At 38.3% G+C, this 115,343-nt stretch carries 105 protein-coding genes, 1 tRNA gene and 1 other RNA gene (2 of these 107 only partly in view); 56 read left to right on the forward strand and 51 right to left on the reverse strand.

Annotation, left to right across the window (positions count from 1 at the left end):
- Together xseA and xseB are read left to right on the forward strand one after the other, a co-directional pair.
- A protein-coding gene (gene xseA, locus AC6CH7_RS10090; RefSeq protein WP_498262575.1) for an exodeoxyribonuclease VII large subunit crosses the window boundary here: on the forward strand, positions 1–390 show its final stretch. 1,002 nt of this gene lie to the left of the window's left edge; the window shows 390 of its 1,392 coding nt (coding positions 1,003–1,392); the start codon falls outside the window, past its left edge; the stop codon is at positions 388–390.
- A complete protein-coding gene (xseB, locus tag AC6CH7_RS10095; RefSeq protein WP_498262576.1) occupies positions 368–568 on the forward strand; it encodes an exodeoxyribonuclease VII small subunit in 201 nt (66 codons plus the stop codon). Before xseA ends, xseB begins: the two co-directional genes overlap by 23 nt.
- A gap of 1 nt (position 569) precedes the next feature.
- On the opposite strand, the gene AC6CH7_RS10100 is transcribed toward xseB, so the two are convergent.
- The 3 genes from AC6CH7_RS10100 to spt are packed head-to-tail and all read right to left on the reverse strand — an operon-like array spanning position 570 to position 3,876.
- Positions 570–1,559: an NAD-dependent epimerase/dehydratase family protein gene (locus AC6CH7_RS10100; RefSeq protein WP_498262577.1), complete on the reverse strand. Its 990-nt coding sequence runs from the start codon at positions 1,557–1,559 to the stop codon at positions 570–572.
- Positions 1,556–2,674 carry a hypothetical protein gene (locus AC6CH7_RS10105; RefSeq protein WP_498262578.1) on the reverse strand — a complete coding sequence of 373 codons (1,119 nt, stop codon included), beginning with the start codon at positions 2,672–2,674 and terminating at the stop codon, positions 1,556–1,558. Before AC6CH7_RS10105 ends, AC6CH7_RS10100 begins: the two co-directional genes overlap by 4 nt.
- Positions 2,671–3,876, reverse strand: coding sequence for a serine palmitoyltransferase (gene spt, locus AC6CH7_RS10110; protein ID WP_498262579.1), 1,206 nt, complete (start codon positions 3,874–3,876; stop codon positions 2,671–2,673). Before spt ends, AC6CH7_RS10105 begins: the two co-directional genes overlap by 4 nt.
- A 759-nt stretch (positions 3,877–4,635) precedes the next feature.
- Here spt and AC6CH7_RS10115 point away from each other — a divergent pair.
- The 4 genes from AC6CH7_RS10115 to AC6CH7_RS10130 all read left to right on the forward strand — a co-directional run bounded on the left by AC6CH7_RS10115 (position 4,636) and on the right by AC6CH7_RS10130 (position 7,989).
- Positions 4,636–5,487, forward strand: coding sequence for a dienelactone hydrolase family protein (locus AC6CH7_RS10115; RefSeq protein ID WP_498262580.1), 852 nt, complete (start codon positions 4,636–4,638; stop codon positions 5,485–5,487).
- Between the two features lie 174 nt (positions 5,488–5,661).
- Positions 5,662–5,967, forward strand: a complete 306-nt coding sequence (locus AC6CH7_RS10120; RefSeq protein WP_048905338.1) for an RNA recognition motif domain-containing protein — start codon at positions 5,662–5,664, stop codon at positions 5,965–5,967.
- Positions 5,968–6,095: 128 nt separating this feature from the next.
- Positions 6,096–7,322 carry a sterol desaturase family protein gene (locus AC6CH7_RS10125; protein WP_498262581.1) on the forward strand — a complete coding sequence of 409 codons (1,227 nt, stop codon included), beginning with the start codon at positions 6,096–6,098 and terminating at the stop codon, positions 7,320–7,322.
- Entirely contained in the window at positions 7,297–7,989 is a 693-nt protein-coding gene (locus AC6CH7_RS10130) for a lysoplasmalogenase (RefSeq protein ID WP_498262582.1), read from the forward strand. Before AC6CH7_RS10125 ends, AC6CH7_RS10130 begins: the two co-directional genes overlap by 26 nt.
- On the opposite strand, the gene pbpC is transcribed toward AC6CH7_RS10130, so the two are convergent.
- The 4 genes from pbpC to topA all read right to left on the reverse strand — a co-directional run bounded on the left by pbpC (position 7,986) and on the right by topA (position 19,309).
- Positions 7,986–10,448, reverse strand: a complete 2,463-nt coding sequence (gene pbpC, locus AC6CH7_RS10135; RefSeq protein WP_498262583.1) for a penicillin-binding protein 1C — start codon at positions 10,446–10,448, stop codon at positions 7,986–7,988. The genes AC6CH7_RS10130 and pbpC overlap by 4 nt on opposite strands.
- Entirely contained in the window at positions 10,449–16,028 is a 5,580-nt protein-coding gene (locus tag AC6CH7_RS10140; RefSeq protein WP_498262584.1) for an alpha-2-macroglobulin family protein, read from the reverse strand.
- A 100-nt stretch (positions 16,029–16,128) separates the two neighbouring features.
- A complete protein-coding gene (locus AC6CH7_RS10145; protein WP_294876315.1) occupies positions 16,129–16,533 on the reverse strand; it encodes a hypothetical protein in 405 nt (134 codons plus the stop codon).
- 184 nt (positions 16,534–16,717) lie between these two features.
- Positions 16,718–19,309, reverse strand: a complete 2,592-nt coding sequence (gene topA / locus AC6CH7_RS10150) for a type I DNA topoisomerase (protein WP_498262585.1) — start codon at positions 19,307–19,309, stop codon at positions 16,718–16,720.
- 244 nt (positions 19,310–19,553) lie between these two features.
- Here topA and AC6CH7_RS10155 point away from each other — a divergent pair, with 244 nt between their 5' ends.
- The 4 genes from AC6CH7_RS10155 (at position 19,554) to AC6CH7_RS10170 (ending at position 23,206) form a co-directional block, all read left to right on the forward strand.
- Positions 19,554–20,066, forward strand: coding sequence for a glutathione peroxidase (locus AC6CH7_RS10155; RefSeq protein ID WP_498262586.1), 513 nt, complete (start codon positions 19,554–19,556; stop codon positions 20,064–20,066).
- A gap of 260 nt (positions 20,067–20,326) precedes the next feature.
- On the forward strand, positions 20,327–21,091 hold the full coding sequence (locus AC6CH7_RS10160; RefSeq protein WP_498262587.1) for a 5'-nucleotidase C-terminal domain-containing protein: 765 nt from the start codon (positions 20,327–20,329) through the stop codon (positions 21,089–21,091).
- The gene (locus tag AC6CH7_RS10165; RefSeq protein WP_498262588.1) at positions 21,069–22,016 is read left to right on the forward strand and encodes a bifunctional metallophosphatase/5'-nucleotidase; all 948 of its coding nucleotides are present in this window, start codon (positions 21,069–21,071) and stop codon (positions 22,014–22,016) included. Before AC6CH7_RS10160 ends, AC6CH7_RS10165 begins: the two co-directional genes overlap by 23 nt.
- Positions 22,017–22,183: 167 nt before the next feature.
- Positions 22,184–23,206: an MAC/perforin domain-containing protein gene (locus AC6CH7_RS10170; RefSeq protein ID WP_498262589.1), complete on the forward strand. Its 1,023-nt coding sequence runs from the start codon at positions 22,184–22,186 to the stop codon at positions 23,204–23,206.
- A 106-nt stretch (positions 23,207–23,312) separates the two neighbouring features.
- Here the strand turns inward: AC6CH7_RS10170 and mnmA are convergent, their stop codons facing one another.
- On the reverse strand, positions 23,313–24,404 hold the full coding sequence (mnmA, locus tag AC6CH7_RS10175; protein WP_498262590.1) for a tRNA 2-thiouridine(34) synthase MnmA: 1,092 nt from the start codon (positions 24,402–24,404) through the stop codon (positions 23,313–23,315).
- 364 nt (positions 24,405–24,768) lie between these two features.
- On the opposite strand from mnmA, the gene AC6CH7_RS10180 reads away from it, so the two are divergent.
- Positions 24,769–27,054, forward strand: coding sequence for a GH92 family glycosyl hydrolase (locus tag AC6CH7_RS10180; protein WP_498262591.1), 2,286 nt, complete (start codon positions 24,769–24,771; stop codon positions 27,052–27,054).
- 77 nt (positions 27,055–27,131) lie between these two features.
- On the opposite strand, the gene AC6CH7_RS10185 is transcribed toward AC6CH7_RS10180, so the two are convergent.
- The 5 genes from AC6CH7_RS10185 to ribD form a co-directional block, all read right to left on the reverse strand.
- A complete protein-coding gene (locus AC6CH7_RS10185) occupies positions 27,132–27,452 on the reverse strand; it encodes a hypothetical protein (RefSeq protein WP_294877500.1) in 321 nt (106 codons plus the stop codon).
- A gap of 78 nt (positions 27,453–27,530) precedes the next feature.
- Positions 27,531–28,409, reverse strand: a complete 879-nt coding sequence (locus AC6CH7_RS10190) for a nucleoside phosphorylase (RefSeq protein WP_498262592.1) — start codon at positions 28,407–28,409, stop codon at positions 27,531–27,533.
- Positions 28,379–28,996, reverse strand: coding sequence for an IMPACT family protein (locus AC6CH7_RS10195; RefSeq protein ID WP_498262593.1), 618 nt, complete (start codon positions 28,994–28,996; stop codon positions 28,379–28,381). Before AC6CH7_RS10195 ends, AC6CH7_RS10190 begins: the two co-directional genes overlap by 31 nt.
- Entirely contained in the window at positions 28,986–29,852 is an 867-nt protein-coding gene (locus tag AC6CH7_RS10200; RefSeq protein WP_498262594.1) for an EamA family transporter, read from the reverse strand. Before AC6CH7_RS10200 ends, AC6CH7_RS10195 begins: the two co-directional genes overlap by 11 nt.
- Positions 29,849–30,904 carry a bifunctional diaminohydroxyphosphoribosylaminopyrimidine deaminase/5-amino-6-(5-phosphoribosylamino)uracil reductase RibD gene (ribD, locus tag AC6CH7_RS10205; protein WP_498262595.1) on the reverse strand — a complete coding sequence of 352 codons (1,056 nt, stop codon included), beginning with the start codon at positions 30,902–30,904 and terminating at the stop codon, positions 29,849–29,851. The genes AC6CH7_RS10200 and ribD overlap by 4 nt, the downstream gene beginning before the upstream one ends.
- A 48-nt stretch (positions 30,905–30,952) precedes the next feature.
- On the opposite strand from ribD, the gene prmC reads away from it, so the two are divergent.
- The gene (gene prmC, locus AC6CH7_RS10210; RefSeq protein ID WP_498262596.1) at positions 30,953–31,834 is read left to right on the forward strand and encodes a peptide chain release factor N(5)-glutamine methyltransferase; all 882 of its coding nucleotides are present in this window, start codon (positions 30,953–30,955) and stop codon (positions 31,832–31,834) included.
- Here the strand turns inward: prmC and xerD are convergent.
- Positions 31,796–32,695, reverse strand: a complete 900-nt coding sequence (xerD, locus tag AC6CH7_RS10215; protein ID WP_498262597.1) for a site-specific tyrosine recombinase XerD — start codon at positions 32,693–32,695, stop codon at positions 31,796–31,798. The genes prmC and xerD overlap by 39 nt on opposite strands.
- A 44-nt stretch (positions 32,696–32,739) precedes the next feature.
- Here xerD and aroQ point away from each other — a divergent pair, with 44 nt between their 5' ends.
- Positions 32,740–33,159 carry a type II 3-dehydroquinate dehydratase gene (gene aroQ / locus AC6CH7_RS10220; RefSeq protein WP_172662978.1) on the forward strand — a complete coding sequence of 140 codons (420 nt, stop codon included), beginning with the start codon at positions 32,740–32,742 and terminating at the stop codon, positions 33,157–33,159.
- Positions 33,160–33,188: 29 nt separating this feature from the next.
- Positions 33,189–34,133 carry a M20/M25/M40 family metallo-hydrolase gene (locus tag AC6CH7_RS10225; RefSeq protein WP_498262598.1) on the forward strand — a complete coding sequence of 315 codons (945 nt, stop codon included), beginning with the start codon at positions 33,189–33,191 and terminating at the stop codon, positions 34,131–34,133.
- A 43-nt stretch (positions 34,134–34,176) separates the two neighbouring features.
- Here AC6CH7_RS10225 and AC6CH7_RS10230 read toward each other — a convergent pair whose 3' ends face one another.
- Complete coding sequence (locus tag AC6CH7_RS10230) at positions 34,177–35,193, reverse strand: glycosyltransferase family 2 protein (RefSeq protein ID WP_498262599.1); 1,017 nt, start codon at positions 35,191–35,193, stop codon at positions 34,177–34,179.
- Positions 35,194–36,078, reverse strand: coding sequence for a lysophospholipid acyltransferase family protein (locus tag AC6CH7_RS10235; protein WP_498262600.1), 885 nt, complete (start codon positions 36,076–36,078; stop codon positions 35,194–35,196).
- 38 nt (positions 36,079–36,116) lie between these two features.
- Here AC6CH7_RS10235 and AC6CH7_RS10240 point away from each other — a divergent pair, with 38 nt between their 5' ends.
- The 4 genes from AC6CH7_RS10240 to bioB are packed head-to-tail and all read left to right on the forward strand — an operon-like array spanning position 36,117 to position 40,261.
- Positions 36,117–36,731, forward strand: a complete 615-nt coding sequence (locus AC6CH7_RS10240) for a WbqC family protein (RefSeq protein ID WP_498262601.1) — start codon at positions 36,117–36,119, stop codon at positions 36,729–36,731.
- 1 nt (position 36,732) lies between these two features.
- Positions 36,733–37,854 carry a magnesium/cobalt transporter CorA gene (gene corA, locus AC6CH7_RS10245; protein ID WP_498262602.1) on the forward strand — a complete coding sequence of 374 codons (1,122 nt, stop codon included), beginning with the start codon at positions 36,733–36,735 and terminating at the stop codon, positions 37,852–37,854.
- Between the two features lie 27 nt (positions 37,855–37,881).
- A complete protein-coding gene (gene mgtE / locus AC6CH7_RS10250) occupies positions 37,882–39,231 on the forward strand; it encodes a magnesium transporter (protein ID WP_498262603.1) in 1,350 nt (449 codons plus the stop codon).
- Positions 39,232–39,250: 19 nt separating this feature from the next.
- Positions 39,251–40,261, forward strand: coding sequence for a biotin synthase BioB (bioB, locus tag AC6CH7_RS10255; RefSeq protein WP_498262604.1), 1,011 nt, complete (start codon positions 39,251–39,253; stop codon positions 40,259–40,261).
- Positions 40,262–40,333: 72 nt separating this feature from the next.
- On the opposite strand, the gene AC6CH7_RS10260 is transcribed toward bioB, so the two are convergent.
- The 5 genes from AC6CH7_RS10260 to AC6CH7_RS10280 all read right to left on the reverse strand — a co-directional run bounded on the left by AC6CH7_RS10260 (position 40,334) and on the right by AC6CH7_RS10280 (position 45,665).
- Positions 40,334–40,744 (reverse strand): organic hydroperoxide resistance protein, encoded by a 411-nt coding sequence (locus AC6CH7_RS10260; protein ID WP_498262605.1) that lies wholly within the window; start codon positions 40,742–40,744, stop codon positions 40,334–40,336.
- A 49-nt stretch (positions 40,745–40,793) separates the two neighbouring features.
- Positions 40,794–42,953 carry an FUSC family protein gene (locus AC6CH7_RS10265; protein WP_498262606.1) on the reverse strand — a complete coding sequence of 720 codons (2,160 nt, stop codon included), beginning with the start codon at positions 42,951–42,953 and terminating at the stop codon, positions 40,794–40,796.
- A gap of 279 nt (positions 42,954–43,232) precedes the next feature.
- The gene (locus AC6CH7_RS10270; protein WP_498262607.1) at positions 43,233–43,739 is read right to left on the reverse strand and encodes a nuclear transport factor 2 family protein; all 507 of its coding nucleotides are present in this window, start codon (positions 43,737–43,739) and stop codon (positions 43,233–43,235) included.
- Positions 43,740–44,015: 276 nt separating this feature from the next.
- Positions 44,016–44,552 carry a GNAT family N-acetyltransferase gene (locus AC6CH7_RS10275; protein ID WP_498262608.1) on the reverse strand — a complete coding sequence of 179 codons (537 nt, stop codon included), beginning with the start codon at positions 44,550–44,552 and terminating at the stop codon, positions 44,016–44,018.
- Positions 44,553–44,645: 93 nt separating this feature from the next.
- The gene (locus tag AC6CH7_RS10280; protein ID WP_498262609.1) at positions 44,646–45,665 is read right to left on the reverse strand and encodes a S41 family peptidase; all 1,020 of its coding nucleotides are present in this window, start codon (positions 45,663–45,665) and stop codon (positions 44,646–44,648) included.
- Between the two features lie 272 nt (positions 45,666–45,937).
- Between AC6CH7_RS10280 and AC6CH7_RS10285 the strand changes: the two genes are divergently transcribed.
- Positions 45,938–46,321 (forward strand): nuclear transport factor 2 family protein, encoded by a 384-nt coding sequence (locus AC6CH7_RS10285; RefSeq protein WP_498263094.1) that lies wholly within the window; start codon positions 45,938–45,940, stop codon positions 46,319–46,321.
- A 453-nt stretch (positions 46,322–46,774) separates the two neighbouring features.
- On the opposite strand, the gene AC6CH7_RS10290 is transcribed toward AC6CH7_RS10285, so the two are convergent.
- From AC6CH7_RS10290 to AC6CH7_RS10325, 8 genes are all read right to left on the reverse strand, one after another.
- Complete coding sequence (locus AC6CH7_RS10290; RefSeq protein WP_498262610.1) at positions 46,775–47,923, reverse strand: tetratricopeptide repeat protein; 1,149 nt, start codon at positions 47,921–47,923, stop codon at positions 46,775–46,777.
- 68 nt (positions 47,924–47,991) lie between these two features.
- Positions 47,992–49,065: a tetratricopeptide repeat protein gene (locus tag AC6CH7_RS10295; protein WP_498262611.1), complete on the reverse strand. Its 1,074-nt coding sequence runs from the start codon at positions 49,063–49,065 to the stop codon at positions 47,992–47,994.
- A 32-nt stretch (positions 49,066–49,097) separates the two neighbouring features.
- Complete coding sequence (gene gyrA / locus AC6CH7_RS10300) at positions 49,098–51,692, reverse strand: DNA gyrase subunit A (RefSeq protein ID WP_498262612.1); 2,595 nt, start codon at positions 51,690–51,692, stop codon at positions 49,098–49,100.
- A gap of 121 nt (positions 51,693–51,813) precedes the next feature.
- Complete coding sequence (gene hemF / locus AC6CH7_RS10305; protein WP_498262613.1) at positions 51,814–52,710, reverse strand: oxygen-dependent coproporphyrinogen oxidase; 897 nt, start codon at positions 52,708–52,710, stop codon at positions 51,814–51,816.
- Positions 52,711–52,792: 82 nt separating this feature from the next.
- Positions 52,793–54,016, reverse strand: coding sequence for an MFS transporter (locus AC6CH7_RS10310; RefSeq protein ID WP_498262614.1), 1,224 nt, complete (start codon positions 54,014–54,016; stop codon positions 52,793–52,795).
- A gap of 139 nt (positions 54,017–54,155) precedes the next feature.
- Positions 54,156–54,350 (reverse strand): coproporphyrinogen III oxidase, encoded by a 195-nt coding sequence (locus tag AC6CH7_RS10315; RefSeq protein WP_498262615.1) that lies wholly within the window; start codon positions 54,348–54,350, stop codon positions 54,156–54,158.
- A 138-nt stretch (positions 54,351–54,488) separates the two neighbouring features.
- Positions 54,489–55,082 carry a fasciclin domain-containing protein gene (locus tag AC6CH7_RS10320; RefSeq protein ID WP_498262616.1) on the reverse strand — a complete coding sequence of 198 codons (594 nt, stop codon included), beginning with the start codon at positions 55,080–55,082 and terminating at the stop codon, positions 54,489–54,491.
- Between the two features lie 72 nt (positions 55,083–55,154).
- Positions 55,155–55,460 (reverse strand): phosphoribosylpyrophosphate synthetase, encoded by a 306-nt coding sequence (locus AC6CH7_RS10325; RefSeq protein WP_294873825.1) that lies wholly within the window; start codon positions 55,458–55,460, stop codon positions 55,155–55,157.
- 79 nt (positions 55,461–55,539) lie between these two features.
- On the opposite strand from AC6CH7_RS10325, the gene AC6CH7_RS10330 reads away from it, so the two are divergent.
- The 4 genes from AC6CH7_RS10330 (at position 55,540) to AC6CH7_RS10345 (ending at position 59,171) form a co-directional block, all read left to right on the forward strand.
- Positions 55,540–56,025 (forward strand): DUF4442 domain-containing protein, encoded by a 486-nt coding sequence (locus AC6CH7_RS10330; RefSeq protein ID WP_498262617.1) that lies wholly within the window; start codon positions 55,540–55,542, stop codon positions 56,023–56,025.
- Positions 56,026–56,055: 30 nt separating this feature from the next.
- Positions 56,056–56,679, forward strand: a complete 624-nt coding sequence (locus AC6CH7_RS10335; protein WP_498262618.1) for an AlbA family DNA-binding domain-containing protein — start codon at positions 56,056–56,058, stop codon at positions 56,677–56,679.
- A 101-nt stretch (positions 56,680–56,780) separates the two neighbouring features.
- Positions 56,781–58,148: an MATE family efflux transporter gene (locus AC6CH7_RS10340; RefSeq protein ID WP_498262619.1), complete on the forward strand. Its 1,368-nt coding sequence runs from the start codon at positions 56,781–56,783 to the stop codon at positions 58,146–58,148.
- 84 nt (positions 58,149–58,232) lie between these two features.
- Positions 58,233–59,171, forward strand: coding sequence for a sulfite exporter TauE/SafE family protein (locus tag AC6CH7_RS10345; RefSeq protein WP_498262620.1), 939 nt, complete (start codon positions 58,233–58,235; stop codon positions 59,169–59,171).
- Between the two features lie 327 nt (positions 59,172–59,498).
- Here the strand turns inward: AC6CH7_RS10345 and AC6CH7_RS10350 are convergent, their stop codons facing one another.
- Positions 59,499–60,536: an aldose epimerase family protein gene (locus tag AC6CH7_RS10350; RefSeq protein ID WP_498262621.1), complete on the reverse strand. Its 1,038-nt coding sequence runs from the start codon at positions 60,534–60,536 to the stop codon at positions 59,499–59,501.
- 154 nt (positions 60,537–60,690) lie between these two features.
- Between AC6CH7_RS10350 and AC6CH7_RS10355 the strand changes: the two genes are divergently transcribed.
- Genes AC6CH7_RS10355 through AC6CH7_RS10375 form a run of 5 tightly spaced genes read left to right on the forward strand, consistent with a single transcriptional unit; the run spans position 60,691 to position 64,470 of the window.
- On the forward strand, positions 60,691–61,842 hold the full coding sequence (locus AC6CH7_RS10355) for a galactokinase (protein WP_498262622.1): 1,152 nt from the start codon (positions 60,691–60,693) through the stop codon (positions 61,840–61,842).
- A complete protein-coding gene (locus AC6CH7_RS10360) occupies positions 61,842–62,372 on the forward strand; it encodes an RNA methyltransferase (protein WP_498262623.1) in 531 nt (176 codons plus the stop codon). The genes AC6CH7_RS10355 and AC6CH7_RS10360 overlap by 1 nt, the downstream gene beginning before the upstream one ends.
- Positions 62,373–62,392: 20 nt before the next feature.
- Positions 62,393–63,049, forward strand: coding sequence for a YdeI/OmpD-associated family protein (locus AC6CH7_RS10365; protein ID WP_498262624.1), 657 nt, complete (start codon positions 62,393–62,395; stop codon positions 63,047–63,049).
- Between the two features lie 40 nt (positions 63,050–63,089).
- A complete protein-coding gene (locus tag AC6CH7_RS10370; protein WP_498262625.1) occupies positions 63,090–63,884 on the forward strand; it encodes a metallophosphoesterase family protein in 795 nt (264 codons plus the stop codon).
- Positions 63,865–64,470 (forward strand): hypothetical protein, encoded by a 606-nt coding sequence (locus AC6CH7_RS10375; protein ID WP_498262626.1) that lies wholly within the window; start codon positions 63,865–63,867, stop codon positions 64,468–64,470. The genes AC6CH7_RS10370 and AC6CH7_RS10375 overlap by 20 nt, the downstream gene beginning before the upstream one ends.
- A gap of 79 nt (positions 64,471–64,549) precedes the next feature.
- Here the strand turns inward: AC6CH7_RS10375 and AC6CH7_RS10380 are convergent, their stop codons facing one another.
- Positions 64,550–66,016: a glutamate synthase subunit beta gene (locus tag AC6CH7_RS10380; RefSeq protein WP_068890767.1), complete on the reverse strand. Its 1,467-nt coding sequence runs from the start codon at positions 66,014–66,016 to the stop codon at positions 64,550–64,552.
- Between the two features lie 3 nt (positions 66,017–66,019).
- Positions 66,020–70,531, reverse strand: coding sequence for a glutamate synthase large subunit (gltB, locus tag AC6CH7_RS10385; RefSeq protein ID WP_498262627.1), 4,512 nt, complete (start codon positions 70,529–70,531; stop codon positions 66,020–66,022).
- Positions 70,532–70,985: 454 nt separating this feature from the next.
- Here gltB and ffs point away from each other — a divergent pair.
- Positions 70,986–71,085: signal recognition particle sRNA small type (ffs, locus tag AC6CH7_RS10390), an RNA gene on the forward strand.
- Positions 71,086–71,224: 139 nt separating this feature from the next.
- On the forward strand, positions 71,225–71,887 hold the full coding sequence (gene fsa / locus AC6CH7_RS10395; protein ID WP_498262628.1) for a fructose-6-phosphate aldolase: 663 nt from the start codon (positions 71,225–71,227) through the stop codon (positions 71,885–71,887).
- An 82-nt stretch (positions 71,888–71,969) separates the two neighbouring features.
- Here the strand turns inward: fsa and AC6CH7_RS10400 are convergent, their stop codons facing one another.
- Positions 71,970–72,515, reverse strand: a complete 546-nt coding sequence (locus tag AC6CH7_RS10400) for a D-glycero-alpha-D-manno-heptose-1,7-bisphosphate 7-phosphatase (RefSeq protein WP_498262629.1) — start codon at positions 72,513–72,515, stop codon at positions 71,970–71,972.
- 163 nt (positions 72,516–72,678) lie between these two features.
- Here AC6CH7_RS10400 and AC6CH7_RS10405 point away from each other — a divergent pair, with 163 nt between their 5' ends.
- From AC6CH7_RS10405 to AC6CH7_RS10415, 3 genes are all read left to right on the forward strand, one after another.
- Positions 72,679–73,506, forward strand: coding sequence for an alpha/beta fold hydrolase (locus tag AC6CH7_RS10405; protein WP_498262630.1), 828 nt, complete (start codon positions 72,679–72,681; stop codon positions 73,504–73,506).
- A gap of 224 nt (positions 73,507–73,730) precedes the next feature.
- A tRNA-Lys gene (locus AC6CH7_RS10410) sits at positions 73,731–73,803 on the forward strand.
- Positions 73,804–74,062: 259 nt separating this feature from the next.
- The gene (locus tag AC6CH7_RS10415; RefSeq protein ID WP_498262631.1) at positions 74,063–74,353 is read left to right on the forward strand and encodes an Arm DNA-binding domain-containing protein; all 291 of its coding nucleotides are present in this window, start codon (positions 74,063–74,065) and stop codon (positions 74,351–74,353) included.
- Between the two features lie 602 nt (positions 74,354–74,955).
- Here AC6CH7_RS10415 and AC6CH7_RS10420 read toward each other — a convergent pair.
- Positions 74,956–75,879, reverse strand: coding sequence for a LysR family transcriptional regulator (locus tag AC6CH7_RS10420; protein WP_498262632.1), 924 nt, complete (start codon positions 75,877–75,879; stop codon positions 74,956–74,958).
- A gap of 49 nt (positions 75,880–75,928) precedes the next feature.
- On the opposite strand from AC6CH7_RS10420, the gene AC6CH7_RS10425 reads away from it, so the two are divergent.
- The 7 genes from AC6CH7_RS10425 to AC6CH7_RS10455 all read left to right on the forward strand — a co-directional run bounded on the left by AC6CH7_RS10425 (position 75,929) and on the right by AC6CH7_RS10455 (position 80,481).
- Positions 75,929–76,897 carry an alpha/beta fold hydrolase gene (locus AC6CH7_RS10425; protein WP_498262633.1) on the forward strand — a complete coding sequence of 323 codons (969 nt, stop codon included), beginning with the start codon at positions 75,929–75,931 and terminating at the stop codon, positions 76,895–76,897.
- A 184-nt stretch (positions 76,898–77,081) separates the two neighbouring features.
- Positions 77,082–77,492, forward strand: a complete 411-nt coding sequence (locus AC6CH7_RS10430; RefSeq protein ID WP_498262634.1) for a DUF1348 family protein — start codon at positions 77,082–77,084, stop codon at positions 77,490–77,492.
- Positions 77,493–77,854: 362 nt separating this feature from the next.
- Positions 77,855–78,145 carry a hypothetical protein gene (locus AC6CH7_RS10435; RefSeq protein ID WP_498262635.1) on the forward strand — a complete coding sequence of 97 codons (291 nt, stop codon included), beginning with the start codon at positions 77,855–77,857 and terminating at the stop codon, positions 78,143–78,145.
- Positions 78,146–78,266: 121 nt separating this feature from the next.
- A complete protein-coding gene (locus tag AC6CH7_RS10440) occupies positions 78,267–78,509 on the forward strand; it encodes a hypothetical protein (protein WP_498262636.1) in 243 nt (80 codons plus the stop codon).
- A 38-nt stretch (positions 78,510–78,547) separates the two neighbouring features.
- The gene (locus AC6CH7_RS10445) at positions 78,548–79,072 is read left to right on the forward strand and encodes a GNAT family N-acetyltransferase (protein ID WP_498262637.1); all 525 of its coding nucleotides are present in this window, start codon (positions 78,548–78,550) and stop codon (positions 79,070–79,072) included.
- A gap of 14 nt (positions 79,073–79,086) precedes the next feature.
- Positions 79,087–79,869, forward strand: a complete 783-nt coding sequence (locus AC6CH7_RS10450; protein WP_498262638.1) for an AraC family transcriptional regulator — start codon at positions 79,087–79,089, stop codon at positions 79,867–79,869.
- Positions 79,870–79,935: 66 nt separating this feature from the next.
- Positions 79,936–80,481, forward strand: a complete 546-nt coding sequence (locus AC6CH7_RS10455) for a dihydrofolate reductase family protein (RefSeq protein WP_498262639.1) — start codon at positions 79,936–79,938, stop codon at positions 80,479–80,481.
- A 23-nt stretch (positions 80,482–80,504) separates the two neighbouring features.
- On the opposite strand, the gene AC6CH7_RS10460 is transcribed toward AC6CH7_RS10455, so the two are convergent.
- The 3 genes from AC6CH7_RS10460 to AC6CH7_RS10470 all read right to left on the reverse strand — a co-directional run bounded on the left by AC6CH7_RS10460 (position 80,505) and on the right by AC6CH7_RS10470 (position 83,172).
- A complete protein-coding gene (locus AC6CH7_RS10460) occupies positions 80,505–81,290 on the reverse strand; it encodes a GDSL-type esterase/lipase family protein (protein ID WP_498262640.1) in 786 nt (261 codons plus the stop codon).
- 65 nt (positions 81,291–81,355) lie between these two features.
- On the reverse strand, positions 81,356–81,589 hold the full coding sequence (locus tag AC6CH7_RS10465; RefSeq protein ID WP_498262641.1) for a hypothetical protein: 234 nt from the start codon (positions 81,587–81,589) through the stop codon (positions 81,356–81,358).
- 50 nt (positions 81,590–81,639) lie between these two features.
- Positions 81,640–83,172 carry a SulP family inorganic anion transporter gene (locus AC6CH7_RS10470; protein ID WP_498262642.1) on the reverse strand — a complete coding sequence of 511 codons (1,533 nt, stop codon included), beginning with the start codon at positions 83,170–83,172 and terminating at the stop codon, positions 81,640–81,642.
- A 164-nt stretch (positions 83,173–83,336) separates the two neighbouring features.
- Here AC6CH7_RS10470 and AC6CH7_RS10475 point away from each other — a divergent pair, with 164 nt between their 5' ends.
- The 10 genes from AC6CH7_RS10475 to AC6CH7_RS10520 all read left to right on the forward strand — a co-directional run bounded on the left by AC6CH7_RS10475 (position 83,337) and on the right by AC6CH7_RS10520 (position 92,948).
- Complete coding sequence (locus AC6CH7_RS10475) at positions 83,337–83,954, forward strand: TetR/AcrR family transcriptional regulator (protein ID WP_498262643.1); 618 nt, start codon at positions 83,337–83,339, stop codon at positions 83,952–83,954.
- Positions 83,955–84,009: 55 nt separating this feature from the next.
- Positions 84,010–85,272 (forward strand): TolC family protein, encoded by a 1,263-nt coding sequence (locus AC6CH7_RS10480; RefSeq protein ID WP_498262644.1) that lies wholly within the window; start codon positions 84,010–84,012, stop codon positions 85,270–85,272.
- Positions 85,273–85,290: 18 nt separating this feature from the next.
- On the forward strand, positions 85,291–86,193 hold the full coding sequence (locus AC6CH7_RS10485) for an HlyD family secretion protein (protein ID WP_498262645.1): 903 nt from the start codon (positions 85,291–85,293) through the stop codon (positions 86,191–86,193).
- Entirely contained in the window at positions 86,190–87,110 is a 921-nt protein-coding gene (locus tag AC6CH7_RS10490) for an ABC transporter ATP-binding protein (protein WP_498262646.1), read from the forward strand. Before AC6CH7_RS10485 ends, AC6CH7_RS10490 begins: the two co-directional genes overlap by 4 nt.
- Before the next feature lie 2 nt (positions 87,111–87,112).
- On the forward strand, positions 87,113–87,850 hold the full coding sequence (locus AC6CH7_RS10495; protein WP_498262647.1) for an ABC transporter ATP-binding protein: 738 nt from the start codon (positions 87,113–87,115) through the stop codon (positions 87,848–87,850).
- 12 nt (positions 87,851–87,862) lie between these two features.
- Positions 87,863–88,969 (forward strand): ABC transporter permease, encoded by a 1,107-nt coding sequence (locus tag AC6CH7_RS10500; protein ID WP_498262648.1) that lies wholly within the window; start codon positions 87,863–87,865, stop codon positions 88,967–88,969.
- A complete protein-coding gene (locus tag AC6CH7_RS10505) occupies positions 88,966–90,084 on the forward strand; it encodes an ABC transporter permease (protein ID WP_498262649.1) in 1,119 nt (372 codons plus the stop codon). Before AC6CH7_RS10500 ends, AC6CH7_RS10505 begins: the two co-directional genes overlap by 4 nt.
- 99 nt (positions 90,085–90,183) lie before the next feature.
- Entirely contained in the window at positions 90,184–90,585 is a 402-nt protein-coding gene (locus tag AC6CH7_RS10510; protein WP_498262650.1) for a hypothetical protein, read from the forward strand.
- Positions 90,586–90,797: 212 nt separating this feature from the next.
- A complete protein-coding gene (locus AC6CH7_RS10515; protein WP_498262651.1) occupies positions 90,798–91,571 on the forward strand; it encodes a hypothetical protein in 774 nt (257 codons plus the stop codon).
- A gap of 72 nt (positions 91,572–91,643) precedes the next feature.
- The gene (locus AC6CH7_RS10520; protein ID WP_498262652.1) at positions 91,644–92,948 is read left to right on the forward strand and encodes a BamA/TamA family outer membrane protein; all 1,305 of its coding nucleotides are present in this window, start codon (positions 91,644–91,646) and stop codon (positions 92,946–92,948) included.
- 33 nt (positions 92,949–92,981) lie between these two features.
- Here the strand turns inward: AC6CH7_RS10520 and AC6CH7_RS10525 are convergent, their stop codons facing one another.
- Entirely contained in the window at positions 92,982–93,956 is a 975-nt protein-coding gene (locus AC6CH7_RS10525; RefSeq protein ID WP_498262653.1) for a 3-keto-disaccharide hydrolase, read from the reverse strand.
- 168 nt (positions 93,957–94,124) lie between these two features.
- Here AC6CH7_RS10525 and AC6CH7_RS10530 point away from each other — a divergent pair, with 168 nt between their 5' ends.
- Positions 94,125–94,838 (forward strand): 2OG-Fe(II) oxygenase, encoded by a 714-nt coding sequence (locus tag AC6CH7_RS10530; protein WP_498262654.1) that lies wholly within the window; start codon positions 94,125–94,127, stop codon positions 94,836–94,838.
- 68 nt (positions 94,839–94,906) lie between these two features.
- Positions 94,907–95,485 carry an O-methyltransferase gene (locus tag AC6CH7_RS10535; protein ID WP_498262655.1) on the forward strand — a complete coding sequence of 193 codons (579 nt, stop codon included), beginning with the start codon at positions 94,907–94,909 and terminating at the stop codon, positions 95,483–95,485.
- 6 nt (positions 95,486–95,491) lie between these two features.
- On the opposite strand, the gene AC6CH7_RS10540 is transcribed toward AC6CH7_RS10535, so the two are convergent.
- The 3 genes from AC6CH7_RS10540 to AC6CH7_RS10550 form a co-directional block, all read right to left on the reverse strand.
- Positions 95,492–96,043, reverse strand: coding sequence for a DUF1572 family protein (locus AC6CH7_RS10540; protein WP_498262656.1), 552 nt, complete (start codon positions 96,041–96,043; stop codon positions 95,492–95,494).
- An 18-nt stretch (positions 96,044–96,061) separates the two neighbouring features.
- On the reverse strand, positions 96,062–96,901 hold the full coding sequence (locus tag AC6CH7_RS10545; RefSeq protein WP_498262657.1) for an isocitrate lyase/PEP mutase family protein: 840 nt from the start codon (positions 96,899–96,901) through the stop codon (positions 96,062–96,064).
- A 132-nt stretch (positions 96,902–97,033) separates the two neighbouring features.
- Positions 97,034–97,588 carry a GNAT family N-acetyltransferase gene (locus AC6CH7_RS10550; protein WP_498262658.1) on the reverse strand — a complete coding sequence of 185 codons (555 nt, stop codon included), beginning with the start codon at positions 97,586–97,588 and terminating at the stop codon, positions 97,034–97,036.
- A gap of 98 nt (positions 97,589–97,686) precedes the next feature.
- Here AC6CH7_RS10550 and AC6CH7_RS10555 point away from each other — a divergent pair, with 98 nt between their 5' ends.
- The gene (locus AC6CH7_RS10555; RefSeq protein ID WP_498262659.1) at positions 97,687–98,946 is read left to right on the forward strand and encodes a glycoside hydrolase family 27 protein; all 1,260 of its coding nucleotides are present in this window, start codon (positions 97,687–97,689) and stop codon (positions 98,944–98,946) included.
- 213 nt (positions 98,947–99,159) lie between these two features.
- On the opposite strand, the gene AC6CH7_RS10560 is transcribed toward AC6CH7_RS10555, so the two are convergent.
- The 3 genes from AC6CH7_RS10560 to AC6CH7_RS10570 form a co-directional block, all read right to left on the reverse strand.
- Complete coding sequence (locus AC6CH7_RS10560) at positions 99,160–100,053, reverse strand: DUF6515 family protein (RefSeq protein WP_498262660.1); 894 nt, start codon at positions 100,051–100,053, stop codon at positions 99,160–99,162.
- Between the two features lie 124 nt (positions 100,054–100,177).
- Positions 100,178–101,563 (reverse strand): Gfo/Idh/MocA family protein, encoded by a 1,386-nt coding sequence (locus tag AC6CH7_RS10565; RefSeq protein WP_498262661.1) that lies wholly within the window; start codon positions 101,561–101,563, stop codon positions 100,178–100,180.
- Positions 101,564–101,685: 122 nt separating this feature from the next.
- Complete coding sequence (locus AC6CH7_RS10570) at positions 101,686–102,162, reverse strand: DinB family protein (protein ID WP_498262662.1); 477 nt, start codon at positions 102,160–102,162, stop codon at positions 101,686–101,688.
- Between the two features lie 68 nt (positions 102,163–102,230).
- Between AC6CH7_RS10570 and AC6CH7_RS10575 the strand changes: the two genes are divergently transcribed.
- Complete coding sequence (locus AC6CH7_RS10575) at positions 102,231–103,835, forward strand: Na+/H+ antiporter (RefSeq protein ID WP_498262663.1); 1,605 nt, start codon at positions 102,231–102,233, stop codon at positions 103,833–103,835.
- Positions 103,836–103,845: 10 nt separating this feature from the next.
- Here AC6CH7_RS10575 and AC6CH7_RS10580 read toward each other — a convergent pair whose 3' ends face one another.
- Positions 103,846–104,532, reverse strand: coding sequence for an FAD-binding oxidoreductase (locus tag AC6CH7_RS10580; protein ID WP_498262664.1), 687 nt, complete (start codon positions 104,530–104,532; stop codon positions 103,846–103,848).
- Between the two features lie 219 nt (positions 104,533–104,751).
- Here AC6CH7_RS10580 and efp point away from each other — a divergent pair, with 219 nt between their 5' ends.
- Both efp and AC6CH7_RS10590 read left to right on the forward strand, forming a co-directional pair.
- Positions 104,752–105,312, forward strand: coding sequence for an elongation factor P (gene efp, locus AC6CH7_RS10585; protein ID WP_498262665.1), 561 nt, complete (start codon positions 104,752–104,754; stop codon positions 105,310–105,312).
- 685 nt (positions 105,313–105,997) lie between these two features.
- Positions 105,998–106,507 (forward strand): response regulator transcription factor, encoded by a 510-nt coding sequence (locus AC6CH7_RS10590; RefSeq protein WP_498262666.1) that lies wholly within the window; start codon positions 105,998–106,000, stop codon positions 106,505–106,507.
- Here AC6CH7_RS10590 and AC6CH7_RS10595 read toward each other — a convergent pair.
- The 6 genes from AC6CH7_RS10595 to AC6CH7_RS10620 form a co-directional block, all read right to left on the reverse strand.
- Complete coding sequence (locus AC6CH7_RS10595; protein WP_498262667.1) at positions 106,504–107,412, reverse strand: outer membrane protein assembly factor BamB family protein; 909 nt, start codon at positions 107,410–107,412, stop codon at positions 106,504–106,506. The genes AC6CH7_RS10590 and AC6CH7_RS10595 overlap by 4 nt on opposite strands.
- A gap of 225 nt (positions 107,413–107,637) precedes the next feature.
- Positions 107,638–112,560, reverse strand: a complete 4,923-nt coding sequence (locus AC6CH7_RS10600; protein ID WP_498262668.1) for an eCIS core domain-containing protein — start codon at positions 112,558–112,560, stop codon at positions 107,638–107,640.
- Between the two features lie 12 nt (positions 112,561–112,572).
- Positions 112,573–114,081, reverse strand: coding sequence for an eCIS core domain-containing protein (locus tag AC6CH7_RS10605; protein ID WP_498262669.1), 1,509 nt, complete (start codon positions 114,079–114,081; stop codon positions 112,573–112,575).
- Between the two features lie 109 nt (positions 114,082–114,190).
- Complete coding sequence (locus AC6CH7_RS10610) at positions 114,191–114,343, reverse strand: hypothetical protein (protein ID WP_498262670.1); 153 nt, start codon at positions 114,341–114,343, stop codon at positions 114,191–114,193.
- The gene (locus AC6CH7_RS10615) at positions 114,340–114,606 is read right to left on the reverse strand and encodes a hypothetical protein (RefSeq protein ID WP_498262671.1); all 267 of its coding nucleotides are present in this window, start codon (positions 114,604–114,606) and stop codon (positions 114,340–114,342) included. Before AC6CH7_RS10615 ends, AC6CH7_RS10610 begins: the two co-directional genes overlap by 4 nt.
- A gap of 23 nt (positions 114,607–114,629) precedes the next feature.
- On the reverse strand, positions 114,630–115,343 hold the 3' portion of the coding sequence (locus tag AC6CH7_RS10620) for an ATP-binding protein (RefSeq protein ID WP_498262672.1). It continues 657 nt past the right edge of the window; the window shows 714 of its 1,371 coding nt (coding positions 658–1,371); its start codon lies beyond the right edge, outside the window; the stop codon is at positions 114,630–114,632.

The raw sequence follows: 115,343 nt of genomic DNA on the forward strand, positions 1-115,343 counted from the left end.
ATAACTATAAATACGACAAGAAACCTGTTACATGAGCATCATAGAAGTATTTTGAATTTGTCCAGCCTGATACTCACCAATCCTAAAATAATCATCTCAAACAGACGTAAGGACCTCAGTAACCTGAGCAGCAACCTGCAATCATATAGTAGAATGTATTTTGCTAATAAAATAGGTTATATCGGCCACTTTCAATCGCTGGTAAAATTGATGAGTCCGCAAAGTATCCTCAATAAAGGCTTTGCAATCATAAAAATAGACGGCAAGATTGTAAGCAATGCAGATGGGGTAGAAGCCGGCCAGGAATTGACAGTCAGACTAGCTACAACAGAAATAAAGACAAAAGTAAAATCTAAATCCAGATACAATGGGAACGAATTTAACATATGAGGCTGCCTATAAGGAGCTAACTGAGATTGCACAGGAAATAGAAAATGAATCTGTTTCAGTAGATGTACTTGCTGATAAGGTTAAGCGTGCATCGGAACTGATTGAGTTTTGCCAAACCAAACTAAGGGCAACAGAAGCAGAAGTAAACAAGATCATTAAGCAAATGGAGAACCAATAACCTATAACCAGTTATTGTCTTTATACCATTTTACGGTATCAATTAATCCTTTTTCAAGATTAAACTTAGGTGCATAACCAAGATCATGTTTTGCATGATCAATATTACAAGCCCAGTTAATAGCAGTAAGCTCTGCCATCTTTTCTTTATTTAAAGTAGGTGTATTCTTACTGTTTAAATAAATGAAATCCATGAATGAAGCCATAGCACCAACAACGGGTACAGGTAAATGGAACTTAAAAGTTCTTTGCTTCAGTGTCTTTTTAACCAGTTCAGCAAGCGCATAACGATCGTAAACATTGCCGTCCGAAACATTGTATTGCTTTCCATTAACCATAACAAAAAGAGAATTTACAATCACATCAGCGAGATCTTTTACATAAATGAAGCTTAACTGCTGTTTAAAACTGCCTATATGAGGCTCCAGGCCTCTGCTTATACTTTTAAATAGAATGAAAATATCCTTTTCACGAGGGCCGTATACTGCTGTAGGGCGAATGGTGATCAACGGCAAACCCGGAATTTCAGATAAGTATTTTTCGGCAAGCAATTTACTTGCTCCATAATTAGTTACCGGATGGGCAGGGGTGTCCTCTTTTATTTCCTTACTAAGGTCAACTAACGGGCCCAAAGCTGCCAGACTACTCACAAAAACAAACTTTTCTAGTCTGATGCTGGCAGTAATTGCCGCAACAGCAAGATGTTCGGTAAATTCGGCATTTGTCTTATTGTATTCCGCTTTGGTTTTAGCTTTAGTAATACCGGCAGCATGAATAATATAATTGAATTGATGTTCTTCTAGCTGGGATCTTAAATCATCTACCGAGCTATAATCCAGGTCAACATATTTAATGTCAAATTCGCTAAGGTGACTCTTATTGCTACTTTTACGAACAGCAGCATAAACCTCTAAGCCAGCCTGGATCGCTTTCTCAATAAGATGATAACCCACAAAACCTGTAGCACCGGTAATTAATACCCTTTTAGTCATATGGCTTTCTCGTAGATCCTGTATTTCTTATAAGGATCGCCCTTGATGGCAATAATTGCATTATTAACAAGATCGTTATGCTCTAATGTCCATCCCGCCTCAGCGTATTCGAACTTTTTAGCCTTGTAAGATTTAATGATGCTTCCATAAATGCAAGCTTCGATACCCATTTTACGATAACCATCAACAACGCCAAGAAGTAAAATTCTGATTCCTTTAACGTTTTTCTTACCAAATAATAATTTAAATATACCTGTAGGAAGGAGCCTTCCTTTTTTAATTTTAATCTGGATCTGGTTCATGTCTGGAATGGCAGCGCCAAAACCAACAAGTTTACCATTCTGTTCGGCAACAAAACAAAAATCAGGATCAAGTACCAGTTTAAGATCTTTAGCCTGATAATCAAATTCCTCATCATTTAGAGGTACAAAGCCGGCATTTTTATCCCATGCTTTATTGTAAACTTCACGCAGGTTGGCAGCTTCCTGTTTAAAGTTCTTCATATTGATCTTACGGATGGTGATGTTGTTCCTATTCAGGCGTTCTTCCAACCTGTCCATAAGTTTTACAGAGCGATTGTCATAATTATCGCCATTAAATTTCCAGGCAATAAGATCTACCTTCTTTTTCAGGTCCCAACCTTCCATTAAAGCAGGGTAGTAGGTTGCGTTGTAAGGCATCATAACAACCGGAGGAGAGTCGAATCCTTCGATCAATAAACCACAAGATTCATTGGTAGAGAAGTTTACGGGGCCGATAATTGCTCCCGTTACACCTTTATCTTTTAACCATTTAGTTGCAGTATCAAATAACAAATTAGCAGCTTCTTGATCGTTTATGCAGTCAAAAAAACCGAAGAAACCATCATTGGCACTGTTAAAAACATTATAGTTATTGTTCAGTATAGCGGCAATTCTGCCTATGATTTTGTCTCCTTCGAAAAGCAAAAAACACTGCAATGAAGAGTGTTTATGAAAAGGATGTGTTGTAAGTAAATCTCTTTGAGCTATAAAGAGCTCTGGAACATAATTCGAATCCCCTTCGTAAAGGTCGTGAGGGAAATCAATAAACTGACCTAATTGTTTTTTATTGCTAACTGCAACTATATTTCTCATATAGTTACCTGTGATAAATTAACTTTAACTTGTTTGGCAGCCGCTGCAATTTTTTCAACAGCTTCCTCTATCTGAGCAAAAGTATGTGTGGCCATTAACGAGAATCTTAAAAGAGAAGAATCTGATGGTACAGCAGGCGAAACCACAGGGTTTACAAATATTCCGTTCTTGCTTAAAATATTAGTGATCAAGAAAGTTTTGTCGTTATCTCTGATGTAAACCGGAATAATCGGGCTATCAGTATGACCTATATCGAAGCCAGCTTCTAAAAGTAATTTCTTAGCATAATTGGTATTGGCCCAAAGCTGATCTATACGCTCAGGCTCAGATTCAATTATATCAAGGGCAGCAATAACACTTGCAACAGCCGAAGGTGGCATACTAGCACTGAACATCAATGAGCGTGCTCTGTGTTTTACAAATTCAATAGTCTCTTCAGATCCTGCAATAAAGCCACCTAGCGAAGCTAATGACTTACTGAAAGTACCCATAATTAGGTCAACCTTATCAGTTAATCCAAAGTGAGAAGCAGTTCCGGAGCCATTAAAGCCAATTACACCTAAGCTGTGTGCATCGTCCATCATAATGTTTGCGCCAAACTCATCAGCAATTTTTACGATCTCCGGTAAATTAACCAGGTCACCTTCCATGCTAAAAATACCGTCGGCAACAATTAGTTTTGCAGCATCTTCAGGCAATCTGCTCAATTTCTTGCGCAAATCATCCATGTCATTATGTGCATATTTTATAGAACGTGAAAACGATAACCGGCTCCCATCAATAATAGAGGCATGGTCGTATTCATCAAGAATTAGGTAGTCATTTCTATCAAGCAAACATGATATTACACCTAAATTAACCTGAAATCCTGTGCTAAAAAGAACGGCAGCTTCTTTACCTACATATGTAGCCAGTCTTTTTTCCAGTTCAATATGTATGTCAAGTGTACCATTTAGAAATCTTGATCCGGCACAGCCTGTACCATATTTATCAACCGCAGCTTTTGCTGCTTCTTTAATTTTTGGGTGATTTGTAAGCCCTAGATAGGAATTAGAACCAAACATCAGAACTCTCTTCCCATCTATCATCACTTCCGTATCCTGTGCTGATTCTATTGCTCGGAAGTAAGGATATAAGCCTTTTTCCTTAATTGCTGAAGCATCTTTAAAAGCTGCTATCCTATCTTGTAATTTTTTGCGCATGCTAGTACTATATGTTTAGATTACAGGGTTGGTTATTGTTGATGTCGGTTTATGTTCCAAGAAATGCTTCCTAATCTATATAATCCCCATTTGTAATTAGTTTGAAAAATCAACATCTATGCCAATTAAAAAACTTCTCAAATCTAAGATCATAAATACAGAAAACAAAACTTGAACTCAACCAAGTTTGAATATATTAATTTTTAAAACAAAAATTACAATTTTCTTATAATTTTAATTCGAATAGCTCCGAATTATTAAGAAAAAAATTGCTTTTTGCAGGCCAAAGATAATGATTTTTATAATCCTACACTCTGACTTCAATAGTATTTTAGTCAAATGAAACTCTTTTTTCTCTGAGAGCAGTTTTACAGCGTGTTATTTTAACGACTTTCAGACGAGTATTGAACGAGTTTGCAACGACTCTGAACGACCTTTTGTCAATTGAGTATCTTTTTAAAGTGATATAGGAAACGGGTGAAGACGAGGGTGTATTAAAAGGAAACAGGGATGAATCTGGCGATTATCCCTGTTATTAATAGATGGTTGGTCCACCACAGACCAACCTAAACCAAACAAACTGATCATATAACGAGCGATATTGTTAATTTGTTTTCAACGAAAAAAATAAAAACAATTTCATGACAAATCCCCCGTATTGAATAACGTTTTATCATGTAACGTAATTGATAAAAACGTAAAACGATGCTATAGAAACGTTATATTAGTACTTATTGTTCATATTTTAATTATTTACCTATGGATCAGAAAATCATCAATCTCTACGATGAATACACCCACAGCAAACTGAGTAGGAAAGAATTCATGAAAAAGCTGGCTATCATTACCGGAAGCACAGCTATAGCCTTAACAGTATTGCCCTTGCTTGAAAACAATTATGCATCAGCCTCCAGTTTTAGTGATGACAGCATTACTACCGAAAACATTACCTATCCTGGTGCAGATGGTGATGTAAAGGCAGTGCTGGCAAAACCAAAGAATAAAACGAATCTGGGTTGTGTAGTTGTTATTCACGAAAACAGAGGGCTAAATCCCCATATTATAGATGTAACCAAAAGAGTTGCTGCCGAAGGTTTTATTGCTTTAGGCGTGGATGCCTTATCGCCATTTGGCGGAACACCATCAGATGAAGATAAAGGTCGGGACTTGATCGGAAAGCTGGATCCTTCAAAAAACTTACAGAACTACCTGAAAGGGCTCGAATATTTAAGGAGCAGGAAAGATGGAAATGGAAAAACCGGATGTGTTGGTTTTTGCTGGGGCGGAGGCATGGCAAATAAACTTGCAGTAAATGACCCTAAGTTGCTTGCAGCCGTTGCGTACTATGGGGCACAGGCCGCCGCAGAAGATGTTCCCAAGATAAAAGCGAGCTTAATACTTCAGTATGGGGGACTGGATGAGCGTATAAACGCGGGAATTCCGGCTTATGAAGCAGCGTTAAAAGAAAATCATATAGATTATAAAATATATATTTATGAAGGCGTAAATCATGCCTTTAATAACGATACTTCGCCAACCAGATACAATGAAGCGGCTGCTAAACTGGCCTGGCAAAGAACAATATCTTTGTTTAAAGCTAAATTAAGCTAGATTCGATTTGTTGGTTATAATTATTTAAGAAAAAAGTAATGTTTTTTTACAATTAATAAAACAAAATTTTCTTTTGGGTGTTATGAAAAATAATATATAATTATACTTATAACTGACACTAGCATTGGAATTTAAGCGAAAAATGCTTAACTTTGTGCAAATTTTTAGAAATTAATGAAGATATTTATTACAGGCCTTCCTTTAGAAGTAGGGGAAGATGAATTAACAGCCGTATTTGGTGATTTCGGTCAAGTAAAATCACTAAGGATTATCAAAGATCGCGAAACTGGTCAGAGTCGTGGGTTTGGTTTTGTGGAAATGCCAGTAGAAGAAGAGGCAAAAGAAGCAATCAAACGGATGAATGGCGGCGATTACAATGGTAACCGTATCAAAGTTGCTGAAGCACAAGAAAAACCAAATACTGGTGGTGCTGGTGGTGGTGGCTTTAAACGCAATAACCGTACAGAAAAAAGCTATTAATTAGCTTTTTTTATTAAAATTAGTTACTGATTCTATTTTAATATACTAGAGCAGCAGTGGTGACATGCGTCATTTATTGCTGCTTTTTTATTTTAAGAAATTACCTGCTAATTCATTAGATTAGTAGAATGAATGTGGACTATATTGCTTTATCGGTTCCTATATTCTTTATTCTGATAGGAGTAGAGCTTGCTTATTCTTTTTATAAGAAGTTAAATTATTACCGTTTAAACGATTCCATTTCCAATTTAAGCCAAGGTATTGGTCAGCAGGTAACAGGCGTTTTTATGAAAACAGCGCTGTTCTTTGGCTACATGTATATTTTTGAGCATTGGCGGTTATTTGATCTTCTGCAAACGATCTGGACCTGGGTCATACTTTTCATCGGGGTCGATTTTTTCTACTATTGGTTCCATCGAATGAGCCATCAGGTAAATGCACTTTGGGCTGCTCACATTGTACACCATCAATCTGAAGAATATAACCTTACTGTCGCTTTAAGGCAATCCTGGTTTCAGGGATGGTTTTCGTGGGTGTTTTATTTACCTCTTGCCTTTATCGGATTTGATCCGATCATGTTCCTTACACTAAGCGCTTTTAATACTTTATACCAGTTTTGGATTCATACCAGAGCCATAAAAAGTATGGGACCATTAGAATGGATTTTAAATACACCATCGCACCACCGCGTGCATCATGGCTCTAACCCAAAATATATAGATAAGAACCATGCGGGTACTTTAATTATCTGGGATAAAATTTTTGGCACCTTTCAAAAAGAAGAAGAAGAGGTATACTATGGAATTACCAGTCCATTGGCCAGTTGGAATCCCATTTGGGCAAACGTACATTACTGGAGTGAACTTTGGAGCACCGCAAAACAGAGCCCTAAATGGAGCGATAAGGTAAATGTATTTGTTAAACCGCCCGGATGGTTCCCTGCACATTTGGGAGGTTTTAAACCAGCAAAGGATATTGATCCTGCCAGTTATGCAAAATACAATCCTGAGTTTCACCAGAAATTCACCGGATATGTGCTTTTGCAATTTTTAATAGGTTTAACTACAGGATCAGCCATTCTGTTTTTAAATGCAACCTTGCCTGCAGCACCCTTAATATGCGGTTCAATCTTTTCTATATTTACATTATTAACCTGCGGGGCATTGCTCGAAGAAAAGAAATGGCTCATTTATTTTGAATATGGCCGACTCATATCAGGTATTTTAATAGTTTTGCTGCTTAAATTCCCTATTGGGTACCAGGTAATATTTGCGGGCTTACAGATCGTTTCATTAGTCTGGTTCTTTAATCTAAACAAACCGAATGGCCATGCTCAAGAAATACCTGAAGTTTAACCTCATATTTGCCCTGATTTTTGTTTTGCAACTTGTAGCAGAATATTACGAGCTTTCGGCTTTAAAATACATTACAAAACCGCTCATCGTAATCTCCTTACTTATCATGTTTGCAGTAAGCACTAAACTAAAAGGTCGTTTTCATAAACGTTTGTTTACAGGCTTGGTTTTTGGCTTTATCGGCGATGTATTGCTTATGCTGGTATGGAAAAACGAAACTTTTTTTACCTACGGACTAATTGCTTTTTTACTATGCCATATCTTTTATATCCGAGCATTTTACCTCGACTTCTCGTCTGCACCCCAATTAGATAAAAAAGGAGCGAGAATAGCCATTGCGCTGTGTGCTGTGTTCAGCATCAGTTTTTATGTCTACATCAGACACGGGCTTGGTGCAATGAAACTTCCTGTAATGGTTTATACTTTTGTCATCAGCTTAATGATGATGATGGCAGCGTTCAGAAACATGAGGGTAAATAAAATCAGTTTTAACCTGATTCTTTTTGGTGCAATATTTTTCCTGATCTCTGATTCAACACTTGCTTATAATAAGTTCGTTAAGGGCTTTGACCTTGCGGGATTGTTGATTATGGCAACTTACATGATCGCCCAATATTTGATTACCCTAGGAGGTATAGAGCGTCAGCTTATAAAAAGAGAAGATTAATTTTTTTCCTTTTCTTTTTCCAACACAGTGAAATGCTGTATCAGCCTTTCGCCATTCTCATCAACAAGTGTTAAAATGTGTTTGCCAGGTGTCGGACTAACTGCTAACTGATGATAATTCTTGGTTGTGGCAACATACTCATTATCAATATGCCAGTAAATCTTAGCGTTAGCATTTCTGTGGGTGGCGTTTAGCACAATTTTACCTCTGGTGCCATCAAGTTCCACAGGAATATAAACCGTAGCGTGGTTTCTTGGATAGATCATTTCCATTACAAAATTATTCCCGGCATCGCCACAACCAGGTTTAAATGGAGGCAGTTCCCTATAATCACTATTTTTGATCTTATAATAATACTCCATAGATGGCGGTAAAATAAACCATGATTTATGCACCATGGCAGATGGAGCCTCACATTCATCCGTAACCCTGTGAGTCCCTGTACGATCCAAATGGACCATTTTATGGTAGGGGCAAAGACCTGTTTTTTCTCCTGCCGGAGAAACCAATTGTATCACTTTATCGGTGCAATATTCGCCAGCTTTGTAGCCGCTTTCTTTGCAAACCACAATTTTCTTAAGCTTACTTGTAGGGGTTTTGAACCACTTAACAACAGGCAATTGCTTAAAAATATCAAACATAACAGGAGCAGCAGCATCAATACCGGTTAAGCCCGGTCTGCCTTCGCCATCGGCATTGCCAACCCAAACACACACTACATAGTCCGGGTTAAGTCCAACTGCCCAGGCATCCCTAAATCCAAAACTTGTACCTGTTTTCCATGCCAATCGCTGAGAAGAGGAAAACTGTTCCCATAAACCTTCCTCGCCAGGCCTCATCAGCTCCTCCATAGCGTTAAATGCATTCCAGATAGAACCATGATCAATAGCTGAGTTTACTTCGGTCTCAAACTCATCAAAACGTTTATCCCGCTGTTCGTTCACATACAAAGGCGCATCGTAATCATGCGGATTGTACCTGCCCTTGTAATCATTAAAATGGTTAAGCGTTCTGGCCATCCCCATATAAGTTCTGGCCAGATCCCACATCGTAACCTCGCTGCCACCAAGAATAAGTGAAAGCCCATAATGATCGGCTGGTTGGTTTAGCGTAGTAAAACCCAATTGTTTAAGCTTATCATAAAATCTCTGGTATTTGTAGTTCTGCAGCATTTTAACCGCAGGAATGTTTAGAGAGCGGCTCAGCGCTCTATCGGCTTGTATGGCACCATCGTAGCCCATGTCATAATTTTGGGGCGAGTAGCCGCCTATTTGAGTGGGTATATCGGCTATTAATGTTTTAGGAAGTATAAAGCCATCATTTAACATACTTGCGTATAGGATGGGTTTTAATGTACTCCCCGGACTCCTTGGTGCCTTAATCATATCCACATGACTTTCCAGTTCGGTATTTTCCGGTTGGTAGATGTTACCAATATAACTAAGTACAGTACCTTTTTTTACATCTAAAACCAAAGCTGCAATGTTGTTAATATCATTTGCCCGGTATCGGTTGTTGTAGCGCTTCAATAAACTGCTTAACCGTAGTTGCAAATCATAATCGAGCGTAGAAGTGATCCTTGTTGATCCTGTTTTTAAGGCTACCCGCTCTGCCTTAAATCTGTTTAGTAAATGCGGTGCGTTTTGAGGCAGTTGTTGGGGCTTACCCGGAATAGGTTCTAACTTAGATAGATTGGCGGTTGATTGGTCTATAACCTTTAGCACCGCTAGCTTATCCAGTAAATCGTTTCGTTTTTTGATCAGGCGTGGAGAGTTTTTGCCAGGGTGTACCAGCGATGGGCTGTTTGGTAGTACAGCTAAGGTCGCCATCTCGCCCCAGGATAAGCTTTCGGCACTGCGGCCGAAGTATCTCCAGGCCGCAGCATCTAAACCCACCACATTACTTCCAAAGGGGGCGTTGCCGGCATAGAGCTTTAAAATTTCTTTTTTTGAATAGCTTGCCTCTAGTCTGATAGCCAGGATAACCTCTATTAGCTTTTGCCAAACTGTTCTGCTTTCGCGTCTGGATAGCCTGATGACCTGCATGCTTATTGTGCTTCCGCCACTTACTACGCTTTTGGCTTTAAAGTTTTGGCGCATAGCTCTGGCCATAGCAATAGGATCTACACCGGGGTGGTGGTAAAAGCGTTTATCTTCAAAAGCGACCAGACATTGTGCAAATTTTTTAGGAATGGTGTCGACTACAGGGAAGCGCCATTGTCCATCTTTTGCAATAGAAGCGCTTAGTAAATCACCGTTTGAAGCTTCTACAACGTAGGATGTAGGACTCACAAAAAGCTTTGAAGGCAAAGAAAACAGAAATATGAGTAATAAAATGAGGAAAACAAGATCCGTCATCCAGAGCGCAGCGAAGGATCTCTTGTTGTTGCTATTCAAGAGATCTCTCCTTTGGTTAACCAAAGGAGGTGACGGAAGCCCGTTTACTTTATATCTACTCACTTATTTAATAACCTGCACCCATTTTCCTGCTTCTGTTGCACTTATGTTGTTGTTGTACATCGCCTCGCATTGTACAGCCGATAAATAATACCTTCCAATATAAGATGCATTTAAAAGCACTTTATAAATAACCGTTTCATTCTCACGGAGATTAAAATATGTAAACACACGATCATCTCTAATATCCCTGTAAGTATACGGCGATGAAGCAATGATGCTTTCATTGTCATTTACGCGGGTATTAATGATTTCCCATCCCGATGGGAAGATCTGTGTAAGTGCCATTTGCTCATAATATCCACTCTTACCCGGATTTTTAACAACAACTTCGGCATAAAAGTCTGTGCCTTGTCTCAAAGTAGTAGGATCCAGCACTTTGCCATTAAGTAGTTTATAGCTGATACTCATGTCCAATAGATCAGGGTTGTTCGGTTGGAAATTATTTTGTCCGGCCGAAGGTTGTCCTTGTAAAATTAAACGGGCAAACAACACCCTGTCGCTGGTATTGGTAACAGCCACATTGCCTTTAAACGCTAGTGGCGTACTAACAATGTACTGGTTTGAATTTGCATTGCCTTTTTTACCATCAATAGTATAGCTGTATTTAAGGTTATTTAATGATGAATTTACACCACAAAACTTAGCGATACCTAATAAACTGTAGGCAGTAGTTTGTGTGCTGTACCAATCATCTTTACCTAATCTGGCAGCTACCGACTGCAATAACTGCGCTGCTGTACCTTTACGGCCCAATAGGGTTAGTGTTTCCAGTATCATGGCCTCATCTCTTAAATCAGAACCATAAGTACCGCCTAGCTGATTGTAAGGTTTTATTTCAGTAGGTAAATCTTTTATCAGTTTATTGGCTGCATCTGCTTGTCCGGCAAGTTTATATGTGGCAGCTAAACGCCATTTTGCAGATACAGAAAGGTACTCAAATGCCCTTAATCTATTCATTGCTGCTATTTCTGGCCTCTTGGCTAACGCAAGCACATATAATCTGTACGATTGAGAAAGGTCACCACCATAGAAATTACTGCTATTTGGTGCCCAGTTATTAGCTTTAGTTTTTAAATAGCGAACAAGTTCATCAATCATTCCTACCGGGAGGGTATATCCAGCATTTTGCGATTCCACAAGGAAATGACCCGCATAATTGGTTCCCCATTCGTCTGAAGAGCCTTCGCCCGGCCAGTAACTCAAGCCACCATCAGTAGTCTGGAAGCCTTTTAGCCTGTTAATACCCGCTTTTATGTTTCGTTCTGTATTAGCCTTTTGCTGCTCATTTAAAGCAGTTAATTGATTAAGGAACAACTGAGGGAATACACCGGAAGTAGTTTGCTCTACACATCCATGCGGATATTGCATCAGGTAACTTAAGCGCTTTTTAAGATTGATAGGAGGTATAGATGAAAGTTCAATAGCCCCCGAATTTGTACCAGCCATACCAATAGGCGCATAGTTTAACGACCAGTTGGCACCCGGTTCAACAACCGCTGATACTACATTGGTAACAAACGGATTAGGATTACGGATGTCTATCTCTACATCATAAACAGCTTTCTCGGCACCGCTTTGTGCAATGATCTTAACCTTGGCAATACCCGTAACTTCAGGAGCCTTGATTTCGAAATATGCCATCTGTTCGCCTGGTTGTTTAAATCCAAGTTGTTGTGTTTTATTGCCAACTACCTGTAAATTCTGTGCCTGTAGTTGTACGGTTACGTTTTTAAGGTTATTTTCTGTGGCAAATACGGTTGCAGGTAAAGTAAAGCTTTCGCCTGGACCAATAACACGTGGTAAAGTAGCCAGTAGCATTAAAGGTTTTTTAACGTGCACAGATTTCTCTGCAAATCCATAAGCTCCATCTTGTCCGGCAACCACCATTGCCCTTACCGCGCCAATATATTGCGGAAGCGTAAACTTATGGGTTTTGCTTTCGCCTTTACCCAATGCAAAAGGACCAAGGTATTTAACCACAGGTACAAACCTGTTGGCTTTTGCCGGATTCAGATTCCTGTTTACACTACCATCACCACCAATACTTAAAATACGTTCTAGATTACCACCCCATGCACCAAGTACATAATCGAACAGATCCCACGTTTTAACACCCAAACCTTCGCGTGCATAAAATGCGCTGTGCGGATCAGGAGTTTTAAATCTGGTTAGGTCAAGCAAACCTTCATCTACAATGGCTATTGTGTAAGTCATGGCCTTACCATTTTGCTCGGCAACGGTAATGCTGTTTTCTGTTTCGGGCTTAATCTTATCGGCCATTTTAATTACCGGTTTCAAGATCGTTTCAGGATCTTCAATAAGCAGCGGAATAGCTCCGTACATCCTTATTGGTAAGTCATTTACCGTTTGCGCATGTGGCTGAAGCAATGTAACTACGGCAAATACGTTCGGTGCCATGTTCTTTTCGGCCTTAAAGGTAAATTGTGTTTGGCCTGCTTGAGTTTCTGTCCAGAAGGTTTTTAATACCCTGCTACCGTTTTCTATCGAGATTAAAGCTCTACCGCCTTTACCCGACGGAATGGTTAACACCACATCTTCGCCAACATTGAACTTGGTTTTATTAGCCGTAAATGAGAGCATGGAAGCCTCAGTAGGGTTGTTGGCCTGTTCACGCTGTGCCCAGCCTGGCCAGTCGACATATACAGATTTACCGGTTACGTGCCCACCATTCACATCACGCACCAGAATCAGGTAGCGACCCCATTCCGGCTCATCTATTCTCAAACTCCAGCTTCCTTTGCCGTTTGATAAAGTGATGCTTTCTTTTTTAACGAGTTTATTATAAGAGTTTTGAGTAAAGTTAGCATAGGAGTTCTGATCGTCCTGATCCCACCACCAGCGCCATTGTACTTTGTACAGCTCAACCTCAACAGTTTTGCCACCCTTTACCAGTTTGCCGTTCCTGTCTACATTCACAATATTCACTTTATGATCTTTGCCAGTTACAAGCATTCCACTTAGTTTCTCACCATCAGGGGTTTTAATACCATAATAGTTGTTGTAAACATGATAAGGGATGCTAAAGTTATCAATACTGAAATTACCACCTGCTTCAAATACTTTAGTGGTAAAGTTTGCCTTAAGCATGCCCGGAGCAGTATTGTTCTCATTTAAACTGGTGTTTACAACGGCAGCTCCATTCTCATTTAGTGTGCCTTCAAATATGGTTTTTACCTGCGACTGGAACACTACAGTAGGGTTATCAAAAGTATACTCATCAAAACCTTTAAAGGTAGTTTTCATGGTATTCAGATTCACATCAACCTTGGCCTTAAGGTTTTTACCTACAGAACCAAATAGCCAGTTTGCCGAAAGCGTAGCTGATGATGCACCGCCAACACCTAAATAAGTAGCATTACCGATGTTGAAATTTATCTTTAGCCTGTTGGGCATAACGGTTTCAACCTTAATGGTTTTGCTGAAAACTGCACCACCTGCTTTTACCTTAGCCAACCAGTTTCCGGTAGGGGCAGTATTTTCTGTAGCCGTTTTAAAAGCATAGAATCCATTTAATGGTTTACCATTGATGATCCTTTTAATTAATTGTCCGTGAGGGTTATATAGTTCAAAAGTAACCGGATATCCACCTGGAAGTTTCTTTAATTTATCTTCAAGAATAAAGGATACGAATATAGAATCGCCAGGTCTCCAAACACCGCGTTCTCCATAAATGTAACCTTTCAATCCGTTCTGTACCACATCACCACCAACATCAAAGCGACTTAAGGGAAGTGAACTACCATCATCCATTTTCAGGTAGCCACGTTCATCGCCATTTTTAGCGATCAGCAAGAAGGGTTTTCTTTTCAAATCAAAAGTAGCCATACCATCGCCATCGGTTTTAACCGTGTGGATGATCTGACGCTGGTAATCTAACAGCTCCAAAGTAACACCGCTCATTGGTTTAGCCGTAAGCAGATCTGTGGTAACAACAAGCATACTGTTGTCGTTACCACGTTTGGCAATAATACCAATGTTCGAAGCCATTACGTTTCTGCTGGCCCATTTATCATTGGTATAATAGGATGCGGTACAAGGGTTATCACGATCTTCCCATCTGTAATTATTGGGATAGTAACTGTTGTAACGCTCCCAGAACTCATCGTCCTCATCAATCTTTTCGCCATAACCACGATAGCCGTCTTCATCGGAAGTTTCTTCATCGTTGGTTACTTCAGCACATTTAAATACATTGTATTCATTTCTGAAACCGATGGTTATGCGGTACATGGCACCAGGTTCAGTTTTAATCAGCTTATCCAGATCCAGAGTAAAACGGTTCTTTTTATGCAGATTAAGCGCTTTATCTTCATCTAAACGAATTGTTTTTTGTACAACAGGTTTACCAACGCGACGAATTTCACCTCCATCTTTATAGCTGTTGGTTTGGAAGAACTGAGGGATATTATTTTCATAGATTTTGATAACCGTAACATCAACCGCCTTTAAATTGGTTGCTTCGAAAGGCAATACCAGTTTACCTGAATTTGGAAGTATGGTACCACTGCCAGCAATAACAACCGAAGGCAGTTTGTTTTCAAAAACGATATTGGCAGTTTTTCCTGCTCCAAGTTTCTTTCCGTTGATATTTTCGATGCCAGAATTTACCGTAAAAGAATAATTGCCCTCTAAAGCCAGGGCCGAGTAAACTTTTACCTGACTGCCATCGATGGTAAACCTTAAATCAGATAAACCGCTTAAAGAGATTAAACCGGCCAGATCCTGAGCTACGCCAACAGGCTCAGAAAGCTGTACTAAGGCATAATCTTCGAGGTCTTGTACTGCCTTCATGTCCAGTACTTTAAATACGCCTTTGGCAGGAACAGCAACGGTTTGTTCGCCTTTGCTGTCGGCATTAATAGTCTCTCCAGACCATTTTAAAGTTAGTTTTGTGTCCTGACTAGCTTTTTTAATACTATCTATGGTAAAGGCAGAAGTGTTTTTCCCTGGATTATGCTGCCATTTAACTTTTAAAGTTTGTGGGAAATCAAATGTTAGTGCTTTTTCAATTGCCTTTGGGTCTTCCTGATCAGAGGTCGTAATCTCTCCCTTAAGCTTCATATAATCAAGAGAAGTATTGTTTTGCGACACCAAACCATCCTGAGTTAAATTCATGCCGGGTTTGATCACTCTAAATCCGAACTCAAATTCTTCAAGGTCCTTTTCTGTTTCAGTAACCTTGCTTAAATCAAAATTGGCCTCATAGGTTTCGCCTGATTTTAAAGGCTCATCAGGTCTGAATTCGACTGTTTGCGCATCGATCCAGTAAGCTTTTCCTTTTACAGAAGGAGAGAAGCTGAACAAATCACGGGTGTCGGCCACGCCAACATCACTCATTGTTTTTACTTCACTTGCTAAATGTACCCTGATAAAACTCTTTTTAGAGATGGTTCCAGAGGTGTAAGCCTCAATGTATTTTGAGTATTGTTGATTATAGTCTTTAGGTTTTTCTTTTTTAAAGAGAAAAAAAGATGCAATTCCAGCTAGCAGAAAAGCAGTAATGCCAATAATTAGGGTTTTTTTATTCCTTTGGAAAAAGGAAGAGCGAGATGATTCCATAACACAGATATTTCATAATAAGATGTGTACGAAAATCAACAAAAATCATCGGAAACGAAAATAATTGTTATTAACAGAAGAAAACATCAGACTAATACGGTTATTTAATCATCACACCCGGCATATTAACCAGGGGAACACGGATTAGGTTTTCATCTACAATACTTTCAGGAAGGAAAATAAATTTTTTATCGTAGATGACCCCGTTGATGTAATAGCTTAACCAGTATTCGTTTGTTAAGCCAAATACTTCGGTATCAATAGCTTCCACGCCTGCAAAAGATTTAGCTTTAATATCGCCCAGGAAGTGTCTTAGTACGGATGTTTTTACCAGTTTTCCATCTTTTTCTCCGTAGCCTTTAGAGCTGATTAGTACATTGTCAAGAGGGATATCTTTAAGATTGATCAGGTAAACAGTCCAGTTTTTTACTTCCGGACTTTCGTTTATTAGCACTACGGCCATTGCAACATCTTCAACTATATTTTCAGGAAGGTCTTTTTTCATATATAAACTCTATTTATGCGATCCGTCATCCTGTTATGCACTTTGTCGTCTTGCTATACACTCCGTCATCCTGAATTTATTTCAGGATCTTGCACTAGCAGGGCGTTCTTTCTCTTCCGGGGTTCTGAAATAAATTCAGGATAACGACCGGGTTAATCAAGTCGCTTCAACTACTTCTTAACTATTACTTTTTCGCCACTGCTTTCTTTTTTGCAGTTGCTTTAGTTGCTGTTTTCTTTGCTGTTGTGCCTGTTTTCTTTGCTGCAGCTTTCTTGGTTTTAGGTTCGAAAGCATTAGGCACTTGCTCAACTATCAATTTTTTAACCTCATCTAAAGAAACTACTTCTAATTCCTCCTGAGTATATTTATCATTAGTAGCAGGGTTTTTACGTAGTTTAAGCATTTCTTTACCGAAACGGATAAAAGGGCCCCACCTGCCATTTTCTATTGCAATTTTTTCTTCGGCCCATTGCTGAATAAATCTATTAGCTTCTTTTTCTAATTTTTTACCAATCAGTTCTTCAATGTCCGATTGTTTTAGATTATCAAAATTATAAGCCTTAGGCACATTGATAAACAAATCGTTCCATTTAATAAACGGACCAAATCTGCCTTTTCCTTTGGTAACAGGTAAACTCTGGTAATGAGCAACAGGAGCATCGGCAGTAATTTTTTCGCCAATAATCTCTATCGCGCGATCCCTGTCGATGGATAAAGGATCTTCGTTTTTAGGAATAGAGATGTAAACATCGCCCCATTTAACATATGGACCGAAACGACCTACACCAACAGAAACCTCTTTACCTTCATAATCTTCGAGCTGGAAAGGTAATTTAAACTGCTCCAAAGCACTTTCTAAAGTAACTGTTGCAACAGTTTGCGATTTAGATAAACTCGCATAACGAGGTTTTTCCTCATCGTCATTCTGACCAATTTGAACCAACGGGCCAAATTTACCAACCTTAGCATATACATTTTTACCACTTACCGGATCAATGCCCAATAAACGTTCACCATTCGCTCTGTCGGCTGTTTCTAAAGTAGTTTCAACCTCAATATGGAAAGGAGTATAAAAGGAGTGAAGCATTTTTGTCCATTCCTGTAAACCTTGTGCAATCTCATCAAATTCCTTTTCTACATTGGCAGTAAAGTTAAAATCTACGATTCCTTTAAAATGTTCAACCAGGAAGTCATTCACAACTTCGCCTATATCCGTAGGGAATAACTTGCCTTTTTCGGCGCCTGTTATTTCCGTTTTAATTTGCTTTTTAACAGAACCATTGCTTAAAACAATAGAACTGAATGAACGCTGACGACCATCACGATCTTCCTTAACCACATAACCGCGGTTTTGGATGGTCGAAATTGTTGGTGCATAAGTAGATGGTCTGCCGATACCAAGCTCTTCCAGTTTTTTAACCAAACTAGCCTCAGTATATCTTGCCGGTGGTCTGGAAAAACGCTCAGTTGCATTCATCTCTTTTAAAGTCAGTTCCTGACCCCTTACCAATGGTGGCAACATGCTGTTACCTTCTGAATCCTCAACATCCTCATCATCACTAGATTCAAGGTAAACCTTTAAGAAACCATCAAATTTCAAAACCTCACCCTCAGCAATCAAATTCTCTTTACGAGTACTGATGTCGATTTGAGCTGTTGTTTTTTCAAACAAAGCCTCACTCATTTGCGAAGCGATGGCGCGTTTCCAGATCAACTCATATAAACGTTGTTCAGAGCTGTCGCCCGGTACAGTATGATGATTAAAATAAGTAGGGCGGATGGCCTCGTGAGCCTCTTGTGCGCCTGCAGATTTAGTTTTATATACTCTTAAGTGGTGATATTTATCACCATAAGCAGATTTTATTTCGCTTGCAGCAGCCTGTAATGCGGTTTCAGATAAATTCACTGAATCGGTACGCATATAGGTGATTCGCCCACTCTCATACAGCCTTTGGGCAATTTGCATTGTTCTTGAAACTGAGTAACCCAGTTTGCGGGAAGCCTCTTGCTGTAGGGTTGAAGTGGTAAACGGCGCTGCAGGATTACGTTTTGCAGGCTTTGTTTCCAAGCTATCAACAGAGAAACCGGCGCTGATACAGTCTGTTAAAAACTGTTCAGCATCAGCCTCTTTCTCAAAACGCTGAGGGAGCTCTGCTTTTACAATTTCCTTGCCTTTTCCGGTAGAAAACTGTGCTGTTATTTTGAATGCTGCTGAAGCATTGAATTTATTTACTTCTCGTTCTCTGTCTACAATTAAACGAACCGCTACCGATTGGACACGACCGGCAGAAAGTGATGGTTTGATTTTTTTCCATAAAACAGGAGAAAGTTCAAAACCCACCAATCTGTCGAGCACACGACGAGCTTGTTGCGCATGAACGAGGTTATAATCAATTGTACGTGGTGTTTCAATAGCCTTTAATATAGCAGGCTTAGTAATTTCGTGAAAAACAATACGTTTTGTTTTGGCTTCTTTAAGTCCTAAAGTTTCGAATAGGTGCCAAGAAATTGCTTCTCCCTCGCGGTCCTCATCGGATGCTAACCATACCATTTCGGCTTCCTTGGCTAGTTTTCTTAATTCGGCAACAACTTGCTTTTTATCAGAAGGAACTTCATAGGTCTGAGCAAAATTATTGGAGATATCAATCCCCATATCCCCCTTAATTAAGTCACGAATGTGACCGTAACTAGATTTAACAAGGAAATCTTTGCCCAAATACCCTTCAATGGTTTTCGCTTTCGCAGGTGACTCAACTATTAGTAAATTCTTCGCCATTCAGAACGTTTTTCTGCAAATAAAGCTATAAATAAGCCTAATTTCAAAATCCGATCTAATTTTTCTAACAAATTTATTTAAAAATGACCTGTTTTAGCTGATAATGAGCAATGGTCGGAACGCTGCTTTTAGGGCATTAAAATTAATTTGACCGAGATAAAAACTGTTTGAACATTTTACTTAAATAATATAATTATCTATTTTTTTTGTGCTTAACTTCGTACATATAAAAAAACTTAAAACCATGAATACAATACTCATCCTGTTAAGCCTTTTATTTACGCCTCCAACTAAAAGCGTTTATGATTTTTCTTTTAAAACCATTGATGGTAAGGAAATTAAGCTTTCAAAATTTAAGGGTAAAAAGATCCTTATTGTAAATACAGCTTCTAAATGTGGGTTTACACCTCAGTATGAAGATCTTGAAAAACTACAAAAACAATATGGTAAAAATGTAGTTTTAATAGGTTTCCCGGCTGGCAATTTTGGTGGTCAGGAATTGGCTACAAATAGTGAAATCAAAGAATTTTGTACCGGAAAATATAATGTTACATTCTTGTTGTCAGAAAAAAGCAGTGTTAAAGGAGATGATATCAGTCCTTTATTTAAATATTTAACCAGTCAGGAAAACCCTGATTTTACAGGTGATATTCAATGGAATTTTGAAAAATTCCTGATCAACGAAAAAGGTCAGCTGGTACACCGCTTCCGTTCGAAAGTTAAACCTTTAGACGAATCGATTACAAAGAATTTGTAGGGTTTTGCATAGCAGGGATCCGTTGTAGGGCAGGACCCGTCATCTATCTCTACCTGTCATTTCGAACGAAGAGAGAGATGACAGGAGGTGCATGAAAAGAAGCACATAAAAGAACCTGTATCAAATTTTGATACAGGTTCTTTTGCTTTAAAACCAATTGCTCATTATTTAATACCTATTCTCTATATTATTTAACACTATTATCACCATATTTTTACACCATATTCTAATGTTTGCCGTACTTTTGTACCAAAATAAATATGGATCATATCAAATCATTCCGGAATTATTTAGCACTATCAGTTGCCCTTTTAGTAGCTTCCTGCTCATCAGGATACAAACTGGTAAAGGCCAATCGTGCGGAATATAGTGTTAATAAGGAACTTGCAGTAGACAGCTCTATTATAAAAACCTATTTACCCTATAAAGTTCAGCTAGATGCTGAAATGAATCAAGTAATTGGTCATTCGGCAGCGCAGATGTCTAAAAAAAGCAGCGATACCTTACCTGAAAGTTTGCTTAGCAATTTCTTTGCTGATGCTGTTTTGGAGCAGGCACTTAAATATGATCAGAATATTGATTTCGCACTGCCATCTACAAAAGGAGGCTTACGGGTAGATTTTCCTAAAGGCAACGTTACCGTTTCAAACGTATTTGAGCTGATGCCTTTTGAAAACCAGCTTATTGTTTTTACGTTAAAAGGCACTGATACTCAACAGGTACTGGATTATATTGCTGCTACTAACGGACAGCCCGTTGCACGTTTACAAATGAAAATAGTTGATAAGAAGCCTGTAGATGTACTTGTAAACGGTGAACCATTTGATGTAAACAAAACCTACCGCGTACTTACATCTGATTATATTGGTGGGGGTGGCGACAATGTTCCTGCTTTTAAAAATGCAATAGATAAAAAGGTTATAGGCCTTAAAATACGCGATGCATTAATGAATTACGTTAAAGAAACTGAGGCCGCTGGCAAAACAATTAATCCAAAATTAGATGGAAGAATTACTAAAAACTAACCGCCGAGATTTTCTTAGAACCGGTGGTATTGCAGCAGCAGCCCTGGCGTTAAATTTAAATGCGCTTGAAGCAGAGGCGGCCGGAGGGGTAACAAAGCTCACCATTTTGCATACTAACGATGTTCATAGCAGGGTAGAACCTTTTCCTATTGATGGATCTAAATATGAAGGATTGGGTGGTACAGCAAGGCGATCGGCCCTGATCAAAAAGATAAGAGCAGAAGAAAAAAACGTATTGTTATTTGATGCTGGTGATATTTTTCAAGGTACACCATACTTCAATAAGTTTGGTGGTGAGCTTGAAATTAAGCTCATGACCGCAATGGGTTATGATGCGGCAACAATGGGGAACCATGATTTTGATAATGGTATGGAGGGGTTCTATAAGCAATTGCCTCATGCCAACTTTCCTATTTTATGTAACAATTACGACTTCTCTAATACGGTACTAAATAAATCGACCCTGCCTTATAAGATATTTAAGAAGGACGGATTAAAGATTGGTGTTTTTGGGGTTGGGATAGAGTTGCGTGGTCTGGTTGAAGGTAAAAACTATGGGGATACAGTTTACTTAGACCCAATTGCAAAGGCAAATGAAATAGCTGATGTATTAAAGAATGACTTTAAGTGCGATCTGGTAATTTGCTTGTCTCACTTGGGTTACAAGTATAATACTGATAAAGTTTCTGATCAGATTTTAGCGAAAAACAATAGGAGTATCGACCTCATAATTGGTGGGCATACGCATACTTTTATGGATCAGCCAGAAGATGTACAGAATTTAAGTGGAGCAATAACTACTATAAATCAGGTGGGTTTTGCAGGCATTAACCTGGGCAGAGTAGATTATTATTTTGAAAGATATAAAGGTAAAAAGGTGAAAACGGCTTCGCCTTATTTGATCTCGAATAAATTGGAAGCATAGCATCTATCTGTATATCTATAATCGGTATTTTTCCTAAAGAGAAATCATATTCCTCTGATAGTTTAATGTGTATCTATTTTTTTACTGATATTTACGCTATTTTTAATTTTTTCTGCAAAAATGGCGTTAAAATTGAGGGCGAGAACACACACACAAACTTGAACCAAATGAAAAAAGCAATTCTTATCATGGCAGCCTTTGTCATGTTTGCCTCTTGCAAGAAAAAATCTGAAGAAATCATAATTGAGGAGAAATTATCACCAGATATTGAACTGGTAGTTAAGGGAGCAACAGAGGAAACCCTGCCTTTATATCTGTCTTCTGAAACCTATAATTTCTTAGGATTTGGATACGACGCGACAGATAAGTACAACGACGAAGTTTCTGTACGTGCAAGTGTCATTGATATTCCAAATTATGCTGCCAGCAGCTCTTCTAGAATTAACATAATCAGAGGTACAGAGGGTTCATGGAGAACCATTCAGGCTGAAAATGCGGTAGATTTATCAGAAAAATTTTCCAATTCATTTAGCCAAACTATGGGTCTGAACATTTTTAGAAACACCATAGAGAAGGCATTCCCTGGAACAGTTGTTACAGATAAAAAGTATATTTATGGTTATTATTACCTTTTCTGGATTTCGAAAAGATATAAGTTTTACTATGAGCAATCTGTAAATAACTTTTTAACGGCCGATTTTAAAAGAGATATTACTTTGTTAAGTGCTCAGGAGCTTGTTAATAAATATGGAACACATGTTTTGACGGGGCTAAAAATGGGGTCAAAATTTGACGCCGTTTATCAGGCAGAAGCTAAAAAGCTAAATAGAGATGATATCATTATGGAGGGCTTACGCTACGCAATAAAACGAACATTTGGCTTAACTACTGGCTATTTGGATGATGTTGACTTACGGAACTTAAATGCAAATTCTTCGGCCCAGATCTATTTTAGCTCTATTGGTGGGGATATGAGCAAATTGAAAATCGAAACCATAAATGGTAGACAGGTAGTGAATATTACAGGTTGGCTGTCGACTGCTACTGAAGATAAGGCACGGTTTATTGGCGCTTATGATGACGGCTTGACCTCTCTGGATAGCTTTATTGATGATAACGTAAAAAAAGCTGAGGTAAAATCTTATCTCGAAGAATATTTTGCCTCTAAAGCGGTTAAATTGACAAATTAAATTAAAGGTGCTGAATCGTGACAGCTCACATCGTCATCTCGACAGCTTGCATCGAGATGACGATCTTACCTTTTTTATACCCTTATGATTGGATATGGTTAAATCCTTAGCAAAGGAAACCGCCGCCTAACAGATCGTTTCCTTCATAGAAAACTGCTGATTGGCCGGGTGCTATTGCTGATACATTATGGTCAAATACCACGCGCATTTTGTCTTTTTCCTGAACGATAGTGCTAAGCATACCTGCATCTTTGTATCTGATTTTAGTAACAACGTTATCCATTGGCTCTAAAATACTTCCGTATTTTACCAGGTTAACGTTGCGTACCAGCGCTTCGTTTCTTTCCAGATCTTCGGCTCTCCCAAGTACCACGGTATTGCTTTCAGGCATGATTTGGGTTACAAACATTGGTTCGCCGAAGGCAATTCCAAGTCCTTTACGTTGGCCGATGGTGTAAAATGGATAGCCTTTATGCTGTCCAACTACCATTCCGTCTTTAGTGATAAAATTACCGCCGGCAACTCTGTCTTCTAAATCTTCAACTTTATGTTTTAAGAAAGCACGGTAATCATTATCAGGTACAAAACAGATCTCGTAGCTTTCACTTTTTTTAGCAAGTTCTTCCTGTCCCATGTCCAATGCCATTTGTCTGATTTCAGATTTAGCAAAAGAGCCCAAAGGAAACTGGGTACGTGCAAGGTTTTCCTGAGAAACACCCCAAAGTACATATGATTGGTCTTTGTTTTCGTCTTTTCCTTTAGAGATTACGTAACGACCACTATCTTGTTGTCTGATGTTTGCGTAATGTCCAGTTGCAATAAATTCGCAATCCAGTTTGTTGGCACGTTTTAATAGTGCTTCCCATTTGATGTGGGTGTTGCACAACACACATGGGTTTGGGGTACGACCTGCAAGGTATTCATCAACAAAATTGTCGATTACAAAATCACCAAACTCGTCGCGTATATCAAGGATGTAATGTGGGAAGCCATAGTTTACAGCAAGTGTGCGGGCATCGTTTATGCTATCCAGACTGCAACAACCTGTTTCCTTACTGCTGCTGCCTGATGTGGCATAGTCCCATGTTTTCATGGTAAGCCCAATAACTTCATAACCTTGTTCGTGTAACATTACTGCTGCTACTGAACTGTCGACACCGCCACTCATGGCGACCAATATTCTTCCTCTTTTACTCATGTTATTTAATACTGCCTCGGGTTCAAAGCCCGGTGATTAGAAATAAGGTGCAAAAGTAAGTGATTTTAATGGGAATTTTTTAATCAGGACGTCAGTCTGTTGTCAAAGTAAAATTAAGTGATCTGTTTTCGGGCTGGAACAAATTGCGCTGAAGGGGGCAAATGGTTCCTAGGCCCTCTTCCCGACACTGAATTTTAGCCGAATTGAGAGGAAATGAATAGAGGTATAGTTAGGAGGAATAGGGTTGATTAAAGGATAGTGAGAAATATTTTGATCAAACGTTATAGCAAGACTTAAAAAGCTGTTTTTTGCATGATTTTTTTATACCTTAGACAATCATAAAAAAATAGAACTAAAGTTAAATATGAAAAAAATCCTCCTGTACTGCTTTTTATCGGCCCCGGGGCTTGTCAATGCACAGCAAAGCCTGGTAAAATATGTGAAGCCTATTATTGGAACACAAAAAATGGGACATACTTATCCAGGGGCTACGGTTCCTTTCGGATCTGTTCAGCTAAGCCCGGATACAGATACTTTGTCGTACGAATTGAATGGCAAGTATAATGGCGAAGTTTATAAGTATTGCGCAGGGTACAAGTATGAGGATAAGACGATTGTAGGGTTTAGCCACACACATTTTAGTGGAACCGGGCACTCTGATCTGGGAGATTTTCTGATCATGCCAACTCAAGGAAAGCTACAGTTAAATCCGGGTACCGCAGATGATCCCAAATCGGGTTTTAGATCAGCATTTTCTCATGATAATGAGGTCGCTGAGGCTGGATATTATAAGGTTAAACTAGACGATGACAATATTCTAGCTGAGCTTACCGCAACAAATAGGGTAGGTATGCATCAGTATACATTTCCAAAGTCTGACGAATCGCATATTATACTGGATTTGATGTCGGGCATTTATAACTATGACGACAAAACGGTATGGACTTTTGTGCGTGTGGTGAATGATACTTTAATTACAGGTTACAGACAAACTAACGGTTGGGCGCGTACACGTACGGTGTATTTTGCCATGTCATTTTCTAAACCGTTTGTTTCTTATGGACAAAAGAATTTCGATAAACCTCAGACCTATAAAGGTTTCTGGAGAAAGTTTGACCAAACTAAAAATTTCCCTGATATAGCAGGAAGACGCATCAGAATGTACTTTGATTTTAAAACTGAAGAGCAGGAAAAGATCAAGGTAAAGTTCGCGTTATCTCCGGTTAGTCAGGCTAATGCATTAGAAAACATGCAGGCAGAGACTCAGGGATGGGATTTTGATAAGGTAAAACTGCAGGCACAGGCTGAATGGAATAAGGAGCTTAACAAGATCAAAATTGATGCTTCAGAAGATGATAAGACTAATTTTTATACTGCAATGTATCATGCTTTTATCAATCCAACAAACTATAGCGATGTAAATGGAGAATATAAAGGGTTGGATCAGAACGTGCATAAAGCCGATGGCTTTAACAACTACACCACATTCTCTTTGTGGGATACTTATCGTGCTTTGCATCCATTTCTGAACATTATGCAGCCTGCCAGGAACAACGATATCGTAAAATCGATGATGGCACATTATGATCAGAGTGCACTTAAAATGCTTCCGATATGGTCTCATTATGCAAATGACAATTGGTGTATGAGTGGTTACCACAGTGTTTCTGTTTTAACGGATGCAATTATTAAAGGCGTATATAATGGTGATGCTAACAAGGCACTAGATGCTTGTATCACGACTGCTAATCACCGTGACTACGAGGGCATAGGTGATTACATTGATTTGGGTTACATTCCTGCAGAGCGCAGCGGAACGTCGGTTTCAAATACATTAGAGTATGCATATGATGATTGGTGTATTGCTCAGCTGGCTAAAAAGCTAAACAGAACGGATGTTTATGATGAATTTACCAAGCGTTCTGGAAACTGGAAAAATGTATTTGATAAGTCTATCGGTTTTATGAGACCCAAAATGGCTGATGGTTCGTTTAAAAAGGAATTTGATGCATTAAGCACGCATGGCCAAGGATTTATAGAGGGAAATACCTGGAACTACAGTTTCTTTGTGCCTCAGGATCCTAAAGCTTTAATTGAGCAAATGGGTGGCAATAAAAAGGTTGGACTAAGGTTAGATTCTTTGTTTTCTATGCATCTTCCTGATGAGTTTTTTGCCGAAACTGAGGATATCACAAGAGAAGGTATTATTGGTGGATATGTGCATGGTAATGAGCCTGCTCACCATGTGGCTTATTTATACAATTGGATTGGACAGCCCTGGAAAACACAGGAAAAGATACGTATGATTTTGAAAATGCAGTACAAGCCTACGCCTGATGGACTTGGTGGTAATGATGATTGCGGACAAATGAGTGCATGGTATATGTTTTCTTCTTTAGGTTTTTATCCTGTGTCTCCAGGATCGGAAGATTACTCTTTAGGAAGTCCGGCGGTTAAAAATGCAGTGTTAACGCTTGAAAATGGAAAAGCGTTTACTGTTGAAGCTATAAACCAAAGTGATAAGAATGTGTATGTTCAGAAGGTTTTGTTAAATGGAAAACAACTTGCTGGAACTACGATAAAGCATTCTGATATTACCGGTGGCGGTAAGCTGACGTTTTATATGACATCTAAACCGGTTAAGAAATAGGGGGTTTAAATAATGCTAAACAGAAGAGGCCGATATAACAACTATCGACCTCTTCTGTTTAATCGCTGAATTCGTTTCTAAACAAACGCAGGTACATCAGATCTTGGATCATTGCCCTGAATTTGATTTCTTCTTATATCCGATATTTCGGTTGGTTTTTTAATTATTTTTTTGTTTAAACCACTTGCTGCATTATACAGCAGGATACTTCCCAGCGCTACTTCTTCTATACCAGTAAATGGATGTTGACGAATATTTCTGATTCCTTTTTGTAAGATATATACACCCGCAATTACAGAGATCAGTCTTTTTCCGGTATTTAAATCTTTCGCTTCGTAACCAGCCAGCGAAGAATTTACCACAGATAGCACGAATCTCTCTTTTATTTTCCCAAACATATTATTCTTAATTTAATTCTATTGACCAAACATTTCTATTGAATGTACATTAATCATACCGAATGAACATTGGACGCATTATTTTTGTTTGATTATTTTCTCTAAAACCATTTTTATCGCCTTGTCTACAACTGCTGCCGGATTTTTACTGAACTGGAAATTAACTCGGCTTGCAAGTATTGCATTTACTGACAGGGCCTTATGGCCTAAAGCTTTTGCCAACGCATAAATTCCTGCGGTTTCCATTTCTAAGTTAGTAATTCTATAGTTACTATACTGAAAATTATTTAATAAATTGATAAAATCAGGCATGGCATTCTTAGCTCTTACCTGCCTGCCTTGTGGCGCATAGAAACCGGGAGCAGTTACGGTGATTCCTTGTTCCATATCACTTCCTATGGTGTTCAGCAGTGTATTGTCGGCTGCTGTAAGGTAGGGAATAATGCCTTTAATATGCGAAAAACGTGATTTAAAGGCATCTAAAATACTATGTTCATCGCCAGATAGTTCATGCATGTAGTACTGCATTAAGGCATCCAGTCCCAGTCCGAAAGAAGAGGCAAGTATAGTCCCCATTGGAATGTCGGGCTGTATCGCACCTGAGGTACCAATGCGAATAATATCTAATGAGGTTAATTCTTTTTTAACTTCCCGCTTTTCAAAATCAATATTTACAAGGGCATCAAGTTCATTAAAAACAATATCGATATTATCTGTTCCAATGCCTGTAGAAATTACGGTGATACGCTTTTTATCTAAATAACCTGTATGGGTTATAAATTCGCGTTTTCCTTTTTTAAGCTCTACGCTATCGAAATGTTTAGAAACTTCTGAAACTCTGTCCGGATCGCCAACTGTAATTACCGTTGGAGCCAAGTCTTCGGGCAGTAGGTTCAGGTGGTAAATGGAACCATCCTGATTAATAATCAGGTCTGCTTCAGATATTTTATTTCCCATATATTCTCAATCTGATCTAATTTACCTAATACTGTATTTAAATGTGCCTTTCTTACCTCAAATTTTATCACGCAAGAGTTATCAAAGTTTTGATCAAGGATATTCAGCTGCTCGTCTTTCATTAAGCGCATTACATCATTCATAGCCAGATAATCGAAGGTGATTTCATAAATATCGTTTACTGTTTTTTCTATAACATCAGCTTCTTTAATTGCTTCTGCAGCAGCTGTTTTATAAGCGTTAATTAAACCTGGAACACCAAGTAGCGTGCCACCGAAATACCTAACTACTACAATAAGGATATTTGTTATATCAGCCGAGAGCATCGTGTTTAAAATAGGTCTGCCGGCTGTGCCTGATGGTTCGCCATCGTCTTGAATTCGGAATATGCTTCTATCAGGACTTAAGCGTAGTGCCCAGCAAAAATGACGGGCTTTTGGATGTTCTGACCGAAGATTCTGAAGGAGGTTTTTTATTTCTTCATCTGAACGGATTGGGTAGGCATAAGCAATAAATTTGCTTCCTTTATCCTTAAAAATCCCTTCGGAAGCGGCGGATATGGTTTTATAGGTGTCATCAAATAGCATAGATCTTAGATAGTGTTATTAAAATAATAGCGGCAAGCGCTAAAAACAGACCCCAGTAGTTCAACTTGTTTAGTTTTTCTTTGAAAACAAATATTCCGATAAGGCTGCCCAGAATAATTACACCCATATTCATACTGGCAAACACGGTTGATGGGTTTTGTGCCATTGCACCATGTGCTTTAAGGTAGAACAGGATATTGAAGAAGTTAAAGAAGCCTAACACGCATCCGCAAAGGAAGTTAACCAGTTCCAGTTTTTGGTTTTTGAATGCCCTGAAGTATAGAATAGCTACAATTGAAATGGTAAAAGCTAAAATGAAGATGATGGTTAATGAAGTAGTATATGGTATTGATTTGATTTGCGCTACCTGCTTAAAAAGGATGTCTATTATTCCAAAACCTACGAACACTATTAGCGGGTAAAACCAGCTGCCTACGGTGCTTCTTTGCTTTGTTTTTTTATATAAGGTGAAAAATATGGCTATAAAGCCTATGGCGAGTCCGCATATTTTAGTGATAGTAAAGTGTTCTTTGAATAGGAAATAGGAGGCCAGGATTGGAATAAATAAGGACAATCTCTGTGCAATGTCTGTTCTGGCAATGCCAATGTTTCTGATTGAACCTGCAAGGAACCAAAATATAAGTGGCAGCAAAATCCCAAGACCAAAATAAATATCGTAATGTGATGTGGAAGCAAGGTCTTTGAAACCGGGTTTAAAAAAGAAAATACTTAAGCCAATAGCAAAGAGGTAATTCCACGTAACTGCCTGAAGGATATTGATTTTATATCTTTTGGCAAACTTTAGTAGTACACCAACAGTAACGCTGCAAAAAATGCTTATTAGCAGGTAAATCATTTGTTTTGATTATTTTGATAGATAGTTAATTTGTCTTTTTTTATGTAATGTTCTTCTGTTATTATTCCATTGATTACAGGAGAGGAAATGCCCTCTTGCCAGGAGGTAGCAGAGGTGAAAACCCTTGCCTCGTCCCATAAATTACTCTGAATAAATTGGTTAAGGATATTTGCCCCGCCTTCAATTATGACAGATTGGATATCCATAAGGTACAGCTGGAAAGCTATTTTTTGTGGCAGGTAGTACTGCATATCTTCCATCTGGATGAAGTGAACATTGTTTTGTACTTCTGTTTTTACTTCATTTATAACGATGGTTTTTGCGCTGTTATTATATAGATGGTTGCTTGCTGGAACCTGCAGATTGCGGTCAATAAGTATCCTTGCCGGGTTTTTGCCGGGCCATTCTCTGGCACTTAATTGTGGATTATCGGCAATTGCGGTTTGCTTTCCAATAAGTATGGCGTCTTCTTCGGTTCGCCATTTATGTACCAACTTTTTTGAAAGCGGACCGCTTATCCATTGCTGTACAGTGTTTTTTGGGGCAAAGTATCCATTTGCTGTTGTAGCCCATTTAAGGATGATGAATGGGCGCTGTTGTTTTATTCTGGTAAAAAAGCGACGGTTAAGGTAGCTGCATTCGTTTTCCAGAATGCCTGTTTCTACTTTAACACCTGCATTTTGTAGCTTTTCTATTCCTTTTCCGTTTACATCTGCAAATGGGTCTGTATTACCGATAACAACCTTTTTTAACCGGTGTTTAACAAGGAGATCTGCACAGGGAGGGGTTTTGCCAAAGTGAGCACAGGGCTCTAAACTTACGTAAGCAGTTGCGTTTGCCAGCAATTCGGCTGCTTTATCTCCATGGGTTTTGAGAACATCGTTTATGGCGTTTACTTCTGCATGGGCTTCGCCGAATTTTTTATGGTATCCTTCGCCAATTATCTGGCCATTACTTACTATTACGCAGCCTACAAGTGGGTTTGGGCTAGCACTTCCGATTCCCATTTTTGCCAATTCAAGGCAGCGCTGCATATATAGTTGGTCTGTCATTACAGCAAAAGTAAGGTATATTGTTCGATTTACTTACTTTTGCATAACATGAATTTAAAGCAATTATTGCGTCATTTTACCAGTGAGTTAATAGCCATTTACGATGAACAGGAAATAATTTCTATTTTCAATATTACTGTAGAGCATGTTTCGGGTTTCAATAGGAGCCAGTTGATGTTAAATGGAGATGCTGAAATAGAAGATGTTAAGTATAATGAGTATTTACAGGCATTGAACAGGTTAAAAACCGGTGAACCTTTGCAGTATGTTATTGGAGATACTGTTTTTTATGGTTTAACTTTTAAAGTTAGTGGCGCTGTGTTGATTCCGCGACCGGAAACAGAAGAGCTGGTTGACTGGATTATTGAAAGATGGGGTTCAGATCAGTTTAAAACGCGTAAGAATGGTAGTATTTTAGATATTGGTACAGGGAGTGGTTGTATCGCCATTTCACTGAAAAAGAATCTGAAGAACTTTAAAGTAAGTGCTATTGATGTTTCTGAGAGTGCTTTGGCAATTGCCAGCGAGAATGCGCTGTTAAACAATGCGGAGGTTAACTTTATTCATGCAGATATTTTGAGCTATAAAAGTGCTGAAAAGTATGATGTGATAGTGAGTAATCCACCCTACATTACAATGGAAGAGCAAAAGGCTATGCATAAAAACGTATTGGAAAACGAGCCTCATTTAGCCCTGTTTGTATCTGATGAAAAGCCATTGATATTTTATGAGGCAATTGCAGAATTTGCACTTAGTAGTTTGAATGATGATGGTCTTTTGTGTTTCGAGATTAATGAATATTTAGGTGAAGAAACAGTACGGATGTTGGCTGGTAAATCATTTGTAAACATAGAGTTAAGAAAAGATATTCAAGGGAAGGATCGAATGATTTTAGCTTCTGGGATGAAACTCCGTAATGATTCCTTTTAGATAATCTCTGTCCAGATGTGTGTAGATTTCGGTGGTGGTGATGCTCGAATGTCCAAGCATTTCCTGCACTGCTCTTAAATCGGCACCGCCTTCTATTAAGTGAGTGGCAAATGAATGCCTGAAGGTGTGGGGACTGATGCTCTTTTTTACTCCCGCTTTTATAGCTAAAGTTTTGATCATTGTAAAAACGGAGATTCTTGATAGCCCGGTTCCGCCACGATTTAGAAAGATATAGTCTTCAAATCCTTTTTTTATGTTAATATGGACCCTGGATTCTTCTATATAGATTTTAATGAATTTTAGGGCAGTGGCTCCAATGGGTACTATACGTTCTTTATTTCCTTTTCCAATTACTTTTATGTACTCGTTTTCGTAATATATATTGGATATTCTGAGGCTGATAAGTTCTGTAACCCTTAATCCGCATCCATAAAGTACTTCAAGTATTGCTTTGCTTCGCATCCCATCTGGTTTGGACGCATCAACGGCGTCAATTAACTGGTTGATTTCGATAATGTTGAGTGTGTCGGGCAGCTTACGTGATAACCTGGGTGATTCTAATAGGGCCGTAGGATCTATAGTAATGATCTGCTCCAATAACAGGAAACTAAAGAACGACTTTAGGCCTGATATTACTCTGGCTTGTGTGCTTGGGAGCATTCCCAGTTCATTTATCCATGTGATAAATAACTTTAAGTCGTTACTGGTAACATCCTTTAAATTAGTGATTTTATTTATAGATTCGAAGTACTGGAACAACTTATCGATGTCGGTAAGATAGGCATCAATAGAGTTGCCGGACAGCGAGCGTTCCAGTTTTAGATAGTCTCTAAACGATTTTAAATAGGGGTTATTAATCACACAAAAATTTTCTGATGTAAGTTTTTAGCTTTAAGTTTGAACTGATGAAGATACAAATTATTAACGGCCCAAATTTAAACCTTTTAGGGGTTAGAGAGCCCGGTATTTATGGAAATTTAAGCTTTGATCAATATATTCCGCAATTGCGTGAAATGTACAGCATCATTGAGATTGATTATTATCAGAGTAATGTTGAGGGTGAGCTTGTAAATAAACTGCATGAGGTTGGGTTTGATTATGATGGTATTGTACTTAATGGTGGCGCTTATACGCATACTTCGGTAGCTATTGCTGATGCAATTGCAGCTATTAAAACTCCTGTAATTGAGGTTCATATCTCAAATATTTATGCAAGAGAGGAGTATAGACATGTTTCGCTTACAGGAAAGAACTGTAGAGGTGTATTAACGGGATTTGGGATGGATGGCTATAGACTGGCAATTGAAAGTCTGCTAAAGGGCTAGTAAGCATGCAGATTAAAACTTGTTTTTTGATGGCCGTTTGTTCGGTCGTAGGTTTTGGCGCTGTTGCACAAACTGATGTTACTGAAAAGGAAATCCTGGGGCATATTTCATTCCTTGCCTCGCCAAAAATGGCAGGCCGTTTCCCCGGAACTAAAGAAAATAAGAAGGTTGTTAGTTATTTGATTAAAGACTTTAAAAGGGCTGGAATTAAGCCTGTTAATGGTAGTTATGTTCAGGAATTTATAGCTAACATAAGGGTTAAAAAAGGGGTAACGGATACCCCAAGAGTTAAAACCCAGAACGTTGTTGGTTTTATTGAAGGTAGTGATCCGGTTTTAAAGCATGAGTATATTGTGCTTGGTGCTCATTACGATCATTTGGGAATGGGTGGGCCTTCGTCTAAAAAGCCTGATACTGTTGGCATACACCTTGGTGCCGATGATAACGCCAGCGGAACGGCTGCGTTACTGGAAATTGCAGAGAAATTGTCAGCCAACAGAAAAGATTTAAAACGCAGTGTGCTTATCATTGCTTTTGGTGCCGAGGAGCAAGGTCTATTGGGATCGAGGTATTTTGTTGAGCATCCATTGATTCCTTTATCTTCTATTAAGCTGATGCTGAATATGGATATGGTGGGCAGAATGAATGCTGAAAAGCAATTATATATGGGCGGGGCTGCTTCTTTTGATGGCGGTATGGATTTAATGAAAAGCCTGGGCCAGCTGGTGGGGATTAACCCGATTGTAATTGCTTATGATGTTGGTGGCTCGGATCATGTATCATTTTATAAAAAGGACATTTCAGTATTGGGTTTTCATACTGGCGGGCATCCTCAATACCATACTCCAGAGGATGATATTGAGCATATCAATATAGCTGGTGAAAAACTGGTTTGCGATTATATTTATAGCGCAATTGTGAGTGTAGCAAGCAGAGAAGGAGGAATATCGTTTGTTCCTGAGAAAAAGGAGTAATATTGTTGCCGCTTGCCGCGCTATTTTTAAAACCGTCTTATATTTAGCTTTTTAACTGACTGAAAAACCTGATTTTCTTTATAAAGTAGGCGTACACAATACTTGATGGATACTGGCCAATGTGTTTTTGAAAGCTGATTTGTTTAGTTGTTCTTTTCTTCGAGTTGGCTGATAGGCTTTTAAGGAAGTGAAAATGCGCTTTGTTAATGGCAAAAGCAAAATCTGTTTTTCCCTGCAGCAGGAAATGAATCCAGGCTACAAAATCAATACACATTCTAATAAATATCCTCGAATAAGCATCGCCTATGGGCAGGTTCTTTTGAAGGATAATCAGATTGTTTCTGAAGTTTAAATACGTTTTATAGGGATTATTAGCACTTAAAGTTCCACCGCCAACATGATATACTTCTGCATCAGCACAGTAAACAACCTTGTAGCCGAGGTTTTTTAAGCGCCAGCAAAGGTCAATTTCTTCCATGTGGGCAAAGAAATCGGGATCCAGACCGCCAACTTCTTTCCATTGCTTGCTTTTTATAAACAGGGCAGCTCCGCTGGCCCAGAATATCTCACTGGAGTCGTTGTACTGACCATGGTCTGATTCAACTGTCTCGAACAGTCTGCCTCTGCAGAATGGAAATCCATGAAGATCAAGGTAACCACCGGCTGCACCGGCATATTCAAACTCTTTTCTGTTTTTTTGCCATTTTATTTTAGGCTGGGCAACGGCAATACTGCTGTCGGTTTGCATCATATCTATAACTGGTTGTATCCAGTTTTGCGGAACTTCTACATCTGAATTTAAAAGCACGTAATATTCAGCATCTACCTGCTCCAGTATTTTACGGTATCCTTCGGCAAATCCGTAATTGGCATCGTTTTGTATGATCCTGATATCAGGGTAGCTGGTACGAACAAATTCAACTGAATTATCAGTAGAAGCATTGTCGCCCACTATTACTTGTAAATTACTGTATTTAGATTGAATTACACCGGGTAAAAATTGCTGAAGCAAAGCCTGCCCATTCCAATTCAAGATCACTACTGCTACACTTGGTTCCATTTATCCTGCGTTTTCTTGTTTATTGTGTTTCCATCGCCTGTGGCTCCATAACCAGTATGCAGGGTTTTCATTGATCATATTTTCAAGGATATTGAAACTCATGTTGGTAATTTGATGTTCGGTAGTTTTACTTGGATCGTTACAAATTGTCTCGCAATCTACCTCATAATAACCATTTTTTATATGTTTCATCTTGAAATAGATTACTGGTCTGTTGGTTTGTAAAGCTATTTTTTCTAACCCAAGTAATACTGGTGTGCGCTGATTGAGGAATGGGAGCCAGTATTGTATTTCATGTCCAACAGGCGTTTGATCGTTTGCAAAACAAAACATAGTGAGCTCAGTCCTGGTAGATGCCAATACTCTAAGTGTCTGTTTCATAGCAATAAATCGGTTGCCAAATCTGGTTCTCATTTTATAGAACCAGCTGTCAAAAAGTTCATTGTTAATTGGCTTAAAGATTACATAGCTCTGTGGGCAAAGCGTCAAACTAAGTGCCAGCATGCCCCATTCCCAATTACAATAATGCCCTGTACATGCTAATATGCTTTGACCATTTTTAACGTGTTGTTCTACTATTTCAAGGTTGTTAAACTTAACGCGTTTTTTGAGTTCTGACTCAGAAATGGAAGCCATTTTTATTGTTTCGAGCACTAATCGTGTAAAGTGCCTGTAATATGCTTTCTCAATTTTAATAATCTCCTCAATGCTCTTTTCAGGAAAGGAATTGACCAGGTTTTGGCGAACAACTTTTTTACGGTAGCCTAGAATATAATATAGCGGATAGTATAGAAGTGCCGCAAAGAAATACAACAAAGAGGTTGGGAGCAGAGACAAAAAGTTCAAAAAAAATATTCCTGTAGAAGAAAAGCTTTTTTTTATCATTAATTTGGCGAATTGAGAATGCAAACATAAATTATCAGATGCAAAGTTCAGCTATATTCCCACTTTTTTATCTTCCACCTATCAGTTATTTTTCTGGTTTAAAAGACTTTGACGGTAACTTTTTGATTGAAAAGGAAGAGCATTTCCCTAAACAGACCTATAGAAACAGAGCTAAAATATACTCGCCAAATGGAAGTTTGGATCTTATTGTGCCGGTTATTAGGGGCAATAAAGTACATACAAAGGTTAAAGACGTTAAAATAAGCAACGATTTTAACTGGCAAAGGCTCCATTGGAAGAGCCTTGAAAGCTGCTACCGCAATTCGGCCTACTTCGAGTTTTATGAGGATGAGTTTGCCCGTTTTTATCATAATAAATTTGAATTTCTGTTTGATTATAACCTTGAGCTGTTGGAATGGTTATTGAAACAGTTAAAAAAGGATGTAAAACTTAATTTTACTTCTGAATATATTGATGATATTGCTCCTGAATTAGACTACAGGACTAATAAAATACATTTTAAAAATGTAGATGATAATACGATATATAAGTCCTATTTTCAGGTTTTTGATGATAGGGAAGGGTTTAAGCCAAATTTAAGTATTGTAGACTTGTTGTTTAACCAGGGACCACAATCCAAATCATATATGTAGTATGACTAAACAAGCAAAACGTAAACATCATAAGCACAAAAAGTATTCGTTGCCGGCAGCAGGATCTAGCCCCGGTGTAATATTCATTGATGAAAATGCATTAAAACCTGTAATTAAGCTTTATAAATACAATGCTGAGCATTATGAGGTTAAAGAGCTTAGTTCTTTAAATAATGTAGCTCAAATTGTTTCTGATAAGAATTTTACGTTTTGGATTGAAATTAAGGGATTTGATTCATTAGCAATGTTCGAAACCTTATCTGCTGATTTTAACGTAAATAAGCTTGTATTAGAGGATATTACCCGTACTTATCAGCGACCAAAGTTTGAAGAATATGGTAGTTACGATTATGCGGTAAGCAGGATGCTTCATTTCGATGAAAATAAAGACCTGGATAATGTTCAGGTGTCATTTTTACTTACAGATAATGCATTGTTTACGCTTCAGGAAAATTATGAGGATTGCCTTGAACCCATAAGATCCAGGTTAAAAGGCGGAAAAGGCAACATCAGGATAGCTGGAAGCAGCTACTTAATGTATGCCCTAATGGATATTATCGTGGATACTTACTTTGTGATTTTAGGTTCATGGGGAGAGGATTTAGATGCTATTGAAGACCGTTTATTTGATAAACCCGATAAAACGGTGATGTTCGATACGCAGATGATTAAAAGAAATCTGATTGGAATTCGCAGGGTAGTTTGGCCGGAAAGGGATAAATTAAATGATATTCTGAGAAGCGATAGTCCTTTAGTTAGCGAGCAAACAAAGCTCTATATTAAAGATGCGTATGATCATTGCATCCAGATTATTGATGTCGTGGAGTCTTTAAAGGAGATATCTATCAGTAATTTGGATATGTACTTATCAATGATCAGCAACAGAATGAATGAGATTATGAAGGTGCTTACCATTATCTCATCCATTTTTATTCCTTTGACATTTATTGCAGGTATATACGGAATGAATTTTGCTATCCAGGACCCACTTACAGGGAAAATTTTGCCTAAAAATATGCCTGAGCTATATGCTGCCCATGGGTATTTATACACAATGATAGGTATGGGGCTTATTGCGGTAGCACAAATCATATATTTCTGGCGTAAAGGATGGTTTAAATAGGACTGATTATTCTTACCTTAGCGGCTTATGCAATCTTTCGATCTAGACAAAACAGACGTATCTAAGATTAAGGCTGCTTTAGGCGGTAGTGATGAGGAACTAAAGGTTATTCTCGAAGAATATCACGCGTCTGAAATTGCGATCTTATTTGAAAGTTTAGCTAAAGAAGATAAGCAACGTATTATCAATCTGTTGTCCGTAGAGATTGCTTCTGAAGTCATCTCAGAGATGCATGAGGAGTCGCATCCCGAAGAACTGTTACTTCAGCTTCATCCCGATAAGCGGACAGAGATTGTTGAGGAGTTGGATTATGATGATGCTACAGACATCATATCTCAACTTGAGGAACACGAGCAGAAAGAAATTCTTGGAGATCTGAGTGAAGATGATGCCTCGAGCATTCGTAACTTGTTAAGTTACCACCAAGAAACTGCGGGTGGTTTGATGAACACGGAGTTTATCCGTATAAATCTAAACCTAACCAAAAAAGATGCTATTGACGAAATTATCCGCCAAAGCGAAGAGATTGAAGAGTTTTATACTGTTTATGTAATAGACGATGAAAATACTTTTCAGGGCATTGTTTCCTTAAAGGACATCATTAAAGCCAAGGGAAATGTAAAAATCACTGAGCTTGTTAAAGCTGAGGTTGCCTGGGTGCATCCGGATACAGATCAGGAAGAGGTTGCCAGGCTTATTTCTCAATACAACATTACCAGTATTCCGGTTTTAGATAACGATATGAAATTGCTTGGACGTGTAACGTTTGACGATGTTATTGATGTTCTGGAGGACGAGAATACTGAGGATATCTTAAAAATATCAGGGGTATCGGAGGACGAGGAACTAAGCGGTAACTGGATTGAGGCTGTCAAATCGCGTTTGCCATGGCTAATATTAAACCTCGGAACGGCATTCCTTGCATCGGGGGTTATCCGTCATTTTGAGCCTACTATTAAGCTGATTGATGTATTGCCTGCTTACATGACAATTATTGCCGGAATGGGCGGTAATGCCGCTACTCAGGCACTTGCGGTAACGGTAAGAAGGATTTCATTATATGACCTTACCGATAATCAGGCATACAGAACAGTATTGAAAGAGGTTACTGTAGGTCTTATTAATGGTGCCGTAACAGGCTTAATTGTATTTTTATTTGCCGTATTCTTTGATTCTAATCCAATGCTTGGGTTGGTGATTTTTCTGGCTATGACAGGTAATTTGTTAATCGCCGGGATTACCGGAGCGGGTATTCCATTAATTTTAAAGCGGGTTGGAATTGATCCGGCCATTGCTTCTTCAATAATTATTACAACATTTACAGATGTTTTCGGATTTTTGCTGCTGCTGGGTTTAGCAAGCAAGCTTTTACTTTAATTCTATTATTCATTATTATATGCAACCAACAAAACACAACTGGACAAAAGAAGAAATATCAGTCATATATCATAAGCCATTTTTGGATCTCGTTTACGAAGCAGCAACGATACACCGCGAGAATAAGGACTACGCAGAAGTACAGGTAAGTTCATTGATCTCGATAAAAACAGGTGGTTGTGCCGAAGATTGCTCTTATTGCCCGCAGGCAGCTCGTTACCATACTGATCTGGAAGTTCAGCCGCTAATGCAGGTGAGTCAGGTAGTAAGCGCAGCTGTAAAGGCCAAAGAAGGCGGCGCATCTCGTTTATGCATGGGTGCGGCATGGCGTGAAGTGCGTGATAACCGTGACTTTGACCGTGTAATTGAAATGGTGAAGGCCGTAAACGATATGGATATGGAGGTTTGCTGTACATTAGGTATGCTTACTGAAAATCAAGCTCAACGACTTGCTGATGCAGGTTTATATGCTTATAACCATAATATTGACACTTCAGAGGATGATTACAAACGTATTATCTCGACCCGTACTTACGATGATCGTTTGAATACGATAAAAAATGTGCGTAAAGCAAAATTAACGGTATGCAGCGGTGGTATTATCGGATTGGGGGAAACTGTTGAAGACAGGGTGTCTATGCTGCAGACCTTAGCAAATATGGCTGTCCACCCGGAATCGGTTCCGGTAAATGCATTGGTTCCTGTGAAAGGAACGCCATTAGAATCACAACCACGTGTTCCAATTTGGGATATGGTTAGAATGATTGCTACCGCACGTATTGTAATGCCAAATTCGGTAGTGCGTCTATCCGCAGGTAGAAATGAAATGAGCACGCTGGAGCAGGCATTTTGCTTTATGGCAGGAGCAAGCTCTATTTTTGCTGGCGATAAATTACTGACTACACCAAACCCGGCGTTTGTTGACGACATGGCGATGTTTGAGCTGTTGGGCTTAAAGACCAGAGATGCTTTTAAAAATGGAAGACCTGCGAATACACTTGCAGACAAACAGACTGAAGCAGCAGTTTAGTAAGTAGAGGAATTTTACATAAAAAGAGACCCGGGGTATTACGTCTGGGTCTCTTTTTATGTTGTAAGGGCCCTACAAAGCTGTAACCCTTGTTTCAATATTGCCTTTGGTAGCTTTAGAATAAGGGCACGCCCTGTGTGCTTTTTCTGCAAGGTGCTGAGCTTCTTCAGTAGTTATCCCTGGAATATGTACATCCAGATCTGCTGATAAAACAAAAGCGTTTCCATCTTTATTAAAAGACACCTGCACATCTACAGTTGCTTCGGAGGTATCAACACCATCATGTTGCGCAATTGAGCCAAGTGCGCCTAAATAACAAGCTCCCCAGGCAGCAGCAAAAAGTTGCTCTGGATTTGTAGCACCACCTTGTCCGCCCAGCTCTCTTGGTTTTCTTAAATCGAATTCTATTATTCCGTCACTAGATTTGATATGTCCATCGCGACCACCTGTAGCAGTCACCGATGCAGTATACAGTTTTTCCATGTTTTTCATTTTACAACGAAATTATAACAACACCAGCAGAGTTAAAGTTTTATAATTTAATTTTTTCTGATAGTTTATAAATATCGTACGCTACCTTTTGGATCATGTCAAACTGCTCTGCAATGATAACCTCATCACTTTGCTCATCATCGTTAACATTCATATTTCTTCTGATTAATGGAACGTTATTAACCACCCCTGTATTTTTGAATAGATTCTCAGAAGCTAGGTTTAGCAGATAAACTGTGTTTTGTGTAATAGGATTTAGCTCTTCAAAATTTGAAAAAACAAAAGAATGGTCCTTATTATACAAAGATAATGTGGCTACATAAGATGATAGGAGGTGATTTAGAGCTGTAAACTGGTGTAACTCCTTCATCATGATCTGCTTACTTTTTGGCTCAGAAAACATCCGCTGAAATAGTGAGGCCAGATTTGCCGTGGTTACATAAACTTCCTTTCTGGCCACCTTATAGTTGGTTAGGTCTGTAACCTGCTCTGAATAAAACACCTTAACCTGTTCAAAGTATTTTATGTTAGCCGTTAGCGTGTCTATCATGGCCTCCTTGAGCTTTTCATACTCCCAGTTAGGAAACAATGAATAGCTGGCCAGCATAGCTATACCAGATCCTATTAATGTATCATAGATTCTTTCGCGGGCCAAGGAAAGACCCCCAAGACCAAGGAAATCAAACAATACTAATATATAGGGCGTCATGAACAGCACGCTTACCACATAATTTTTGCGCTGAAAGCTGTAACAGCCAATCATACATATCAGTAATATCACAAACAGGGTATTTTTATCGTCAATGTATACCAATATCCCCATACCAACGAAAGCACCAATTACTGTACCTATCAGACGCTCTATATTTCTTTTTTTTGCTAAACTAAAGCCCGGTTTAGAGATTACAAGTATGGTTAAAAGTATCCAATAGCTATGAGAGAAACTTAGTGATTTTGCAACAATAAAGCCAATGAGCATTACAATGGCAACGCGTAATGAATGCCTGAAAGTTGAAGAGTTAAAAGTTATGTTTTCAAGTAACAGCTTAAAATCGATGTTTTGCCTTGTAACGAATCTTTCTACCTCAATTTTACGTGGTTTCAGGTTCTTTTTCTCGCTTTTATTGAAATATCCATTGATGGTTTTAATTCTGGATAAGATATTTTCTATGTTTACTTCGATATTCTTTAAGGCAATGATACCTAGTGTATTGTACTTGTTCTCTGTGTTATTAACTTCAAGTGCAGTAATTTCATTTTTTAGCTTAGCAACGTCCTCAATTAGTGAGGTAGGTAGGCTAGGGGTACTTCCTGTTTTTAAGGAGAAGGCAATATCATCCAGCTCATCTGCTATTTTTATAATTACGGATTCGTAATGTATCAAAATTCCTGAAGCATCGAATTGTTCGTGAAGTTGTTTGTAATTGTAATAGGTAGACATTACTTGCTCGAACAGATCGACCATATCAACAAAAACCAATAGGAGGAACCTGCCTTCAGGAGTTGTTTCTCTAACTATTTCTCTAGTTTTAAATAAAACTTCTCTAACAGCGTCTTGTTTTTCATGAACAGTGACTTGCAATTGAAGTAAATCAGCATAATTATCGTCGTAATCAGTATTTTGACGATAAAATTTCGCTTTAGCCCTTAAAAATTCACTAACAGAGTGGATTGAGTCGCTAAGGGTTTGTTGAACAATTCTATATGGTCTTAATCTGTAAAAAAAATAGCTGAGAAGTGTATACCAAATGCTACCGGCAAAGATAAGTAGAGCAGAAAACAAAACTTCAGTCCACGGTCTGATATCGTCAATACTCAGTACCATGACCAATAATGCAGCAGTTCCAATTGAAGCAGCTCTTAAGCCGTAAAGAAAGAACATGGAGAACACGAAGCTGAAGGCAGCGATAACAATTCCTGTGAAATAAATATTACTGTTGGTAAGCCCGACAATTATGAATATTAATGTAATTAAAACTGTGGTGATTAACATGGCATTTCTGCGATGTATAATTGGGCCAGGAGAATCGACAACACTGGCACATAAAGCTCCCAGAGATAAAGTCATACCATATTGAAGCATTCCAAACTGAGCTAAAATTAAGGAAGGACAAAGTACGCCGAAGGTAATTCTCAGGCCGTCAGCAAAGTAAGTGCTAAGCAGGAAATCATGAATACTTCTAATGGGACGATCAAACATATTGCAAATTTAGCAGATCAAACACCAATAATTTGACAATTTTTAAAACTACGTATCAGTAAAATCACTTATTGCAAAATAATAAAATGTGGTGTCCAAAACAAATTGTGATTCCCAAAAAAACGATAAAATAGCAGAAAAAGTCGTTAATACCTTAGAAAACAGATAGAATCCAATTTTTCTGTCCAAAACAAAAAGTGATTATTCTGATATTCAAAATGTTAATTAAACAAATGATGACTCTTTTTAGTGCATGCTAATCTATTAAGAGCGGTTCTATTATTTTAAATACTCCATATGCGAGTAACTAATGATTCTGGTTGCTTCCCATTTTTTATCTTTTAAGCGCCAAAGTGTAATAAATTTTGCTTCACTGCTTAGCACTTCCTTTTGGTCTTTTTCTGCTGCATAAAAACGATGGATACCTGTTTCTACTGCGCCATAGTTCTTAATTGGACTTACGTCAACGCTTCCGGGAACCAATTCACGCCTTACTTTTCTTTCACTTTTAAATGTTTGTTGAAAGGATTCCATATTTTGTTTATAATTAGTTAATCCACCCTGGTCATGGTAGAATTCTATATCTTTTGAAAATATGCTGCTTAAAGCGTCCAGATTACGGCTATTGAATGCGCCAAACATCACGCTGTCTAAATGAAGAACCGCGTCATATAGTTTTTTAGCATCAGCCTTTGCTTGGTCTTCCTGGGCCTTTGTGTTTCGTGAAACAAAACAAACTGATACCAATAATGTTATCTTCAATGAATTGGAGAATGTTGTTTTCATATTTTATAGCGTATAGCGTTAATTTTTTCACCTTAAATGTTCATTTAGCGTCCATTTAAACGATTATTTATTTACAACAACATCATTTATAATAATTTCTTCACCCACTTTTTAGTCTATAAAAGAGTAATTTTCTGAGATACCAGATTTTCACTCTATCAAAAAAAAGAGGGAATAGTGATAATATACAAAGATATAACCCAACTGACCTGCGGAATCGTGAAAAAGTATTTCGGCACACCGGGATGCTAATGCTGTGTGGGTTCTCTTCGAAAATTAAACCTTTAATTGGGCAAAAATGTCTAAACTGATAAACCGACCATTCTTAATCTCACAATCTTTCATAGTTCCTTCATATTTGAAATTCGAATTAGCCAGGGCTTTTTTACTATTTATATTCTCGCTTTCCACAAACCCTTCAATTCTATGAAGACCTAAATTTTCGTAGCCGTATTTGCAAACCAACGGTATTGTTTCCGAAATGATTCCTTGTCCCCAGAAATATTTTAGCAGCCAAAATCCAATTTCACCCTTTCTATGTTGTTTGCTTATATTATTTAACCCTCCAGCACCAAAAAATATCTGGTTATCCAACGAGCAAATTGCCCACCATTTTCCAGTTTTGCTGGTCTCAAGATTTTCAAAAAACAGCATTTGTTCCCTAACTGACTCTAACGTTTGGTAGCTTATCCCATAGTATTTTATTACGTCGGGATCTGAAAGTCCTTTAAAAACATTCTCAAGGTCATTTGCATCGAAAGACCTTAACAAAAGTCTTTTCGTTTTTATTTCCGAATACTCTAATTCAACCATTTCCCTTAACTAAGAACCTAAAATAAACTATTTAAAATAAAGTCGGTATTATTATTAATAAACGATAAATTTGCGTTACACAAAAACGAAGGCTTAATTTTTAATGGATCTTAACCAATTAATTGCAACTATAATTTTCTTGTCATTCTGCAAGTCATTGAATTTATCCGGACTAGAAATCGAAATGTCGGGTTCCAGTGCTTTAGTGTAAGTCTTTCCTTTTCGGTCTTTTGCATATCCAACTGATAAATTCATAAACGCTTCATTGTTTATTTTAAACCCATCGTTGACCGTTACATAACCAGCGGTGGTATCCCCCAGGATAATAGTGTTCCGTCTACCCTTAAAGGCCATAATTAAAAATTCTCCTGAACTCCCCGTTGCATTGCTAGTCAATATAACTATCGGCAAACTTGCAGCATCAGTCGAACATTTAGGGATTATGCTAGCCAATTTCGCTGTATCGACATAGAAGTTATGATCTTTTAATAACCATTTAGACTCAATTTTCGTTTGAAATGAGCCTATGTGTTCTCGTTGTAATAGTTGCTCCAGTCCTAAAATCATAGGATACATTGCTCCTCCTCCGTTGGTTCTAAGGTCAACAATAATCCCTTTTATGTTATTCGTCAATAGGAAACAAAGGCTATCATTAAGGCTTTGCCCAAGTGAATCAAACTTGCTTTTGGATCCACCTGGCATTGAAGGCACTCTTAAATAGCCAATATTATCTCTTAGTATTTTAGTCTTTATGCCAGATCTTTTTTTCCATTCATTTCTAATACTATCAGAAATAATCGATTCATTTCTATTATACTTAAAAATACTGTCACGATAAAAGAAGGCACCGTGGAAATCATTAACAGACCTATACAAGTATCTCATGACATTACCGAGTTCATATGGACTTGATAGATTAGTTGCTTTTAGTAAAACATTCTCCTTAAGTACTGCCCAATTAACCCTATTTGAATTTACAGAATTGTTTTTCATGATTGAAATAGTACTATCAATCAAAAATTGGATTTCTTTATTTTTAAGTTCTTGAGATGAGGCTGAAAGATGGCTTAGACCCAATATAATACCGATATACAAAAAGATTTTTTGTGTCATGCTTATATTATTGAGGTTATAGGTTTGCAAGATAGATAATAGACCACCAATCATGGAATTAGTTACAATAAAACGAACGATTGCATTACGTATATTTGGGAATAGCATGCAATTAAAATGACAGCCATTGTTCACATTTCAAAACAGCCTCATGACAAATAAAACCATCGGGCTTTTTTTTCTCATTAATTTTTTTGTTATTTCAATTTTTGCTCAACAGACTGATATATCAAATACTGCTAAAAAAAACAAAACAACAACTCATTTATATAGTGAAATTCTTTCGGCAGACAGTAGCATTATTTAATGCATTCAATAACTGTGATACGTTGTCCTATAGAAAATACTTTACTGACGATCTTGAGTTTTATCATGACAAAGGAGGGTTGACTGTTTCACTTAAAAGTGAGTTACAATCATTCACGGAAAATTGTGCAACAGACTTACACCTAAGACGGGAACTTGTGAAAAGTAGTTTGGAAGTTTATCCAATTAAAGATTATGGTGCAATTGAAATAGCGATGCATCGTTTTTATCATAAAAATAAAGAAGGGATAGAAAGGCTTGGTGGGACATATAAATTCATACATGTTTGGCAGAAGAAAAATGGTATGTGGAAAATATCAAGAGTGATTAGTTACGGACATGGCAATTAAAACACTGATAAATTTACTCCGATTTACGGCACACACAAAATTGGCTGTAACTCATGTTTTATTAACTTGTTTTTTTCGGCCTAAAATGGTACATAATCTAGCCCATAACTCATTTGAAAGATTCCGATATCCTTCGTGATTTGGAAGATAAATCAATGCCCGATGATGAGTAAGGTCGGATGGTATATCATTCATTGATTGCGCAATAGGTATAACAGTTTTTCCCAAAGTATGTGCTATGCCTGTTTCGTACATCACATTTGGATTTCTGGTAGAAAAATCTACTACGGTCACAAATTGTTTTATTAACACGTCATAATTTGTTTTAGACAGAACAAAAAAACTGATAGAACGCGCTTACAAATAGTATTATATATAAGTCACATAATTAATATTATGTTAAGTAATAAATTACACATCTCTCCTTTTGGAGATGTTATTCTAATCATTACTTTAAAACTCTTCTAATTTGGATTTAAGTTCTTGAACTTTATCCAGCTTGTTCTTACGTGTATAAATTTCTATTAACAGCTGGACCGTGGGTTTATCGTTCTGATTGATCTCATGAGCTTGCAATAATGCAACTTCAGCTCTGTTAATGAATGATGTGAATTTCTGATTTTTATCTGCACTAGCTGATTTTAATGCTTCGTTAGCAGATTGTATGTAAGCAACGCCTAATTGGTACAGGGCGTCAAAATAATTCTCGTCGATAACTAACGCTTTATTATAAGCCAATTCTGCTGTGCCTAAGCCAGAATTATTTTGGTATAGGTATCCATATAGGAAATAAAGTAATTTGTTAGCTGTGTCGGTCTTAAGTGTATTCTCAATCACTTTTATTGCTTCAGCATATTTTTCGTTATCAAGTAATAAGTTGATGTAATTGTTGGTTAAGTTAACATCTCCGGTGTTTACTCTGATTCCATCTTCAAGTGTTTTAATTGCCTGATCGGTTTCAAATTTTGAAGTATATATATTGGCAAGGTTCTGAAATATCGCGGGATTTCTCGCTCCGTTTTCTTTTGCCCTTTTAAAATATTCAAGTGCGTTGTCGAAACCTCTAATATTTTGAGCAGCCAAAGCTGTATTAACGGCTAAAGTAGTATCCTTTGGGAAAAAATCACTTACTTCTTTTAATAAGCTAAAGGCCGTTGTGAAGTCATTCTTTGCGAAAGCTGCATTTGCTTTTTCCTGCTTTTTGATATTAATATTGTATATAGATGCCTCTATTAAGTGGGTATTTGTTTGAAATTTATCTAATCTTTTAGCTGAATCTATTGCTTCTATGGCTAAACCATAATATTTATCTGAATTGCCCTCGTTTGGATCTGTAATAGCTACATATGAGCTTAGGTAAGCTTTAATTGCCCAAGTCTCAGGCCATTTCTTTGTTTTCTTATCATTCTGCGCAGCTTCACTTGCTTTTATCCCTTCCCCTATTATTCCCAATTGTGCATTAGCATCTTGCTTATTGTTTATAGCCATTTGCAATTTACCTACGCTATTTCTTGCTATTAGAAGTTGACTTTTTTGAGAAAAAGCCACATTACAAGTGGTTACAACTAAAAATATAGTACCAATAAAAGATATCTTACTCATAATACAAACTTAAAAAAAAAGAGGGATAAATCTATCCCTCTTTTCATTTTCAAAAATTTTGAATGTGCTTATTTTAATTCAGCCAATCTTTTCTTAATGGCTTCGTAGTTAACATTATCATTTTTAAAAGCATATATAATAGCTAAGTTTTCCAAAGTATTTACATGTTTTGGATCTATATCAAGTGCTGCTTTGTAGTAAGGAATCGCCTGATCTATGAATTTAGTCATTTTAGTACCCAGCTCACTAAATTCCTTAGTTTTCTTAGGATCTAAAGCATTTCTTTGAGTTTGTATAGCGAGTGCTTGTTTATAGTAAGTGTCACCTAACAACGATTGGTAGTTTGCGTTTTTAGGCTCTTTTGCCACCAATTTACCAAGCATTTCCTGTGATTTAGCAATATCTCCTCTTTTTAAATAAATATCAGTTTCTACACCGATAAAATAAGGATCATCAGGATATTTAGCAGATGCTTCTTTTAATATAGTTAAACCTGCAACGCTATCCTTTATATCATCAAAAGTAGTTTTGATGATATCATTATAAAGCATTTTAGAATCTTTATAGTTCAACTCAATAGCTTTTTTAAAGTTTCTAACTACTTCAGGGTAGTTTTTTGCTTCTTTAGCCACAACACCAGCATTGATAAACATAGCTGTATCGTTAGGGTTTTTAGCAGTTACTTCATTAAATGCTGCTAAAGCTCCAGCGAAATCTTTCTTTTGGTAAGCGTAGATTCCCCTGTTTCTCATTGCATCCTGAATGGTTAATCTGGCATTTTCAATATTTTCTTTTTCATTGCCTTTAGTATCTAATGCTTTTGCTTTTTCTACCGCTTCTTCAGCAATTTTTTGATTTGCAGATGAATTAGCAGCGTCTAATGAATCTACCAACGCAATTCTTGAAGAAAATAATGCTCTGTATGACCAAGATTCAACCAGGTCTTTTGATTTCTCATGAGCAATTGCTTTATCTGTATGTGCCAACCCTTCATTAAGAGTTTTTAAATTTTCAGCCAAAGTTTTGTCTTTGTTTAAAGACAAAAGTGCCCATTGTTTTTTAGCAGCTTCAATTTCACTCTTTTGTGCATTAGCAAGTGTGGCAACACCTACAAATAATAAACTAAAAAGTATCTTTTTCATTTTATTTAATATATGTTCAACAATTATGGTTTTTAATCTTCGGTTTCTTCCTCCGCATCGTCGCCAGCTTCCTCTTCACCAGCTTCTTCTGTAGTATCCTCGTCAGGAGCAGCTTCAAGAGCTTCACCGTCTACCACAATATGGCTTTCAGTTGTTTCTTCCACTTCTTCGTCATCGTGATCAATTCTTGCTACTGAAGCAATCTCATCGTTACCTTTTAAGTTAATTAAACGAACACCTTGTGTTGCTCTGCCCATTACTCTTAATTCGCTAACCACAATTCTAATGACAATACCTGATTTATTGATGATCATTAAGTCATCTGCATCAGTTACGTTTTTAATTGCAACAAGCGCTCCGGTTTTTTCAGTAACGTTAATGGTTTTAACACCCTTACCACCTCTGTTTGTAACGCGATAATCTTCGATGTCGGTACGTTTACCATAACCTTTTTCTGATACAACAAGAACAGTAGCTCCTGGATCATTAACAGCAATCATGCCAACTACTTCATCATTTTCATGAGCAAGGGTTACACCACGAACACCAGTTGCAGTTCTTCCCATTGGTCTAACCTTTTCTTCGTTAAAGCGAATTGCCCTTCCAGAGCGCAATGCCATAACAATTTCACTGGTTCCTGTGGTTAAACTTGCTTCAAGTAACTGATCTCCTTCATTGATGTTGATCGCATTGATACCATTAACTCTAGGTCTTGAATATGCTTCCAAAGAAGTTTTCTTGATTGTTCCTTTTTTGGTACACATGATAATATAATTATTTTCAAGGTACTCCTGATCTTTAAGGTTTTTAACCTTAATAAAGGCTTTAATCTTTTCTTCTTTAGGGATATTAATGATGTTCTGGATTGCTCTTCCTTTACTTAATCTAGATCCTTCAGGAATTTCGTATACCCTTAACCAGAAACAACGACCTGTTTCTGTAAAGAACAACATGTAGTTATGGTTTGATGCAATTAGCATGTGTTCAATGAAATCTTCATTTCTTGAGTCGCTACCTTTTGAACCTTTTCCACCTCTACCTTGAGTACGATATTCCGTTGCAGGCGTACGTTTGATATAACCTTCGTGAGAAATGGTAATTACTACGTCTTCATCTTCGATGAAGTCTTCCATGCTCATGTCCTCTGCAGAGTGCACGATTTGAGTTCTACGCTCATCACCGTATTTTTCTCTCATTTCGGTTAATTCCTCGGTGATGATCTGCATACGTTTACCTTCATCATCTAAAATAGACTGTAGGTATTCTATAGTTTTCATTAACTCGTTGTACTCGTCTTTAATTTTATCACGCTCCAGACCGGTTAACCTGCGGAGTGTCATATCAAGAATAGCTCTGGCTTGAATATCACTTAATCCAAATTTCTCCATTAAGCCTACTCTGGCTTCCTCAGGGGTATCTGAACTACGAATCAAGTTAATTACTTCATCTAAATGGTCAAGTGCAATTAACAAGCCTTCTAAGATGTGAGCACGTTTTTTTGCTTCGGCTAATTCAAACTTGGTTCTGCGGATTACAACTTCGTGACGGTGCTCAACGAAATATTGAATCAGGTCCTTTAGATTTAATAATTGCGGCCTGCCTTTAACAAGCGCAATGTTATTTACACTAAATGAAGTTTGTAAAGCAGTTTGCTTGAATAGGTTGTTTAGTACGATTGAAGCATTAGCATCGCGCTTAATTTCGTAAACAATACGGATACCGTCTTTATTGGACTCATCCTTAATGTTCGAAATACCTTCAATTTTTTTCTCTCCAACAAGTTCAGCAGTACGCTCAATCATCATTGCCTTATTAACCTGGTAAGGTATTTCGGTTACAATAATGGTTTCGCGGTCTTTTGTGGTTTCAATTTCTGCTTTAGAGCGCATTACAATACGACCTCTACCTGTTTCAAAAGCTTCCTGAACACCTGCGTAGCCATAAATAATAGCTCCTGTAGGAAAATCAGGTGCTTTTATGTGCTTCATTAATTCAGGAATAGTAATGTCGTTATTTTCGATGTAAGCTATTGTTGCATTAATTGCTTCAGTAATGTTGTGAGGAGGCATATTTGTAGCCATACCCACTGCAATACCTGATGATCCGTTTATCAGTAAGTTTGGAACTTTTGATGGAAGAACTGTTGGTTCTTGTAATGAATCATCAAAGTTTAACTGGAAATCTACAGTATCTTTATTGATATCGGCAAGCATTTCCTCTGCGATCTTCTGGAAGCGGGCCTCTGTATAACGCATTGCTGCTGGAAAGTCACCATCAATTGATCCAAAGTTACCCTGTCCTTCAACCATTAAATAACGTAAGCTCCATTCCTGAGCCATCCTTACCATAGTATTGTAAACAGAGGCATCACCATGCGGGTGATACTTACCGAGTACCTCACCTACAATACGTGCAGATTTTTTATATGGTTTGTTGTTTGTTAATCCCAGATCGAGCATACCATATAACACGCGGCGGTGTACAGGTTTTAATCCATCACGTACATCAGGTAGAGCCCTTGATACGATAACCGACATCGAATAATCGATGTAAGCTGATTTCATTTGCTCGTCAATATCGATCCTTATTATTTTGTCGTTTTCTTGATTTTCTAAATCTTCTGCCATAAATATTAATGTTCCTTAAGAACGATTTAAATGTGGTATTCTTATAACCTTGCGAAGCTAATAAAAAAAGCGCCATTAAGGCGCATTGTGGAAAAATTTTAACGTAGAAATTAGGCTATTCTTAAGCCCATTCTATACCTTTTTTAAGCTTGCTTAAAGTGTAGGATTCTTCGCTGTCTGGAAGTGTTTGATGATTGTAGATCCATTTGGCCATAGGCGGTAAACTCATTAAAATAGATTCAATTCTGCCATTGGTTTCGAGACCAAATTTTGTTCCTGCATCATAGACCAAATTAAATTCAGCATACCGGCTTCTGCGCAGGTATTGCCACTCTTGTTGCTTCTCGTTAAATTCCTTATCTCTGTTTCTGTCAATTAGTTCCGTATATGCAGGAATAAATGTATTACCAACTGCAATGGAAAAATCAAGAATCTGATCAAAGGATAAACCTGTGTTTTCAGGTTTTAATCGGTCGTAAAATATACCCCCAACTCCCCGGGTTTCTTCCCGATGTTTGATGAAGAAATAGTCATCGGCATGTGCCTTAAATTTATGGTAAAAGGAAGTATCAAATTCGTCGCAGGTATGTTTTAGAAGATGGTGAAAATATCGTGCATCGGTATCGATAATATAATGTGGGGTTAAATCTATCCCTCCACCGAACCATCTTGTTTCGTTATCCATTTCAAAATACCTAATATTCATATGAATTATAGGTACAAAAGGATTATTTGGGTGCATTACGATTGATACACCGGTAGCAAAAAAGTCTTCGCTATCAACCTTAAAGGCTTTTCTAACGGATTCTGGTAGTTTACCATGTACTGCAGAAAAGTTAACGCCACCCTTTTCAATAACATTACCGTGTTGCATTATGCGCGTGCGACCACCGCCGCCACCATCTCTATTCCAAATCTCTTCTTCAAATTTAGCTTTGCCGTCTGCCAACTCCAGGCTTTTGCAAATCTGATCCTGAATTTGCTGATAAGCCGCTACTACTCTATCTTTAAACACCATTTCTTTAAAACTATACACGCAAAGTTAACCTTAATAAAAAGGCATCATTCCTTTAATTTTCAGATAGTACATTTTTTTGACACTACTCCTCCTCAAAGTTCAAATCGCGGCCATAAGTCTCATCTAAATTGTACAAACCGATGTATGCAAGTCCTACTGTTAATACTGCCAGACAAAGTGCTGCGTTAATAATTCCCATTCTTACCACTAAAAACTGAAATAAAAGCGTAACCAGAATCAGCGATCCTCTTACCATGTTTGGAACACTGGTAGTCACAGTGGCACGTAGGTTTGTTCCAAATTGCTCTGCTGCAATAGTTACAAATACAACCCAATATCCTGTGAACAAACCAAAAAATACGCATAATATATAAAAGCCAGTGGCGGTCCATCCTGTGTTTAACAGATATACCAGCATGGCGCAAAATGTTAGCGTGATAAAGATAAAAACGATCTTTTTACGTGTTTTGAAAAGCTGGCTTAAAGCGCCACTTAAGAAATCGCCTAATGAAATCCCTATATAAGTAAACATTACACCTTTTCCGTTGTCGAGAACATCGACGGCGTTCAATGCTTTTCCAAATTCAGGGGCTATACCAACCAGAATACCTACTACAAACCATAGTGGTATAGCGATAAGGATACAGCTTAGGTATTTAGATAAACGTTTCCAGGGATAAAATAACATAAAGAAATTTCCTTTGGTAACTTCTTTTTTAGACATCTTTTCAAATAATCCAGATTCAAAAACACCAAATCTTAAGGCCAATAGTACAATACCCAGGCCTCCCCCAACAAAAAATGCGGTTCTCCATTCAAAAAGATCTCCAACTATATATGCTGCAACAGCGCCCATAAGGCCAATTCCGGCTACCAGCATCGTTCCGTATCCCCTCTTTTCCTTACTCATACTTTCGCTTACAAGCGTAATACCGGCACCGAGTTCCCCTGCTAAGCCTATTCCGGCAATAAATCTTAACGCTGCATATACTGGAATGCTTGTAGCAAACCCGTTAGCAATATTGGCCAGCGAATACATGATTATGGAACCAAAAAGTACAGATAACCTGCCTTTCTTGTCTCCCAGAACACCCCAGAATATACCTCCAATAAGTAGCCCTGCCATTTGCCAGTTCATCAGATATAGACCGGTTTCGGTAATTTTACCCGCCGGAACTCCTAATGACGATAAACTCTTATTTTTAATAATAAGAAATAAAAGAAGGTCGTATATATCTACAAAATAGCCCAGCGCCGCCACCAGGATTAAAAAAAATACACTTCTATTCTGTTTGCTGTTAATCATACAAAGTTTGTTTGGTTGCTGAAAATACAAACAAATTTTATTTCTGATAAAACATTTTAATAAAAAAAACACGTATCGAAGCAATTTGCCTCGATACGTGTTTGAATTATTGCTCGTTATTTACCTAAGATTTCTATTACTAAGGTTTTATAGTTGTATCTGGTGGTAATTTAGTAGTGTCAGCTGGAACTGTTTTAGCAGTATCCACAGGTTTCATTGTTGTGTCTGTTGAGGTACTATCTGAAGTACCTGATACATTCTTCGTTGAGTTGCATGCTGAAATGGCTATTATTACCGAGCCCGCAAAAGCAAGACTTAAAATTAACTTTTTCATAGGATTGTTTTTATATATGTACTGGACAATCAACAAGGTCAACCCATAAAAGTTTTAAATAATTTAAAACTTGTTAGTTAAAAACAGAAAAAAGGCACTCCTGTTTTACCAAAAATGCCTTTAAAAATTAACTATTATTTATTTTTTCGGCATCAAAACACCGTCTATTACATAGGTTAGACCGTTACTGGAAATTACATCAGGAATGGTGATTTTAGCATCGTTAACCCACCATTCACCGTTTTTTTCTGTTAGCTTAACTTTCTGACCCTGCACAGTTGTAAGCTCCATTCCATTTTTTAAATCAGAAGATTTGTAGCTACCCGCCACCACATGATAAGTTAGTACACCGGTAAGATCTTTTTTCATTTCCGGTTTCAATAAATTATCAACCGCACCTACAGGTAATTTAGCAAATGCTTCGTTGGTAGGCGCAAATACCGTAAATGGGCCTGTTCCGCTTAGTGTTTCAACCAGTCCGGCTGCTTTTACAGCCGCAACCAATGTAGTGTGATCACTAGATCCTAAAGCATTTTCTACAATATTTTTAGATGGAACCATCATGGTACCGCCAACTTCAACTCCATTTTCTGCAGCCATAGTTGTGTCAACAACAGAAGTATCCATCATTGAGCTATCATTCGTTGTATCGGCAGTTTTAGATGAGTTACAAGCTGAAACAAGAGCCAGTAATGCCATACCTGCGGTTAAACTTAAAAATTGCTTTTTCATAAAATTTAGTTTTGTTGTTTTAGATTTTCGTTTTATTTAACATATAAACGAGAATAACAACAAAGCAGATTTTTATTGATGCATTTTTAATTTATCAAGCAATTCAGGCGAAACATTTTCGGCGTAAGCCCCATAAGCATCAATTAATACCCCTTTTAAATTACCTACTGGAGATGATATGGCATAGATCACTGCGCTGTCGTCCGGGTCGTTCATGCCTTCAAATCTGTAAAACTCATCAATCTCAAACTCTTCGGGCATCAATCTCATGTCAATTGCTTTACACTCTAGAAAGTCTGAGTTAAGCGTAAAATCGTATTCATAACCTCGCTTCTCGAGGTCAGACACAGCTGCTGTAAGGGTATCGTATATATACATACTCTAATTTACTAAAAATTTACTTTATCCTACCACATAAAATTTCATAGTTCAATAAACTTTCTGATATTTAAGCATCATGGTTGTATCAGAGAAAACCCTTAAGTGGGGATTGTGCTTGTACCCTCCTATGCTGTTCCAACGCATATGGGTTAAAAGATTTCATAAAGGGTTCAGAGGAGTTGATGTAAAAATTAACAAGAGCATCTTTAATAAAAATTATAACGGTTCTATATTTGGAGGTACTATATATGCTGCAACTGATCCATTTTATGCATTACTGTTTGATCAGCTGCTTCAAAGAGAAGGATTTAAGGTAAGGGTTTGGCTAAAAAGTGCCTCTATACAGTATTTAAAGCCTGGTCGGGGCAATTTATACTTTACCATAATAGTTACAGATGATATGTTGAATGAGGCTATTGAGGCTTTAAATACCTCGGGAAAATTTGTAAAGGCTTATCCAATGGAAATAACCAATGCCGAAGGTGAAATATGTGCTACTGTATTAAACGAAGTGTATGTTCGTAACCTTCATCAGGGCGAACAACCACGAATAGCTTATTAAATATTACCATTCGCTTAACAACATATAAAAATGAATATCAGGAAACTAATTTTGCAGGGCGAAGGAACTACACTGGATTTCAAAAAGACGATTACAAACAACGAAAAGATTGCTAAGAGTCTGGTTGCATTTGCTAATAATAAAGGAGGCCAATTGCTTATTGGTGTAGCTGATGATGGAAGTATTAAAGGTGTGAAATCTGAAGATGAAGAGCGTTATATGATCACCAAGTCTGCTCATCAGTTTTGTAAACCTGCAATAGAACCTGAATTTGAGGAAATATATATTGATGATAAATTAGTGCTGGTGGTAAAAATTGCCGAAAGTGATATCAAACCGCATTATGCGCTTGATGAAAATAAAAAATGGTGGGTTTATTATCGGGTAAATGATAAAAGCATTTTGGCCAGCAAGATCATCGTTGATGTGATTAAAAAAAGTAGTAAAGCCAATGGCCAGCTAATTACTTATACAGAGCAGGAAAAGAAATTATTTGAGCATCTTAGTCTTGAAGGCAGAATAACGCTTAAGGAGTTTAGTAAGCTTACACGCAGCTCCTACCGGCAGGCGCAGAAGATATTGGTAAGCTTAATTCTAAGCGGCGTTATTAAGCCCAATACCTCAGATAAGGAAGAGTTTTTTACCACAGTATAACCTGCATTCGCTTGGCTACCTGAACATCATTATTTCAAGCAATCGAGATAAAGCTGGCTATGTTTTCATAAATCACAACAAAATAACCGACTTTTGCTAAAATGTTGAATACCTTATACGCTAAGTACAAACCTTATTATTCTGATAATTTACGATTGGCAATGCCAATTGTTGTTTCTCAGCTGGGCCATACCCTTGCCCACCTGGCAGACAGTGTTATTGTCGGTCATTTTGCAGGTACAATTCAACTCGCTGCTGTATCCTTGGTGAACAGTCTGTTTATGCTCATCCTGGTTTTAGGTATGGGGATAGCTTATGGATTGACTCCACTGATAGCCCAGGAGAACGGCCGTAAAAATTACGATGAATGTGGTAAGCTACTTTCTAATAGCTTAATTATAAATTTCTCTATCTCTTTATTGCTATATGCCTTTGTTCATTTAGGCACTTTGTTGGTAATAGATCATATTGGGCAGTCGCCCGAAGTTGTTGCTTATGCAAAACCGTATCTGGGGCTGCTTGGTTTCTCAATTATTCCATTAATGATATTTCAAACTTTCAAACAGTTTGCCGAAGGATTAGGCTTTACAAAACAAGCCATGTTTGTGTCTATCTGGGGTAATGTGATTAATATTGTTTTAGGGGTCATTTTTGTTAAGGGGATGTTTGGCGTAGCTCCTATGGGAGTAAAAGGTGTAGGCCTGAGTACTTTGATAGATCGTACGGTTATGGCTATTGTAATGACTATATATGTTTTACGCTCAGCTGTCTTTAAGGTTTATATTAAGCAATTTAAAGCGACCTTCTTTGACAAAGTAAGAGCATTTAAAATCGTGAAAATTGGCGCCCCGGTTGCACTGCAATATTCCTTTGAAATTAGTGCTTTCAGCGGAGCAGCAATATTAATAGGAACCATAGGGGCAGTAGAACAAGCTGCCCATCAGGTAGCCATAAACCTTGCTTCTATTACGTATATGATGGCTAGTGGAATTGCCTCGGCGGCTACTATTAAAACAGGCAATAATTTTGGGAAAAGCAATTTTAAAGACCTTAGGCAATCGGCTATTGCAAGTTACCACGTAATACTCTTGTTTATGACTGTTACTGCCTTGTTTTTTGTACTGGCGAATAACTGGCTACCCTTTCTGTATACAGAAGATAATGCTGTAATTAGTATTGCTGCCCAGTTACTTATTATTGCAGGATTTTTTCAATTATTTGATGGTACCCAGGTGGTCGGTTTAGGGGTTTTAAGAGGCATTGGAGATGTGAATGTTCCAACCATCATTACCTTCATTGCCTACTGGGTAATTGGTATTCCGCTGGGTTACTTTCTCGGGATAAAGCTTGACATGGGAGTTAATGGTATTTGGTACGGGTTAACCTTTGGCTTGCTTACTGCCTCGGTCCTATTGTTTATCAGGTTTCAAAATAAGACCAGAATTTTGCTTGTCAGGGTGTCTGGCTAAATAAAAAAATAAAAATTTTGTTTATTCATTAAGTTGCGCTAATATTGTCGACTAATTCGATAGATTTAATATGAGCAGACAATAATGAGCATACGCGAAAACCAGATTAGAATTGCTGTTAGCAATAAATTACAAGAAAAGAAATGGAAGCGGATCGCTTATATATGTCTATTTATACTGGCAGCCCTGTTTATCGGCATTGCTATTTACAATAACGTTACCTATCAGGATGCGCTGGCATTTGGCGAAGAATTATACGCACAGCTGGATGATAAGTTTTTATGGATGCTTGTTGTCGGTTTCATGGCGCAAATGGTTGACGGTGCTTTAGGAATGGGCTATGGCGTAATTTCTACTACCCTGCTGTTATCCGGCGGTCTAAATCCGGCAGTTATTTCTGGTAGCATCCATACTGCTGAAATGTTTTCCAGCGGAGCTTCTGGCTTTAGTCATTATCGTTTTGGTAATGTGAATAAAAAACTTTTTAAGACCTTGTTAATTCCAGGTGTACTGGGCGCAATTGCAGGAGCATTATTATTAGGATATGCCGGAGAAGCCTTTTCGGTGTGGATAAGACCTGTAATTTCTATATACACATTGTTACTTGGGATCAGGATATTGACTAATGCATTTAAGGAAAAGCAAAAACCTCAAAAGGTAAAGCGTGCAGGCTGGCTGGCAGGTGCCGGAGGCTTCCTGGATTCCTTTGGTGGTGGTGGCTGGGGGCCATTGGTTACCTCTACCTTAATCTCTAAGGGCCGTACACCTAAATATGTAATCGGGTCTGTAAGTTTAACCGAGTTTTTTGTAACCATGGCCAGTGCAGTCACGTTTTTCTTTATTCTCGGCGTAAGTCATTGGCAATCGATACTTGGATTGATTGTCGGGGGAATAATAGCAGCCCCGTTAGCTGCCCGTTTAGTGGGGAAACTTCCTATTAAAAAGATGTTTATAGGAGTCGGTATTATAGTAATTATATCAAGCTTACGTATCATTTGGATGTTTATAGATAAATTAACCTAAGAATCTTAGTAACTTAATATAATCTCGAAAATTATTCCGTAATTTTATAACAGAAAGGAAATCTTAAAAAAATACTCCAAATGAATGTTAAATTAGATTGATAATGGAACGGAATTCAGTTGGAATAGAAAAATATCATTGCCGTAGATGTGCTAAACCACTAGATTATCGGATTCCGCGACAACAAATCGTAAAAACTATTCTATTTTGGATGCCTCTCAAAAGATATAAGTGTACTTCCTGCGAAAAAAAGCAATATGTAGTGGTTAAAAGATAAAAGGGTATTGAAAATGCTTCAATACCCTTTTATCTTTTCATATGTAACCCTCAGCTATGCTCTACCTTGTAAATGGTAGTTTGTGCATACGTTTCACCCGGTCTTAATATCGTACCTGGAAATTCAGGAATATTAATTGCATTTGGATGATGTTGCGTTTCTACACAAAATCCTCCAAAAGGTCTGTAATTTCTTCCTTGTTTACCGTGCTTAACATTAAGGTATTTACCGGTATATAAATGAGCAATTGGTTCAGTTGTGTACACAGATAGCTTTAAGCCTCCGGTTTGTTCAGTTGTTTCAGAAGCTAATGTGAGCTCGCCATATTCTTTATCGAGCACATAAGTTTGATCGTATCCTTCTGCAGAATCCCAGTCTGCGTCAAATTCCTTACCACCCAAAAAATCATGATGAGTACCTTCTACCGGAATAAGTTTTCCGGTTACTACATAGTTGTCATCTTGTTCAAGATAATTACTGGCAGGCATTCTGTGGTGATGTCTAGCAACTGAACCACCTGCAGGCGCGAGATTGAAATAGCCATGATGCGTTAAGTTAACAGCTGTAGCTTTATCTGTTGTTGCTTTAAAATCAAGAATCAGTTCGTCCTCATCAGTTAATTTAAAAGTTAACTGAATGGTAAGATTTCCAGGGAAATTCTCCTCACCATCGGGACTTATATATTGAAGTGTTACGCTTGGGTCAATGGTAGATAAGACATCCCATACCCTCTTGTCGTAGCCGGTATCGCCCCCATGCAGGCAGTCCCCTCCTTTTGCTTGCGACAGCTGATAAACCTCACCATCAATAGTAAATTTGCCATTTTTAATTCGATTGGCATATCTGCCAATAACAGCCCCTAAAAAAGGGTAATCTGCTAAATATTCCTCGTTTATGTATTGATCAACATCATCAAATCCCAATACTATATCCTGCTTTTCTCCATTTTTATTGGTTACTATAAATTTACTTATTATAGCACCATAATTGTATATTTTGACATATGTTCCCTTAGTATTTGTTAACTCTACACCAAGTACTTCTTTGCCATCTATAATTTTACCTGTCTTTATTAGTTTAGTCTTCATTTATATATAATAAAATGCATTTTATGTTGAATTGAACTTACTCGATTCGGTTCATAGTTGTATATTTAGGGCCAGGTATTTTTAGAACCACTCGTTTGTCAAACAATACTATAAATACTTTATTAAAACTAAAACATTAATTTAAAATATTACAATGAAAGCGGAATTAACCAATAAATTCTTTGAAAAGTATGAACAACAACCAACAGCACATTATTTTACTCCAGGTCGCGTAAACTTAATTGGCGAACATATAGATTACAATGGAGGCTTGGTAATGCCTTGTGCAGTTACGTTAGGAACCTGGTTAATTATTGCCCCAAATAACGACAGCGTAATTAGATTTAAAAGTTTAAATTTTGATGAAACTGCAGAAATTGAATTGAAACCATCTTACACTAAAACTGGTTCTGAGTGGTTCAATTATCCTCTGGGTGTTTTTAATGAAATTTCAAAGAAACATAAAATTCCGCAAGGTTTAGATCTTTTGTTTTTTGGTAATATTCCAATTGGTTCAGGTCTGTCTTCTTCTGCTTCTATTGAAGTAGTAATGGCTTATGCTTTAAATGATTATTTTAAGTTAGGTTATGAAAAAATTGAGTTACCACTGTTAGCTCAGAAAGTCGAGAACGAATTTATAGGTGTGAACTGTGGCATTATGGATCAGTTTGCTGTTGCCTTTGGTGAAACTGATAAAGCGATAGTATTAAACTGTGATACATTAAAATATAAGATAGTAGATTGTAATCTTGGAGATTATTCACTTGCTATCATCAATACAAACAAACCTCGTAAACTGGCTGAATCTAAATATAACGAAAGAGTATCTGAATGCCAGACAGCCTTAGCTCAATTAAATCAAGAAATTAAGCTTAATAATTTATGTGAGTTAACAGCAGAAAAGTTCGCTTTACATAGTCATCTAATTACTGACGAAACTGTTTTGAAGAGAGCAACTCATGTTATTAAAGAAAATGACAGGGTTAATTTTGCAGCTAAAGCATTGAATGAGGGTAACTTAGTGGAGTTTGGACGTTTAATGTATGCTTCTCATCAATCCTTAAAAGATCTATATGAAGTAACTGGGGTAGAACTTGATACTGTAGTAGATTTCTGTTCTGATTATGAGCATGTTATTGGTGCTCGTATGACAGGTGCAGGTTTTGGAGGATGTGCTATTGCTTTGCTTAAAAAAGGACAGGAAGAAGATTTTGCCAAACAGCTTACGGACTACTATGTAGCGCGTGTGGGCTACCCGGCTGCAATTTATATTAGTGAAATTGGTAACGGTGCGTCTGCTATTTAATGAAAAAGCTAAAATTAGATGAGCTAAACCGCGTTGGCGTTGATGAATTTAAAGAACAAGAAAAGCTACCTGTAATTGTGGTACTTGATAATGTGCGAAGCATGCACAATATTGGCTCTGTTTTCAGAACTGCAGATGGTTTTGCTATCGAAAAATTATATCTGTGCGGAATTACGGCTCAGCCTCCGCACAGAGAAATTGAAAAAACAGCTCTTGGTGCAACACAATCTGTAGAATGGGTTCATTTTGAAACAACCCTTGATGCCGTAGCTTCATTAAGAGCAGACGGTTATCGGATCATTGGAATAGAGCAAGCTGCGGGCAGCATCATGCTAAATACATATAAACCGAGACCTTCTGAAAAATATGCTTTGATTTTTGGTAACGAAGTTAATGGTGTTAGTGATGAAGTGATGGGTCAGATTGATGAATGCATCGAAATTCCACAGTTTGGCACAAAGCATTCTTTTAATATCGTAATATCTGCGGGCATTGTGCTTTGGGATTTCTTTGCTAAATTAAGGCTGTAAAATATTTCTACTTCTATATCATGGAGAATGGCTTATTAAAGAAAATGTATTTCAAGCCTGGTTTTAAGGTTTTATTGGCAAATGCTCCCGAAAATAGTGCCGCTATTTTAGGGGACGTCAGTAACATAACATTAGTTAGCAGTTCTGCTGAGGATTTTAATGGCTTGCTGCTTTTTGTAAAGAACAGCACTGATTTAAACAGAGAGCTTAAACTTTGGGCGCCAAAAATAGACGATAAAAAAACAGTTTGGATTGCTTATCCAAAAAAGACCTCCGGTATTGTTACCGATCTTAAAATGGAGAAGTGGAAAGAACTGGAACTTTATAAACTTACTCCTTGTGCTTCAGCAGCAATTGACGATACCTGGACAGGCATTAGAATTAAACCAATCGATCAGGTAAAAGCATCTGGAGTTGGAAATAATGAAATTAAAAACAATGAATTTGCTGAGTTTATAGATATTGAAAATAAAAAAGTTACGGTGCCAGCAGATTTGGCAAAGTTATTTTTGCAGCATCCACAAGCACAGTCTTTTTTTGATACCCTCGCCTATTCACATAAAAAGGAATATGTATTGTGGATACTCACGGCCAAGCAAGAACAAACAAGAATAGGCAGATTGCAGAAAACTGTTGAAATGTTACTGGTTGGTAAAAAGAATCCAACTATGAAATAGTCCTGACATTCAATATTTGGATATCCCTTTAATTTGTGGTATGCGAATATTTTTACTATTTCTACTCTGTGCTGCTTTAGCAAGTTGTAACCATTTCGAGTTTAGTCCAAATCAAACTTTTGATAAAATTTCTTTAAAAGATGTAAATGCTACCAATCTTAAAAGGTTGGGTAATGGCGCTGATGATGATACCGTAACTTTTGTTTTAACTGGAGATAGCCAGAAATCTCGGGATGAAACTGTACAGTTTTGCAAAGCTGTAAATGCTATAAAAGGTATTGATTTTGTGGTTCTTGACGGTGATATTACGGAATTCGGAGTTTTAAAAGAAATGCTTTGGATCTCAAGAACCCTTGAAGATCTTAATCCTCCTTATGTTGCAGTTATTGGAAATCATGATGAAACCGCCAGAGGCAAAGAAACATTTCAACATATGTTTGGCGAACTTGATTATTCTTTTGTGTATGGCGGTGTAAAATTCGTTTGCCATGATAGTAATAGCCGGGAATACAACTTTAATGGCCAGGTACCTAATATTCCCTGGTTAAAAAATGAATTGAAACCATCATCTGCTGTTAAGGGTTTTGTAGCGATCTCCCATGTTCCGGTTAACTCGGAAGATTTTGATAGCAAATTAATAAAGGATTATACAACCACATTTGCTCAAACTCCTGGCTTTCTGGCATCGCTAAACGCACATGCTCATAATTATAGTCTTTATTATCCCGATGATTCGGGTATCCCCTATGTGATCACAAGCGCGGTGGCAAATAAAGAGTTTTTAGTTGTACAAATTGTAAATAATAAGATAAGTTTTGAGAGAGTATATTTTTAAGTTCCGCTTCGTTTTTTTTCTGTTGGTTGCTACTAGTGCTAAAGTATCAGCGCAGAATTTTAAGTTCTTAATTCCTGATGAGGCAATTGTACAGTACGCCGGGAGTATCGGGTATTTTAGTGGAGGTGTAGGTTATGAGCTTTTTGGTAATAAAAAAGGTAATTTAGATTTGCTTTATGGATTTGTGCCAGGTAATAAAGGTGGGGTTTTGAATATAGCAACTGTTAAATTTGGCTATAAACCATGGACTATTAAATTAAAAGATTGGGGAAAGATTTATCCTTTTAATCCTGCAATATTTGCTACTTATACTTTTCATAAGGATCTGTCCTTCAAATTTCCAAGTGGACAATATGCCCATGATTATTATTACTGGTCCGAGGCATTACGCCCACATCTCGCTTTCAGTAGTGAAATGGAGTTAAACGCAAAAAAACTTTTGAAAAACACAGGTATCAGAGCTGTTGGTCTTTATATAGAGGCAAATACCAATGATTTTTATCTGATCAATTACCTTCAAAATACTTCTGCATTAACTGTGACAGATATTTTTCAGCTGGGAATAGGAATGCGTGTTAAGTTTTAAAAGGAAACGCAGTGACCATAAGCAAAAGGCTCCGGTAAATATATCGGAGCCTTTTGCTTGTTATAATATTTATATCTACTTAAGCGTATGGAATACCATCTTTAGAAGGTAAGCTACTGTGCCCCATTAAGTATTGATCTACTTTTCTGGCTGCTTCTCTTCCTTCAGATATTGCCCAAACTACTAATGACTGTCCGCGGCGCATATCACCGGCAGCAAAGATCTTAGCAATATTGGTTTGATATTTACCTTCTTCAGCTTTTACGTTTCCTCTGTTGTCAAGTTCAACGCCAAGGTTTTCAATTAACCCTTCTTTTTGCGGATGTAAAAAGCCCATAGCTAAAAGAACAAGCTGACAAGGAAGATCACGCTCTGTACCTGCTTTTTCTTTGAAGTTTACAGGGCGACCATTAGCATCAATCTCCCATTCTACATCAACTACTTTTACAGCCTTCAGATTTCCGTTTTCGTCTTTGATGAATTCTTTCGTATTTACTCCCCATCCTCTTTCACATCCTTCTTCGTGAGAAGAAGTTACTTTTAAAAGCATTGGGTAAGTTGGCCAAGGCATGTTACTGGTACGTTGTTGCGAAGGCATCGGCATAATCTCAAACTGAGTTACCGATTTTGCACCCTGGCGGTTAGAAGTACCAATGCAATCAGATCCGGTATCACCACCACCAATTACAATAACATCTTTACCAGTTGCTAATATAGCTTCACCATCAACTGCGAAGTTTTTAACGCGTTTGTTTTGTTGCTTTAAGAAATCCATTGCAAAGTGAACACCTTTCGCCTCCCTTCCTTTTGCAGGAAGATCTCTCGGTATAGTTGAACCACCAGCAAGAATGATTGATTGGAAATCTCTAAGTAATGTGTTCAATTCTACATTTACACCAACGTTTGAATTACATTTAAATACAATGCCTTCTTTTTCCATTAAAGCGACGCGTCTTGTAACAACATCCTTTTGTAATTTAAAATCAGGGATACCATAGTTAAGTAAACCGCCTGGTGTGTCGTCACGTTCGTAAACAACAACCTCATGTCCGGCTTTGTTCAATTGGGCCGCAGCAGCCAAACCTGCAGGTCCAGAACCAATAACAGCCACTTTTTTACCAGTGCGGATTAGTGGTTGCTCAGCTTTAATATAACCTTTATCAAAGGCAATTTCAATGATGTGTTTCTCTATCTCCTCAATTGATACAGGTGATTTGTTGATTCCAAGTACACATGCTGATTCGCATGGTGCCGGGCAAATTCTTCCTGTAAATTCGGGGAAGTTATTTGTGCTCAATAAGATAGTGCTGGCCAGATGCCAGTCGCCTTTATACACCGCTTCATTGAATTCAGGAATCACGTTGCCTAGTGGACAACCCGACTGGCAGAAGGGAACACCGCAGTCCATACATCTGGCTGCTTCTTTGTTAACTTCCTCCAGTTCAAAATTCTTTACGAATTCATTATAATGTTTTAAACGCTCTTTTGCATCTTCTTTTAAAGGAGCAGTTCTCTCGTATTCTAAAAATCCAGTTACTTTTCCCATTATTTAAGATATTTTCAGTTTGTTACTTTTGTTCATTAATACTGCTTTGTATTCTTTAGGGAATACTTTGATGAAGTGTGCAGATTGTGTTGCCCAGTCGTCTAATAAGAATTTAGCTACACTACTGTCTGTAAGCTGAAGATGTTTCTTTAATAAATGAGTGATACGTAGTTCATCTTGCTCATCAAGAGGATCCAGATCTACCATCTCTTTATTGCATTTATTTGCAAAATCACCTTTAACATTATAGATCCATGCAATACCACCGCTCATACCAGCCGCAAAGTTGCTGCCTGTATCGCCAATAACCAGCACTTCACCACCTGTCATGTATTCACAACCATGATCTCCAAGTCCTTCAACAACGGCAGTTGCACCAGAGTTACGGACCGCGAATCTTTCACCAGCCTGTCCTCTTACAAACAGCTCACCAGAAGTTGCGCCGTAAAGTGCTACGTTACCGATAATGATGTTTTGCTCAGGAACATATTTAGTGGTACCAAAAGGGAAAATTGATAATCTCGCTCCCGAAAGTCCTTTACCTACATAATCATTTGCCTCACCTTCAAGATGTAGTGAGATACCTTTTGTAGCAAATGCTCCGAAACTCTGACCAGCAGAACCTTTGAATTTGAAATTAATGGTATCAGCAGGTAAGCCTTGTGATTTGTAAATTTTCGAAACCTCGTTTGAAAGCATGGTACCGATTGCACGGTTGGTATTTTTAACTTCGAACTCCTTATATATCGGCTCTTTGTTAAATAATGCCGGTTGTGCAGCTTTAATTAATTCGTGATCCAGAATTTCCGATAACCCATGATCCTGATCCTCTGTTTTGAATAAGCTTAATCCATTATCTGGTGCTTTATATAAAATTGCAGAAAGATCAAGGTCTTTTTGTTTCCAGTCTTCCTGAGCTATTGCACGTACTTTTAACGCGTCAGATTGACCAACCATTTCTTCAACGCTTCTGAAACCAAGTTCAGCCATTGTTTCTCTTAACTCCTGAGCCAAGAAATAGAATAGGTTGACTACGTGATCAGCCTCACCTGTAAATAGTTTTCTTAAGTTAGGATCTTGAGTGGCTACACCAACAGGGCAAGTATTTAAGTGGCATTTACGCATCATAATACATCCTGCGGTTACCAGTGCAGCAGTTGCAACACCCCATTCTTCGGCTCCAAGTAAAGTTGCTATAGCAATATCTCTACCTGTTTTTAGCTGTCCGTCTGTTTGTAACACAACCCTGCTACGCAAGCGGTTTTTAACAAGGGTTTGGTGTGCTTCCGCTAATCCAAGTTCCCAAGGTAACCCAGCATGTTGTATTGAGGTTAATGGAGATGCACCAGTACCGCCATCAAATCCCGAAACCAGGATTACATCAGCATGTGCTTTAGCTACCCCGGCAGCAATAGTACCAACACCAGCTTTAGAAACCAGTTTTACGTTGATTCTCGCTTCCCTGTTCGCATTCTTTAGATCGAATATTAACTGTGCTAAATCCTCAATAGAATAAATATCGTGGTGTGGCGGAGGCGAGATCAATCCTACCCCCGGAGTAGCGTGGCGAACTTTTGCAATCCAATCATCTACTTTGTGTCCAGGTAATTGACCACCTTCACCAGGTTTTGCGCCTTGTGCCATTTTAATTTGCAATTCATCTGCGTTAGTAAGGTAGTAACTAGTTACACCAAAACGTGCAGAAGCGATTTGCTTAATTGCAGAACGCATTGAATCGCCATTTTCAAGCACTTCATACCTCAATTCATCTTCACCACCCTCTCCGGTATTGCTTTTTCCACCAATGCGGTTCATTGCAATGGCTAATGTAGAGTGTGCTTCGTGAGAGATGGAACCGAATGACATTGCTCCTGTAGCAAATCTTTTAAAGATATTTTCAACTGGTTCAACCTCCTCTAAAGAAATAGCCGGACGATTGTAACTGAATTCAAATAAACCTCTTATTGTATACGCCTGGTTTGTTTGCTCGTTTACCAGTTTAGAGTATTGTTTGTAAGTGCTGTAATCATTTTTTCTGGTAGCGTTTTGCAACAAGTGGATGGTTTGAGGGTTGAACAAATGCTGCTCACCTTTACGTTTCCATTTGTAGTTACCACCAGTAGGTAATATCGCATCCGGACGGTTAGCCAATTTAAAGATTCTGTTGTGTTTAATCAACGTTTCCTTAGCTATTTCGTCTAAGCCTAATCCACCGATTCTTGAAACAGCTCCGGTAAAGTAGTTATCTACTACGCTCTTATGTAATCCAAGAATTTCGAATATCTGAGCACCATGGTATGATTGTAATGTAGATATACCCATTTTAGAGAATATCTTTAACAAACCATTGTTAACTGCATAGATATAATTCTGGAATAGTTTTTCTTTTTTCTCCTGAAGTTCAGTTTCAAAACCGGCAATAGTTTCTAAAGCCAGATAAGGATTTACTGCAGTTGCACCAAAACCAATTAAGGTTGCAAAATGATGAACTTCCCAAACATCACCAGCTTCAACCACAATACCCACAGCACCTCTGTATCCTTTACGGATTAAGTGATGGTGAACAGCTGAAACAGCTAATAACGAAGGAATGGCAGCATGCTCAGAATCAAGAGCCCTGTCAGAAAGGATAATTACCTGGAAACCATCTTCAACAGCATCAACAGCATAGCGGCAAAGTCTTTCAATACCTTTAGCTAATGCACCTGGGTTGCCGTCGGCTCTGAAATAAGTTTGTAAGGTTTTAGATTGGAATACTCCGGTATCTATACTTCTTAATTTCTCAAGCTCAAGGTTAGTTAATATAGGATGCTTAATGCCTACACAATGACATTGCATTGCATTTTCTTCCAATATATTACCGTTATTACCCATAAAACCGGCTAAACTCATTACCACTTTTTCCCTGATCGGGTCAATTGGCGGGTTAGTAACCTGGGCAAATAATTGCTTAAAGTATGAAGCTAAGTGTTGAGGCTTTTGAGATAGGATAGCCAAAGGAATATCGGTACCCATTGAACCAATTGGTTCTTTGCCATCCTGAGCCATTGGTTTTAAGATTAGATCGATATCTTCTCTGCTATAGCCAAAAACTTGTTGGTATCTAAAAATAGACTCCTGAGAGAGGTTACTAAACACCAATCTTGGATCAGGAAGTTCTTCCAGTCTGATCTGGTATTTATTGATCCAGTCGCCATAAGGTTTGCTGCCACATACCTGTTGTTTAATCTCAGCATCACTAATGATTCTGCCTTGCTCCATATCTACCACAAACATTTTTCCAGGAGTTAATCTTCCTTTTTCAATGATTTTGCTTTGATCAAGAGCTAGTGCACCAGCTTCGGATGCCATAATTACACGGTCATCTTCAGTAATGGCGTATCTTTGCGGACGAAGTCCGTTTCTATCTAATGTAGCACCTATAAGGTTACCATCAGTAAATGAAACTGCTGCCGGTCCATCCCAAGGCTCCATTAAGGTAGCATGGAATTTATAGAAAGCTTGTTTCAATTCATCCATATCGTCATTACCATCCCATGCCTCAGGAATTAACATCATCAGAACATGTGGTAAAGAACGACCAGAGTGAAGTAGTAATTCTACTATGTTATCTAAACATCCCGAATCTGAGTTAGACTCATCAATTACAGGAAGTAAAATATTTAATTCTTCAGGAGTAAAGTAAGAAGAAGCAAAAGATTTCACACTTGCTCTGAACCAGTTAAGGTTACCTTGCAAAGTGTTTATTTCTCCGTTGTGGGCAATGTACCTGAAAGGTTGTGCCAGCCTCCATGAAGGGAAAGTGTTTGTTGCAAAACGCGAGTGAACTAAACCAAAGGCTGAAACCACGCGCTTATCGCTAAGTTCAGTAAAGTAGCTTCTAACTTGCAATGAAGTTAGTTGACCTTTATATACAATTGTTCTTGACGAAAAAGAAGCGATATAAAAATCGCCATTAATACCTTTAACGGTATTGTTAATTGTTTTAGACAGGTAGTTTTTAAACACGTACAGTTTACGTTCAAAATCTGCACCTGCTGCAATTACATGAGGACGGGCAATAAATACCTGCTCCATTTCCGGTTCTACTGATAAGGCCATATCTCCAATACCTTCTGTATTGGTAATTACCTTTCTAAAGCCCAGAACTTCCAGGTTTAGTTTTTCGGCAGCGCGGTAAATAATTTCCCTACATTCTTCTCTTGCCTTTACATCTTTGGGTAGGAATAGCATTCCGACGCCGTAATCTCCAGATTCATTTAAGCTGAATCCGATTTTGAGACACTCGTCATACAGGAATTCATGGGGTATTTGTATCATAATACCAGCCCCATCACCCGTATTGATTTCAGCACCGACAGCTCCGCGGTGATCAAGATTTTCAAGAATGGTTATAGCGTCAGAAATAATTTGCTGCGATTTCCTGCCTTTTATATGGGCAACAAATCCGATACCGCAGGCATCGTGCTCAAAACGCTGGTCATATAACCCTTGGTTATCTTGTTTTGGTTCCATAAGTCTCGTTTAAATATTAGTTTTGGTATAGTGTATTTAGGACACTAAGATACGAATAAAATTCAAGGAATTATAATATTCACATATTTTTTAGAAAAAAAGCAGTACTTGGCAATGAACTGAGCGCTTAATTATCATATTGGTAAATTACATCGTTTTAATTTACAATGTTGGTAATGGTGTTATTTAGAATTATTTTGCATAACAAAATAATTACAATTGGCTTTATACGCTTTAAACGCTATTTTTCCTGTTTTTTGCTGAGGTTTTTTTGATTGTATTATATTCAACTTGTCTCTTTCTCTCGTAAGGTTATTTAAATATAACGGAAATATTAAATTATTTACAAACTCAATCTCTTTAACGTCAATTGATTATCTTTATTTCCTTAAAAAAGTTGAAATATTTAGTGATTTTCCTTTCGTAGATTCAGGTCTTTTGCTACTTTTGTGGCGGGCAAGTCTTTTACGATCAGCTCCTTTTGAACTCCCCCAGGTCGGGAACGAAGCAAGGGTAGAAAGTTGTAGCGATGCGATAAGAGGTGCTTGCCCTTTTTTTACTTTCAATGTAAAAAAAAGGCTCTCCTCTCCTATTTATTCCATCTTTTCTTAAAAGACTTCAATGTAAATACCTAATTTAGGCGTTTATTAATTGACAACTTATAACATTAACCAATTTGCTAAATTAAATAACATGAAATTTTTTATTGACACAGCTAATCTTGATCAAATAAAAGAAGCACAAGATCTTGGTGTTTTAGATGGTGTAACCACTAACCCTAGTCTTATGGCTAAAGAAGGTATTACGGGCGATGCAAACGTAATTGCGCATTACAAGGCAATCTGCGCTATTGTAGATGATAATGTAAGTGCTGAAGTAATATCTACCACTTATGATGAAATTATCAAAGAAGGTGAAGCCTTAGCTAAATTAGATCCAAAGATTGTTGTTAAAGTCCCAATGATTAAAGATGGCGTTAAAGCAATTAAATACCTTTCGTCTAAAGGCATCAGAACCAACTGTACTTTAATTTTTTCTGCCGGACAGGCATTATTAGCTGCTAAAGCTGGTGCATCTTATGTATCTCCGTTTTTAGGTCGTTTAGATGACATCTCTACTGATGGTTTACAATTAATTGAAGATATTAGATTAATATTTGATAACTACGGTTACCCAACTCAAATTTTAGCTGCTTCTATACGCGGTCCATTGCATATTGTAAACTGTGCTAAATTAGGTGCAGATGTAATTACAGGTCCTTTATCTGCAATTACTTCTTTGTTAAAACACCCATTAACTGATAGCGGTTTAGCTCAGTTCCTTGCAGACCACAAAAAAGCTTCAGAAGCAAAATAATATTTCCTTAAATGCATAAAAAAGGCTGGATCATAATTATGATACCAGCTTTTTTTATGCGATTTATTGGCAATGACAGCTATTACTTATCTTTAGCTCTGTCTAATATTCCTGCGCTAAGTGTTTGAAATTCATTCCCTGCAAGCACTTCCTTAACAAGATTATAATCTATCTGTTCATCAGGCAGTATCTCAATACCCTTTACCCCTGCTCCATTTGCAGCTTCAACATCCCTTGGTTTGTCGCCAATCATTACAGAAAGTGCAGGATCAATGTTGTATGTGGCAATAGCTTCTAAAAGCATTCCCGATTTAGGTTTTCTGCATTCGCAATCGCCAGAAACGGTTGGATGATGAGGACAATAGTATGCATGTGTTATCAAGGCATCTTGAGCTTCAAATTTTTGGGCAAGAACTTTATGCATTTCGGCCAGTGTTTCTTCTGTATATCGCTTTTGAGCAATCCCACCTTGATTTGTAATTACAATAAGCAAGTAACCTTCGTCAAATAGTTTTTTTAATGGAGGAATCTGATATTCCAATACTTCAAAATCTTCTAGTTTGGTAATGTAATCGTGGATTTCGTGATTAAGAACGCCATCGCGATCCAAAAAAATAGCTTTATTCATTATTTATAGTTATTCCTCCAGGTATTTTTATACCTTATGGGTTAGTTTAATACCTCAAATATGAGAATATAAAGTTTATTATGGCCAGATATTGTTTGTTTTTATTAAACAAATGACCTTTGGCTATGTTATTAAAAGAGTTGAACATTAAATAAAAATTATTATGCCATACGTTAAAAAAAATGCTGAGAACAGTTCATCGGTTAATATTTTTTTTGAAGATTTAGGGACGGGTAAACCTGTGGTTTTAATCCATGGATGGCCGGTATCGCACGAAATGTGGGAATATCAGGTTAATACACTAGTAAATGCAGGATATAGATGTATAGCATACGATAGACGTGGTTTTGGTCAATCAGACAGACCATGGCATAGTTATGATTATGATACACTTGCAGCCGATTTACACGAGGTAATTACAGCGCTAGACTTAAACGATGTTACCCTTGTAGGATTTTCGATGGGTGGTGGCGAAGTGGTTAGGTATTTAGGTAAATATGGGTCATCCAGAGTTACTAAGGCAGTGTTAATCAGTTCTGTCGTTCCTCTGCTATTAAAAACAGAAGATCATGAAGATGGGGTTCCCCGTGAAGTATTCGATGGTATGATTGCAGGCTTACTAAATGACCGGCCTGCTTTTTTAGCAGAATTTGGGCGGCAATTTTTCAGTGTAGATGGGCAGAACAAGCCAGTTAGCCAGGAAATTCAAAACTGGATGCATCAACTTGCAGTTGTTGCCAGTCCAAGAGCTACCACTGAATGTGTTCGTTCCTTCTCTGAAACTAATTTTAGAACAGATTTAAGTGTAATCACCATTCCTGTATTGATTATTCATGGCAATGACGATAAAATTGTACCTATTAATATTACCAGTGACATAACATCTTCATTGTTGCCCAACTCAGAATATCATGTTATAGAAGGTGCATCACACGGTGTGTTCCTTACGCATAAAGATGAGATTAATAAAATGCTGCTTAATTTTCTATGAAAATAAGTAGCCCTCTACCCTATTGTTTAATCGCAATTTGCCTTTTTTATGGAGATGGGAATATTAATTGAAGGTGAAGAAAAGATTAAATGTAAATAATAAGGCTAGGAATCAGCTTACTATGTGATTTATCGATATATTATTTGCAGAATATATATCGTAATCCTATATTTGCACCACTTTAAAGGGAAACGCTTTAGAGGAAAGTTCCAGATAAGAACTTTGATTCCGTAGCTCAGCTGGTAGAGCATTACACTTTTAATGTAGTGGTCCTGGGTTCGAATCCCAGCGGGATCACAGACGAATGATAAGAAGCGCACTTAGGTGCGCTTCTTTCGTTTAAACTGCTTATTTCTAGCAACTTTTACAAAAAAAGAAGGCCAAAACAAATCAAAGTAAATCTATCCATATGGTGCCCTATTTGGTACCCTGATGATATGATTTAAATTTGGGGTTCCGAATTTCTAAAAAGACTTCTGTGGCGTGAGTTTTAAGAAAATCAATGTGTTTTTCCGGCATAAGCCGGGGAATATTTGATCACTTAAATGCTTGCAAAATGAAAAGCGATGAAAAGCTGTTGATTATGTTTTGGCTGAAAAAGTCGAAATCAACAAAAAGTGGCCTGGCACCACTTTATGCCCGTATTACAATCGAAGGTGAAGATGACGAAATTTCCATTTCCCGAAAAGCACACCCTGATTTCTGGGACACAACTTTAAAACGGGTTGTAGAACCAAGTACAGAAGCAAGGCCATATAAAAAAACTCAAACAAATTCTTACAGGCTGCGTAACCAAAGATTACATTCTGAAAAATCCAATACTGGAATATTGCTGTTCAGGTGGTGAAAAGGATGTTGACCTGTTCTTCAGGCACATACTCACCGGATGCGCTTTCAGCGATAAACCAACCGTAGCATAATCCTGCACTACATGTTCTCCCTTGGCCATTAGTGGCAACTCCACCTGCGTTTCAAGCAAACTTTCTGAGGGCTGGCCTTTAAACAATTCTACCCCCAGACGTACTAAGATCGAACCACTTTATGGAAGATCTAATGAAAATCGCCCTAATACCACTAGAAAACGTAGAAATATGACATCCAAATTAATGAGACAATTATGAAAAATGCTTGAGTATTTTAAATGACACCTCGAGTAAAAGATTATGAGTCTCCTAGTTTAACCACGCTATTTTGAGGAAAGATGTATTTCATTGTTGCTGCTTTTAACTGTTTCAGAGTTTCTGCGTTTGTACCAAATTAAGTTAAACGACGCAGGTAGACAGGGCCTTCTACTGTCCTGGCAGTCTGTAATGTCGATAAGCTTATTTGAGTAATCCCGAATCCATCATTTCAGCTTAATAATCATAAAGTGTAACAGTACTCGTGTCTTTACGATTTGCCATGCGGATTCCTATTTTCAAAACAATTTGAGGCTTGAATGTGAAATCTTTATTTATCGACATTGTTACTTTTTGTTCCACCACTGATGCTGATAAAGGCTTCTAAAGCAGGGGAAAGTGGCACATCTTTTCTGTAGACCAAAATCGTTGTCATAAGGCCCAACTCCTTTGGCAGATGGAATGTTTTTATATTTCTATTACCATAAAACGTACTTATGATTTCTTCTGGCATAACACTAAATCCAATCCCGGATTCAATGAAATTTACAACGCCTTCAATGGAATTCATTACTGTTTTATGATATTGGGCAATACCTTTGCTTACAAGCCAAGAGTCAAGTTTAGCTCTAAAGACGCAGCCTTGATCGAAAACTATTGTTTTAAGCGGATTATTTTTAAGTAGAATATCCAGGTTTTCACAATCTGCTGGAGCAACAATTACGACCTGTTCGTCCTTTATTTTAATTTGTTCAAGCTCAGGAAGGTCAAGAGGAGCAGGAATAAATGCTGCATCTAGTTTATAATTCAACACATCACTGATTAAGCTGGCTCTCATCGCTGATCTAAAATCTAGGTCAACAAAAGGGAATTTAGAAGCAAGTTCATTAACAAGTTCAGGCCCTTTCAGGGTCATCATGGTTTCCAAAAATCCAATTTTAATCTGGCCCTTTACGATGTCGCTTTTACCAATCGACCTTTTTGCCTCATCCAAAATATGGTTGAGTTGCTTGGTATAGCGAATAAGTTTTTCACCTTCCGGAGTTAATTCGACCTTGCGGTTGTTTCTGGTAAAAAGCAGTGCGCCAAACTCCTCTTCCAAATTTTTTATACGGGTAGTTACATTTGACTGAACTGTAAACATTGCTTCAGCAGCCTTTGTAAAACTGCCATAATGCGCAACGGCTTCAAATAAATTAAGGTCATTCGTGTTCATAAATCTTAAATTGAGATACATGGTATCTTTATAAATCATTTTTAAAGATTAAATATCTGGTTTACTTTTGAATAAAAAAAAGGAAAAAATGAAAAAACTAAAAATAGCCTTCACGATCATCCTGACTGGCTTATTAGGGAGAACAGAAATTATGGCACAATCAACCACAGTTAAAACAAGTCCTGCTTTAGAAGTTGGGATTGTTCATCACCGCAAGGTAAATGTAAACGGACTTGGCGTATTTTATAGAGAGTCAGGCCCAGCAGGAGCACCGACAATATTATTATTGCATGGTTACCCAACATCATCACATATGTTCCGCAATCTGATACCGATGTTAAACAAAAAATATCACATTATAGCCCCTGATCTTCCTGGATTTGGAAATACTGATTTGGCAGATCGTACAACTTATACCTATACTTTTGAAAATCTGGCCAAAACAATGCAGGGTTTTATAGATGAATTAGGTTTAAAAAGGTTCGCAATTTATGTATTCGATTATGGTGCGCCAACCGGATTTCGTCTGGCACTTGCAAATCCAGAGAAAATTACGGGGATTATTTCGCAAAATGGCAATGCCTATGTAGAAGGATTGAGTACGGGGTGGAATCCAATTCAGAAATATTGGGAAAATAACACCCAAGAAAATAGAGATGCGCTAAGGGCTTTTTCTACCAAGGAGGGAACGAAATTCCAGTATTTTACTGGCGTTACCGATTCATCGCTTGTAGCCCCCGAAGCTTACATTTTGGATCAGTATTTTCTAGATAGGCCAGAGTCTGCAGAAATTCAGCTTGACCTGTTGAAAGACTATAAAACAAATGTTGATCTGTATCCAACGTTTCAAAAGTATTTTAGAACCAATAAACCAAAATTGCTTGCTGTGTGGGGAAATAAAGATCCATTTTTTCTTCCAGTCGGAGCTGAGGCCTATAAAAAAGATATTCCTAACGCAACAGTAAAATTTTATGATACTGGCCACTTTGCGTTAGAAACCCATGGACAGGAGATAGGAAATGAAATACTGAAGTTTCTCTCCACCCTTCCAAAATAAGATTTTCGGGTGTAATACTGCCTAAATGTGAAGGCTTTGTGCCTAGAATTGGTAGGTTGAAGAGGATGGTTATGCGTATTTTAATCATGGCGGTAGAGAGTCTTGAGAAATCGGAAATACACTGATTAAAGCAAGCCCGGTATAAGCCGAGCTTTTTTCAAATACAAATAAATCAAATGAAGTGATGGAAATTAAAAACCCTGTACCACCGTTTAGCTACGATTCCGCGGTGAAGAAAGTTATGCTTGCAGAGCGCGCATGGAATAGCCGCAATCCTGAAGTAGTATGCATGGCTTATACCCTTAATACAGAATGGCGCAATCGGTCGGAATTTATATCGGGCCGTGAAGAAGTCAAACTATTTTTAGCAAACAAATGGGAGAATGAACTTGACTACAAGCTTAAAAAAGAACTTTGGGCATTTACTAACAACCGTATAGCAGTTCGCTTTGAATATGAATGGCATGACCATCAAGGGCAATGGTTCCGCAGCTTTGGTAATGAGCTTTGGGAATTTGATAAATGCGGGCTAATGGAGAAACGGTTCGCAAGCATTAATGATCTGGCCATTGATGAAAAAGATCGAATTCTATAAATAGATTAACACTAATGTTTAAAAGGCGCTAGTATATTGTTAGCGCCTTGCCAGTTTCATATCAAACTAATGATCCGAGATAACCATTTTTGATAATGCTTTGTTCTTAGGTAAAAATATTTAAAAAACGGAATTCCATAGCTGCCCGGTTTATTTTTGTATAACCAAAATGGATAAATGCCAAAAGTAATATCATTGTTCTCACATCATACACATATTAGGCACACTTTCTTCACAAAAAGGTACCTGTTTGTAGATTTGATATGAAGGAGGTGTGAATAAGGTGTGAAGAAAACATAATCTTTAGGGATACGAAAGGGCATCATTATTGAAGCGACTTCATTACACACAAATAAACACACATGAAAAAAATAATTTTAATCTGTCTGGCAGCAATAGCTTTAGGCTGCAAGAGCATGTCATATCAAGAATCGTCAATTAAGATCGGTATGTCAGAAAATGAATTCAAGCAAGCTAACCGCTCTGCAGAATTGATGTCGCTCGATAATAATGGGACAAGTATTTATCGCATTATCTCCAGAGGAGTGGTTATAGCCAATGCTGAACCTTATTCATTCTTTTATTTCCATGAGGGTAAGTTGACGCGTTACGTAAAATCAGATCGTATGGATGATCATAAATTTATTTGGTAAAGCAGAATATAAGCAAAGCGCAGGTGGTTTAAATAATAGAAGTAATATTATTAATTTCGCTGGCTAAATAAACAAGGGTGCAGAAGGCTCTGAATACTTTAAACAATTACAACAAACATAAATGGAAGAGAACGATTTTGTATCGATATGGCTGGAAGAAAGCGGAAACCCTGCTATAGAGGAATTAACGCAGCTGAATCTGGACACTGCCAGTAAAGCCGCAAAAACGTTAGCAGATAAAGGTCTTTCAGCAAATGATCTTGCTGTTTCCCTGGACATCAATCCAGACGAAATCAAAAGGTGGCTGATGGGTAGACATTCTTTCAGTATAAAGATTATAAAGGAAATCTCTGCTACGCTATGAACAAATGCTAATTCTATTGAAAATTGGTAAGTTTGAAAATGAATATGCTTATTGAGACTGAACGGCTTTATTTTAGAGAATTATTAGAAACTGATGCTGAAGGTTTATTTAGTTTAGATTCCGATCCTGAAGTACATCAGTATCTAGGGAAAAATCCCATTAAAACTATCGGGCAGGCCAAAGATGTTATAAAATTCATTAGACAACAGTATGTTGACAACGGAGTGGGACGTTTAGCAATAATTGAAAAAGAATCAAATAATTTTGTAGGATGGGGTGGTTTTAAATTAGTCACTGATTTAACTAATGGACATAAAGACTATCATGATTTAGGATATAGATTTATAAAGAATTTTTGGGGGAAGGGTTACGCCACCGAATCTTCAAAAGCAGCAGTGGAATATGGTTTTAGTGATCTTAAACTCCCTGCAATTTATGCTATTGCTGATGTAGATAATTTGCAATCCCAAAAAGTTCTAAAAAAATGTGGTTTTATGGAAAAAGAGATATTTAGTTATGATCTTGTCTCACATTACTGGTATGAACTTTTTGATCATATGTAGTATATTTATACGCTATGCATATTCAATTGTATGATGTTATTCCGAATCTGCGGCCTTACATTAAGCTGATATGTACTATGGACTGTGATGGAGACACAGATACAAACCATATACGGGTGCTGCCCGATACCTGTGTTGAGTTGTTTGTGAACTACACCAGTACGCCGGTAGCAATCATTAGCGATGAACTGCATAAGCGTAGCATTATTAGCTTTCGCATGAGCCGTCCTATGGATGTTCAGATGCGCAAAGGGGCTGGTTGCCTCGCCATTTGTTTCTATCCCGGCATGGCGTATAAGTTCTTTCAAGTACCCATGCATACATTAACCGACACTACAGCACCCTTATCGGATATATGGAATGACCTGACCGATGAAATAGAGGATGAACTAGCTTGTGCCTGTGACAATGAAACACGTGTATGTATAGTGCAAAATTATTTACTTCAACAATTAGCCTCAGCCAAAAACGATTTGCAGGTGGCCTATTGCCTGCAACAGGTGCAACTTTCCGGTGGCTTAATGTCTGTAAGTAAGCTTACAAATGATGCCGGTATTAGCCAGCGCCATCTTTTACGAAAATTTCAGCAGTGTATCGGCCTATCGCCCAAAGAATATTTGCGTGTGTATCGGTTCATACAATCACTTCACTATATAAAAAAATATCCGTTCCTCTCACTTACGGAAATAGCTTATAAAAGCGGTTATTATGACCAGGCTCATTTTAATCGCGACTATAAAACTTATACTGGCTATGCTCCTGGTGAGTTGACTCACACCCAGCATGTTCTTTATTAATGTCCGTTTTGTACAATTTGAGGTAATTTAATGTTTGCAATTTTGCAGTACAAAAACATTGAAGATATGAGAAAACTAATATTAGGATTAGCAATAACATTGGATGGATACATTGAAGGGCCTAACGGTGAATATGATTGGTGCTTTACGGATCAGGACTATGGCTTAAACGAATTCTTTGACCGTATAGATGCCATCTTTATTGGTCGCAAAAGTTATGAGATAGCGCAACAGTATGCTGATAGCAATAACGGAGAAATAGTTCCCGGAATGCCTGTGTTGACAGAATATGTGTTTTCTAAAACATTTAAAACAGTAAAAGAAGGTGCCGTAATTATATCTCGCGATAGTATTGCTGAAGCGCGAAGGATAAAAGAACAACCAGGCAAAGACATATGGCTATATGGTGGTGCTGAGCTTACCGATGCCTTGATGAAAGAAGGCCTTGTAGATGAATTATGGTTGTCGGTACATCCCATACTTCTTGGTGATGGAAAAGCCCTGTTCCGCAAGCAAGATGATCGAACCAAACTCACTCTTCTGAAAAGTAAGACTTACGAAAGTGGTTTGGTATCGCTTACTTATGGCATCAATAATGAGTCATTTGTTTGATAATGAGCAGATTGATCTAATCATTAGATGGCCTTTAGAATCCCCTTAATCCATATCCTCGCCAGCTCTTTTGATCCTTCTGCATTTGGATGCAAATAGAACGTGCCTTTTTTTCCTTGTTCTGGTTTAAACAACGTAGTATGATTCTTTTTGAAAAAATCAAAGCCAGATTTATCACCTGCAAATATGCGTTTGGGAGCTAATTTGGTGTACTTTTTAACCAGGTTATCTATTTTCGGAAAATAGCTTTCTAATCTGTTCAAACCTTCTTCTAAATAAGCGGCATTGTTTTGAGTATTAGTGCTATACCAAAGTGGATACTGAACTATAAACTTAGCCTTTGGGTACTGATTTAATAAACTATCTATCAATCTGGAAATATTTTGATCGTATTGTTCAGCAGAGATGGGTGATCCGTGGGGTCCAAATATGGCGCTGTCATTAGTTCCTAACATAATAGAAAACAAAAGCGTGGCCGAGGCATCCTTATTTAACGCGTTTGCAGCTTCGATAACCTTCGGGAAGTCAGTATTAGTGGCTGGTAAAAAATCAAGGCTGGTATGCCCGCTAAAGCCCATATTTACAATATTAACAGATGTAAATTGCGCTGTTGAGGTCAGTGTTTGCTGCACAATAAGTGGCGTTGCTTCTACCGATGGCTGGTTTAATGCACCTCCCTCAGTTATACTATCTCCTATAAAAACAATATTCAGTTTAGTTTTTTTTACTGAAGAAAAGGAGGTTAGCAATAATACAGAAACCACCATCAAAAATTTGGATATCAGCTTAGCCACAGGGAAACTCTTCATGATTCTTTTTTTTCATGAAGATAAACAATTGATCCAGTTTATAAACCCTACATTACCAAAATGAGTTAAAGCAAATCAACATGTTCTTGTTCGATCAGTTTTCCAATTTCATTCACGTATGACTGATCTATCCATCCCCTTGTTTCCCAGGTAATACCCAGTTCATGGACCAGGGCATGTAGAATAGCAAATTTATTTGAACCTTTAAAAACTTTATAGATGCCATCCTCTTGAGGATAGACGGTAAGCTTAACTCCGTGGAGTTCGATAGCAAAGGGATCCCTGTAAACTAATTTCATTCTTATTATTTAATATCAAAGCAACAGTAACAGCTCAAAATTGTTTGGTTTTAATTTACCACTACATTATAATTTGGATCTTCCAAAATATTAACATCAATTACTGTCTGGGCATTTTTAAGTAAAGTCCTGCAATCCTCACTGAGATGCTGCAGGCGTAATTTTTTTCCTTCCAGGTTATAACGTTCAGTTAGTTTATTTAGTGCCTCTATGCCGCTCATATCTGCTACTCTACTTTCTTTAAAATCTATGATAACCTCCTGCGGGTCTCCGCTGACATCAAACTTCTCATTAAAAGCGGCTACAGATCCGAAAAATAAAGGGCCAAATATTTCATAATGTTTAACCCCCAGTTCATCTATATATTTCTTTGCACGGATTCGTTTTGCGCTTTCCCATGCAAATACTAGCGCTGATAGGATCACCCCTATCAGTACTGCAAGTGCCAGATTATGAAGCCAGATGGTAATTACCGCTACTAGAATACCGATAAAGATATCTTGCTTTGGCATTTTGTTGATGATGCGGAAGCTAACCCATTCAAATGTACCTACGGCAACCATAATCATTACCCCTGTTAACGCAGCCATTGGAACACGGTCAATAATGGGTGCACCGAAAAGTATAATGATAAGTATGGTTAATGAAGCAATGATTCCAGATAATCTTGCTCTGGCACCAGCCGATAAATTAACCAGCGTTTGAGCAATCATTGGGCACCCTCCCATTCCAAAGAAAAAACCATTTGCAATATTGGCGGTACCCTGGGCAATAGATTCTCTATTGCCATTGCCTTTTGTGCTGGTAATCTCATCAACCAAATTGAGCGTCAGCAAACCTTCGGTTAAACCCACACCGGCCATAATTAAGGCATATGGAAAAATAACCTGTAAAGTCTTAAACTCAAAGGGTATCGCTGGTATGTGAAATGGAGGAAATCCACCGCTAACCGAGGCAATATCCCTTACCGTTTTTGTATCGATATTGAATCCGAAAACTAGTAGAAAAACAACTATTATAGCGATTAGTGATGGGGGGACAGCTTTGGTTATTTTTGGCAAAATCACCACTATTGCTATAGTAAGCAGCACTAAACCACCCATAATAAGCAATGGAGTACCACTGAGCCAGGCCGATTCGCCGTTCACAACAGTTTTAAATTGTTCCAGCTGCGCCATAAAAATGATAACAGCCAGACCATTGACAAACCCATACATTACCGGTTGAGGTACCAATCTTATAAATTTTCCCAGTTTAAATAGACCTACCCCTATCTGAATCATACCCGCTAATGCAATAGCGGCAAAAACATATTCAATTCCATTGGATTTCATTAAAGCAATCAGAACTATTGCCGTAGCCCCCGCACCACCAGAAATCAGGCCCGGCCGGCCACCAAGAATAGAGGTAATCAATCCCATAATAAAAGCGGCATATAAACCTGCCAATGGAGGAAATCCGGCAAGGATGGCAAAGGATAAAGATTCAGGCATCATTGTCATGGCAACTGTCAGGCCTGCCAGGATTTCATTTTTGTAATTGACCGTTTGCGAAAAGTCAAAAAAGCGATTACGAGAAAACATATGTAAGGTTGATGCTTCGAAAGTACGAATAAAAAGTAGAAAAAATACTTGATCTATGCATTATTAAGGTATATATCTATAAATTTAATCAAATGATTAAATTATTTGATTAAGTCAAATAATTACGCTTATATTTGTAGTACTTAAGACATTACAAGATAAAGATGAGTAAGAAAACAAAGATAGAAGCCGACAGTAGTACCGAAGAAAAGATTAAAGCAGCAGCAAATATTGTTTTTACAAAAAAAGGCTACTCGGGTACTCGTACAAGGGATATTGCTGAGCAGGCCGGTATAAACCTTGCATTGCTGAATTACTATTTCAGAAGTAAAGAGAAGCTGTTTGATATTGTAATGATGGAGAACATACAGCAGTTTTTAATGGGAATAAGAGGATTATTGAATAATGAGGCATTTAGCCTAACAGAAAAGGTTTCACTGGTTGCCGAAAATTATATCAATTTATTAAGAGCACAACCAGACATGCCATTATTCATTTTAAGTGAAATAAAAGCTAATCCCGAAAAACTGGCCACAAATATGAATGTTAAAGAGATTCTGCTTAAATCTCATTTTTATCAGCAGTTAAACCAATCCCTAAATGGTAAAGCTAATCCCCTGCATTTTATTATAAACATTATCAGTTTAACGGTTTTCCCTTTTGTAGCCAGTCCCCTACTTAAAATTATAGGAGAATTAAAACAAGAAGATTTTGATAAAATGGTTGAGGAAAGAAAAAAAATGATTCCTGTTTGGATTGATGCAATGCTAAAAACCCATTAAAATTTTTTATTCCCAGATTAATCAAATGATTAAAACAAATAAATAAACAATAGAAATGAAATCTATATTTTTCACCACCATCATTTGTTTTGTGTTTTATCAAACGAATGCGCAAAGCCAGGAAAAGCTTTCAATTGAAGAATGCTACACCCTGACCCGCCAGAATTATCCATTGGTAAGGCAGTCGGAATTGATTTCAAAAACTGCAGCCTACTCTATTGAAAACGCAGCAAAGGGATATCTGCCGCAATTTAATATCAGCGGGCAGGTAACTTACCAGTCGGATGTAACAAAGATCCCAATTCAAATTCCTGGAATGAACATTCCTCAACTCAGTAAAGACCAGTATCGTTTAAGCGCAGAAGGAACTCAGGTCCTGTTTGATGGTGGCGTGATCAGCCGACAAAAAGAAGCTATTGACATCAATGCCTCGGTTGAAACTCAGAAACTTGAGGTCGAACTGTACAAATTGAAAGAACGGATAAATCAGTTGTTCTTTGGCATACTGTTAATAGATGCCCAATTAAAACAAAATGAATTACTTCAAAAAGATATTCGCCTTGGCATAGATCGCGCAAAAGCTACCATAGCTAATGGAACAGCCTTTAAAAGCAGTTTGAATATCCTTAAGGCCGAATTACTCAAAGTAAACCAAAAAAGTATCGAGCAGAAGTTTACACGCAAAGGATACATAGAGGTGCTGAGCTTATTTATTCATAAAACCCTTACAGAAGATGTTGAACTGCAAAAACCTGTACAACCTGTAATGCAAGCTGAAATCCGCCGGCCAGAGCTTCGCCTTTATGAACAGCAAGGCAAAAGTCTGGGGGTAAAACAACAAGCTATAGTAGCCCGGAACCTGCCTAAATTTAATTTGTTTTTGCAGGGAGGCGTAGGCAGACCAGCACTAAATATGCTGAACAACGAAGCCGAACCTTTTGCCATAGGCGGACTTAGAATGAGCTGGCCCCTCTCTGGTTTTTATACCAGCAAAAAAGAAAAGGCAATAATAGACATTAACAGAAAAGAGATTGATCTGCAAAAAGAAAGCTTTTTACTGAACACGAATTTTGCGATTAAACAGCAGGAATCAGAAATTGATAAGCAAACAAACCTGTTGAGCTCAGATGATGAGATTATTGCGTTGCGGGCAAGTATAAAGGAAACATCGGCCGCACAATTGGAAAACGGAGTAATCAATACCAGCGATTATTTACGTGAGGTAAACGCCGAAGATCAGGCCAGACAAAGCAAAATCATGCACCAGATACAACTACTTATGGCACAGCACAATAAACAAACCGCCACTGGCAATTAACTTTAAAGCAAACTAATCATGAAGAAAATAGCATCTGCAATAACTACCGCTTTGTTTTTGATGTCTTGTGGGCAAAAGGAACAGACCTACGATGCTTCGGGCACCTTCGAAGCTATAGAAACCATCGTATCTGCCCAGGCAACCGGAACCATTGAGGCCCTGAATCTTGTGGAGGGACAGGTACTTAAGGCAGGGGAAACGATAGGTTATATTGATACTACTCAACTATACTTAAAAAAGAAACAACTGGAAGCCCAGATCACTGCTGTATTAGGTAAAAAGCCAGATGTGCCTGCTCAGATAGCCGCATACCAGGAACAGCTAAAGCAGGCAAACAGAGAGCAGCAAAGAATTACCAACCTGTTAAAGGCCGATGCAGCCACACCAAAACAACTGGACGACGCCAATGCCCAGATTGCCATCATTAAAAAACAGATAGCTGCTCAGAAATCTAGCCTGAATATTACCTCGACCAGTTTAAATCAGGAAACACTTCCGTTGAATGTGCAGATTGATCAATTAAACGATCAACTTTTAAAGAGTAAAGTTGTAAACGAGACAGCAGGCACTGTACTGGTCAAATACGCTGAAGTAAATGAAATGGCTACAATAGGTAAACCTCTATACAAGGTCAGCGATTTGTCGTCCATCATTTTAAGGGCCTACATTACTGGCAATCAGTTGCCAACTGTTAAACTTGGGCAAAAAGTTGAGGTATTGGTTGATGCAGCAGCCGGAAAATATAAAACTTACGAGGGTATTCTAGAATGGATTAGCGATAAAGCTGAATTTACTCCTAAAACCATACAGACCAAAAATGAGCGGGCAAATCTGGTATATGCAGTTAAGATAAAGGTGAAAAATGACGGCTACTTAAAAATAGGCATGTATGGAGAGATCATTTTATCTAAAAAAATATGAGCAGCGACTTTGCCATCGAACTAAACGAGCTCCGTAAAACCTACGGTAAAGAGCAGCTAGTTGCTGTCGATGATGTTTCTTTCCATGTAAATAAGGGAGAACTGTTTGGCCTTATTGGTCCGGATGGTGCAGGTAAAACGAGCATTTTCAGGATGTTGACTACCCTACTACTTCCTGAAAAAGGAACGGCAAAGGTAGACGGCTATGATATAGTTGCCGACTATAAACAGATTAGAAAGACTGTTGGTTATATGCCTGGCAAATTTTCACTTTACCCAGACCTGACTATAGAAGAAAACCTTCGCTTTTTTGCTACTGTATTTGGCACCACCATCGCTCAGAATTATCATTTGATAGAAGATATCTACGTCCAGATCGAACCCTTTAAAAACAGAAGGGCGGGGAAACTCTCCGGAGGAATGAAACAAAAACTAGCATTATGTTGTGCCCTTATCCACAGACCAACTGTGCTGTTTCTGGATGAGCCAACAACTGGAGTGGATCCGGTGTCGAGAAAAGAATTTTGGGAGATGCTGAAAAGACTTAAAGCACAAGATATTACCATTCTGGTATCAACCCCGTATATGGACGAGGCTACATTGTGCGACCGCATCGCCCTGATACAGAATGGGAAAATATTATCCATCAACACCCCTCAGAATATGATACAACAATATCCTGAGCAACTATACGCAATCAAAGCAGATCAGATGTATGAATTGATTAAAGCACTTAGCAAATACCCTGAGGTCATGGATTGCTATGCCTTTGGCGAATATGCTCATGTTTCCTTTAAAGGACCTTTTGAGGATAATAAGCTTAAGGTCTACTTAAAAGCAGAAGGCTTAGCTCAGGTCGAAATTAAACCTGTACCACCAACTATTGAAGATTATTTCATCAAACTATTGAAAAATTAGCTATGGAATATGTTATAAAAACGGATAAACTGACCAAACGTTTTGGGGATTTTACAGCAACAAATGAAATTACTTTTGAAGTAGAAAAGGGTGAAATATTTGGTTTTCTTGGCGCTAACGGCGCAGGTAAAACAACTGCCATGCGCATGTTATGTGGCTTATCTATACCCAGTTCCGGTACAGCCACAGTAGCAGGTTTTGATGTGTACAAGCAAACAGAAGAAATTAAAAGAAACATAGGCTACATGAGTCAGCGGTTCTCTTTGTATGAAGATCTCACAGTGCAGGAAAACATCAGGTTCTTTGGAGGAATATATGGGTTAAGCAATCGGGAAATTAAAACTAAAAGCGAAGATTTATTGGAACAGCTTGGACTCAAAAATGAGGCTAAAAAATTAGTAGACTCCCTGCCACTGGGTTGGAAACAGAAGCTTTCCTTTTCGGTTGCAGTTTTACACCAACCAAAAATTGTATTTCTGGATGAACCTACCGGAGGAGTTGATCCGGTAACAAGAAGACAATTCTGGGACCTGATCTACGAGGCATCTGCAAAAGGAATTACCGTTTTTGTAACCACCCATTATATGGATGAAGCAGAGTATTGTAACCGCATATCCATTATGGTAGATGGAAAAATAGAAGCACTTGATACCCCGGCTAATTTGAAAAATCAATTTAAAGCAAGCTCAATGGACCAGGTTTTTTATCAGCTGGCAAGAGGTGCAAAACGTAGCGATTAGAATAATAAGGCAATGGAACAGTTTATCAACTTTGTAAAAAAGGAATTTGCCCACGTTTGGAGGGACAAAAAGACCTTGCTCATTCTATTTGGAATGCCGGTTATCCAGATTCTTATTTTCGGGTTTGCACTTACCAATGAGGTCAAAAACGCTGAGCTCATTGTTATGGACCAGGCCAAAGACCAGGCCTCACAACAAATCATCAGCAGAATAGCTGCCAGCAGGTATTTCGATATTCAAAGCAGCGTGATGAACAATGAGCAAATGGAAGCGGCATTTAAGAAAGGAAAAATTAAGATGGCCATAGTTTTTCCGGCAGGATTTAATGAAGCCCTACTCCATCAGCGCAAGGCACAGATCCAGATTCTTGCCGATGCTTCTGATCCTAATACCGCCAGTATGCTAACAAATTATGTTTCTTCAATTATTCAGGACTATCAAAATTCAATTGATAAAACAGCAGCCATACCCTACTTGATAGTTCCCGAAGTGAGGATGTTTTACAATCCGCAATTAAAGGGTGCACCTAATTTTGTTCCAGGTGTAATGGCCCTTGTACTGATGTTGGTGTGCGTAATGATGACGGCTATTTCAATTGTAAAAGAAAAAGAAACAGGAACCATGGAAATTTTATTGGTTTCGCCGTTTAGTCCGCTTCTGGTTATCCTTTCTAAAGCAGTACCATACCTTATTCTGTCGCTTATAAATGTAGCTTCCATCCTACTGTTGAGTGTTTATGTGCTCGATTTGCCGGTTAACGGAAGTGTGGTTCTGCTTTTTGCAGAAAGCACACTGTTTATCATCACCTGCCTAAGTCTGGGTATATTCATCTCTGTAAAAACAGATTCGCAGCAAATGGCCATGTTAATATCCCTGATGGGGATGTTTTTACCAACTGTCTTATTTAGTGGGTTCATGTTTCCAATAGAAAACATGCCCTATCCATTACAGATCATTTCGAATCTGGTTCCGGCAAAATGGTTCTATTTAGTTGTAAAGTCCATCATGATCAAAGGATTGGGGTTTTCGGCCATTTGGAAAGAAACATTAATTCTGGGTGGTATTACCGTTGTTTTATTAGTAGTGAGTTTAAAAAGTTTTAAAATCAGACTGGCATGAGAACGATCCGTTTTTTACTCGAAAAAGAATTCAGACAAATATTTCGCAACAAGGCTATCCTGTTATTGATTATCGTAATGCCGGTTATGCAACTGATAATTCTGCCGCTTGCTGCAAATTATGAAGTAAAAAACATCAATCTTTCTGTGGTAGATCATGATCATTCCAGCTATTCCCAAAAGCTGATCTCTAAAGTTACCGCCTCTGGTTATTTTAAACTTACTGGATATAATGCCTCTTTTAAGGAAGGAATGAAACTGATTGAAGGCGATAAGGCCGACCTGATTCTGGAAATTCCACATGGATTTGAGCGCAACCTTGTCCGCGAAAACCATCAACAGCTATTTATTGCCGTAAATGCCATAAACGGTGTAAAGGCAAATCTTGGAGGAGCGTATCTTGGTGCTATCATAAGAGATTTTAATAACGACATAAGGCTGCATTTGCTGCCGGTTTCAAAGTTTAACGGAGCTGCGGTCATCGAGATCAGCTCATCCAACCTGTTTAACCCTTTAATGAAATACAAATTTTTTATGGTCCCCGGTATTTTAGCCATATTGGTTACCATGATTGGGGGCTTTCTGTCGGCGCTGAACATTGTAAAAGAAAAAGAGTTTGGTACTATTGAACAGATCAATGTAAGCCCAATAAGGAAACACCATTTTATATTGGGAAAACTCATCCCCTTTTGGGTACTTGGAAATGTGGTGTTCACACTGGGGCTGCTGGTATCGTGGTTAATTTATGGTATTGTGCCTCTCGGAAATTTACTGGTATTGTATCTCTTTGCATCTGTGTTCTTGCTGGCCATTTTAGGTTTCGGTCTATTGATTTCAACCTTTTGTGATACCCAGCAGCAAGCCATGTTTATTATGTTTTTTTTCATGATGATCTTTATTCTGATGGGAGGCTTATTCACCTCTATAGACAGTATGCCCGATTGGGCAAAAACAGTTTCGCGGCTCAATCCGGTTAGTTACCTGATAGAGGTAATGCGAATGGTAATTCTTAAAGGAAGCGGGTTAAGAGACATATTGCCTCAACTAGGCACGGTTGGTGTTTTTGCCATTGTGCTGAATACCTGGGCGGTATGGAACTATAAGAAAAGGAACTAAATGAATGATTAAAAAAATGTTTAAACAAATACATGCCTGTTTTGTTCAGCTAGCATGATGTCATCATCCTTTAAATATGGTTTTCTTTAAACACTTTTTATGAATACTCACGAATATTGGCTGTTTATACTGGCAATTCCTGTGGCCTGCATCTCCTGGACGGTAACAAAGGAAGAAGTCTTTAGGGAGATTAGGGAGTACTTTGTTGAAAAATCAAAAACAGCTAATCATATTCTGATAAGAAAGCTGTTTTACATGCTCACCTGTGAGTATTGTTTTAGTCATTATGTGACGCTTTTTTTGCTTATTCTTACTAAGTATACGCTGCTGTATTCAGGGTTCACCGGTTACCTTATATCCGGATTTTCTATAGTTTGGGTTGCTAACATCTATATGAGCTTGTATAACCTGATCCGTGTTGACCTCAAAAAAGAAAAAATAATTGCCCAAAAAGAAGCAGACAGCGTTAAAGAATCATATCAGGTACGGGACCAAATCTGATCAGACACAAAATATTATCGCATTTTTTTTTTCACGGTTTTAAATAAAATTGTTTGATATTTGCGCCAAATTTTTTTAAGAAGAGGTATATAACCCATTCCTATCGTCGGGATGACGGGAGCGTTTTCGAGATCAAGAAACACAGCGAAATAGTATTGCGATACACCTTCTTTTGTGAAACAAAAACATTTAACAATGCAAAACACCCAATAATGCCAAACCTGATTGATGAAAACTCCGTATTCTGCCCTTTCGAGGAATCTGCAGAAATCAACCTGCTGGCCGGTGGACTTAGTTTCTCTTTAAAAGGTGAATTACATCCGCTTTGCCTTTTGGCAGCAAGTAAACTGCAGTTTCATTTAGCACATCAGAAGGAATGGATACACAATTTTGGTTTGCTTAGCGGTGCCGAAGGAATGGTAATTGGAAAGATGTTTGGTATATTAATAGTTAGAACTGAGGAAGGCAAACTAGGATATCTGGCTGCCTTTTCAGGTAAACTAGCCGGCAGAAATCATCATGCTAAATTTGTGCCGCCAATATTTGATGGTCTGGAACCTGGTGGCTTTGTAAATGCAGGGATGGAAAAACTTACTCAGATTAACGAGAAAATCAGTTACCTGGAATCATTTAAAGACGAGACTCATATCAAAGAAATCCAGCTTTTAAAAGCGCTAAGAAAAGGCCATTCTAATGCATTACAAAGTAGAATTTTTGAGCAATACCATTTTTTAAACAGAGCTGGTGAATCCAAGAGCTTAATTAAAGCTTTTGCGCATACCCCTTCTGGAAAACCGCCAGCGGGTGCCGGGGAGTGCGCTGCGCCTAAATTATTACAATATGCTTTTGCCAATGGAATGGAACCACTTGCTTTGGCAGAATTTTGGTGGGGGTTGTCTCCTAAATCGGCAAATTGGAAACACGGGCACTTTTATGCCCCATGTATCGAAAAATGTGGACCAATACTGGCCCATATGCTTAATTAATAGATACGTTGCTTATTTTTCGTTCTTAGCAAAACATAATAGAACAGAAATGTTTCTGCATCTTTGTATTGTTTGTTTTTATCACATTTAAATAAAAAGAAAATTAAAAGTTCATTAAAGATAAAGATAGTATTGCTGACCTCATTTATTGGCGTTCAGGCTTATAGTTATGGACAAATTAAACCTTTGTCTGATTCACTTAAAACCGACACGACAATAAAACAATACGATATTGGCGATTTAGGTCGCAGTATTTTTAGTCCGGGTAAACCACCCCAGCCAGCTCAAAATAAATCGGGCATTACTCCTATGCCCAGCATTGCCTACAATCCTAGTATAGGTGCTCAAATTGGACTTAAAGCAGTTGTAGGTAAGGTATTGGGGCAAGAACCTAATACATTAATGTCGGTAGCTGCAACATCAGCTTCTATTACAACCAAGGGGATTATTTATTTTTACCTGAGTCACAATGTTTACACGCCGGCTAACAGGTGGAACTTACAAGGAAGTTTGGTTGCCGCCAAAACCGTTACTCCTGATTTTGGATTAGGGATTGGCAAGGTCTCAACCGGAACTGAGCAGGAACTGATATTGTCTAATCCTGAGCGTAAAGGTTATGCAATTCATGGCGAATATTATAATTTCAGGGAAAAGGTATATAAGCAAATTATAGATCGCCTTTTTATAGGAGCTGGTGCATCATTTGAAATCCGCAGAAAACTAGAAGATCCAAACAATCCAAATGGCTCAACGCCGTATCATATTTATAATCAGATACATGGTTTTGATAAAGATCATTACATGGCTAATGGATTTTTATTAAACTTACAGTACACCACACGGGATAATCAGAACCGTGCCTATAAAGGGATATATGCAGACGTTGGGATTCGTGCAAATCAAAGCTGGATAGGAAGCACAAAAAATGCGGTACAGGTAACAACAGATTTTAGAAAATACTGGAGCCTTTCGGCCAGAAATCCGGAACATGTAATTGCATTCTGGAATTGGGGAGCTTATTTAGTAAGCGGTACACTACCCTATCTGGAACTTCCAGGAACTGGAAAAGATGCAAATTTTAGAAGTGGCAGAGGATATACAATCGGTTATTTTAAAGGCACTCAGTATTGCTATTCAGAGATAGAATACCGCTTTCCTATCACAAGGAACGATTTTATAAGTGGGGTTACTTTCATTAATATTCAAACTGCCAATGACCTATCTGGTACAAAGCTGTTTCAACAATGGCAACCCGCTGGTGGGGCTGGTTTGCGTGTATTGTTTAATAAGGCCACACGAACCAATCTATGTTTAGATTACGCATTTGGTAATTTTGGTGCAAAGGGATTTTTTCTGGGTTTAAACGAGGTATTTTAATAAAGGCGTCTTTTAGACACCTTTATTCTGATCCTATTTAGCTGGAGTAATCACTATCTTTTTAAATTCAATTGGGCCATGATCTCCCTGGATATAGATTGGTCCCGGTTCACCTTCATTGCTATCTAATGCACCACCGGTAATTCCCGGGATTTCCTGATTGGTGATCACAGTTTTTCCATTGACAACTACTGTAACCATTCTGCCGATTAAAGTAATATCAAAAGTTTGCCAAGTATTAGGCCCTAATGCATTGATCTCGCTAGGTGTTAGGAATCCGTAAATGCCACTAAACAGCACGCTTGATGGATGTTGATCTTTTGAGCTATCTTCTATTTGAACCTCATGTCTGCCTCTTAAATACACACCGCTATTGCTTCCTTTTTGGTATCTAAATTCAACATGCAATTTAAAGTCAGTAAATTTTTGATCAGAAATTAGGTTAGCACCTGATTTTGGGCTGGTTAAAACACCATCTTTTACTATCCATTGGTTTTCTCCCATTGCTTTCCAACCGGCTAAATCTTTCCCGTTAAACAGGTTAATGGTTTTACCCCAAACCGGAGCAGCGATTCTCTTTAAATATGGAGCCTTTACTCCTTTCCAATTGTATTTTTTGCCTTCGTTTGTGGTAATTGTTCCTTGAATTGCGTCCCCAGTTACTTCACCTTCAATAACAAAATCCTGACCACCATCTTCCCATTGAGGAGGAATGGTGAAACTGAACTTGCCATTGTCGAAATTTACCTTTGCTACCGGACGAGCGCTTCCGCTAGGACCAACATAATAGCCTACCAATGTTTTTAAGCCTGATAGTTTTACTTCTAACCACGATGGTGCTGCTTTTCCGTTTTCATCAATAGTGATATCCCAACGGCCAATTAAATCTTTAGAACTTACTTCTGTTTGAACGCTAACAGGCATATTTTTTCCTGACGCTAAAAGAGATTCAGCAGAACCCAGCATCAACAAACAACTCATACCAAATACAAAGAGATTTTTACGCATAATTTTCTTTTAATAACATTAATACTATTTATTTTAAAGTTAGCTGAAAAAATTAAGCTTTTAAAACATGGTGATTATTCCTGTATAAACTCATGGCTTAGCCAGAAAGCAAGAATCGGGTTGAATGTGTTTGATTTTACCAATTACTTTGTCTTTAAATACTGAAATATGAAGTCGATAAGTGAACGAATAGCTGGAGTTAACTGGCCTAAAATAAGAGTTGAGCTGCATGATAAAGGCTTTGTTGTGATAAAAAATATACTTGCAAAAGCGGAATGCGCAGAATTGATTGATGATTTCAATGCTGATAATACCTATCGGAAAACGGTAAATATGGAACGTTATCGATTTGGATTAGGAGAGTACAAATATTTCAGTTACCCATTGCCTGCAATTATAACTGAATTACGGGAGAACATATATCCGCAAATTGCCCCTGTTGCCAATAGCTGGATGGAAGAATTAAAATTAAATACCCATTTCCCCTCTGCCCATCAAGAGATTAAACAAATATGCCATGATCATGGACAAACAAAACCAACAGTACTGATATTAAGATATGGCGAACGCGGATTTAATACGCTTCATCAGGATTTATATGGAGAGATTTATTTTCCAATGCAAATGGTTCTTATGCTTGATCAAACAGACGAAGATTATAAGGGCGGCGAATTTGTGATTACCGAACAGATTCCAAGGGCACAATCGAAGGTAAATGTATTAAAGCCCGATCTTGGTGATATGATTATTTTTACAACTAATTTTAGACCTGTTAAGGGAAGCAAGGGCTATTATCGCGTAAACATGAAACATGGGGTAAGTCCACTGCACAGTGGAAACAGGCATAGTCTCGGTATCATTTTTCATGATGCGTTAAGTTAATTGTGTTTAAAAGCTTAACAAAGACTATCTTCACAAAGTTAATTAATAGACCTAAAAACCAAATATTTGTGACCGAAGAAATTAAACAAGCCTACCCCGAGGCTTACTTAGCTATAGATGTAGCAACAAAGAATACCGAATTTTCAATGGCATCTGATGTATTAACTTGTTCCTTGTTAAGGACATTAGCAGGTACAAAACCAGGTGGCAGGTTTTTAGAACTGGGAACCGGAACGGGCCTGTCAACATCCTGGATTTTGGATGGAATGGATAAGGAGGCTACCTTAATCTCCATTGATAATGACCCTAATTATTTATCGATAGCATCGCGTTTTCTTGGCCAGGATAAGAGGCTTGGTTTGGAATGCATTGATGGCGGTGAATGGGCCCGGCAAAATAAAGACCTGAAGTTTGATTATATCTTCGCTGATACATGGCACGGGAAATACTTAATGCTTGATGAGGTGATTAACATGTTAAAGCAGGGTGCATTTTACATTATTGATGATATGTTGCCGCAGCCAAATTGGCCTGAGGGCCATCAAGAAAAAGCAATTAAGCTAATAGAAGATTTAGAAAAAAGGAATGATCTGCTTATAACCAAGCAATGTTGGGCAACAGGAATTGTTATTGTAACTAAAAGATAACTAATTTTAGAGGTCGTCAGTAAAATGGCGTTTCTCTTTTTCATTTGAGAACTTTCGCGCATTGTAATCTGCTGATTTGTTTCTGGCAATAGATAAGGTTTTCCACTCTTCATTTTTTCTCATTTTGGCTATAAAAACGATCTGGCCAATATGATAAGGATAATGAGCAAGCTGTCTGTTAATGGCTTCGGTAACAGTATGTCCATCATTTCTGATATAAATTATCGCATTTAGATCTTCATCGCTAAGCTGATTAATGGCATTTAGCAGGCAACCCCATCCCTCAGTCCAAAGTATCATTAACTCTTCCTTGCTTGTTATTTTATGTTCAAATTCATTATCTCTGTTTCGCCAGGGCTTTTCTCCATCTGAAGTTAAAAAGTCTGTGAATCGGGATAACATGTTTTTTGATAGGTGATTAACTATAGTTGAGATGCTGTTGCTTTCTTCATTGTATTGCCAGAACAGGTCTTGCTCTTGCAATTGCTCCATTGCTTTTTCTCCGAGTTGCTTATAGTAGAGAAATTGCTTCTTTACACTTTCCAGATAATTGTCCATTCTTTTTAAGTACTCTTCTTAGTTGCTAAATAGTTTATTAAGATCAGCATATGGTTTTGCCTCATTAGCAAAGCTGAATGTTCCTTTTTGAAGTATTTCTTCAACTGCTTTAAAAAAACCACCATAGGCAGCTCTAACTAAAGAAGAACCCATACTTACTCGCTTTACACCTATATCTTCCAGCATATTAAGTGAGAAATTGCCTCCTGCTAATCCCATGATTACGTTTACAGGCTTGGGTGCAACTGCTTTTACAACTGTTTCTATTTCCTCTTTAGTTTTTAAACCTGGTGCAAACAATACATCGGCACCTGCATCTGCATAAGCAACAAGCCTTTTAATGGTATCTTTTAGATCAGGACGTCCGTGTATCAGGTTCTCTGCTCTTGCTGTTAAAGTGAATGGATAAGGTTGGCTGCGTGCAGCTTCAACTGCGGCTTTTATACGTTCAACAGAAAGTTCAAACGGATAAATCGGATCATTAAGATTTCCGGTGGCATCTTCAATAGAACCACCAGACAATCCTGCGTTTGCAGCAAGCCTGATTGTTTGTGCACATTTTAAAGGATCATCGCCAAATCCATTCTCCAAGTCGGCGGATACAGGCAAATCTGTGATATTAATAATACTTTGTATGTTCTGTAAAGTTTGCTCGCGAGTAATAGCGGCATGTCCATCTGGCTTTGCAAGCGAATAAGCAAGACCAGCACTTGTGGTTGCAAGGGCTTTAAATCCTAGGGTTTCTAATATTCTGGCTGAACCTGCATCCCAGGGATTGGGAATTACAAATATACCAGGTCGTTGATGTAAGGCTCTAAACTCTTCTGCTCTTGATTGGAATGAATTTTCTGTTCTCATACTGGTACTGTAAAATGCTCGTGCATAAATTTAATTATTTTATTTCACGCAAACCAAACCTGTCTTGATTTGCGTAAGTATGCTATGAATGACGACCTTACCTTTTTGGACAACCCCGTTTAGATTGCACGCTTAGACTACACGCTGCATATGATAATAAGTGCTTCCCATAAATGGTCTTTCGTTCATGATCTTAAAGCCTAAATTTGTATAGAGTCTTTCGGCATTAGGATTATCCTTGCTTACCAATAGCCCTGCTTTAGTGTGTTTTGTGCCAGTCAATTTCTCTACCATAGCATTGATTAACTTTTTGCCAATACCTTGCCCCTGTTTATCCGCTGCAACACTAATACAGTCGATATAGAATTCGCCTGGGTGGGTTTCATCTTCGGGGATGCCTTTAAAATCATATGATGATGCAATATAATTCAGGAAAGGTGACCTGAGCAGATTGAGGTCTGCCCCATCGTAGCCACTAATAACTCCGCAGATATCCGATTCGTCTTCGTATACAAGCATATTTTCATAACTGTACTGATTACCGCGCAAGCCTACAAAATATTCAAATAAGGGTATGGCCTTTAAAGGATCCGATTGTCCAACAAATTTTGATGCCAGATCTTCCATCGCACGAATAATTAATCTGGCTATCTGAGGTGCATCTGTGGCTAGAGCTTGTTTTATCATTTCATAAAATTAAGTATTTTTTTGTGCTGAATTCTAGTAAGAGCATCTATATTTGATAGCATCGTTTCTAAGCGAAACAGAATAAATCAAACACATAAATGAATAATAAAATAATTGCAGGTTCCTTGGCTATTGCATTTTGGCTAAGTACATTTTCGGGCATTGCCCAGGTAAATTCTAATAATAAATCTGAGCTGGCTGCTACCCCTCCTATGGGATGGATGACGTGGAACTACTTCGCAGATAAGATAAATGAAAAAGATATTAAGGAGATGGCCGATGTAATGGTCAGTTCAGGAATGGTGAAAGCAGGCTACAATTACCTGATGATAGATGATGGCTGGCAAGGTGGTAGAGATAACCGTAATCAAATTATTGCTGACCCTTTGAAATTTCCATCTGGTGTAAAATCTCTAGCCGATTATGTGCATGCAAAAGGAATTAAATTGGGTATTTATTCTGATGCGGCGCAGTTAACCTGTGCGGGTTATACGGCGAGTTTGAATTTTGAAGAGCAGGATGCTAAAACATTTGCCTCTTGGGGTATTGATTACCTTAAATATGATTATTGTGATGCGCCAGCAGATTCTGCAACGGCTGTTATGAGGTATAAAAAAATGGCCGATGCATTAAGGAACAGTGGTAGAGAAATTGCACTCGGCATTTGCGAATGGGGTAATAGAAAACCATGGCTTTGGGCAAAAAATGCCGGAGGGCAATTATGGCGTACTACTGCAGATGTGCGTGATAAATGGGCTGCATTAAAACCATGGAAAGATCCTAATGATTTACATAGCATAGGTGCCGGAATAATGGATATTGTTGATGTAAATGCTGATCTGGCTCAATATGCTGGTCCGGGTGGCTGGAATGATTTTGATATGCTTGTAATAGGCTTAAATGGTAAGAAAGGACCGTCGGGAGACTTAGGTGGTAAAGGTTGCTCAGAGACTGAATACCAAAGCCAAATGAGTTTGTGGAGTATAATGACTGCTCCTCTGGTAGCTACTAATGATTTACGCATTATGAGTGAGGCAACTAAAAGAATTTTGTTGAATGAAGATGTTATTGCGATAAATCAGGATCCCCTTGGTAAACAAGCAGAACGTAAGATCAATAAAGACAATTGGAATGTTTTTGTAAAACCGCTTAAAAATGGTGATTACGCTATTGCTATTTTGAATCGTGGAACATCTGCTGAGTCTCTTAGTTTGAATTGGAGGGATTTAGGGCTTGATGGTTCTTATAAAATTAATGATCTATGGCTGCATAAGGCTATTGGTAATGGCAAAAAATGGAGTGGTAAGGTATTGAGTCATGAAACTAAGTTGTTTAGGTTGAGTAGTACTGGTAAGTAAAAAACCCTTTGAAACGACTTCTTTGAAACTGCGCCATCTCGACAATAGTAGAGATCCCTTGATTATATTCGTTCAAGGGACCTCTCCTATCGTAGAGATGACGTGTATACCACCATGCGGCGCGTGATATATGTCATAACCACTTTTTTGTATTTCTAATGCTGGGCTGGTGCTCAGCAAATGACAGCTGCAATAATACCTATAACGACTGCTTTAGTTACCAATTCCTATAACTTTATAAGTGATGTTATCGCCATCAACTATTTTCTCGTAATAAACACCTTCTTCAGAAACGTAATATTGTGATCCTTTGATCATCACGTCTCTTGTGCCTTCAGGCAACTGATTTACAACATCTCCTACCTGAGGTAAGTTGCTGATATCATCGGTAACAGCACCATTGTCGGTATCTAATACACCATCTTTACCTGCCACAACATAAACAGTTTTACCATCAGCATCTACAGTTGTACTGTAATAAACCCCTTTATATTCGTAGTAGGTTTGGCCATTAATAGTAATCTGTTTTGCTTCGGAAGGGATACTTGGTACCTGAGCGCCTACCGGAGGTACAACTACTTTATATCCCTGGTCGTATTGTCTGTAAAAGAATCCTCCTGAATAGTAGAATTGATCAGCACCAAAATAGAATGGATAATATCCATAAGGCAATACACTTAAACTGATGCCTAAAAATGGTCTGTAGTAATTATGATAGTATCCGTAGTAAGGTCTGCGATAAGAATAACCTGGTCTGTAGTGGTAACCTGGGCGATATCCTGCACCTGGTCTGTAGCCATAACCAGGTCTATTACCCGGACGACTTGGTCTGTAATCAGGGCGTGAACCACTGCCTATTGAAGGCCTTGAAGGTCTTGTGCCCCCAGATATATTTCCTTGGGATGGTCTTGATGGCCTGATGCCCCCAGATATAGCTCCTTGAGATGGCCTTGATGATCTGCTTCCCCCACCCGCTGATACATGGCTGCCACCGCCACCACTACTGCCACGAGAAGATCTTTGTGCTAAAACGTTGTTAGTTGTTAATCCACTGATCAGGATTATAGACCCAGCTATAATTAATGATTTAAAATTCAAGGTTTTCATAATATATTATATCTATATACAACCATAAGACATAATATAAACGAAAAGGATTATTTCCTATTAATCAATTGCTTTAAACTGACAAATTAATGATAATCCAATTCGTTTTTCTCCCCCTCTCTAATTAAAATTCGCCTTTAATTTCCCAGCCTTTTCTATATTTCCGACGGAGATATTTATTAGCTTCAGGATAATTTGAGAATTTCATATTCGCTGCATCCCACTGTAACAGTTGATTAGGAACCCGAATAGCCACAGTACCAAGAAGTATGGCTTCTGTCATTGGCCCTGATTGCGCAAAGTGCGATTCGGTTTTCTCTCCTCCTAAGCAAGCATCTACAAAGTGATGGTAGTGATTACGACTCTCTAATTTTTTGAAAGATGTGTCCTTGAATTTGGCTTCGGGCAAAAGCACAGGCATTTCACCGCCATGAGGTGTAAGAAGAGCACCTTCTGTACCAATAAGCATTGCACATTCGCCTGGGTAATTTTGTAAAGAGTAAAGTGCCCGAACTTCTTCGGGTGGGTAAATCTCTCCATCAAACCATTCAAGTGTTAATTTATCAGATGCTGTATAAGAATTGCCAGGAAAAATCCAGGTCATATGATCTCCTTGTGGCCAGGTATCTCCTCTGCGTTCAGCGGAGTCTTTCCAGCTTTGCTGAACTTCAGCAATTACAGAAATGGGCGCTTTAAGGCCTAAGCCTTTCCATACGGCATCAAATATATGGCAGCCGATATCTCCAGACCAGCCGGTACCAAAGTCTTGCCAGGCCCTCCATTTGGCGGGATGATAGATACTAGGTGCATAGGAACGCACCGGTGCTGTGCCAATCCATAAATCCCAGTTTAGATTTGCAGGCGCCTCTTGAGTTTCTGCAGGCCTGGGACCAACCAAACGATAGTCTGCTATGGCTCCCGGACGATTGGAACATAAATAAGCATGTTTAATTTTGCCAATTACCCCATTCTTTATCAATTGCACTGCCGTACGGTCGCAACCGGTTGATGCAACCTGGGTACCCAATTGGGTAATTACCCCTTTTTTAATCGCAATATTTGTTAGAGATCGCACCTCAGCAACATCATGGCACATTGGCTTCTGGCAATATACATGCTTTCCTGCTTTGATGGCCTGATAAGCAACAGAGAAATGTGTATGGTCTGGTACTGTTACATTAACTGAATCAATATTTTTTGCCTCATTTTTAAGCAATTCTCTCCAATCTGTATAAGTCCTGACACCAGGAATGCCTGCAGCTGCAGCTTTTAGAATATCACTGTCTACATCACAAATGGCAACAATCTCCACGTCAGGATGAGATTTGAAATTACCAAGGTCATGAGCCCCCATCCCACCCACTCCAATAGACGCGTGTCTCAGTTTACGGACTGGAATTTTTGCAGAAGCAAAAGAGTTCATTAAAAATGATGGCACTATGGCTGCCGCTGCGGCCGACATCAAGAAATTTCTACGAGAAACTTGTGGTTTTTGTTCGTTCATCTCCATAACAGATATATTTGGTTTAAGCTATCAATTGGTTATTAATGGCTTACGAACAAATATAAAAGAAAAACACATACTTGTGTATACAAGTTAAAAGAATTTTTTTAAGGTACTGTTGTAGGATTCTACTGATTTATTAATCTTTTAATCTGTCTTCTGTGACGGAGTATGTGAACAATTGCATGCTCTAGCATTTGTTCAATATCATATAACTGACCCCATCCAGATAAAATCTTCTGGTCATTTCTAAGCTCTTCAAGTTCTTCATCTTTAATTGTACTGAGCTGCAATACATTAAAATTGAATACCTCATCCAGATCTTTAATATATGCTGTAGTGGAATTACGGAAATGCTTTTGAGGGCGCTTTAGCAGCACTGCTCTACGTATCATAATTTGAACGCAATAAGAATAACTTGAACTAACCACATGAGTAAGGATTGTTTGAATTGATCTGCAATTGAAATCGGCTGTATGAGGGTCTTTAATGTCCACAAGGTCCATGTCAGATATATCTTTAATTACTGACTTCAACTCATTTATGGCTTTTTCATATTCATCAAGCAATGCCCCCATTGCTCCGGCTCTATAATTTAAATGCATATAATTTTGCTGTAAAGGACTAATTTAGTTAAAAGAATAATATTTATCTATTTACCTTTATTTCCTCTATGATACATCAAAATCTCCTCTTAATTCTTGCGCTATTTTTTGCCATGGCGTTACTTTACCTGTTAAGTCAGCGCTGGAAAATTTCTTATCCTATTTTTCTGGTAATAGGAGGTTTAGCAATTAGTTTTATTCCAGGAGTGCCATCAATAAGTGTACATCCAGATATTGTATTTCTTATTTTTCTTCCGCCACTTTTATTTGAAGCCGCGTGGTATACTTCCTGGAATGATTTCTGGAAATGGAAAAGATCAATCTTTTTGTTGGGTTTTGGACTGGTGTTAATTACCTCGTTGGCTATTGCTTACTTTTCTGTAAATATTATTCCTGGATTTACACTTGCATTCGGTTTCCTACTTGGAGGAATTATTTCTCCTCCCGATGCTGTTGCTGCAACATCAGTATTGAAAGGTTTAAATATGCCCAAAAGAGGCTTAACGATTTTAGAGGGCGAAAGTTTGGTTAATGATGCCGCTTCCTTAACTGTATTCCGCTTTGCAATTGCTACTATTCTTACCGGGCAATTTGTTTTGCGGGAGGCAGTGACGGATTTTTTTGTGTTAGCACTTATGGGGGTAGTTGTGGGGCTTTTTATTGCTCATATTCTGTATTTTGTATTGAGGTATTGGGCTAAATCGTCGAGCATTACCACCCCGATTACATTAATTGCACCGTACCTGATGTACATTGTTGCAGAAGAGTTTCATTGGTCTGGTGTTTTAGCAGTAGTAAGCGGCGGTTTGTTTCTTTCATTCCGCTCTAACGATTTCCTTAATTATCATACACGTTTACAGGCCAAAGAAGTATGGGCGACAGTAGGCTTTTTGTTAAATGGTTTTGTTTTCATTTTGATTGGTCTGGAGTTGCCCGTTATCGTTGAAGGATTGGAAGACTATTCGATGGAAGAGGCCATCAAATATGGACTTATCATCAGTGCCATAGTGATTGTTGTTAGAATCATTCTGGTATATGTGGCCGGATTTATTCCGAGGTTTATAAGTGCAAAAATAAGAAAGAAAGAAAAGAGCCCGGGTTTAAAGCTGCCTTTTATTATTGGTTGGGCCGGAATGCGTGGCGTTGTCTCTCTTGCATCCGCACTCGCAATTCCTTTAACTTTAAATACTGGTGAAGCATTTCCTCATCGCAATATGATTCTCTTTATCACATTTATTGTAATACTAGTTACGTTAATTTTTCAGGGATTAACATTGCCTTTGTTCCTGAAGTGGTTAAAGATTGAAGAAATAGATGAGGGGTTACCAGAAGAGGATCAGATTGAATCCATACGCATGCAGCTTGCCAGAGAGTGCGTTGATCATCTTGATGCAAAATACAGCCGTGAGATGGGGCAGTTTGAAACAATCGCCAGAATTAAAGAGCAATTGGAACGAAGTATCAGGGCAACTGAACGTACATTGCTTGAGCAAACTCAAAAGGAAGAAGTTGGCTCTGTAAGAAAGCTCTACAGAAAGATCATGCTTGAGTTGGTTACACTAAGGAGAGCTGGCCTTAAAAGACTCAAAGCTACTAAACAGTATGATCATGAAGTGCTGCGTGACATGGAAGACAACCTGGATCTTGAAGAGGCAAGGTTAAACAAACACTAGTTGAGTTGTATTATTCTTCTATAACTATGTGAGATTTATCAACTCCAAGATTTTTAAGATTATCGATCATTGCTGCGGTAAATGCATCGGGCCCGCATATGTAATACCATTTGCCTGGATCACCGGTGTGTGTTTTTAGAAGATTCTGGTCAATTATTCCACTTTGGGTTTCTGGATCTAGTGGATCTTTTAAAACGTCGATGTAATTGTCACCAAGTAAATATTTTAACTCGGTTTTGTGTATGATATCCTTCTCATTATGGTTGGCAAATAGTAGTTTGTTCCCAGACAAGGCGTTATCAAGTTTAAGCTGTCTGAGTATTGCTAAAAATGGAGTGATACCTGCGCCACCTGCAATAAATACACCCGGACCTTTATAGTTTATGGTTCCAAACACATCGTGGATGATCAATTCATCTGTAGGGTTTAAAGCAGATAGTTTGTTTGTTAAACCATCATGATCTTTATAAATCTTGATGGTAAACTCAAGGTATTCTGCCTGATTAAGAGAGGTAAAAGTAAATGGGCCAATTATTGATTTTAGTGCTGGTTTGTTTATAGCTACATCTGTAGCCTGGCCAGGTATAAAAGTGTAGTGGGCTGGTTTTTCGACGGTAAACCGTTTTACATTATGCGTGATATTTTCGACGCTCAATATTTTAACAATGTGTTCATTTGTGTTAACAGGCTCTTCCATAGCTTTGATTGTTTACTTATTTTAGAGATGCGCCAGCGTTAAAGGGTTACAAAAATTATGTTGCTAATGATCAAGATAAAAAGAATTTATGATCTTCCCTTAAAAGATGACGGTTATAGGATTCAGGTTAATCGGTTATGGCTAGGTTGATTAAAAAAAGACATGTAAATACGCAAAAAGCATATATATTTGGGCTCAAATTTTAGAAATACATTTTTTATGGCAAAGGCATCCGAAATTAAAGTTGGAAATATTTTACGTTTCAATAACGAACTGGTAACAGTTATAGAATTCTTACACCGTACACCTGGTAAAGGTGGCGCTTTTTATTTAGGTAAATTTCGTAATATTAAAACTGGAAGAATTGTTGAAGCCCGTTTAGGAACTGATGAGCAGGTTGAAATTTGTCGTGTTGAAACTAATGATTTCCAGTATTTATATGAAGAAGGAGATTACTTTGTGGTAATGGATAATGTTAGTTTTGAACAGTTTAATGTACCTAAATCACTATTTGGACCATCAGCAAAGTTTATTAAGGAAGGAATGGATGTAATTGTTTCTTTTGAAAGTGAAGAACCTATTATCGCGCAGGCTCCAAACTTTGTAGAACTGGAAATTACTTATGCTGAGCCGGCAGTTAAAGGTGATACCTCTTCTGGGGCCTTGAAGTATGCTACTACTGAAAATGGAGTAGAATTGAAAGTGCCTTTGTTTGTGAACCAAGGAGATAAGATAAAGGTGGATACACGCACCGGAGAATATGTTGAGCGCGTAAAATAAACCCTGAAGTTTTTCTTTATAAGAGGCTAAAAAGGCTTCAGCTGATATTCGATCAGGCTCTTGGTACATGCTGATCGAATATCATTTATTCTTGATTTTTACCCAAAAAACCATTCAAATACTCAGAGCATGTATTTGATAACTAAAGGGCTCCATTCACTTGTTTTTCTGGAAATATTAGCGATCTATATTCTAATTTTAGGACATAATCTAATCACCTATTGCTATGAAAAATATAAAATCCAAGAACAACAGGAACCCATCTGACCCTGATTTTATTTAAGCGCGCCTTAAATTGACATTGTCATCTTTGTTACCCTAAATTTATCTGCCAGTCGGAATACTAAATGTGCATAGCAGATAATATTTAATAGATAATTAATTGATTTCTCTACTAAACGAAGCTGATATGAAAGATCCTAAAACATCGTCATACTTTGATTTTTTAAAACATTCACGAAATAGGCTTGGGGTGCAATTTTCCGAAGCGGAAAAAATCCTATTGCACTTTGATAGTGAATCATTGAATAATAATTTTTTTCCTTCAGTTTATTATGTAAGTGATTATATCGAAAATTCCAACTGTTTCAGACCTTTTAGTACAAGCCATTTTTTAGGATATTCGTGCGAATTTTTATTAAAGACAGATTTTCTATTCCTAAACAGAATCAGAAACAGGGAGGATATGAAAATTTTTGATGAACAAATATTCCCAAATCAAATGGCTTTTCTTGCCAGCCGTAAGCAGGAAAAAGACGTGAAATATACTTTCACTACAAACTTCCGGATAAAAAATGGCGATGACTCATGGTCATCAGTAGTACAGTGTACCCATTATCTTTTTAATGAGTATTATAGAATGCCGATAGCGTCTATTAATTCTCTGACTGATCTCACTTATTTTAAAAATGATTCAAAAATTAATCATTTGATAGAAAGACATGAGGCGGGTGGTGAAAAATCAGTGATTGAGAACAGGTCTTATTTCCTGAAGAAAACCGAAGATATACTTAGTAAAAGAGAAATTGATGTTTTGAAATTAGCCAGCCAGGGAATGGGCAGTAAAGAGATTGCCGATCAGCTTCATATCAGTATCAATACCATTAATAATCATAGAAGAAATATGCTTATAAGGTCAAAATGTAAAAATTTCCTGCAGCTCGTGGATATTGCGGTTAAAAACGGTGTGCTTTAAGTCATAGTGTATCTGCGTGCACACCCTTCCATGTCTATAGTATAGATTGAATTGTCCGTCCAAACAGGAGTTTGTCCTGCTGAAATCGCAGGATGATATTTTTTCTTTTTAACGGCATTATAAACATCCAGTTGGTGAATGATCCTAAAATCCTCCCTGTTAAAGAAGAACAAGCGACTGTTCATAGCGGAAAAGGCGATAACCTCCGTTTCGGTAAGCAACGGTTTTGTAAATATTGACACATTTATAGCCTGGGTTATAGCGCCGGTATCAATGTAATTTAATATACTTCCATCATCAATTTTAATTTCATAATAAGAAGTTGAGGAAATGCTGGAGATAATCCCACTGCTAAATACGGACATATTCGCCGATTGAAAGCCCTTTAACACATTTGACCATATTACTTTGCCACTTTGCAAATCAATACAATACAGACGGTCATTGCTTCCAAAAACAATTTTTTCTTTAAATATCGCCACAACAGAGTTTATTCCTATAAAATATTTATCTGCATCATCCCTAAGCTCGTCTTTTAAATTAAAACTCCAGAGATGATTTCCTGTGTCCTTACCTAGCGCAAGAATAGTATGTTTTCCATCCTGAACAATTATCACTTTATCAGTCCCACAGCTACTTACGCAATATTCATCCAGCTTTACTTTCCACATCATTTCTTTCTTCTCCAGGTCGAATAGTCCGAAACTTTTTAGATCTGGATTACAAGTGACTTCATCATTATATAAGCAGCTTAGTACATCCAAACCAGTGCAACGAATTTCAGCTTGGTTAATAATTTTCTTTTCCTTTATGCCAATGGTAAAAATCTGCCCATGCAGATAAACTAAAACTGCATCCTCCATAATTATGAATTGCATATCACTGCTGTCAATGCTTTTTTTCATTGAGGGTAATGGAATAGTGGATGAGCTATCCGAGTGATGAGATAACAGAATTATTTCTTTTTTACTTGTGGCATAAATTAGATATTCAGTGGTTATCTTGGGTAAGCCAACAACATCGACAGCTATAACTTTTTCATGTAGAGGTTTATTGTTGAATCTATTACCTTCATAGGGAAGTACTCTCTCATTGCAAAAAAGATATTGATTGTAAAGCATGAGTGTAAATTAATGAACTATTACCATATTTTGTAATAAAGCGAGAATCTGACCTCTATCTTCTGCAGAAATTCGTCTGATACGGTTCAATCGACCCATGATTTCTGTAATTATATCGGCCTGACTACCTAATCTTGCGGAAAATATATACCGCATATTTCCCATTTCTCCACCTAAAAATCTATAGTCAAAAACAATTTGATCAATCAGTGATGGCATATTTCTAAAATCACCCCAGTTCTTAAATTCGAACCGAAGGGTACTTGTTACCATGTCATATCTCCTAACACGGCCCGCAACCGTTGCGATCTCTTCAAAGTTTCTTAGTGAGCGAATAAAATCGTCAGTTTGTCCAGATAAATAACGTAATGTGAATTCACCCCCGGAGAATTTATTCCTCTGAGGATGTGCTAGCTCTGATAACAGACGTGATAAATTGGATCCTGGGGGAGCATGTTGACACACTCTTTCAAGATTATGCGCCACAAGATTGAGTGCTCCTTCATCGCCGTTAGCTAGTACATTCCGGAAAATGGCCTGAAGTTGTGCTCTGGAAACACCTCCTTCTGTAATCATACGGGTTAATCCAGCCGAACGCTGGATAAGTACTTCGCCAAATACCTCATAAACATTCCTTGCTCCTATCTGTCCTGAATCGATTAAAGATTGATAAAAAGCTCGGTTAAAAGCGATGTCTCCACCAGCGGCTGCATTTCCGCGTAATAAACTGGCCAGATTAGATACTTCACCTGAGGATCTGGAAGCGTCAACAATTACTCCGGTTCCTTGCGGCAAACTTACCTCTCGCCCTACCATAGCCCTTCCTCTGCGAACGCCGGTTAATGCACGGGCCTCATCTTCAGAAATAAACGTTAATGTTCCATTGGCCATTAAAACCCATGGATTAATTTCGCCCCATAACTGGAACATTCTTCCTTCATGACTTAATTTGAATCTTCTGAACCGCACCCGTTCATAAAGTGCGCGTGAAAGTGATCGGAGGTTACGGTAACCTGCGCCAAATCTTCTGCCCAGGCCCGCCATTACTACCCTGCCACGCCTCACATAGCCCCTGGCGGCTGTACGAAGTATTGTTCTCGCTTGTCTGACTTCACCACGTACTAATGCCCGACCAGCCCTGCCCACTGCCCGAACACCTCTGCTTACCCCTCTTCCAACAGCTCGGCCTGTACCAGAAGCTATTCTCCATGCCGATTGAAGCCCTCTTTGTGTTGAACGAATGGTATCACCTAATCCAAATGTAAGTGCCATTACCAGTTCAATTGTTAATACAGCAATTGCATTTGCAAAATTCCTTGCGGCTGCACCAATTTGCCCAAGAAAAGAATTAACAGAAAACTGGGCCAGTGAGGCGGCCGCTTTTACTGCCGAAACTCCCATCATGATTGCACCAATAACTTCAAAAGCAATAGTTACTGTCCCTCCGCTTATAATTTCGAGTGCAATAAGCGCAATGATGGCAAGGACAGCTGCTGGAAGCACCCAATGCCAGTTGCAACGGAACCATTTCTTAACTGAGTTCCACATTTGACTGCGCATGTATCTTGCTCGCTGCCTTTCTGATAATGGTCCGATTTTTAGTTCTTCTGGTATCTGACCACCAGTATCTGGTTGGGTAGTTTCTTCACAGGAATCTGTTGATGAATGCTCATCTGATGTTCGGATCATTTCATTAAGCTGCTGTTCGGCAAGCTCCTGAGGACTAAGTGGCCGTGTGGGAATAGTCGGCGCCATACCTTCCGATGTTGTGGTGGGTTCAGTTTCTGTAACAGCACCCGGTTCTTCTTCTCCCTCACCAGAAGCGAGATCAGTAAGCATTGAACGAACTGTACGACTTTCATCATGAGCCTGATCATCTAATATGATTTCACCATTTGGAGAGGCCAGAAGTTGCTGTTGAATGGCAGGGTCCAATTCAAGGGTACTTACTTCATCTGTTTCAATATCGGATGCTGAAAATGTAGAACGGGAAAGTAACTCTGCTGCTCCTGGAGAAGTATCATCTTCAGAGAACGCAGGATCTACATCCTCTAAAATTGCACTGGTTCTCTCAAATGGAAGTGCAGTAGCCCCATTAATACCCAAAAGCTCACTTTGAAGTTCCAGGTCCAAATATTCCGTTGATTGTCTGACCGCTTCAATTTGGTTCCCGATCAGCTCCAGATCAAGTTCAGAGACCATTTGTGCGATTCGGTTGCTTGTTCTTATTTTTTCTTCTTCCTCTGAGTTAAGTGCAATTTCAAGATGTTCGATGATATGTTGTTTTGCTGATGGCCATGATTCTCCGAATAGCTTAAAGGTTGGCATGGCTCGCAGCAGACTGATCATTATTCCAATTATAAAATTTATAATAGGTGGTTTAAAACAATCTGGCAGAATCCTCCAGGCCCAGGCAGCTAACACTATTGGTAACAACCAGGGATTAGCAGCTAAAATGATAAGTTTTGCAACAATCACAGCATAAGGGCGAATAAACTCCCAGATATCCCTGGCTACATTGATAATATGATGACCTATCTCTGCAAGACCAGATCTGGCCCAGTTAACTGCACGGGTGATCAGACTTCCAAAACTTCGAAGGGCAGTCTGAATAAATCTGAATACCCTGATCGCACCAATCCCTTCAAGTAACCTTAGAATTGGAGCCTGCAGTGACAGTAACGTAGTTGTAAGCCAACCAAAGGCTTCAATTGCTGTGGTTTTCAAAGACTCAATCCCTTCACTGATTACATCTAGCACATTTTCTTTCAGAAATGTCCGGAAGCGAACAAAAACTTCACTGTTCCAATTTGCTCTAACCCATTGGATACCTCTGTAAATTGCATAGGCTCCGGCACCAATAGCAACAATAGGACCTAAAGGAGATAATAACAATAGAATTCCTCCAATAACCATCAAAGGAGTTTTTATTGGCTCAATAGCTTCCATGAGCCAATTCCATGCCTGCAGGGCTTTCGATTTTATCCAGTCGAGTACCGAGCCACCCGCACGCCAAGCGATTCCGAACTGTCGCATAAGCCAATTCCATGCCCTGGCAATTGTTTCGCGGATAGGTCTTATTAACTCCCACAACCAGCTTGCAGTTTCAGTTATCCAGGTCCAGACAGTACCGGCAACTGATTTAATTGCATCCCAGACTGGAAGCGCGAAATTATTCCAGAAAGAGGAAAGTAAACCTCCTACTCTTTGAAAGAAACTTTTGATTCGCTGTAGGGCGGCCCCTCCTAGCATCCTGATAAAATCAAGAATTTTTTGTGCAAGAACAGCAAAAGCATTACAGCCCCGCTCGACGCTTCCGGAAATAGTGCTGATTAACCCGGCAACAAAATCTTCGAGTATACCCTGAAGCCCTTCGGCTTGCAGTCTGCTAAATAAGCCGCCGGTTGCCGCATCTACAGCACCGGCAAGTGCATCTTTGATATTTTGAATGATATCCCCTCTCAGGAAATCAATTAAACCAGGAGCGATACGATTTATGATACTTTCTGCCCGGTCTTCAACCCACTCTACAGCAGCTGATATCGCATTTCCTGCAGCATCATAAGCTGTTTCAGCAGCATCGCCAACAGCAGAGGCTACCCTTCCACCTGTTGCATCCCAGGCATCCCCCCAAAATCCCCTTTGTATAAGTTGTGGAGATTTAATTTCAGAAATGGGAATTACGTTTCCTGGATTGGAATCTCCTTTTCTTTGAATCGTTCTTACCGCTGGAGCAAATGAAGCCTGATGATCATTCACATCATCAGGCTTCATTTTTATACCACTTCCGCCCTGCTGTAGTGTGTGAGTTAGTTCATGCGCGAGTAATTGTTTCCCATCTGAAGTATCTGGGGAGAAGTTTCCCTGATTAAAATAGATGTCACGCCCAACGGTAAATGCTTTGGCGTTCAAATCCCTCGACATATTTACAGCATCATTTCCGGTATGAATTTTTACATCGGAAAAATCATAACCAAATCTGTTTTCCATAAAGCTTTTGGTATGATCCGGAAGCGGGTTCCCGTTGTTTTTTGAAGCATTTATAAGATTAGTAGTGCTTTCACTGGCAATACCAGGTGTGGATGTTTCGCTCTTTCTTTGAATTTGGTAGGGATTTGATGGATCCCAGATGGGCCGAATGGTGCCAAAAAGATTTTCCAGATCAAAACGCAGCAGCGTCGGACTTAAAATTTTACTTGAATTTCCCATTTCATGATCTGTCCGCTCCCACCAGGTTGAATAGTCCTTTTGTAGGGAGGAATCAATAGCCATTGGTACAAGCATATTAGAAAAGAAAGTGGCATGTGAGGCTGTAGCTCCTATTGACCGAAACATTTGGAAGGAATAGTTCCAATGTGCTTCAATAGCAGTAGCATCTCCATCAGAAACCTGACCCGCGCCGCGATTCCAGAATGGACGGTTCATCGCAAACCAGTCAATTGAGGCTGAAGGTGCAGATAACCCTGATGAGAAATTCATTGGAGCCTGCGATGTAACTCCTGAACCTGCCCCTCCCGATGGAAATAAAGTTATTGCTGGTAGTGACGGAACGCGAAGCTGAAGTTCTGCAGGATTGATCAGGTGAAATGCTTGCTGGGCCGGAGGAGCAGATTCTGGTTGTGATGCTTCCTCAGTTTCATCCCGCTGAACCTGATTTTGGGAATAAGACAGTTCTTTTTTATTGATTTTTTCCTCTTCACAATGAGTACATTTTCGCTGGATAAAGGATGACTCAGGCATGCGCATAATCCTGTCCGCTATGTCATCAGCTTCTCTTTCAAGTGGGTCATCAGGTGACCCTACACTTAGTTTGGGCTGGTAGAATAACCCAGCTTCATTTTCTGCGGGCTGTAACTCAGCTGACATAACATTTTCATGCTGAGTACTGGCTGCAGCGGCTGAAGCTGGCTCTGAAATGACAACGTCTTTCACGAATTTTAAAAGTTATGGATATCGGGTATGAAAATAATCATACACATGTGGTCTTAAGGCCTTTAAAGTATCAGGCTGATTCACATAGATCGAGAATGCCTCTGCAAAATATTCACTTTCAGAAGTTTTAGTAGCTGCATATTCGCTCATCCCTTTGCCCAGGCCACCGTCTTTTTTTAATGCTTCTGTAAAAGCTCCTTTAGCCTTATCGGTGCTTAAGGCTTCACCCCCTTTTTCGCCAGGGTCTTCATTTGGCCTGAAATCCAGTGCATGGCCAAATTCATGAGCCATTATAAATGCTTTTTGTTGTAATGTTGCACTGAAGAAATCACCATAAACTGTAATTCTCCTCTTCCAATCTGTACTGCCTTTCACGCGGAACTGACTGTATTCCGCAGATTCGTTTTTTGGTCCTTTCGGACTTTGCCCCAAATGGATGGGTATACCCGTCGCCTGACTTAAAATACTAGCCGGTAATATATCTAAGGCTTCTAATACCTGATCAAATTTTGCATTGCTCATGGTGTCAGGCGGATCGCCTAATGGGTCATTTCTTACTGGAACTGCGTTTGTTATCTGATAGCTTGTTTCATATCTCTGTCGTCTTTGATCCGAAGTTTCTGTACTCGTATTTGCAGTAAAATTGCTCAGTTTTTCTACAACCAACTGAATGTTTTTCATTCTGTTGGCTCCCTTTCCGCTAGCATCGAATTCAGTTGATGTAAAGCGGACGACTGCATTTGGTCCTTTTACTTTAGTATCTGCCGGATTTGTTTCTCCACTCAGATCCAAATGCTGTACAGAAGTAATATTCGTGATCGCCGCATCTGTTGCGGCTTTGTCTAAGTTAAAATTATAAAGTATCAATGCTCTCATTGCACTTTCAACCCAGGCTTCGGTCGGATCAAAACCTTTTACAACGTAGGTAACATTGTATCCTGAACGCACATCTCTGACAATACCTTTTTGGAAAAACAAAGAAATGTTTGTTTGGAGATTGAAACCGATATCGTAATGGATACCCTGTCGTGTTGCAGTACTATACGATTCTAGATTTTGAACGGTGTCCTGTGCCGGCATGGGTGAACGTTGTATACTATTCCCATTTTGTTGTAGGGTGTGTGTTAGCTCATGGGCAAGTAAATATTTACCCTCTGCAGAGTCTGGGCGATACATGTCGTCATTAAAATAAATATCCTTACCTACGGTGAAGGCCTGTGCGTTTAGCGACCTGGAAAGCTGACTGGCATCGGTTCCTGTATGAATATTAACGTCAGAAAAGCCTGTCCCAAACCGGCTCTCCATAAAACTTTGTGTCTCTTTATCCATTTGTGTTCCAGCCCCTGTTGACGCTGCAATCTGCTCGCTTGCCTCTGCTTTTAGTTTTGGCTGGTTGTGGTAAATCAACTGATCAGTAGAATCACTTTTGTTGTCTTCATTTTGGAATGATGCAGGTTTGGGAGCATCAGTAACTTTTGCCTGCTGATTTACAGTTTCATGTGATCTGCTTGTACCTTTCATAATTTAATTATAACCAGCTTCGACCACCTCTATCCGGCACCGTGCTGGAATCTATAGTTACATAAAATCCGATTGACCATCTGTACGAATGTTAACGTCGCTAAAATCGCTACCATAAGCTGTTGCTCATAAAACTATTTGTTTTGATGTCCATTTTACTTCTGCTTTCTCGGGAAGATTCTTTTGCCTCTGAAACAAGATTGCTTACTGTTGAAGTATGGTCAGCTTTTGCCTGGATACCGGTAGTTACTCCTGTAATCAAAGGTGTTCACTATGCTTTTCCTCTTCTTCACAATGGGCGCATTTTCTTTGAATGAATGAGTTTTCGGGCATGCGCATTACCTGATCTGCAACTGCGTCAGCCTCATTTTCCAAAGGATCGTTAGGTGAACCGACTGTTAGCTTCGCCTGAAAAAAAATATCGGCACCAGTTTTCTCAGCAGCGGTGTCGCTTCCTTGTATTTCCTCTCGATCGGCTGCTACCATTGGCGTTACAACAGACTCTGGAACTGCAACTTCTTTCATAAAGTAATATTTTAGACCTCTTCTTAAACGGTTTTCCCTTCTTTTCTGAATTCTTTTCTTATGCCCTCTAGGATGTCATTCCCCCGGATGATATTTTCTTTACGGTGAAGTGCCATTAGAGATGCGTATTGAACAACATTTATTATCGACCCACCGGCCAGTTCATATTTTTCTGCAATGGTATCGATATCCAAATCCTCTTCAAGTTGTGCTTTATCACTAAACGTTTGTCGCCATAATATAGATCGTTCGTTACTTTTGGGTACAGGGAAATGAATAATAGACTGTAATCGTCTACCGAAAGCTTCATCTACATTGTTGCGCATATTAGAACTTAAAATTACTAAGCCGTTGTAATCTTCGAGGCGTTGCAACAGATAGGCAATTTCTTGATTTGCATATTTATCATGTGCATCGGAAATTGATGTCCTCTTGCCGAACAGCGAATCGGCCTCATCAAAAAATAAGATCCAGTTTTTATGTTCAGCTTTTGCGAATACTTTTTCCAGGTTTTTCTCTGTTTCTCCGATGTATTTTGAAATCACCATCGATAAATCTACCCTGTATACATCTACACCTGCCAGCTTACCAAAGAGCCCGGCTGTCAACGTTTTTCCTGTTCCTGGAGGACCATGAAATAACGCTTTGTAACCAGGTTTTAGCATTTTTTTCATCCCCCACTCATTCATTAACATGGGGCCATGCTCTAGCCAAATTTTAATTTCATTTAACTGCTG

This window comes from Pedobacter sp. GQ55 (assembly GCF_059758925.1).

Coding starts and splice junctions, on each gene's coding strand:
- hemF (WP_498262613.1), bottom strand. CDS start 52,710: ATGGTGTTTAAAGATAGAGTAGTAGCGGCTTATCAGCAAATTCAGGAT.
- AC6CH7_RS10545 (WP_498262657.1), bottom strand. CDS start 96,901: ATGAGAACAGAAAATTCATTCCAATCAAGAGCAGAAGAGTTTAGAGCC.
- AC6CH7_RS10530 (WP_498262654.1), top strand. CDS start 94,125: ATGAAGTCGATAAGTGAACGAATAGCTGGAGTTAACTGGCCTAAAATA.
- AC6CH7_RS10430 (WP_498262634.1), top strand. CDS start 77,082: ATGGAAATTAAAAACCCTGTACCACCGTTTAGCTACGATTCCGCGGTG.
- AC6CH7_RS10320 (WP_498262616.1), bottom strand. CDS start 55,082: ATGAAAAAGCAATTTTTAAGTTTAACCGCAGGTATGGCATTACTGGCT.
- AC6CH7_RS10460 (WP_498262640.1), bottom strand. CDS start 81,290: ATGAAGAGTTTCCCTGTGGCTAAGCTGATATCCAAATTTTTGATGGTG.
- AC6CH7_RS10425 (WP_498262633.1), top strand. CDS start 75,929: ATGAAAAAACTAAAAATAGCCTTCACGATCATCCTGACTGGCTTATTA.
- topA (WP_498262585.1), bottom strand. CDS start 19,309: ATGGCGAAGAATTTACTAATAGTTGAGTCACCTGCGAAAGCGAAAACC.
- AC6CH7_RS10270 (WP_498262607.1), bottom strand. CDS start 43,739: ATGAAAACAACATTCTCCAATTCATTGAAGATAACATTATTGGTATCA.
- AC6CH7_RS10405 (WP_498262630.1), top strand. CDS start 72,679: ATGCCATACGTTAAAAAAAATGCTGAGAACAGTTCATCGGTTAATATT.
- AC6CH7_RS10170 (WP_498262589.1), top strand. CDS start 22,184: ATGAAAAAAGCAATTCTTATCATGGCAGCCTTTGTCATGTTTGCCTCT.
- AC6CH7_RS10440 (WP_498262636.1), top strand. CDS start 78,267: ATGGAAGAGAACGATTTTGTATCGATATGGCTGGAAGAAAGCGGAAAC.
- mgtE (WP_498262603.1), top strand. CDS start 37,882: ATGCAATCTTTCGATCTAGACAAAACAGACGTATCTAAGATTAAGGCT.
- AC6CH7_RS10450 (WP_498262638.1), top strand. CDS start 79,087: ATGCATATTCAATTGTATGATGTTATTCCGAATCTGCGGCCTTACATT.
- bioB (WP_498262604.1), top strand. CDS start 39,251: ATGCAACCAACAAAACACAACTGGACAAAAGAAGAAATATCAGTCATA.
- AC6CH7_RS10570 (WP_498262662.1), bottom strand. CDS start 102,162: ATGCATTTAAATTATAGAGCCGGAGCAATGGGGGCATTGCTTGATGAA.
- AC6CH7_RS10165 (WP_498262588.1), top strand. CDS start 21,069: ATGGAAGAATTACTAAAAACTAACCGCCGAGATTTTCTTAGAACCGGT.
- spt (WP_498262579.1), bottom strand. CDS start 3,876: ATGCGCAAAAAATTACAAGATAGGATAGCAGCTTTTAAAGATGCTTCA.
- AC6CH7_RS10370 (WP_498262625.1), top strand. CDS start 63,090: ATGCGAATATTTTTACTATTTCTACTCTGTGCTGCTTTAGCAAGTTGT.
- AC6CH7_RS10345 (WP_498262620.1), top strand. CDS start 58,233: ATGAGCATACGCGAAAACCAGATTAGAATTGCTGTTAGCAATAAATTA.
- AC6CH7_RS10615 (WP_498262671.1), bottom strand. CDS start 114,606: ATGAAAGAAGTTGCAGTTCCAGAGTCTGTTGTAACGCCAATGGTAGCA.
- corA (WP_498262602.1), top strand. CDS start 36,733: ATGACTAAACAAGCAAAACGTAAACATCATAAGCACAAAAAGTATTCG.
- AC6CH7_RS10605 (WP_498262669.1), bottom strand. CDS start 114,081: ATGAAAGGTACAAGCAGATCACATGAAACTGTAAATCAGCAGGCAAAA.
- AC6CH7_RS10490 (WP_498262646.1), top strand. CDS start 86,190: ATGAGCAGCGACTTTGCCATCGAACTAAACGAGCTCCGTAAAACCTAC.
- AC6CH7_RS10280 (WP_498262609.1), bottom strand. CDS start 45,665: ATGACACAAAAAATCTTTTTGTATATCGGTATTATATTGGGTCTAAGC.
- AC6CH7_RS10120 (WP_048905338.1), top strand. CDS start 5,662: ATGAAGATATTTATTACAGGCCTTCCTTTAGAAGTAGGGGAAGATGAA.
- AC6CH7_RS10185 (WP_294877500.1), bottom strand. CDS start 27,452: ATGTTTGGGAAAATAAAAGAGAGATTCGTGCTATCTGTGGTAAATTCT.
- gltB (WP_498262627.1), bottom strand. CDS start 70,531: ATGGAACCAAAACAAGATAACCAAGGGTTATATGACCAGCGTTTTGAG.
- AC6CH7_RS10200 (WP_498262594.1), bottom strand. CDS start 29,852: ATGATTTACCTGCTAATAAGCATTTTTTGCAGCGTTACTGTTGGTGTA.
- AC6CH7_RS10355 (WP_498262622.1), top strand. CDS start 60,691: ATGAAAGCGGAATTAACCAATAAATTCTTTGAAAAGTATGAACAACAA.
- AC6CH7_RS10510 (WP_498262650.1), top strand. CDS start 90,184: ATGAATACTCACGAATATTGGCTGTTTATACTGGCAATTCCTGTGGCC.
- AC6CH7_RS10180 (WP_498262591.1), top strand. CDS start 24,769: ATGAAAAAAATCCTCCTGTACTGCTTTTTATCGGCCCCGGGGCTTGTC.
- AC6CH7_RS10465 (WP_498262641.1), bottom strand. CDS start 81,589: ATGAAATTAGTTTACAGGGATCCCTTTGCTATCGAACTCCACGGAGTT.
- fsa (WP_498262628.1), top strand. CDS start 71,225: ATGAAATTTTTTATTGACACAGCTAATCTTGATCAAATAAAAGAAGCA.
- AC6CH7_RS10160 (WP_498262587.1), top strand. CDS start 20,327: ATGGATCATATCAAATCATTCCGGAATTATTTAGCACTATCAGTTGCC.
- AC6CH7_RS10480 (WP_498262644.1), top strand. CDS start 84,010: ATGAAATCTATATTTTTCACCACCATCATTTGTTTTGTGTTTTATCAA.
- aroQ (WP_172662978.1), top strand. CDS start 32,740: ATGAAGATACAAATTATTAACGGCCCAAATTTAAACCTTTTAGGGGTT.
- AC6CH7_RS10290 (WP_498262610.1), bottom strand. CDS start 47,923: ATGAGTAAGATATCTTTTATTGGTACTATATTTTTAGTTGTAACCACT.
- AC6CH7_RS10515 (WP_498262651.1), top strand. CDS start 90,798: ATGCCAAACCTGATTGATGAAAACTCCGTATTCTGCCCTTTCGAGGAA.
- AC6CH7_RS10190 (WP_498262592.1), bottom strand. CDS start 28,409: ATGGGAAATAAAATATCTGAAGCAGACCTGATTATTAATCAGGATGGT.
- AC6CH7_RS10155 (WP_498262586.1), top strand. CDS start 19,554: ATGAATACAATACTCATCCTGTTAAGCCTTTTATTTACGCCTCCAACT.
- AC6CH7_RS10560 (WP_498262660.1), bottom strand. CDS start 100,053: ATGAAAACCTTGAATTTTAAATCATTAATTATAGCTGGGTCTATAATC.
- AC6CH7_RS10590 (WP_498262666.1), top strand. CDS start 105,998: ATGAAAATTTTTGATGAACAAATATTCCCAAATCAAATGGCTTTTCTT.
- AC6CH7_RS10195 (WP_498262593.1), bottom strand. CDS start 28,996: ATGCTATTTGATGACACCTATAAAACCATATCCGCCGCTTCCGAAGGG.
- AC6CH7_RS10140 (WP_498262584.1), bottom strand. CDS start 16,028: ATGGAATCATCTCGCTCTTCCTTTTTCCAAAGGAATAAAAAAACCCTA.
- AC6CH7_RS10125 (WP_498262581.1), top strand. CDS start 6,096: ATGAATGTGGACTATATTGCTTTATCGGTTCCTATATTCTTTATTCTG.
- AC6CH7_RS10265 (WP_498262606.1), bottom strand. CDS start 42,953: ATGTTTGATCGTCCCATTAGAAGTATTCATGATTTCCTGCTTAGCACT.
- gyrA (WP_498262612.1), bottom strand. CDS start 51,692: ATGGCAGAAGATTTAGAAAATCAAGAAAACGACAAAATAATAAGGATC.
- AC6CH7_RS10550 (WP_498262658.1), bottom strand. CDS start 97,588: ATGATAAAACAAGCTCTAGCCACAGATGCACCTCAGATAGCCAGATTA.
- AC6CH7_RS10315 (WP_498262615.1), bottom strand. CDS start 54,350: ATGAAAAAGTTAATTTTAAGTCTTGCTTTTGCGGGCTCGGTAATAATA.
- AC6CH7_RS10360 (WP_498262623.1), top strand. CDS start 61,842: ATGAAAAAGCTAAAATTAGATGAGCTAAACCGCGTTGGCGTTGATGAA.
- AC6CH7_RS10240 (WP_498262601.1), top strand. CDS start 36,117: ATGCAAAGTTCAGCTATATTCCCACTTTTTTATCTTCCACCTATCAGT.
- AC6CH7_RS10540 (WP_498262656.1), bottom strand. CDS start 96,043: ATGGACAATTATCTGGAAAGTGTAAAGAAGCAATTTCTCTACTATAAG.
- prmC (WP_498262596.1), top strand. CDS start 30,953: ATGAATTTAAAGCAATTATTGCGTCATTTTACCAGTGAGTTAATAGCC.
- AC6CH7_RS10235 (WP_498262600.1), bottom strand. CDS start 36,078: ATGATAAAAAAAAGCTTTTCTTCTACAGGAATATTTTTTTTGAACTTT.
- AC6CH7_RS10415 (WP_498262631.1), top strand. CDS start 74,063: ATGAAAAGCGATGAAAAGCTGTTGATTATGTTTTGGCTGAAAAAGTCG.
- AC6CH7_RS10420 (WP_498262632.1), bottom strand. CDS start 75,879: ATGATTTATAAAGATACCATGTATCTCAATTTAAGATTTATGAACACG.
- AC6CH7_RS10470 (WP_498262642.1), bottom strand. CDS start 83,172: ATGTTTTCTCGTAATCGCTTTTTTGACTTTTCGCAAACGGTCAATTAC.
- AC6CH7_RS10115 (WP_498262580.1), top strand. CDS start 4,636: ATGGATCAGAAAATCATCAATCTCTACGATGAATACACCCACAGCAAA.
- AC6CH7_RS10100 (WP_498262577.1), bottom strand. CDS start 1,559: ATGACTAAAAGGGTATTAATTACCGGTGCTACAGGTTTTGTGGGTTAT.
- AC6CH7_RS10225 (WP_498262598.1), top strand. CDS start 33,189: ATGGCCGTTTGTTCGGTCGTAGGTTTTGGCGCTGTTGCACAAACTGAT.
- AC6CH7_RS10400 (WP_498262629.1), bottom strand. CDS start 72,515: ATGAATAAAGCTATTTTTTTGGATCGCGATGGCGTTCTTAATCACGAA.
- AC6CH7_RS10555 (WP_498262659.1), top strand. CDS start 97,687: ATGAATAATAAAATAATTGCAGGTTCCTTGGCTATTGCATTTTGGCTA.
- AC6CH7_RS10325 (WP_294873825.1), bottom strand. CDS start 55,460: ATGTATATATACGATACCCTTACAGCAGCTGTGTCTGACCTCGAGAAG.
- AC6CH7_RS10485 (WP_498262645.1), top strand. CDS start 85,291: ATGAAGAAAATAGCATCTGCAATAACTACCGCTTTGTTTTTGATGTCT.
- xseB (WP_498262576.1), top strand. CDS start 368: ATGGGAACGAATTTAACATATGAGGCTGCCTATAAGGAGCTAACTGAG.
- AC6CH7_RS10295 (WP_498262611.1), bottom strand. CDS start 49,065: ATGAAAAAGATACTTTTTAGTTTATTATTTGTAGGTGTTGCCACACTT.
- AC6CH7_RS10445 (WP_498262637.1), top strand. CDS start 78,548: ATGAATATGCTTATTGAGACTGAACGGCTTTATTTTAGAGAATTATTA.
- AC6CH7_RS10275 (WP_498262608.1), bottom strand. CDS start 44,552: ATGGTTGAATTAGAGTATTCGGAAATAAAAACGAAAAGACTTTTGTTA.
- AC6CH7_RS10500 (WP_498262648.1), top strand. CDS start 87,863: ATGGAACAGTTTATCAACTTTGTAAAAAAGGAATTTGCCCACGTTTGG.
- AC6CH7_RS10525 (WP_498262653.1), bottom strand. CDS start 93,956: ATGCGTAAAAATCTCTTTGTATTTGGTATGAGTTGTTTGTTGATGCTG.
- AC6CH7_RS10365 (WP_498262624.1), top strand. CDS start 62,393: ATGGAGAATGGCTTATTAAAGAAAATGTATTTCAAGCCTGGTTTTAAG.
- AC6CH7_RS10475 (WP_498262643.1), top strand. CDS start 83,337: ATGAGTAAGAAAACAAAGATAGAAGCCGACAGTAGTACCGAAGAAAAG.
- AC6CH7_RS10310 (WP_498262614.1), bottom strand. CDS start 54,016: ATGATTAACAGCAAACAGAATAGAAGTGTATTTTTTTTAATCCTGGTG.
- AC6CH7_RS10495 (WP_498262647.1), top strand. CDS start 87,113: ATGGAATATGTTATAAAAACGGATAAACTGACCAAACGTTTTGGGGAT.
- AC6CH7_RS10330 (WP_498262617.1), top strand. CDS start 55,540: ATGGTTGTATCAGAGAAAACCCTTAAGTGGGGATTGTGCTTGTACCCT.
- efp (WP_498262665.1), top strand. CDS start 104,752: ATGGCAAAGGCATCCGAAATTAAAGTTGGAAATATTTTACGTTTCAAT.
- AC6CH7_RS10335 (WP_498262618.1), top strand. CDS start 56,056: ATGAATATCAGGAAACTAATTTTGCAGGGCGAAGGAACTACACTGGAT.
- AC6CH7_RS10380 (WP_068890767.1), bottom strand. CDS start 66,016: ATGGGAAAAGTAACTGGATTTTTAGAATACGAGAGAACTGCTCCTTTA.
- AC6CH7_RS10340 (WP_498262619.1), top strand. CDS start 56,781: ATGTTGAATACCTTATACGCTAAGTACAAACCTTATTATTCTGATAAT.
- AC6CH7_RS10145 (WP_294876315.1), bottom strand. CDS start 16,533: ATGAAAAAAGACCTTCCTGAAAATATAGTTGAAGATGTTGCAATGGCC.
- AC6CH7_RS10575 (WP_498262663.1), top strand. CDS start 102,231: ATGATACATCAAAATCTCCTCTTAATTCTTGCGCTATTTTTTGCCATG.
- AC6CH7_RS10230 (WP_498262599.1), bottom strand. CDS start 35,193: ATGGAACCAAGTGTAGCAGTAGTGATCTTGAATTGGAATGGGCAGGCT.
- ribD (WP_498262595.1), bottom strand. CDS start 30,904: ATGACAGACCAACTATATATGCAGCGCTGCCTTGAATTGGCAAAAATG.
- AC6CH7_RS10455 (WP_498262639.1), top strand. CDS start 79,936: ATGAGAAAACTAATATTAGGATTAGCAATAACATTGGATGGATACATT.
- AC6CH7_RS10105 (WP_498262578.1), bottom strand. CDS start 2,674: ATGAGAAATATAGTTGCAGTTAGCAATAAAAAACAATTAGGTCAGTTT.
- AC6CH7_RS10130 (WP_498262582.1), top strand. CDS start 7,297: ATGCTCAAGAAATACCTGAAGTTTAACCTCATATTTGCCCTGATTTTT.
- AC6CH7_RS10580 (WP_498262664.1), bottom strand. CDS start 104,532: ATGGAAGAGCCTGTTAACACAAATGAACACATTGTTAAAATATTGAGC.
- AC6CH7_RS10260 (WP_498262605.1), bottom strand. CDS start 40,744: ATGGAAAAACTGTATACTGCATCGGTGACTGCTACAGGTGGTCGCGAT.
- AC6CH7_RS10435 (WP_498262635.1), top strand. CDS start 77,855: ATGAAAAAAATAATTTTAATCTGTCTGGCAGCAATAGCTTTAGGCTGC.
- mnmA (WP_498262590.1), bottom strand. CDS start 24,404: ATGAGTAAAAGAGGAAGAATATTGGTCGCCATGAGTGGCGGTGTCGAC.
- AC6CH7_RS10565 (WP_498262661.1), bottom strand. CDS start 101,563: ATGGAGATGAACGAACAAAAACCACAAGTTTCTCGTAGAAATTTCTTG.
- AC6CH7_RS10595 (WP_498262667.1), bottom strand. CDS start 107,412: ATGAAAAAAAGCATTGACAGCAGTGATATGCAATTCATAATTATGGAG.
- AC6CH7_RS10505 (WP_498262649.1), top strand. CDS start 88,966: ATGAGAACGATCCGTTTTTTACTCGAAAAAGAATTCAGACAAATATTT.
- AC6CH7_RS10350 (WP_498262621.1), bottom strand. CDS start 60,536: ATGAAGACTAAACTAATAAAGACAGGTAAAATTATAGATGGCAAAGAA.